The following is a 112,345-nucleotide window of genomic DNA, read 5'->3' as shown; positions in this document are numbered from 1 at the left end:
TGAAGTAGCGGTGCGGGCCCTCGATGCCGCAGCCGGCGCAGTACAGGAAGCTGGGGGCGTACCCCGCCACGGCCAGCGAGCGCAGCAGGTAGGAGTCGAGGACGTGACCGGGCGCGCGCTCGCCGCCGGTCATCGCCCGCAGACCGCCCACGAGCAGCAGGAACTGCTGCACGGCCGGCTCCTTCTCCTCCGTCACCAGCCGCTCGGCCGTCTCCAGCATCACCGTCCCGGCGGTGTAGCGGTCGTAGTCGAGACCGACGCCCGCCGCGAAGGGCGCAAGCGTGTCGGCCTGGGTGATCGTGTCGAGGTTGCGGCCCTCGGCGAGCTGCAGGTCCACGTGGGTGAACGGCTCGAGGCGCGAGCCCCAGCGCGACTTCGTGCGCCGCACGCCGCGTGCGACCGCCCTCACCCGGCCGTGCTGCCGGGTGAGGAGGGTGATGATGCGGTCGGCCTCGCCCAGCTTGTGGGTGCGCAGCACGACCGCCTCGTCGCGGTACAGGGGCATTGCACCATTCTGCGGGGAGTCCATAGGAGACGTTGCAGGACACGCAGCCCTTCGTCGGAACAATGGCGTGGTGCGCTCGGGCCATCCGTCTTCCTCCGTCGCCGGTGCCCTCGCACTGGTCGCCGTGCTCGCGACCAGCCTCGCGGCTCTCGCGTTCACACCCGACCGGTCCGGAGGGGTCGCCGCGTGGTGGCCCGCCGCCGGCATCGCGGCCGCGACGCTGTGCCTGGCGCCCCGCCGCCACCTCGTCCCCCTCGCGCTCGGCCTGGTCGCCGTCACCGGGGCGGCCAACCTCCTGGGCGGCCGCGACCCCGCCGTCGCGCTCGCCTTCGGGCTCGCCAACACGGCCGAGGCCGCCGTGGTCGCGCTGGTGGTGCGCTCCGGGGTCCCGGGACGGCCGGGCCTGCGCTCCCAGGCCGACGTCGCGCGCTACGTCGTGGGCTGCGCCGTCGGAGCCGTCGTGATCGCGCTCGGGGTGGCGACCACGCTCGCGGCCTTCGACCTGGGCCCGGTGCTCACGACCGCCGTGGACGTCGCGGCGTCGCACGCCGCGGCCACCCTGTGCATCGTGCCGTCCGCGCTGGCCTGGTCCGGCTGGGCGTCGTGGCGGGGCCGCGACACCGCGCTGCAGGTCCTCGCGCTGGCCGTCCTGGTCAGCGGCTCGCTCTACCTCGGGCTGCCGATCCTGTCGGCCTTCCTGGTCGTCCCCCTGCTGGTGTGGGCGGCCTACCGGGGCGAGCCCGCCGTGCTGAGCGCGGAGCTGACCGTGCTCACCGGTGCCGCGACGGTCGCGACCGCGGCCGGGATCGGGCCGTTCCCGCTCATCGCGTCCGTGGTGCCCGGCATCAACTCCGTCGCCCTCGTGCAGCTCTTCCTCGTCAGTGCGGTGCTGATGACCGTGCCGCTGGCCGTGGCGCTCGCGGAGCAGCGTCGTCTCGCGTCGCGGGTGGCCCGCAGCGAGGCCCTGTTCCGCAGCACCTTCAGCGACTCCCACGTCGGCAAGGCGCTGGTCGACCGCGCCGGGGACGACCTCGTCGTCCGGGCGGTGAACCCGGCCGGCGTGACGCTGCTCGGCGCGACCCACGCGAACGAGGTCGTGGGTCGGTCGCTGGCGCAGCTCGTCGAGTTCGACGTCGCGCCGCACGAGCGGGACGCGACGCTCGACGCCGGGCGCGCCTGGCGCTCGCACGCCGGGGTGCCGGGCCATCCGGAGGCGTGGCTGCGCACCACGCTGTCGCCGCTGCCGTCGGCCCCCGACGACGGTGACGGCATCCACGCGATCACGGTGGAGTTCGTCGACGTCGGCGGCGAGCAGCGCGTCCGCCGCGACCTCGACGCCGAGCGGCAGGCCAGCCGCACGCTCGTCGACGCGGTCCCCTGCCTGGTCCTGGTCACCGACCTCGACGGCACCGTCCTGCGGGTCAACCGGGCCGTCCTCGACCTCGGGTGGGAGCGCGAGCACCTCCTGGGCGAGCCGGTGTGGGCCCACCTGGTGCCGCCGGCCGACCGCCTCTCGACGGCGGCCCTGTGGCACCGGCTCGACGAACGTCCCGAGCTGGTGCCCGTCGAGGGCCTCGTGCAGACGCCGGGCGGCGCCACGACCCCGGTGCTGTGGCAGGCCTCCTACGTCGAGGACACCGACGGCAGCGCGGTGGCCATCGTGCTCAGCGGGGTCGACGTGAGCGCGCAGCAGGAGGCGCACCTGCGCACCGAGGCCGCCCTGTCCACCGAGCGGCAGGCCGTCGAGCGCCTGCGGCAGCTGGACCAGGCCAAGCACGACTTCATCTCCACCGCGAGCCACGAGCTGCGCACGCCCGTGACCACGATCGTGGGCTACGCCGACATGCTCGCCGACGGCACGCTCGGCTCCCCCGACCCCGCGCACGCCCGGATCCTCGACGCGATCCGACGCAACGGCGAGCGGCTCAAGGAGCTGACCAACCACCTGCTCGTGCTCTCCCAGCTCGACAGCGCGGACCTGGCCGCCGTGGCCGACGAGGTCGACCTCGGCTCGATCGCCCGGGAGGCCGTGGACGCACTCGAGCTGAAGGCCGCGGACCGGGGCGTGCACCTGCAGGCCTCCTGCCCCTCGGGCGTACGCCTGTCCGGTGACGGCGTGCTGCTGGACCGGCTCGTGACCAACCTGGTCTCGAACGCGGTGAAGTTCTCCCGCTCCGGCGACGGCGTCGACGTGCGCGTGCGCACCGACGGCGTCGACGCCGTGCTCGTCGTGCACGACGAGGGCATGGGGATCCCGGTCGCGGAGCACGACCAGGTGTTCACGCGCTTCTACCGCTCCTCGACCGCCCAGCAGCAGGCCATCCAGGGCACCGGCCTGGGACTGTCCATCGTCGCCGCGATCGCGGAGCGGCACGGCGGCCGCGTCACGTTCACGTCGCGACCCGACGCCGGGAGCACGTTCGAGGTGCGGCTGCCGCTACGGTCTGGGGCGTGACGACCCCGACGCCCGACCTCCGCGTCTACCCCACGAAGCCGCCGGTCCGCGTCGTCGAGTGGTCGATGCTGGCGCTCGCGGTCGTCTCCGTGGTGCTGCTGACGTGGGTGACGTTCTGGGACGTCGACGACCGCGTCGAGACCTGGGTGATCCGCGCCGACTACGCGATCTGCGCGATCTTCGCGATCGAGTTCGCCGTGCGGTGGCGCCGCGACCGCGGGACGTGGACGTACCCGTTCCGCTACTGGTACGAGGTGATCGGGATGATCCCGCTCTCGGACCCCGCCTTCCGCGCTTTCCGGCTGCTGCGGGTCGTCGTGATCGTGGCGCGCCTGGGCCGGGCCGCCGACCGCGCCTTCGGCGACCGGGTGACCGCGGCGATCATCAACCACTTCATGGACGCGATCGTGCGCGTCATCAAGCGCCCCGTGACGATCGCCGTGGTCGACGAGGTCATCGCGGTGCTGAAGACCGGCCACTACACGCAGAACATCGCCCGCGCGCTCGGCGAGAACGAGGCCGAGCTCAAGGGCATGATCCTGCAGAAGGTGAAGCAGGACCCCGTGACGAGCCGGCTGCGCTACGTCCCGTTCCACGACGAGATCGTCGAGCTCGTCGCCGACACGACGTTCCGCATCGTCTTCGAGGTGCTCGCGGACCCCCGCACCGACGAGATGGTCACCGACATCCTCGAGGAGAACACCGACCAGATCCGCGAGGCCGTGCGCTCGCGCGCCCACGAGGGCGAGTGAGCGCACGGCTCCGCGGACGGGCTCTCAGGCGCGGTTGACCGCCGAGACGATCGCCTTCATCGAGGCCCGCACGATGTTGGGGTCGATCCCGACGCCCCACAGCACCTTCTCGCCCACGGCGCACTCGACGTAGGCCGCGGCCTGCGCGTCGCCGCCGGACGAGAGGGCGTGCTCGGCGTAGTCCAGGACGCGCACGTCGTAGCCGAGGCCGTTGACGGCGTCCACGAACGCCGCGACCGGGCCGTTGCCCGAGCCGCTCAGCGTGCGCTGCTCGCCGTCGACGTACACGTCCACCGTGAGCTCGTCGTGCTGCCCCGCGGTCGAGGTCGAGTGCACCGAGTTGAGGCGCAGGGGCGCGTCCTTGGTCAGGTACTCCCCCGAGAACACCTCCCAGATCTGCTCCGGGGTGACCTCACCGCCCTGCGCGTCCGTGCGGTCCTGGATGACGCGGCTGAACTCGATCTGCGCACGTCGCGGCAGGTCGAGCTTGTGCTCGGACTTCAGCAGGTACGCCACGCCGCCCTTGCCCGACTGGCTGTTCACGCGGATCACGGCCTCGTAGCTGCGGCCGACGTCCTTCGGGTCGATCGGCAGGTACGGCGCCTCCCACGGCATCTCGCCCACGGGGACCCCGGCCTCGGCGGCACGCCGGTCCAGGTCCTCCAGGCCCTTCTTGATGGCGTCCTGGTGGGAGCCGGAGAAGGCCGTGTAGACCAGGTCGCCCGCGTAGGGGTGGCGCGGGTGCACGGGCAGCTGCGTGCAGTACTCGACCGTGCGGCGGACCTCGTCGATGTCGGAGAAGTCGATCATCGGGTCGATGCCCTGGCTGAACAGGTTCATGCCGAGGGTCACCAGGTCCACGTTGCCGGTGCGCTCGCCGTGGCCGAAGAGGCAGCCCTCGACCCGGTCCGCGCCGGCCATCAGGGCCAGCTCGGTCGCCGCGACGGCGGTGCCGCGGTCGTTGTGCGGGTGCAGGCTGATCGCGCTGTGCTCGCGGCGCGAGAGCCGGCGGGAGAAGTACTCGATCTGGTCGGCGTAGGTGTTGGGCGTCGACATCTCGACGGTCGCCGGCAGGTTGAGGATGATCTCGCGCCCGGCCTCCGGCTGCCACACGTCCGAGACGCGCTCGCAGATCTCGACCGCGAAGTCGGTGTGGGTCTGCGTGAAGATCTCCGGGCTGTACTGGTAGCCGAAGTCCGTGCCCTCCAGCAGCTGCTCGGCGTGCTTGACGACCCACTCGGTGCCGCGCGTCGCGATCGCGATGCACTCGGCCTCGGTGACACCGAAGACGACGCGCTGGAACAGCGGCGCGGTCGCGTTGTAGAGGTGCACGTTGGCGCGGTCGGCGCCGACCAGGGAGGCGACGGTGCGCTCGATCAGGTCCTCGCGGGCCTGGGTCAGCACGGAGATCCGCACGTCGTCCGGGATCTTGTCGCCCTCGATCAGCTGGCGGACGAAGTCGAAGTCGGTCTGGCTCGCGGCCGGGAACCCGACCTCGATCTCCTTGTAGCCCATCTTCACGAGCAGCTCGAACATCGTCATCTTGCGCGACGGGCTCATCGGGTCGATCAGCGCCTGGTTGCCGTCGCGCAGGTCGGTCGAGAGCCAGCGCGGCGCGGCGGTGATCTTCCGGTCCGGCCACCTGCGGTCGGGCACGGTGACGGGCTCGAAGGCGCGGTAGCGGTGGACGGGCATGCCGCTGGGCTGCTGGGCAGGGGTGGTGGTCATCGGTTCCTCGCTGGGGGCGTCGTGTCCGTGTGGCGGCCGGGCGCAGCACGATCTCCGCAGCGAGGGGGTCCGGCGTCCCGAGCCTCCCGGTGGGAGTGGGTCAGACCTCGCTGCGGCAGCGAAGGAGGAGCTGGCGCATCATGACGGCGGCCATCCTACACGCGCCTCTAGGCTCGTCGGATGACCGTCCTAATCGTCGTCCACCACTCCCCGACCGGGTCCGTGCGCGCCCTGACCGACGCGGTCCTCGCCGGCGCCGGCGACGACGCCCTGGAGGGCGTCGAGGTCCGTGCGGTCGCGGCGCTCGAGGCGCGGGCCGCCGACGTGCTCGCCGCGGACGGGATCGTGCTCGGCACCAGCGCGAACTTCGGCTACATGAGCGGGGCGCTCAAGCACTTCTTCGACTCGACCTTCCTCGAGATCGGCGGCGCCCTGGACGCGGACGGCTCGGGCGCCGCGTCGGGCGGCTCCCTGCCCTTCGGGCTCTACGTGCACGGCCGCTACGACACCGAGGGCGCCGTCCGGTCCGTCCTCGGCGTCGCGGGCGCGCTGCCCTGGCGGCAGGGCGCCGAGGTGCTGTCGGTCCTCGGCGAGGTCACGGACGCGGACCGCGACGCGGCCTACGAGCTGGGCGGTACGATCGCGGCGCTGGCCGCGCAGTGAGGCCGGCCCGATCCGTCGAGCCCGTCGAGAGGTGAGCAGCCAGGTGCGTACGACCCACCCCCGGGCCGTCGCCCTCCTCGGCGTCCTCCTCCTGACGGTCCTCACCGCGTGCTCCGGGGACGGCGAGCAGGGCTCGAACACCGACCCCGACCAGGTGGACGCCGTCGAGGTGCCCCAGCTCGGCGCCTGCCGCGAGCTCACCCCCGAGGACGTCGCGCGGACCGCGAACGCGACGCGCACCGTCGACTGCTCCGAGCCGCACACCGCGGAGACGTACAAGGTGGGCACGCTGCCCGAGGAGCTGCACGAGGCGGAGTACGACTCCCGCTCGCTGGGCGCGTGGGCGTACCGCACCTGCACCGAGGCGTTCGCGCAGTTCCTGGGGGCCGACCAGTCGACCGTGATGCGCGCCCGCGTCAGCTGGGCGTGGTTCCGACCGTCGGAGAAGGCCTGGGACGAGGGTGCCCGGTGGTACCGCTGCGACATCGTCGGCGGCGGCGAGCAGTCGACGGAGTACGTGGAGCTGCCCGAGACCGCGCAGGGCCTGCTCACCGGCCTGCCGCCCGAGGACCGCTGGATGACCTGCGTGGACGGCGACACCGTCGACACGGGCGCGAAGGTGGCCTGCGACCAGCCGCACACGTGGCGCGCGGTCACCACCGTCCAGGTCGGCACCGCCGACGACGAGTACCCGGGCGACGACGTCGTGCAGGTCCGCAGCCGCGACTTCTGCTCCGAGTCCGTCAGCGCCTGGCTGGGCTACCCCCTCGACTTCGACTACGGCTTCACCTGGTTCGGCCAGGGGCAGTGGGACGCCGGCAACCGGCGCACGATCTGCTGGGCGAAGACCGAGCAGTGAGGCCGACCGCCCGGGTACGCCACGCTGCCGCGGCCGCGGCGGCCGTCCTCCTGCTCGCGTCCGCCTGCAGCAGCGGCGACGACGACACCGTGGAGCCGAGCCCCACCAGCGAGCCGACCGCGCCGCCCACGGCCAGCGCCGCGGAGCGCCCGCCGGCGGACGCCTGCTACGAGCTCACGATCGACGAGGCCCTGGCCCCCACCTCCTCGTCCGCCCCGGTGGACTGCGCGGACGGCGCCGGGAGCGTCACGTCCGTGACCTACGAGGTCGGCGCCCTGTCCACGTGGGTGGACGGGCACCTGCTGGCGGTCGACTCCGCCCAGGTCCAGGGCGCGCTGGCCTCGACCTGCCGCCGCAACCTCGCGGCGTACCTCGGCACCGACCAGACGACGCTGCGCCTCAGTGTCGTGACGCCGATCTGGTTCTCCCCCACGGTGGAGGAGTCGGACGCGGGCGCGGACTGGTACCGCTGCGACGCGACCGCCGTGATCGACAGCGAGCGGCTGGGCGCGCTGCCCGTCCCCCTCGAGGGCGCGTTCGCCGACGGCGCGGGGGCGCTGGCCCTGTGCGGAACGGCCGAGCCCGGCGCCGAGGACTTCCGCCGGATCGCGTGCGGGCTCGACCACGCGTGGCGCGCGGTCGAGGTCGTCGACGTCGGCGACGCCTACCCGGGCGAGGAGGCCGCCCAGGCCGCCGGCCAGGACCAGTGCCAGCAGGCCGGCCGGGAGGTGGCCGAGGACGCGCTGGACTACCAGTGGGGCTACGAGTGGCCGACCGCGGAGCAGTGGGCGGCCGGCCAGACGTACGGCCTCTGCTGGGTGCCCGCCTGACCCGCGCCCCGACGCGTCAGAAGCCGAGCCGGCGCAGCTGGCGCGGGTCGCGCTGCCAGTCCTTGGCGACCTTCACGCGCAGCGACAGGTGCACCGGGGTGCCGAGCATGGCGGCGATCTGGACGCGCGCCGTGCTGCCGATCTCCTTGAGCCGCGAGCCCTTGTGGCCGATCACGATCCCCTTCTGCGAGTCGCGCTCGACGAACACGGTGGCGTGCACGTCCAGCAGCGGCTTGTCCTCGGGGCGGTCCGGGCGCAGGCCCATCTCCTCGACGACGACGGCGATCGAGTGCGGCAGCTCGTCGCGCACGCCCTCGAGCGCGGCCTCGCGCACGAGGTCGGCGACGATCGCCTCCTCCGGGGTGTCGGACAGCTCGCCCTCGGGGTAGAGCGGCGGACCCTCCGGCAGCTGCGCCACGAGCAGGTCGGCCAGCAGGTCGACCTGGCTGCCGGCGGTCGCCGAGACCGGCACGATCTCGGCCCACTCGGTGTCGGTCTCCCGGCCCAGCTCGGCGATGGCGAGCAGGTGCTCGGCCAGCTGCTCCGGGGTCGCCAGGTCGGTCTTGGTCGCGACCGCGACCTTGGTCGTGCGGCGCACCTTGCCGAGCTCGCCGACGATGAAGCGGTCGCCGGGACCGATCTTCTCGTTCGCCGGGAAGCACACGGCCACCACGTCGACCTCGGCCCACGTCGTCGTCACGAGGTCGTTGAGCCGCTCGCCCAGCAGGGTCCGCGGGCGGTGCAGGCCCGGGGTGTCGACCAGCACCAGCTGGGCGTCGTCGCGGTGCACGATGCCGCGCACCACGGTGCGGGTCGTCTGCGGCTTCGAGCTGGTGATCGCGACCTTCCGGCCGACCAGCGCGTTCGTCAGCGTGGACTTGCCGGCGTTGGGGCGCCCGACGAACGACGCGAACCCGGAGCGGTGGCCCTCGGCGCGGTCCCCGAACGTCGGCGGGGCGGGGGGCGGCAGGTCGCTCATCGGTTCTCCTCGTGCTCCCGGGCGGCGTCGTAGTCCGCCCAGATCTGGTCGTCGGTCTTGCCCGCGGCCTTCCCGGCCGCGTAGATCGGCGCCGGGTCGACAGCGCGCGGCTGGCGCCGCTGCCCGCCCCCGCGCCAGTAGCCCATCACGTCGTAGGCCGTGCTCGGCAGCCCGACGACGCGCATCAGGTGCTTGCGGATCGCGCGCATCTGCGCCGACTCCCCCGCCATCCAGAAGTAGCCCTCACCCTCCGGCCACGCGATCTGCTCGACCACCTCGCCGAGCCGGCTCTCACCCTCGCCGGGCGGCGCCGACCAGGTGACGTCGACGTCGCGGGGCAGGTAGGACGCGAGCAGCGCCGGGTCGTCGGGCACCTCGGCCCACACGCGCACCGGCAACGCCGGACGCGCCGTGCGTACCTCCTCGAGCGTGCGGGCGATGGCGGGCAGCGCCGTGAGGTCGCCCACCAGCAGCAGCCACGCGGCGTCGTCGGGCAGGCTCAGCGAGCCCTTGGGCTCGGTGACGGTCACGGTCTCGCCGACGCAGTCGCGCAGCGCCCACTCGGTGACCAGCCCGACCTCGTGCACCACGACGTCGAGCACCAGCTCGGCGTCCGCGCCGTCGCGCGGCGGCGTCCAGGAGCGCACGGTGTAGTAGCGGCTCTGGAACTGCCCGGGCACCACGAGGCCGACCCACTCGTCGCTGGTCCCCGTGCTGCGGAACTCCGCGAGACCGGGGCCGGCGAGCACCAGCCGCACCAGGTGCGGCGTCAGCTCGGTGCGCGACACGACGGTCGCGGCGTACTGCTGGGCCCGGGTGCTCACCGGCGAAGGGTAGGTCAGACGCCGAAGGTGTGGCGAAGCGGGTAACCGCTCTCCCCGGTCTCGTCCGTGCGGGTCGCGAGCACCTGGTGGAGCTGGATCTCGTTGCGCTCGAAGGCGATCCGAGAGCCGGTCATGTAGATGCCCCAGACCTTCGCCGTGCCCTCCCCGACCTCCGCGACCGCCTCGTCCCAGCCCGCGACGAGGTTCTCCGACCAGCCCTGCAGCGTCCGGGCGTAGTGCACGCGCAGGTTCTCCGTGTGCTGCACCTCCAGACCCGCGTCCTGCGCGTCCATGACGATGCGCCCCGAGCCCGTCAGCTCCCCGTCGGGGAAGACGTAGCGGTCGATGAACGCGCCCGTGCGGGTCGGCAGGTTGTGGGCGCGGGTGATCGAGTGGTTGAGCAGGCGACCGCCCGGCTTGAGGCGGTCGCGCAGGAACGCGAAGTACGCCGGGTAGTTGCGCACCCCGATGTGCTCGGTCAGACCGATCGAGCTGACGGCGTCGAACCCGTCCTCGACGACGTCGCGGTAGTCGAGGTGGCGCACCTCCGCGAGGTCGGAGAGCCCAGCGGCGTCGATCGCCTGCTTGGCCCACTCGGCCTGCTGCAGGCTCAGCGTCACCCCGAGCGCCTTGACGCCGTACTCCCGCGCGGCGTGCATGACCATGCCGCCCCAGCCGCAGCCGACGTCGAGCAGGCGCTGGCCCGGCTGCAGGTCGAGCTTGCGCGCGACCAGGTCGAACTTGGCCGCCTGCGCCTCCTCCAGCGTCGCGTCCGCGGTCTCGAAGACGGCGCAGGTGTAGGCCATCGACGGGCCCAGCACGATCTCGTAGAACCGGTTCGAGACGTCGTAGTGGTGGCCGATCACCTCAGCGTCGCGCACGAGCGAGTGCCGCAGGCCCTCCACGGCGCGGCGCCAGCGCGGCAGGTGCTCCTGCGGCGGCACGGGCGGTGGCTTGAGGTGGCCGAGCCCCAGCCCGCGCAGCAGCCGCAGCGCCTCGGCGGCCCCGGGGCGGCGGAACGAGAGCTGGCTGAGCAGCAGCACGAGGCCGTCGTAGGGGTTGCCGGGGTGCACGCCGGAGACCTGCAGGTCGCCCATCACGTACGCCCTCGCGATCCCCAGGTCGCCGGGCGCCGTGAGGATGTAGCGCAGGCCCCGCTCGTTGACGAGGTGGAGGCCGACCGCCGCGTCCTCGGGCCCGGCGGACGAGCCGTCGTAGGCCGTGAAGCGCACCGGCATGCCGTGCTTCATGAGGGTCGAGATGGCCTCTCCGATGGAGAGGGTGGGGACCGTCGGGGAGCTGCTCACTGTCGTCGCACCGCCTTCGCGTAGAGGGTCGAGAGTCGCTGGTCGGGGTCGTAGGTCTCCTTGACGCGCGCGAGCGCGGGCCCGTCGTAGAGCCGGTCGAACGTCTCGGGGTCGTAGAACGCCTCGGAGTAGAGGGACTTGTGGCCGTCGAGCTCGTGCACCCGCTGCTCGACGGCGCGGTTCACGGGCGCGTCCGGGGCCTCGGGGCCGACGGGCACCGTGCCCCAGAAGCCCGCGTTGACGTAGGTGCGCCCGGCCTCGAGCGGGTACGCCGTCCAGGTGCGGCCGCTGCCGGGGCCGTCGGGCTCGCGCAGCCGCAGCGGGCACAGCCACACGGGCCGCATCCCGACGTGCTCGTCGAACCAGGACAGGAACTCGGGCAGGCGCTCGGCGGGCACCTCGACGTCCTGGATCACCCGCTCCCGCTGGGGACGCTTCCGCCAGCGGTCGATGCGGTCCACCACGCCGTGGCGGCGCTCGAGCGCCACGAGCCGGTGGTAGACGTCGGAGCGGCGCTTCGAGGCGGGCCAGAGGCGCCGGACCCGCGGGTCGTGCAGGCCGAAGGCGCCCGAGCACCAGAACCAGTCGGTGTCCCAGCGCCACAGGTAGTCGGCGATGCCCAGCAGGTCGGTCGCGCGCTCCTGCACCGATCGGAAGTAGATCTCGTCCACGTAGGTCGACGGGCGCGCGCCCGCCGGGTCGTTCGTCCAGCGCGCCAGCGTCAGGTAGAGCTCGTCGGGCGCGAACGCCACGCCGTCGAGCCCGTCGACCCGCTCGCCCTCCCAGCGCCGCGTCGCGACGATCTCCTCGACCGCCTCGACCAGCCGGTGCGCGTCGTCGAACCGGACGTGGCGCAGCGCGGCCCAGGCCGGCACGGGCTCCAGCGCGATGCGCAGGCGCGTGGCGTACCCCAGCGAGCCGTAGGAGTTCGGGAAGGCGGCGAAGAGGTCGGCGTGCTCGTTGTCGGCCGTCGCGGTGACGATCTCGCCGGCGCCCGTCAGCACGTCCATCTCGAGCACGCTCTCGTGCGGCAGCCCGTTGCGGAACGAGGTGGACTCGATCCCGAGACCGGTCACGGCGCCGCCGAGCGTGATGGTGCGCAGCTGGGGCACCACGAGCGGGATCAGCCCGTGGGCGAGCGTGACGTCGACGAGGTCCTCGTAGGTGCACATGCCCTGGACGTCCGCCGTGCGCCCGGCGGGGTCGACCGACACGACGCCGCCCAGGCCCCGGACGTCGAGACCGGGCGCGCGGGTCGCGTCGCGCGGGCGGAAGAGGTTGGAGGTGCGCTTCGCCAGCCGCACCGGGTCGCCGGGGCCGAGGGCCGCGTACGAGGCGAGCAGCGCGTCCGTGGCGGCTGCGTGGGCGGCGGCTCCGACGGTGTGCACGCAGCAGAGACTAGGACCGTCGCCGCGGCCGCAGTACCGACTTTCGTCCCGTCCTGGCCGAGCCTCAGGTGGTGACGGTCACGTCCACGACGCCCCGCGCGTCGCCGAGGTGCACGGGCACGTCGGCGCCCGTGAAGTCGCGCAGGGCCGCCAGGTCCGCCTCGTCGGCAACGTCGGTGTCGGCGAGCAGCACGACGGCCTCCAGCGACCGCGCGCCCGAGGAGACGGCCATGGCCAGGCAGCCGGCGACCGCGGAGACCTGCAGCGACGGCAGGGCGACGGCCGCCGCCGCGTACGTCCGGCCGTCCTGGTCGCGCACCGCCGCACCCTGCGTCGCCCGGGCGCGGGCTCGGGTGGCGCGGGCCAGTGTCACCAGCTTCTGGTCCTCCGCGGCCAGCTCGACGGTCATGACGCCTCCTCCTGCTCGGTGCCCGTCAGGCGGGTCACCACGACGGTGCTGATCTGGTTGCGGCGCCCCTTGACGCCCTCGGCACGGAAGCCCAGGCCGTGCGCCTCGACCACCGACCCCGGGATGGGCACGAGACCGAGGTGCTTGGCCATCAGGCCGCCCACCGAGTCCACGTCCTCCTCCTCGACGTCGTAGCCCTCGAACAGGTCGTCGAGGTGGTCGATCGGGAAGCGCGAGGACACGCGGTAGGTCAGCTCGTCGACCTGCTCGACGTCGATCTCGTCGACGTCGTGCTCGTCGGCGATCTCCCCCACCAACTCCTCGAGGACGTCCTCGATGGTGACGATCCCGGCGGTCCCGCCGTACTCGTCGACCACGACCGCGATGTGGCGCCGCATCGCCTGCATCTCGGCGAGCAGCGAGGCGACCGGCTTGGAGTCGGGCACGAAGTGCGCCGTGCGCATGTGGTCCTCGATGCGCTCGGTGATGTCGGCGTCGCCGTCGTGGTCCTCGAAGTCGTGGCGGGCGACGTCCTTGAGGTAGGCGAAGCCCACGACCTCGTCGAGGTTCTCGCCGACCACCGGCATCCGGGAGTAGCCGCTGCGCAGGAACAGCGACATGGTCTGGCGCAGGTTGCGGTGCCGCTCCACGAAGACCACGTCGGTGCGCGGCACCATCACCTCGCGGGCGATCGTGTCCCCGAACTCGAAGACGGAGTGCAACATCTTGCGCTCGCCCGACTCGATGACGGCGCTCGCCTCGGCCAGGTCGACGAGCTCGCGCAGCTCGGTCTCCGTCGAGAACGGGCCCTCCCGGAAGCCCCGGCCCGGGGTGATCGCGTTGCCCACGAGGATCAGCAGCCGCGGCACCGGGCCGAGCAGGCGCGTCACGAGCCACACGGGCAGCGCCGAGGCCAGCGCCACGGTCTCGGGGTGCTGGCGCCCGAGCGTGCGTGGCGCCACGCCGATCACGACGAAGGAGACCACGAGCATGATCGCGACGGTGAGCAGCACGCTGCCCCACCAGCTCTCGAGCTCCTCGTCGACGTGCAGCGTGACGAGGACGATCGCGAACACCTCGGCGAACAGGCGCAGCAGGATCAGCGAGTTGAGGTAGCGGGGCGGGTCGTCGAGGATCCGGGCGAGGAAGGCGGCGCCGCCCCTGCCCTCGGCCGCGAGCTCGTCGGCGCGCGCGGGCGAGAAGCGCGACAGGGCCGTGTCGGCCGCCGCGACGAGCCCGGCGAAGACGACGAGACCGATCGCCACGACGATCACCCACACGTCATCCACGGCGTCGGACCCTACCTGCCGGCGAGCGCCGGCGGCCGCGGGAGGCGGCGTCGACGGCCGTGCTCACCTCGCGGTGCGCCAGCGCGCTAGCAGGTCGTCCTGGAGACCGAACATCTCCTTGTGCTCCTCCGGCTCGGCGTGGTCGTAGCCGAGGAGGTGCAGGATCCCGTGCACCGTGAGCAGCTCGACCTCCGCGAGCGTCCCGTGCCCCGCCGTCGCCCCCTGGCGCTCGGCCACGCTCGGGCTCAGCACGAGGTCGCCGAGGACGCCCTCCTCCGGCTCCTCGTCCAGCAGCCCGGGACGCAGCTCGTCCATCGGGAAGGCGAGGACGTCGGTCGGCCCCTCCTTGCCCATCCACTGCTCGTTGAGCTCGGCGATCGTCGCCTCGTCGACCGCCTTGATGCACAGCTCGGCCTCGGGGTGCACGCGCATCGCGTCCATCACGAAGCGGGCCAGGCGGGCCAGGTGGTCGGCGTCGACGATCGCGGTGTCGGACTCGTCCAGGACCTCGATGCTCACGAGGACCTCCCGGGCCGCGCCGGGTTGCGCTGCTGCCCGCCGCCGTGGCGCGGCGGCTGCTCGGCGTCGTAGGTGTCGTACGCCGCGACGATGCGCGCGACCAGCCGGTGGCGCACCACGTCGGAGCTGGTCAGGCGGTTGAACGAGAGGTCCTCGACCCCGTCGAGGATCTGCTCGACCACGCGCAGCCCGGAGGCCTGCCCGTTCGGCAGGTCCGTCTGCGTCGTGTCGCCGGTGACGACGATCTTCGAGCCGAACCCCAGGCGGGTCAGGAACATCTTCATCTGCTCGGGCGTCGTGTTCTGCGCCTCGTCGAGGATGATGAAGGCGTCGTTGAGCGTGCGGCCGCGCATGAACGCCAGCGGCGCGACCTCGATCGTGCCCGACGCCATCAGCTTGGGGACCAGCTCGGGGTCCATCATGTCGTGCAGCGCGTCGTAGAGCGGCCGCAGGTAGGGGTCGATCTTCTCGCTCAGCGTGCCGGGCAGGTAGCCGAGCCGCTCCCCCGCCTCGACCGCCGGCCGGGTCAGGATGATCCGGTTGACGTCCTTGGCCTGCAGCGCCTGCACGGCCTTGGCCATCGCGAGGTACGTCTTGCCCGTGCCCGCCGGGCCGAGGCCGAACGTGATCGTGTGCTTGTCGATCGCGTCGACGTAGCGCTTCTGGTTCAGCGTCTTCGGCCGGATCGTGCGACCACGGTTCGAGAGGATGTTGAGGCTCAGCACCTCGGCGGGACGCTCGGTGGTCTCGGCCCGCAGCATGCCGATCACGCGCTCGACGGTCTCGCCGGAGACGCCCTGGCCGGTGCGGATCAGGGTGACGAGCTCGCCGAGGAGCCGCTCGGCGAGCGCGATCTCGGCCGGCTCGCCCTCGAGCGTGATGCGGTTGCCGCGCACGTGCACCCGGGCGTCGAACGCCTTCTCGATCGCACCGAGGTGCTCGTCCCCGGCTCCGAGGAGGCTGACCATGTCGATGCTGGTCGGCACCGTGACGGTGTGCCGGGTGGTGGCGTCGATGGTGGGTTCGGTCATGGAAGCCCGGAGGGCGCCCTTCTGCTGCGGCGACAGGTTCCCCACCATGCTACGCCGCCCTCGTGGGGCGGGCGCGAGCGAGTTTCCGCCGCGGTCGGGCGGACGGGCGTACGCCCTCAGGCCGGCCAGGTGAGCCGCTCGCCGCCGATCACGTGCAGGTGGGCGTGGAAGACGGTCTGGCCGGCGTCCTCCCCCGTGTTGAAGACCAGGCGGTAGCCGCTGAGCCCCTCGGCGTCCGCGACGGCCTGAGCGCTGGTCAGCAGGTCGGCCGCGGTGGCCGGCTCCGCCGCCGCGAGCGCGGCGGCGTTCGGCTGGTGGGTGCGCGGCACCACGAGCACGTGCGTCGGCGCGACCGGGTTGACGTCGCGGAACGCGACCGTCGTGGGCGTCTCGTGGACGACGGTGGCGGGGATCTGGCCCGCGACGATCTTGCAGAACAGGCACTCGGCGCTCATGCGCTCACCGTAGGGCCCGCCCGGGCGCAACCGGAACCGCCGCCCGGGCGTCTGACAGACGAGGCCTCCACGAGGTCCCCGCGAGGTTCCCGGCGAGCGCGGGGACGGGGACCGCTACGGTCAGCCTCGACACGCACGTCCCACGCGTCCCACCAGCACCATCCTTCACGGTCACCGCCCAGAGAGGCCACGAGATGTCCCGTCCCACGACCCGCCGGACCACGCCCCGCCGCATCCTCGCGCCCCTCGCCGCGGGCGCCGTGCTCGCCGCCACCCTGGTCGCGTGCGGCGAGGAGGACGTGGCCCCCGGCGACCCGGGCACCCCGAGCGAGAGCGCGACCGAGACCGCCGACGACGGTGCCGGGACGCCCGCGCCGAGCAGCGAGCCCACCGCGACCGAGACGGGCGAGCCGACCGCGGTGGCGGCGTACTTCGTCGTCGACGGCCCGCGCGGCCCCGTCCTGACCCGCGAGTTCCAGCAGGCCTCCGACGGCGGGCTCCCCGGTGCGCTCGAGCTGCTCGCCGGCGAGCCGCTCGACCCGGACTACACCAACCTCGTCGCGGGCTGGGTCGGCGGCGCCGAGCAGGCCGACGGCGAGATCCGCGTGACCGTCAGCGGCCCCGCCCCGGGTGCGGCCCTCGACGTGGACCCGGCCCTGGCGGTGCAGCAGGTCGTCCTCACCCTCCAGGCGGCCGTCGGGGACACGCTGCCCGTGCGCTTCGTCGACTCCTCCGGCGCCGAGGTCGGCGAGCTCGGCGGCGCGACCAACCCGGTCTCGGCCGCCCCGGCGCTCGAGACGCTCCTGCCCGTCAGCATCGACGACCCCGCCGAGGGCTCGACGGTCTCGGGGACCTTCACGGCCCGGGGCCGCGCGAACACCTTCGAGAACACCGTCGTGTGGCGCGTCCTGGACGGCGAGGAGGTGGTGCTGGAGGGGTTCACCACGCACGAGGGCAGCTGGACCGAGGAGCGCCTGCACGCGTGGGAGACCGAGATCGACGCCAGCGGTCTCGAGCCCGGTTCGTACACCTTGGTCGTCACCAGCGACGACGTCTCCGGCGGAGAGGGCCCCGGCCCGGCGCAGGACACCAAGGACGTCACGATCGGCTAGGCCCAGCGCGACGTCCGGGCCAGCAGGGCGGCGGCCGCGGCGAGCCCGGCGGTGGAGGTGCGCAGGACCTCGGCCCCCAGGCGTACGGTCGTCGCCCCGGCGGCCTCGAAGGTCGCGACCTCGGCGTCGGTCAGCCCGCCCTCCGGGCCGACGACGATGCCGATCCGGGTGTCCGCGGCCTCCGGCGCGCTCGGCAGCGCGACGTCGCCCAGCGACGCGCGGCCCTCCTCGTGCAGCACGACGACGACGTCCAGTGCGGCCACGAGCTCGGCCGCCCGGTCCGTCGTCGCCAGCGCGGTCACCTCGGGGAACCAGGGCCGGCGCGCCTGCTTGGCGGCCTCGCGGGCCGTCGCGGCCCAGCGCGCGTGCGCCTTCGCCGCCCGCTCGCCGCGCCACACCGCGACGCTGCGCTCGGCGGCCCACGGCACGATCCGCTCGACGCCGATCTCCGTGAGGACCTCGACGGCGAGCTCCCCGCGGTCGCCCTTGGGCAGCGCCTGCACGACGGTCAGGGCCGGAGCGGGCGGCGGCACGTCGACCACCTCGTCGACCTCGACCTCGAGCAACCGCTTGCCGGCCGTGACGACGGGGCCCACGACGGCGCGGCCGCGGCCGTCCACGAGGCGGACGCGCTCGCCGACGGCGAGCCGTCGCACGACCACGGCGTGGTGCGCCTCGTCGCCCTCGACCCGGACGCGGCCGCCGCGAGCGGCGCCCGCGAGGTCCTCGGCGAGGTGGACGGGGAGCGACACGTCAGTGGGCGAAGCGGTCGCGCCAGCGTCCGAAGACGGACTTGCGGTGGACCTGCAGCGACCCGTCGCTGGCCTGCTCCTCGCCGCGCAGCTCCGCGAGCTCGCGCAGCAGGGCCTCCTGGCGGGAGTCGAGCTTCTGCGGCGTCTCGACGGCGACGGTGACCACGAGGTCGCCCCGGGCGCCGCCGCGCAGGCCGGGCACGCCGCGACCGCGCAGCACCTGCTCGGTGCCGGACTGCGTGCCGGCCTTCACCTCGAGCGGCACCTCGGTCTCGAGATCGGTCTCCTTGCCCTCGCCCACGAGGTCGGCCTCGAGCAGCGGCAGCCGGATCGACGCACCGAGCGCGGCCGCCGTCATCGGCAGCGTCACCTCGCAGTGCAGGTCGTTGCCGTCGCGCACGAAGAACTCGTGGTCGGCGACGCGGATCTCGACGTAGAGGTCGCCGGCGGGCCCGCCGCCCGGGCCGACCTCGCCCTGCTCGGTCAGCTGCACGCGGGTGCCGTTGTCGACGCCCGCCGGGATCTTCACCGTGAGCGTGCGGCGCGAGCGCACCCGGCCCTCGCCGGAGCAGGTGCGGCACGGGTCCGGGATGACCGAGCCGAAGCCGCGGCACGCCGCGCAGGGGCGCAGCGTGCGGATCTCGCCGAGGAAGGAGCGCTGCACGTGGGCGACCTCGCCGGCGCCGCGGCAGGTCGTGCAGGTCTGCGGGCTGGAGCCGGGCGCGGCGCCGTGGCCCTCGCAGGTCTCGCAGACCACGGCCGTGTCGACCTTGAGCTCGCGGGTCACGCCGAAGGCGGCCTCGGCCAGCTCGACGTCGAGGCGGATCAGGGCGTCCTGGCCGCGGCGCTGGCGCGGTCGCGGACCGCGGCCCTGGCCGCCGGCCTGACCGCCGGCGGCGCCGCCGCCGAAGAAGGCGTCCATGATGTCCGTGAAGGAGAAGCCCTGCCCGGCGCCGCCACCGAAGCCGGCGCCGCCGAACGGGTCGCCGCCGCGGTCGTACGCCGCGCGCTTCTGCGGGTCCGAGAGCACCTCGTAGGCCTGGCTGACCTCCTTGAAGCGGTCCTGGGTCGCCGGGTCGGGGTTGACGTCGGGGTGCAGCTGGCGGGCCAGTCGCCGGTACGCCTTCTTGATCGCGTCCGCGTCGGCGTCACGGCTGACGCCGAGCAGCTCGTAGAGGTCCTGGCTCACGTGTGTCCTGTCCATCGTTTCCGTTGCGGGTGCGGGTGGGGTGTCCGGTCGGCGCGGTGCGCGGCGCCGGCTCAGCCGTTCTCGTCGAGGATCCGCGACATGTAGCGCGCGACCGCGCGCACCGCCGCCATGGTGCCGGGGTAGTCCATGCGGGTGGGGCCCACGATGCCGAGCGTGGCCAGGGCGTCCGGGCCGACGCCGTACCCCGTCGTGACCACGCTCGTGCCCGAGAGCTCCTCGAGCGGGCCCTCGGCACCGATCCGCACGGTGACGCCGCCGCCGGTGGTGGCCTCGCCGAGCAGCTTGAGGAGGACGACCTGCTCCTCCAGCGCCTCGAGCATCGGTCGCAGCACCGTGTCGATGCCCTCCCCGAAGCGGGCGAGGTTCGCCGTCCCGGCGACGACGACGCGCTGGTCGGCCGCGTGGTCGGCGAGGGCGTCGACGAGGACGCCGACCACGTCCGCGGTCACGCCGGCGGCGTCGGTCGTCGCCGCCCCGGGCTCGAGCCCGCGGTCGGGACCGGCGTCGCGGCCCTCGCCCGAGGCGGCGCGCAGGGCCGCGAGACCGTCCGCGGCGGCCGTCAGCCGCTCGCCGACGACCGCGCGGTTGACCTGCGTGCGCAGGTCGGCCACGGCGTCGTCGTCGAGGTCCCGGTCGACCTCGACGAGCCGCTGCTCGACCCGGCCGTTCGAGAGGATGAGCACGACGAGCAGCCGTCGTGGCGTCATCGCGACGACCTCGACGTGGCGCACCGTGCTGTTGGACAGGATGGGGTACTGCACCACCGCGACGTGGTGGGTCAGCTGCGAGAGCAGCCGGACGCTGCGACGCACGGTGTCGTCGACGTCCACGGCGCCCTCGAGGAACGTCGAGATCGCCCGCTTCTCCGCCGACGACATGGGCTTGACGCCGGCGAGCCGGTCGACGAAGACGCGGTAGCCCTTGTCGGTGGGGATCCGGCCGGCGCTGGTGTGGGGCTGGTGGATCAGCCCCTCCTCCTCGAGCTGCGCCATGTCGTTGCGCACGGTGGCGGGCGAGACCCCGAGGCCGTGGCGCTCGACCAGCGCCTTCGACCCGACCGGTTCCTCGGTGGACACGTAGTCCTCGACGATGGCGCGGAGCACGGCCAGACGACGCTCCTCGACCACTGCAGCACCTCCTGTCGGCCCCGTACCCGTCCCCGTCCCGTCCTCGCGGGGAGCGGACACCTCGGTGCCTGGCACTCCCGCGACGCGAGTGCCAAGCCTACTCCGGAGTCGCGCGGGGCGTGAGTCGACGGGTCCCCGCACCGGCCGACGCCGGAGCCGACGCCGGGGCGAGCGGGCATCCGCGCCTCGGACGCCCTTGACCGCCGCCCCCACCTGCAGGTTAGCCTTGCCTAAGTCGCTCTCCAGGAGGTCCTTGTGCTCCCCATGCTCGCGTCGGCCGATCCCGACCAGCTCGCCGCCCGTGCCCGCAGCGCCCTGTCCTGCCCGGCGGCGGCGAGCATGGTGGTGCGCGGCACCGAGCACCTCTTCGGCGGCGAGGACCTGGGGCTGCAGGACCGCGACGGCGTGCCGACGCTGGTGTGCCGGCGGGGCTCGGTCGTCGAGCACGCCGGGGCCGCCCGGCAGAAGGCCCTGCTGCGCCTGATCTCCGGCGTGGTCGAGGACGACAGCACGACCGAGTCGGTCGTGCTCGCCGGTCGCCTGGCGGTGCCCGAGCCCTGCTGCGACCCGAGCATGAGCGCGGTCGCCATCGAGCCGAGCATCATCATGCTGATCCGCACGAACGCCGACGGCACCAGCCGGCAGTACCGCGTGCCCACCGCCCTGTTCCGCAGCCCCGTCCACGCGCTGAACGAGGGCTACCTCCTGCGCTGCACCGAGCACATGAACGAGTGCCACGACGCCGAGCTGCGCCAGGCCGTCTCGCTGTGCACGGGCACGCCGGCGCCCTACCTGGCGGGCGCCGCCATCGCGGGCCTCTCGCCGCAGGGCGTGGAGGTCCAGTGGGTCGACGGCGACGGCGCCCACCTGCGGCGCGTGGCGTTCGAGCGTCGGGCGAGCACGCCCGACGAGCTCGCCACCTCGCTGCGCGACCACCTGCACTCCGGGCTCTGCTGAGCGACCCGCACCACCCGGTTCCGTAGGGTCGCGGCCATGGGCCGCTCCCCCGCCACGACCACGTTCGTCGAGGTCGCCGACCGCGTCTGGGTCGCGCGGCACGAGTGGTACGACGTCAACGTCACCCTGGTCGCGGGCGGCGAGGGCGCGCTGCTCGTCGACACCCTCGCCTCCGAGCACGCGGCCGCCGGGCTGCGCGACGAGGTCCGACGGGTCCTCGGCACCACCCCGCTCGTCGCGGTGGTGGACACCCACGAGCACCACGACCACGTGCTCGGCAACGCCACGCTGCTGGACGCCTGGCCCGACGCCCTCCTCGTCGGCCACGAGGAGGCCGCGCGCCGGATCCCCGAGGTCCTGCCCGCGCAGCTGGCCCGCGCGGTGGCCGACGGCCACCCGCGCGCCGAGGAGATGGCCGCCAGCCGCGTGCTGGCGCCGACGACCACGTTCTCCCTCGCGCACGCCGTGCAGCTGGGCGACCGGCTGGTCGAGGTGGTCCATCCCGGCCGCGGTCACACCGGCGGCGACGTCGTGCTCCGCGTGGCCGACGCGGACGTCGTCGTCGCCGGCGACCTCGTCGAGGCGGCGGACGACCCCGGCGCGGCGGTCCCGGCGTACGGGGACGACTCCTTCCCGCTGGAGTGGCCGGCCACGGTCGAGACCGTGCTCGGGCTGGTGACGCCGACGACGCGGGTGGTGCCCGGGCACGGCCCGGTGGTCGACCGCTCCTTCGTGCTGGACCAGCACGGGTCGTTGGCGGCGCTCGCCGCCCAGGTGGTCGACCTGGCGGCGACCGGGGTCGGTCCCGACGAGGCCACGGCCGCCGGCACGTGGCCGTTCCCCGTCGAGCGGCTGGGCGCCGCGGTGGCCCGCGGGTACGCCGCGCTGCCGCCGGGGGCGCGACGGCTCCCGCTCGTGTGAGCCGCGACCGGCTGCGGCGCGCCTGCCCCGGTCCTGTCGGTGCGGCCGCCTAGCGTTCTCCTCGTGCCCGACCGCTACGGATCCGACGTCCTGTCCACCGACTGGCGCGCGCCCAAGGGCGGCCGCGCCACCGAGCACCCGGCCGACAAGGGCCTGGTGGTCGAGGAGGTCACGACCGACTGGTGCGGCGAGATCGTCGCCGTCGACCGCGACCTCGACACGCTGACCCTGGAGGACCGTCGTGGCAAGCGCCGCACGTTCCCCCTCGGTCCGGGCTTCCTGCTGGAGGGGCGCCCCGTGATCCTGACCGCGCCGGTGCGCGCCGCGGCGCCGAGCGCGCCGCGTCGCACGGCCTCGGGGTCGATCGCCGTGCCGGACGCCCCCGCCCGGGTCGCCCGCGAGTCGCGGATCTTCGTCGAGGGCCGCCACGACGCGGAGCTCGTCGAGAAGGTGTGGGGCGACGACCTGCGCATCGAGGGCGTCGTCGTGGAGTTCCTCGGCGGCGTCGACGACCTCGCCGAGCACCTCGTCGACTTCCGCCCCGGCCCGGGCCGCCGCGTCGGCGTCCTGGTCGACCACCTCGTGCGTGGCTCCAAGGAGAGCCGCATCGCCGACTCGATCAGCCGCTCCGCGGCGGGCAGGCACGTGCTGATCGTGGGCCACCCCTTCGTCGACGTGTGGCAGGCGGTGAAGCCCGAGCGCCTCGGCATCCCGCAGTGGCCGACGGTGCCGCGCTCGATGGAGTGGAAGCACGGCGTGTGCCAGCAGCTGGGCTGGCCGCACCGCAACCAGGCGGACATCGCCCGGGCGTGGCAGCACATCCTGAGCCGCGTCTCGTCCTTCGCCGACCTCGAGCCGGCGCTGCTGGGTCGGGTCGAGGAGCTCATCGACTTCGTCACCGACCCGGCCGGCTGACCCGGCCGCCCCGGGCCCGCGAGGTTCACACGAGGAGGTCGCGCACCACACCGTCGGCCAGCAGGCGGCCCTCGCGCGTCAGCACGACCCGGTCCCGCTCGAGCGCCCCGGCCTCGACGAGCCCCCGGGCGACGAGGTCGGGCAACGCGGAGCGGCCCGTGGCGTCCAGCGCGGCGGTGTCGAGACCCTCGCGCAGCCGCGTCTCGAGCAGCACCCGCTCGGTGCGACGCACCTCGTCGTCGAGCACCTCCCGCGCGTGCCCCGGGGAGACCCCCTCGGCGAGGCGGCCGGCGTACGCCGCGGGGTGCCGCACGTTCCACCACCGCACGCCCCCGACGTGGGAGTGCGCCCCGGGCCCGACGCCCCACCAGTCGTCGCTGCGCCAGTAGGCCAGGTTGTGGCGGCAGGCGCTGGCGTCGCGGCGCGCCCAGTTCGACACCTCGTACCAGCGCAGGCCCGCCGCCTCCAGGGCGGCGTCGGCGATCAGGTACTTGTCCGCCAGGTCGTCGTCGTCCGGCATCGGGACCTCGCCGCGTCGCACGCGCCGGGCCAGCGCCGTGCCGTCCTCGACGATCAAGGAGTACGCCGAGACGTGGTCCGGCTCGCAGGCCAGAGCGGCCTCGAGGCTGGCGCACCAGTCGTCGACGGACTCCCCCGGCGTGCCGTAGATCAGGTCGAGGCTGACCTCGTCGAACCCGGCCGCCCGCGCGTCGCGGACCACCCCGGGCACCCGCAGCGGGTCGTGGGTGCGGTCCAGCACCGCCAGCACGTGCGGCACGACGGACTGCACGCCGAACGAGAGGCGGGTGAAGCCGCCGGCGCGGAGCACGGCCAGGTCCGCCGCGCTCACCGAGTCGGGGTTGGCCTCGGTGCTCACCTCCGCATCGGGGGCGAGACCGAACTCGTCCCCGATCGCGGACAGGATGCGCACGAGGTCCGCCGGCGGCAGCAGCGTGGGCGTACCCCCGCCGAAGAACACGGTGTCGACCGGGCGGTCGACGTCACCGAGGACCCGGCGGGCGAGGCGGATCTCGGCCACGGCGGCGTCCGCGTACGTCGTGCGCGAGGCGCCGCGCGGCGCGGCCGGACCACCGAGCTCGGTGGCGGTGTAGGTGTTGAAGTCGCAGTAGCCGCAGCGCACGCGGCAGAACGGCACGTGCACGTAGAACGCGAACGGCCGTCGCCCGAGCGCGCTCAGGGCGTCCGGCGGGAGCGACCCGTCGGACGGGACCGGGTCTCCCGGCGGGGGCGTGGACGGCACCCGGGGAGTCTCCCAGAGCCGCCTCAGACAGGCACGTTGAGGCGCAGCACGTAGCCCTCGTCCACCGAGCCGGTGAGGGTGGCCATCTGCAGCGAGTGGCCGTCGGAGAACACCATGTCGGAGTCGAGGCTGACCCCGTCGAGGTTCGTCGCGCTGTCGCCGTACCCGTCCGCGTCGGCGTACACGGCTGCGCAGACGTCCTCGGGGAACGCGATCTGCGAGGTCCGCAGCTTGCCGCTCGCGCTCGTGGCGTCGTCCACCGACCCGTAGACCTCGAAGTGCAGGTGGGGCCACCGCCCGGGGTAGCAACCCGGGAAGACGCTGGTGAAGGTGAGCGCCCCCGAGGCGTCGGCGACCTGCACGCCGCGCAGGTAGTTCTCGTCCTCGGCCCCCGACGAGTACAGCGAGTAGCGGCCGTCGCGGTCGCACTGCCAGAGGTAGACGGCGGCGCCCTCGTAGGGCGTCATGCCGTCGGCCGCGTTGTCGTAGATCATCAGACGGATCGTGAGCGGCACGCCCTCGGCGACGCCCGAGGCGTCGCCGAAGCTGGCGGTGATGTCGCTGCGCACGATGCCGGAGGCCGTCAGGATGTTGACGCCGTTGGTGCCGTCGGCGGGGTACGGCCCGTTCGTCTCCTCGGGGATGTCGCCGTCGTCGAGCCCCTCCTGGCTCGTCCCGTCCCCGCCGGGGGCGGCGCCGTCGCGACCGCCGGGGCCGCCGGGGCCGCCGCCCGCTCCCGAGGTGGCTCCCGCGCTGGCTCCCGCGGTCGCCGAGGAGCTGGCCGAGGACGCGGCACCGCTGCCGCTCGACCCGGTCGCACAGCCCGCGACGGTCACGGCGCCGACCGCGCCGAGCAGCCCGAGGACCCCGCGGCGGGCCATCGGGCGCCGCCCGACCATGCCGGCGTCCTGCATGACGGGCAGGTCGTGCGCGAGCCCCTCGCGGTGCTCGTCGTGCTGGTCCGGGTGGTGGGTGCGGTGCGTCACGGGGGTCCTCCTGACCGGGCACGAGCCCGGAGATGCCGATGGGTGCCGCCGGTCCTCCGACCGGCGACACCCATGACAGACCCGCTGCCTGTGGTCGCGCTGTGCGGCCTCTGTGCCGGGGCGAGGAACCCCGGCGGCCGCGCGGCTCAGGCGTACAGCTTGTCGATCGCCTCCGCGTTGTTGGCCTCGACGACGGGGCGCTTGACCTTCATCGAGGGCGTGAGCTCACCGGACTCGATGCTGAGGTCGTGGTCGAGGATCGTGTGCTTCTTGACCGTCTCCCACCGGTTCAGGCGGGCGTTGAGCTGCTCGACGTAGCCCGCGATGAGCTTCTGCATCTCGGCAGAGCTGACGACGTCGGTGTAGGACGCCCCCTCCATGCCGTTGTGCGAGGCCCAGTCGGCGACCTGGTCGGGGTCGAGGGTGATCAGCGCGACGCAGTAGTTGCGGTTGTTGCCGATCACGAGGAACTGGCTGGCGTACGGGCACAGCGCCTTGAACTGCGACTCGATCGCGGTCGGCGCGATGTACTTGCCGCCCGAGGTCTTGAACAGGTCCTTCTTGCGGTCCGTGATCTTGAGGAACCCGTCCTTGTCGAGCTCGCCGATGTCACCGGTGTGCAGCCAGCCGTCGGCGTCGAGCGTCTTGGCCGTCTCCTCGGGGAGGTTGTGGTAGCCCTCCATGACGTTGTGCCCCTTGATGAGCACCTCGCCGTCCTCGGCGATCTTGACCTCGCCACCCGGGAAGACGTGCCCGACGGACCCGAACTTGTACTCGTCGGGGTGGTTCACGAAGGCACCCGCCGCGTTCTCGGTCAGCCCGTAGCCCTCGAGGATGAGGATGCCCGCGGCGTGGAACCACTCGGCCACCTCCTGGTTGAGCGCCGCGGAGCCCGAGATGAAGAAGCGGACGCGGCCACCGAAGCGGTCGCGGACCTTGGAGAACACGAGCTTGTCGAACAGGCCGTGCTGCACCTTGAGGCCGAACGGGATCGAGCGGCCCTCGCGCTTGCGGCGGTCGACCTCGAGGCCGACGGCGAAGGCCTTCTTGAACAGCTTCTCCTTCGCACCGCCCTCGTTGGCCTGCATCGTGACGATCTTGCCGTGGGCCTTCTCGAAGATGCGGGGCGCGGCGCCCATGAAGGTCGGCTTGACGACACCCAGGTTGTCGACGATCCGCTCGACGCGGCCGTCGATGGCCGTGGCGAAGCCGCAGGCCATCTGCACGCTGAGCAGCACCTTGCCGAACGAGTGCGCCATCGGCAGCCAGAGGAACTGCAGGTCCTCCTCCGACAGGATCTGCTGGCTCTTGATGGCCTCGCCCTCGTAGACCCACGAGCGGTGCCGCAGCCGGACGCCCTTGGGGCGGCCGGTGGTGCCGGACGTGTAGATCAGGGTGGCGAGGGCCTCGGGCTCGATGGACTCCGAGGTCTTGCGCACCACGTCGGGCGTCTGGGCGAGCAGACCGTCGCCGAGGACCGCGAGGTCCTCCAGGCCGATCACCCAGTCGCCGTCGGTGGCCCCGGTGAAGGTGACGACCTTGAGGACGCTGGGCAGCTGGTCGCGGTGCTCGCGCAGCTTGGCGATCTGGTCGTCGTCCTCCGCGAAGACGACGCGGCTCTCGGAGTCGCCCAGGATGTACGCCACGTCCGCGGCGTTGGTGGTCGGGTAGACCGTCGTGGTGGCCGCGCCCGCCGCCATCACGGCCAGGTCCGCCAGGATCCACTCGTAGCGGGTGGCGGAGGCGATGCCGACCCGCTCCTCCCCCTCGACCCCGAGCGCGAGCAGACCGGCCGCGACGCGCGTGACCTGGTCGCCGACCTGCTTCCACGTCACCGACTCCCACGACTCGCCGACCGGGTAGCGGTAGGCCTCCCGGTCGCCGGACTTCTCGACGCGCTCGAAGAACTGCACGGCGACGTTGCGGGGCATGTGGTCGATGAACGACGGGTCTCGGTTGATCGGCATGGGGGGCGTACCGCCTCTCTCTGGGCTCGCGCCGCCGACGGCGCGGGTCACTGGATGCCTCCGTAACCTAGATCACTTTGCCTACCCGGGGGTAGCGAACGCCCACGAGTTGGCCGATCCGCCCCGACTTTCTACTTGCACAACTGGAAACCACTCATTACGGTTTCCAGCATGGAAAGCGATGACATCCGCGACCAGCTCCGTCAGATCGAGCGCGCCGAGGCCTCCCCCTACGTCGACCAGCGCCGCTCGCCGTGGTGGTTCGCCCCGGGCTTCGCCGCGTGGTTCGGCGCCATGGCCGCCGTGCAGTCGTTCCACTGGTCCGGGCTCTCCTCGAGCAGCATGTGGACCGCGCTGCTGATGCTGGCGGTCGTCCTGCCCCTCGCCGCACTGCTCGGGGCCTACATGTCCTGGCACCAGAGCTACCACGGGGCCTGGCCCCGGACGTTCGGCCCGAAGCCGCCGGAGATCCGGCGGGTGTACTGGTACTACTCGATCGGGTTCCTCCTCGGCGCGGCAGGACTCGTGGCCCTGGCGTTCGTGGTGCCGTGGTGGGTCACGGGACTGGCCACGACCGCCGTCGCGTACGTCGGCCTCCTCGCCTACGAGCGGGTCTACGAGCGCGCCGCCGACGCGGTCAAGGCGCGGCTCGCGTGACCCGCAGCGGCATCGGGGACCTGGACCCCGTCATCCACGCACCCAAGCGCCTCGCGGCGATGGCCGTGCTCTCGACGGCCGACCAGGTGACCTTCCAGTTCCTCAAGGAGCGGCTCGAGCTCGCCGACTCGGACCTGTCGAAGCAGATGTCCGCGCTCGAGGCGGCCGGCTACGTCGCCGTCGCGAAGTCGGGGCGCGGGCGCGGCGCGAGCACCTCCTTCAAGCTCACCCGGGCCGGGAGGACGGCGTACCGCACCCACCGCGACGCCCTGCGCGCTCTGCTCGGCGAGGACTGAGGTCGCGGGGGCCGGACCGGAAAGCGGTACGCCCGACGCGCCGCCCGCGTAGCGTCGGCCCGTGCCTCGTCCGCTGCTCGCCCTGGTCCTCGCGGCAGCCGCGACGCTGACGGCCTGCGGCGCCGCACACGGCCCACCGGCGTGCGGGAGCGTGTGGGTCGTCGGCGGGACACTGCCCGCCGACTACGCGATGTGCCAGCGGTCCGGGCCCCACGACAGCCTCACCGTGAGCCGCGTCCTCGAGTGCGGCGACGGCCGCCGGCTCGTGAGCTACCTGGGCGAGGACCCCCGGCTGTGGGCGTTCGCCGGCGGCACGATCGCGACCGCGAGCCCGGAGTACGCCGACGCGTACGAGGAGTGCACCGGCCTCGACTGGTCACGCCGTCCCGGCCGCTAGTCCTGGACCGCCTTGGCGATCGTGAGGCAGCGCGTCACGTGGTCCCGGTCGTCGCCGCCCCAGTGGGCGTTCAGGACGCTGCGCACCACGGTCCACGCGCGGGCCCGGTCCTCGTCGAGGCCGGCGGTGTCGACGAGGGTGTGGAAGCGGCGGCGGATGCCGTCGCGGACGCTGTCGCCGGGCACCTGGCCGTACTCCTCGAAGCGGTTGCGCAGCATCGGCTCCGGCTCGTAGTGCCGGTCCCCGGAGACCGGCTTCGGGTCGATGGCGACCCATCCGCGCTCCGGCGAGCGCAGCACGTTCCCGAAGTGCAGGTCGGCGTGCAGCAGCGTCCCGGTGCTGGCCGGGTCCGCGCACAGGTCCCGGGCGAGCGCGAGGCACTGCTCGACGAGGCGGCGCGGGATCGGCACGGCTCGGGCGTCGCGCTCCAGCGCGTCCGCCCACGCGGCGACGGACGACGGCAGCGTGCGCAGCTGGGGTCCGGCCGGCACGTGGAGGCGGCCGTACAGCTCGCCGACGACCTCGCAGGCCTCGACGTCCCACTGGTCGCCGAGGTCCTCGACGTCGAGCCGCTCGAGCAGCAGCGCCGAGCGCCCCGGGTCGGCGCGCAGCAGGCGTACCGCTCCCCGACCGGCCCACCGGCCCAGCGCGAGGTGCTCGTGCTCGGACTCGGGGTCGGGGAAGCCGACCTTCAGGGCGGCCGCCTCGCCGCGGTCGGTGCGCACGGGCAGGACCAGGGAGGCGTGGCCGTGCATCGGCTTGCCGTCGAGCCGCAGCTCCCACGCGGCCAGCAGGTCCGCGGCGCGGCGGGGCAGGCGGTCGAGCCAGTCGGCCCACTCCGGGCCCAGGTGACGCCGGGACGCCAGGGGCGCCGGCACCCGCACGACGGCGCTCACCCCGTTCCTCCGACGCCGGGGCGCTCCTGGTCGGCGAGGTAGCTCCCCGGCGTCATCCCGGTCACCGTGCGGAAGTCGTGCGTGAAGTGGGCCTGGTCGGAGTAGCCGAGGTCCGCCGCGATCGCCGCCAGCGACGTCTCCCCCGCCTTCAGCGCCACGACGGCGTCGTGGAGGCGGCGACGCTGCAGCAGCCACTTGGGCGAGAGCCCCACGCGCTGCTCGACGAGCCGGTGCAGCGCGCGCTCCCCCAGGTCGAGGGCGGCGGCGACCTCGGCGACCCGCGTCACCTCCGGGTGCTCGCGCAGCCAGTCGACCACCGTGTTGATCAGCATCCCCTGCTCGTCGACCGGCAGGAACCGCCGCAGCCGCCGCTCGTACGCCTCGATCACCGCCCGGTGCGCCACCGGGTCGCCCGGCGCCGGGTCCATCAGGGCCCGCACCTCGGCGGTGAGCGCAGCGCCGTCGAGACCCTCCAGCTCGCCCAGGTCGCAGTGCCCGTCGGTGAGCCCGCCCACCGGTCGCCCGAGCAGCAGGCGTCCGGCGGCCGGTCGCAGCATCACGCCGGCGGCGTACCCGTCCCCGCTCAGCGTCACCGTCGACAGGCCCCGCGTGACCCCGTAGAAGCGCGCGTACGTGTCGCTGACGACGACCAGGCACACCGGGTGCTGCAGGGTGCTCTGCGTGGTCGGCTCGGCCAGCGACCAGACCGGGATCCAGTAGCGGTCGACGAGGTCCGCCAGGTCGGGCGACGGGGTGTAGCGGTGGATGGGCGGGCTGGGCCGGGTGCGGCCGGTCAGGTGCGCCCGGTCGATCGGGCTCACCGGCTCGGGACCGCGGCGCTCGCTCACGTGTCCGATTATCACAAGCGCGCCCTGCGCGACCGGCCTAGCGTCACCGTCATGACCAGCCACCGCGCCACCACCCCGCAGCAGATCCGCTCCGACTACGTCGACCGCGCCGAGCGGCTCGCGGTGGTCCTCGACGATGCCGGCCCCCGGTGGGACGCGCCCACGCCGTGCGACGGGTGGACCGTGCGCGACGTGGTGCGGCACGCGGTCGACACGGAGGGCGAGCTGCTCGCCCGTCACGGCCTCGCCTCGCCACTGGCGCCCGACGCTCCCCACCCGGCGGACGCCGAGGACCTGGCCGCGTCGTGGCGCGCGTGGGCGGCCGGGGTCGCCGCCGTGGTGGACGACGAGGCGCTGGCGACGACGTACGACGGGTTCTTCGGCCCCACCACCGTCGGGGAGACGCTGCGCGACTTCTACACGTGGGACCTCGCCGTGCACGCGTGGGACGTCGCACGGGCGACCGGTCAGGCGTACGCGCTGTCCGACGCCGAGGCGGCGGCCCACGAGGAGACGGCCGCCGCGTGGGGCGACGCGCTGTACGCCGAGGGCGTGTGCGCGGGGCCGGTGCCGGTCGCGGCCGACGCCAGCGCCTGGGAGCGGCTGCTGGGCCGCCTCGGGCGGGACCCGGGCTGGAGCGCGCCGGCGGTCGGCTAGCCGCCGGCGCGGTGCTCCCGGACCAGGTCGGACGGGTCGGTGTTGGCGCCGCAGACCACGACCGCGACGCGCTCGCCCGGCGCCGGGACGTACGCCCCGGACCGCAGCGCCGCGACGGCCGCGGCCCCGCCCGGCTCGGCGACGAGGCGCAGCTCGTCCCACAGCCAGCGGCGGGCGTCGAGGACGTCGGCATCCTCGACCAGCACCGAGGTGGCGTGGCGCAGGGCGGCGAAGCCGATCGCGCCGATCCGGCTGGCGCCCAGCGAGTCGGCAGCGACCCCGCCGGGGGCGACCGCGACGGGCTCGCCCGCGGCCAGGGCGGCGTGCAGCGTGGGGCACCCGGTGGGCTCGACGGCGACGACGCGGGTCGGGGTGCCGGCGAACCAGGCCGCGACGCCGCCGGCGAGCCCGCCGCCGCCGACCGCGACCACGACCGTGTCCGGCGCCTCGGCGCCCAGCGCGACGACCTGCTCCTCGAGCTCACGACCGAGCGTGCCCTGGCCGGTGACGGTGAGCGGAGCGTCGTACGCGTGCAGCGCCAGCGCCCCGGGGGCCGCCGCGGCGTCCGCGCTGGCGGCGTACGCCTCCGCGTAGGTGGCGCCGACCTGGTGCACCCGGGCGCCGCGCGCCCGCAACCCCGCCACCTTCACGGCGGGGGCGGTGGCGGGCACGAAGATCTCGGCGGGGATGCCGAGCGTCGCACCGACGTGGGCGACCGCGAGGCCGTGGTTGCCCCCGCTGGCGGCCACCAGCCGCTCGGGCCGCGTGGAAGCCGCGAGCACGGACGCGAACGCGCCGCGGGGCTTGAAGGACCCGGCGTGCTGCAGCAGCTCGAGCTTCAGCGTCGCCGGGTGCCCGCCGACCACCGCGTCCAGCACGGGGGTGCGGCGGACGTACGGCGCGATCGCCACCGCGGCGGCCCCGATCTCCGCGCGCGTCGGCACCGCGGCGCTCACTTCTTGGACTTCTCCGCCGGCTGGGTGGTGGAGAGCGCGGCCACGAAGGCCTCCTGGGGGACCTCGACGCGGCCGACCATCTTCATCCGCTTCTTGCCCTCCTTCTGCTTCTCCAGCAGCTTGCGCTTGCGGCTGATGTCACCGCCGTAGCACTTGGCGAGCACGTCCTTGCGGATCGCGCGGATGTTCTCGCGGGCGATCACGCGGGCGCCGATGGCGGCCTGGATCGGCACCTCGAACTGCTGGCGCGGGATCAGCTCCTTCAGCTTGCCGGCCATCATCACGCCGTAGCCGTACGCCGAGTCGCGGTGCACGATCGCGCTGAACGCGTCGACCGGCTCGCCCTGCAGCAGGATGTCGACCTTGACCAGGTCGGCGGCCTGCTCGCCCGTGCGCTCGTAGTCGAGCGAGGCGTAACCCTTGGTGCGCGACTTCAGCTGGTCGAAGAAGTCGAAGACGATCTCGCCCATCGGCAGGATGTAGCGCATCTCCACGCGGTCCTCGGACAGGTAGTCCATGCCCTGCAGCTGACCGCGCTTGGTCTGGCACAGCTCCATGATCGCGCCGATGTAGTCGGACGGGCTGATGATCGTCGCCTTGGTGACCGGCTCGCGGACCTCCGCGATCTTGCCGTCGGGGAACTCGCTGGGGTTGGTCACCTCGTGCTCGGTGCCGTCCTCCATCTGCACGCCGTAGACCACGTTCGGCGCGGTCGAGATCAGGTCGAGGCCGAACTCCCGCTCGAGCCGGTCGCGGGTGATCTCCATGTGCAGCAGGCCGAGGAAGCCGCAGCGGAAGCCGAAGCCCAGCGCGCCCGAGGTCTCGGGCTCGTAGGTGAGCGCTGCGTCGTTGAGCTGGAGCTTCTCCAGCGCCTCGCGCAGGTCGCCGAACTGGTCGCCGTCGATCGGGTAGAGGCCCGCGTAGACCATCGGGTTCGGGTGCTTGTAGCCGCCCAGGGACTCCTCGGCCCCGCGGTGCTGCGTGGTCACCGTGTCGCCGACGCGGGACTGGCGCACGTCCTTCACGCCCGTGATGAGGTAGCCGACCTCGCCGACGCCGAGCTCGCCCGCCTTGACCTGCTCGGGGCTGATCACGCCGACCTCGAGCATCTCGTGGGTCGCGCCGGTCGACATCATCTTGATCCGGTCGCGGTGGTTGAGCTGGCCGTCGACGACGCGGACGTAGGTGATCACGCCGCGGTAGGTGTCGTAGACGGAGTCGAAGATCAGGGCGCGCGCGGGCGCGTCCGCGTTCCCGACGGGCGCGGGGGTCTGCTTGACGATCTCGTCGAGGACCCGCTCGACGCCGACCCCGGTCTTGGCGCTGACGAGCAGCACGTCCTCGGGCTCGCAGCCGACCAGCCCGGCCAGCTCCGCGGCGTACTTCTCCGGGTTGGCGCTGGGCAGGTCGATCTTGTTGAGGACCGGGATGATGTGGAGGTCCGCGCTCATCGCGAGGTAGAGGTTCGCGAGGGTCTGCGCCTCGATCCCCTGCGCGGCGTCGACGAGCAGGATGGCCGCCTCGCAGGCCTCGAGGGAGCGCGAGACCTCGTAGGTGAAGTCGACGTGGCCGGGCGTGTCGATCATGTTGAGGACGTACGTCCCCGCCTCCGCGCCGGTCTCGTTGCCCTCGGCGACCGTCCACGGCATGCGCACGGCCTGGCTCTTGATGGTGATGCCGCGCTCGCGCTCGATGTCCATCCGGTCGAGGTACTGCGCCCGGGCCGCGCGCTCGTCGACGACACCCGTCAGCTGCAGCATCCGGTCGGCCAGCGTCGACTTGCCGTGGTCGATGTGGGCGATGATGCAGAAGTTGCGGATCGTCGTGGCGTCGGTGCGCCCCGGCTGGGGCACGGCGGACGCAGGCGTAGCAGGCACCACCCGATCCTCCCACGTGGGGCGGGCGGCGGGCCAAACGCGTCGCCCTGCCGCCGTCCGGGGGCGACCTGCCGGGGATGGCCGCCGCCGCGCCCGAGGACTGAGCGACCGCGATTTGAGGCGACCGGCCCGTCGCTGGTAACTTCGCTGATCGCGTGTCTGGACGCAGCCTGCCCTCGTGGCGGCGAGCGCCGGCCGCCACCGTACGACGAATCCCGAACGACCGACGAGCAACACGAAGGCAGAGACACGTGGCCAACATCAAGTCCCAGATCAAGCGCAACCGCCAGAACGAGCGCCGTCACGAGCGCAACAAGGCGGTCAAGAGCGAGCTGAAGACGCTCGTGCGCCGCTTCCGCGCCGCCGCGGACGCCGGCGACAAGGACGCTGCCGTGGCCGCCGGCCAGGCTGCGAACCGCAAGCTCGACAAGGCCGCCTCCAAGGGCGTCATCCACAAGAACCAGGCCGCGAACCGCAAGTCGGCCATCGCGAAGCGCTCCGCGGCTCTCTGAGCCGCGGCACCACCTCGCGGCACTGCTCGTCGCAGCCGCGCGTCGTACGCACAGGGCGTCGACCCCTCCGGGGGTCGGCGCCCTTCGGCGTTCGCGCGACTGTTCCCGGCCGGTCCAGCGACCGGTGGGGCGACCGGTTCAGCGACCGCGCAGCCCGGCGACCGTCAGCACGAGCCGCTCGAGCGTGTACGCCGCGTCGCCGCCCGCGCCCTTGACGTCGGCGTCCGCCCGCGCCACCGCGCGGATGGCCTCGCGCAGCGACGCGTCGTCCCAGCCGCGGGCCTGGTCGCGCAGCGTGCGCAGCTTCCACGGCGGCACCCCGACCTCCCGCGCGAGGTCCGCCTCCCGCATCCCCCGGGGCGCGGAGGTCATCCTCGCCAGCCCCCGGGCCCCGGCCGCGAAGGCCGACGTCACGAGGACCGGCGCCGTGCCGGTGTCGATGGCCCAGCGCAGCTCCTCCAGCGCCTTGGCGCGGCGCCCGAAGAAGGCGTGGTCGGCGACGGCGAACGAGGTGACCTCCGCCCGGCCGCCGAAGTAGCGGCCCACCTCCGCGGTGCCGATCCGCCGCCCCGCGAAGTCGCTGGCCAGCTGGTGCGCGGCGGCGCTGAGCGCGCGCAGGTCGTTGCCGACGGCCTGGACCAGCACGTCGGCGGCCTCCTCGTCGATCGCGGAGCCGGCGGCCCGCACCTCCCCCGCGACGAACCGCGGCAGTTCGTGGGCCCGCAGCTCGGCGGACTTCACCTCGGTGACCCCGGGGCTCTTGCGCAGCTTCGCCAGCGTGCCGCTGCCCTTCGCCCCGCCGGAGTGCACCAGCACCAGGGCGATGTCCTCGGCGGGTGCCGACGCGTACTCCACCAGCCCTGAGACCGACTCGTCCGGCAGGTTCTCCAGCGCGCGGACGACCACGCACCGCGTCGTCGAGAACAGCGACGGGGCAGCGAGCTCTCCGAGGGTCGCCATCGTCAGCTCGGCAGCCGCCGCCTCCGAGACCTCGGCCTCCGGGTCGTGCGCCCGGACGGCCGCGCGGACCGCGACCACCGTGCGCTCGTTGAGGAACTCCTCCTTGCCGGTCACCAGCGTGACCCGGCCCAGCACGTCCGCGGGCGCGGGGGGCCGCTGGGCGGTCGGGCTCGCTGCGGCGCGGGAACGAGGAGGCATGGCGAGGAGCCTGCCACAGCGCACCGACGGCTCCGGCGGCGCGCTCAGTCCTGCGTCGACAGCGCCCGGGCGAGCGTGCGGATCTGGTCGATGTGGGCATCGAGGACGCGCCCGCCCCACGCCGGGTCGTCGTCGGGGCCCCGGTGCACGATCTGCAGCGCGAGCCCGTCGACCAGGGCGTGGGTGACCCGGGCCCACGACTCGAGGTCGACGGCTGCGTCCACGGGGCCCGCTCCGCCACCCGTCTCCTGCACCAGTGCATCGACCGCGTCCCGGCAGGCGCGGCGCAGCGTCCGTTCGTAGCGCTCGCGCGGTGGCCGCAGCGTCTCGTCGGTCAGCGCCGCCACCCCGAGCGCCACGTAGACCTCCATCTCCAGGCGGCGCTCGTCGTCGAGCGGCACGAGCTGCGCCAGGAGCTCGCGTGGCCACCCCGCCCCGCTCCGGTCGACCGCGGCGAGGCGCCCCTGCAGGCCAGCCACGGAGGACTCGACCGCGTGCTCGCGCAGCGCCTGCTGCGTCGGCAGCACGTAGCGCAGCGAGCTGGGCGCCAAGCCGGCCTCGGCGGCGACGTTGCGCACCGAGAGCGAGGCCAGACCGTCGCGGGCGAGCACCCGCCAGGAGGCCCTGGCGATCACGCGCAGGCGCTCCTCGCGGTCCATCGATCGGGGCATGCGGGTGATTCTTGCACGACTGTGCGGGAATCGGGTACAACGTTCTGGTACATCCGTGCGACAACGAGCGAGGAGACAGTGATGGCGTGGACCGTGCTGGTCGTGTCCGGCGTGCTGGAGTCGGTCTGGGCGACGGCGCTGGGCGAGTCCGACAACTTCCGACGGCGCACGGCGACGGCGGTCTTCGCCGTCGCCCTGGTCGCGAGCATGGGCGGCCTCGCGTTCGCGATGTCGGAGATCCCCGTCGGCACGGCGTACGCCGTGTGGGTCGGGATCGGGGCCGTGCTGACGGTCGTGATCTCGGTGGCCCGCGGGCGGGCGAGCCTCTCCCCCGTCACGGCGCTCCTGCTCGTGGGTCTGATCGGCTGCATCGTCGGCCTCAAGGTGGTGGGCTGACGTGGCGTGGCTCGTGCTCCTGCTCAGCTCGGTGCTCGAGGCCGTGTGGGCCACGGCGCTCGGCCGCAGCGAGGGCTTCACGAACCTCGGTCCCAGCGTCGTCTTCGCCGTCGGTCTGGTCGCCAGCATGGTGACGCTGGCCCACGCCGCCCGGCAGATCCCGATCGGCGTCGCGTACGCGGTGTGGGCCGGCCTCGGCGCCGTCCTCACCGCCGGCTGGGCGATCACCACCGGGGAGGAGACCGCCTCCGTCGCGAAGGTGCTGCTGCTCGCGGGGATCGTGCTCTGCATCGTCGGGCTCAAGCTCGCCGAGGGTGGGCGGAAGGAGCCCGACGTCGGGTGACCACGCCGGGCGGGCCCGCCCGACCCTCCGTGGTCACCACCGCGACGTCCCCGTGCACGTCGGTGCGGGCCACCACCGCCCCGGCGGACTCGAGGGTGCCGAGGAGACCGGGGTTGGGGTGCCCGTAGGTGTTGTCGGCCCCGACGGGCACCAGGGCGACCTCGGGCCGCACGTGGGTGAGCAGGTCGAGGTCCTGGTGGCGGCTGCCGTGGTGGGGCACCTTGAGCACGTCGACGTCGAGCGCGACGGATCGCTCGCGCAGGGTGCGCAGCAGCCGTCGCTGGGCGGGCGGCTCGACGTCGCCGGTGAGCAGCAGGCTGACGCCCCGCACCTCGGCGAGCAGCACGAGGCTGGCGTCGTTGGCGTTCGACCCCTCGCCGTCGCGCTCTCCCCCGCCGCTGCGCACCACCCCCGGCTCGGGCCACAGCACCTCGAGGGAGACGTCGCCGATCGTGCGGCGGCTGCCGTGGCCGGGGACCGAGACGGGTACGCCCCGGGCCCGCGCCGCCGCGGCGACCGCCGTGGCCGTGGCGGGCGGCTCGGGCAGCGGCGAGACCTCGATCGCGTCGACCGCGCGGCCGTCGAGCACCCCGTCGACCGCGCCGGCGTGGTCGTCGTGGAAGTGCGTCAGCACCAGCAGCGCGACCCGCTCGACGCGCAGGTCGTCGAGGCACCGGTCGATCGCGACCGGGTCGGGGCCCGTGTCCACGACGACCGCCACGCCCTCGGCGACCCGCAGCACGATGCCGTCGCCCTGCCCGACGTCGCAGGCGACCGCCGCCCATCCGCTCGGCGGCCACCCGGGGTCGGGCACGCGCACGACGACCGCGGCGACGGCGAGCGCCGTGGCGACCACGACGCGTACCGGCCGGCGCAGCAGACGCGGCGCCACCACCGCCAGGCCGGCGCACAGCACCGTGAGGCCGCCCACCGCCAGGACCGAGGTGCCCCACCCGACCGCGGCCGCCGGGAGCACGGCGCCGCGCTCCGCGACCGCGATGATCCACGCGACGCACCACGACGCGAGCGTCCCGGGGATCCGTGACAGCGGCGCGGACAGCAGCCCGACGAGCCCTCCCGCCAGGCCGAGGACCGTCGCCGGGCCGACCACCGGCGCCACCAGCATGTTCGCGAGGACGGCCACGAGGCTGACCTGCCCCGAGATGGCGGCGACCACCGGCGTGCAGGCCAGCTGGGCGGCCGCCGGCACCGCGACCGCCTCGGCCAGCCACCGGGGCATCCAGCGCGCGAGCGCGTCGCGCCAGGTCGGGGCGAGGAACAGGATCCCGGCGGTCGCCAGCACCGAGAGCGCGAATCCCACCGTGACGGCCAACCAGGGCTGGACGAGCAGCAGCACGACGACGGCCACACCGAGGCTGCGCGTGCCCCGACGCAAGCCGTTGTGCCCCATCCCGAGCAGCGCGACCGTGCCCATCGCCGCCGCGCGCACCACGCTCGGCTCCGTGCGGGCCAGCAGCACGAAGCCGACGATGCCGAAGGCCGCGACGGCGTACCTCCCCCGGCCGCGCACGCCGACCACCCGCGCCAGCACGAGCAGGAAGCCGACGATGAGGGTCAGGTTGGTCCCCGACACGGCGAGCAGGTGGGTCAGCCCGGTGGTCTGGAAGTCGGCGGACAGGTCCGGGTCGAGGCCGGCGTCGTCGCCGACCACGAGCGAGGGCACGAGCACCGCCTGGTCGTCGGGCCGGTGCGCGACGCTCTCCCGCAGCGCTCCCCGCACCAGCGCGGCGCCGTCCCACCACACGTCCGGGCTGTCCAGCAGCTCGGCTTCCCCGCGGACGCGGAGCACTCCCGCCAGGTCGCCGTCCGCCGGCGCCAGCCGCCCCGCGAGCGCCACCCGGGACCCGAGCTCCACCTCCTCCCACCCGGGCGGCGCCACGAGCAGCACCCCGGCGGACAGCGCGTAGGAGCGACCGCGACCCGTCACCTCGACCAGGTCGCCGCGCAGCACCACGTAGTCGCCGTAGGTCCCCTGCCGCAGCCGCGGGTCGCCGGTGACCTGGAGGACGCCGCGGACGCTCGCCTCCTCGGCCGCCAGCCGCGGCACCGGACCCGTCGCGGTGCCGGCACGGTGCAGTCCGGCGACCGCCGTCGCCGCGAGGAGGACGACGGCGGCCGCCACGAGGGTGCCGCGCAGGCCCGCGCGGTCGCGGCGGGCTGCCGCGACGAGCAACGCCAGGCCGACGCCCGTGAGCAGGACGGCGAGCGGCGCGGGAGCGAGCAGACCGACCAGCGCCCCCGCCCAGGCGACGGCACCGAGCACCGGCATCCGCAGGTCCGCCCCCGGCCGCTCCCCCGTCGCCGGCGAGGTCTCCGGCCCGACGTCCGGCGCCCGACGCACGCGCCGGCTCAGACGGTCGCGTGCGGGGCGATGCGCGCGAGGGTCGCCTCGCCGATGCCGTCGACCTCGACGAGCTCGTCGACCGACGTGAAACCGCCGTTCTCGGTGCGCCAGTCGAGGATCGCCTGGGCGGTCACCGGCCCGACCCCCGGCAGGGTGTCGAGCGCCGCCAGGTCGGCGGTGTTGAGGTTCACCTGACCGCCCGCCGCACCCGACCCGCCGGCGCCACCGGGGCTGGCGCCACCGGCCGGGCCCGGCTGGCCACCGCTCGGCCCCGCCGGGGCCGGTAGCGCGTCGACGCCGACGAGCACCTGCTCCCCGTCGACGAGCAGCCGCGCGAGGTTCACGCCGACCAGGTCGACGTCCGGCAGCGCCCCGCCGGCCGCCTCGACCGCGTCCGCGACCCGGGAGCCCACGGGCAGCACCACGATGCCCGGGCGGGCGACCTCGCCGTCGACGTGCACCACCACCTCCGCCGCTGCACCGTCCGATCCTCCAACCGGCCCCGCGTCCGGTCCCGCGTCCGGCGCCGCGTCCGCGCCGCCCGGCGCGGGCGCCGCCGAGGAGGCACCACCGTCCGTCGCGCTCGCGCCCAGCGACGTCCCGGTGGCGGCGGTGCTCACGGGCACGACCGGCCGCTCCGCGGCCTGGCTGCGCACCAGCCACCAACCGGTCAGCGCGAGGGCGAGGGCCGCGACCAGCGCGACCACGGCGACCTGGGCGGGCCCGAGCGCGAGGCGGGCCCCACCCGGGAGGGGCAGCCCGGCCCGGATGCCCGCACCGGCGCCGACCCGTGACCCGGGGCGCGCGTGCCGTCCCGGCCGCGGCAGCGCGGGACCGGCGACGTCGTGCGGCCCGTCGCCCGTGTCCATCCCGACCGGCTCGTCCGGTCCGGACGTCTGCTGCGTCCCGCCCGCGCGTGCGAGCACCTGGCGGTGCCACCCGTCGTCGCGGATCCGGGTGTTCTCCTCCAGCCGCGCACGGAGGACGTCGACGTCGGTGCTGGGGTCGCGAACGGGCATGGCCCCGAACCTAGGAACGTCCGGAGGACCCGCGGGACGCCGTGGAGCGCACTGTGGAGAGGACCCGCACCGCCACCGCCTGTGGACGACAACCGGGCCCGTCGGTCCGGATCAGTCCAGCGGCGAGACGCACACGGCGACGGTGCCGGGCCCGGCGTGCACGCCGAGCACGGCGCTCAGCTCGCTGCACGACACCGAGCGGCCGTCGAGCCTGTCGCCCAGACGCTCCTCCAGGAGCGCGGTGAGGTCCCCGGCGGCGTCGGGGTTGGCGAGGTGCGCCACCCCGATCTCGACGGGTCGGTCGCCGGCGGCCTCGACCGCCAGGTCGCCGAGGCGGGCCAGGGCGCGCGAGGCCGTGCGTACCTTCTCCTTGCCCGCGACCGTGCCGTTCTCGACCGTGAGGATGGGCTTGACGGCCAGCACGCCGCCGAGCAGGCCGGCGGCGGCGCCGACCCGGCCGCCCCGGCGCAGGTACTCCAGCGAGTCGACGTAGAAGTACGAGACCGCGGCCGCGGCCCGCTCCCGCGCCGCCTTCGCGGCCGCGTCCAGGTTCGCGCCCTCGCGCAGCCGGGCGACGGCGGCGGCGACGGCGTACCCCGTCGCCGGGCCCACCTGGCGCGTGTCGACCGTGCGGATCGGCACCCCGACGGAGCGGGCGGCGATCAGCGCGGACTCGTAGGTGCCGCTCACCGCGCCCGAGAGGTGCACCGAGAGGATCTCCTCGGCGCCCCCGGCGACCAGGCCGGCGTACACCTCCTCGAAGACCGCGGGCCCCGGGCGGGAGGTGCTGACGCGCTCCCGCGCGCGCAGCGCCGCGGTGACCCGCTCGGCGCTGCCCGCCTCGGTGCACTCGTCGTGCACCTCCTCGCCGATCACGACCTGCAGCGGCACGACCGTCACGCCCAGCGCGGCCACCGCGTCGGCGCCGAGCTGGGCGGTGGAGTCGGTGACGACGGCGGTACGCGCCCCCGTGGCGCCCGGAGCGGGCGCCACCTCAGCCGACCACCACGTTGACGAGCTTGGGCGCGCGCACGATCACCTTGCGGACCGCCTTGTCGCCGATCGCCGCGACCACCGCGGGGTCGGCGAGCGCGGCGGCCTCGAGGTCCGCCTCGGAGACGTCCGGGGCCACCTCGAGGCGGGCCTTGACCTTCCCCTGCACCTGCACGACGGCCGTGACCGACTCCTCGACCAGCAGCGCCGGGTCGACGACCGGCCAACCGACGCGCGCGACCGTCGGCTCGTGGCCGAGGCGCTCCCACATCTCCTCGGCCGTGTAGGGCGCGACGAGCGAGAGCAGGATCGCGACGGCCTCCGCGGCCTCGCGGACCGCGGGGTCGGCCGGGCCGCAACCGGAGTCGATCGCCTTGCGGGTGGCGTTCACCAGCTCCATCGTGCGGGCGACCATCACGTTGAACCGGTAGCCCTCGACCAGGGTCGCGGCCTCGTCCAGCGTGCGGTGCGTGAAGCGGCGCAGCGCGGCGTCGCCGGTGGTGGCGTCGGCCCCGGGGGCGGAGGTCACGTCGCCCGCCAGGCGCCAGGCCCGGGCCAGGAAGCGCAGCGAGCCGGCCGGGGAGACGTCCGCCCAGTCGATGTTGTCCTCGGGCGGGCCCGCGAAGACCAGCGTGAGGCGCACGGCGTCGACGCCGAACTCCTCCAGCTGGTCGCCCAGGTTGATCCCGTTGCCCAGCGACTTGCTCATCTTCTTGCCCTGGTTGATCACCACGCCCTGGTTGAGCTGCGCGGAGAAGGGCTCGACGAAGTCGAGCAGGCCCATGTCGTGCAGGACCTTGGTGAAGAACCGGCTGTAGAGCAGGTGCAGGACGGCGTGCTCGACGCCGCCGATGTACATGTCGATCGGGCCCCAGCGCTTGAGGTCCGCGGGGTCGAAGGCCGCGGAGGTGTCGCCGGGCGAGCAGTAGCGCAGGAAGTACCACGACGAGTCGACGAACGTGTCCATCGTGTCGGTGTCGCGCTCGGCCGGGCCGCCGCACGACGGGCAGTCCACCTCGACCCACTCGCGCGCCGCGCCCAGCGGCGAGGTGCCCTTGGGCTTGAGGTCGGCGCCCTTGAGGTCGGGCAGCACGACGGGCAGCTGGTCCTCCGGCACGGGCACCTCGCCGCACGCGGCGCAGTGCACGATCGGGATGGGGGCGCCCCAGAAGCGCTGGCGGCTCAGCAGCCAGTCGCGCAGGCGGAAGTTGGTCGCGCGGCTGCCGCGTCCCTCGGCCTCGAGGCGGTCGACGATCGCGCCGATGCCGGCCGCCTTGTCACGCAGGCCGTCCAGGTCGCCGGAGTTGACGTACGCGCCGTCGCCCGTGGTCGCGACGAACGTCTCCTCCGGGTTCTCCTCCCCCGTGTCGACCACGCGCCGCACCGGCAGCCCCATCGCCTTGGCGAAGTCGAGGTCGCGCTGGTCGTGCGCCGGCACCGCCATCACGGCGCCGGTGCCGTAGTCGGCCAGCACGTAGTCGGCCGCCCACACCGGGATCTGCTCCCCGTTGACCGGGTTCGTGGCGGTGATGCCCAGCGGCACGCCGGTCTTGGGACGGTCGGTGGCCAGACGGTCGATGTCGGAGGCCTTGCGGACCTCGTCGACGTACGCCTCCAACGCCGCCGCCTGGTCGGGCGCCACGATCTCGGCGGCCAGCTTCGCGTCGGCCGCCACGACCATGAAGGTCGCGCCGAACAGGGTGTCGGGTCGCGTGGTGTAGACGGTGACCTGGCGCGTCGAGCCGTCGGCCAGGTGCAGGTCGAAGTCGACGTGCGCGCCCTCGGAGCGGCCGATCCAGTTGCGCTGCAGGGTGAGCACCCGCTCGGGCCAGCGGCCCTCGAGCTGCTCCATGTCGTCCAGCAGGCGCTGGGCGTACTCGGTGACCTTGAAGTACCACTGGGTCAGCTCGCGCTTGGTGACCACGGCGCCGCAGCGCTCGCAGGCGCCGTCGACGACCTGCTCGTTGGCCAGCACGGTCTGGTCGTTCGGGCACCAGTTGACGGGGCTCGCCTTGCGGTAGGCCAGGCCGCGCTCGCGGAACTTCAGGAACAGCCACTGCGTCCAGCGGTAGTACTCCGGGTCGGAGGTGTGCAGCCGGCGCGACCAGTCGAAGCTGAGGCCGTAGTTGCGGAACGACGTCGCCTGCGTCTCGATGTTGGCGTAGGTGTAGGTCGCCGGGTGCTCGTCGCGGCGGATCGCGGCGTTCTCCGCGGGCAGGCCGAAGGAGTCCCAGCCGATCGGGTTGAGCACCTCGTAGCCGCGCTGCCACCAGTAGCGGGCGAGCACGTCGTGCAGCGCGGTGACCTCGGCGTGGCCCATGTGCAGGTCGCCGGAGGGGTAGGGGAACATCGTCAGCGCGTAGCGCTTCTCCCGCTCGCCGGAGTCGACGACCGCGTCGTCGGCGCGGAACGGCTCGAGCCGGTCCCACACGGGCAGCCACTTGCGCTGCAGCGCCTCGGGGTCGTAGGTCTGCTGCTCGTCCTCGGGGCGCTGGTCCGCCTGCGTCTCGCTCATCTCTCGCTCTCCTCGGTCCTGCACGACGTGGTCGGTCCCGGCATGAAAAAACCCCTCGCTCGGCGAGGGGTGGCCGCGCTGACGCTCGGGTCAGCGCGGCGGGAGAAGGAGCAGGGTGCACGTCGCCACGAGCGCCATCCTAGCGCCTCGCGGGCGGCTCGCCTCCGCCCCGTCGCACCCGCTCCGACCCTCTGCAAAGTCTGTGTAAAGGCAGCCCGGTCGGGGGCGGGCTATGACCGCGGTCACACCTAGCGTCCTCGTCGTGGGCGAGGCGACCGGCCCCTCGCCCCCGACGAACCGATCGGCCGGGAAGGTGAGCCCCATGACCACAGCACCCCCGGCCGCTCCCGCGGCCCAGCCCGGGATCCGCCGCGCCGTCCTCAACACCGTGCGCGGCTCCCTCGGCAACCTCGTCGAGTGGTACGACGTGTACGTCTACACCGTCTTCGCGAGCTACCTCTCCTCCAGCTTCTTCGCCGAGGGCGAGCCGAACGCCGGGATCTACACGATGGCGATCTTCGCCGTCACGTTCCTCATGCGGCCCATCGGCTCCTGGTTCTTCGGGCGGTACGCCGACCGCCACGGCCGTCGCCCCGCGCTCGTCCTCTCCATCACCGTCATGGCGACCGCCTCGGGCGTCATCGCGCTCACCCCGACGGCGGAGACGATCGGCGGCGCGGCCGTCGTCGTCCTCATCCTCTGTCGCCTCCTGCAGGGCTTCGCGACCGGCGGTGAGTACGGCACGTCCGCGACGTACATGTCGGAGGCCGCGACCCCCGGCCTGCGCGGCTTCTTCTCGTCGTTCCAGTACGTCACGCTCGTCGGCGGCCACGTCCTCGCGCAGATCACGCTGCTCGTGCAGCAGGTGTTCCTCTCCGACGCGCAGATCTCGGCGTTCGGCTGGCGGATCGCGTTCGGCATCGGCGCGGTCAGCGCGGTCGTCGTCCTCTTCCTGCGCCGCAGCATGGACGAGTCGCTCCACGACGACGGCGTCGAGCGCAGGTCGGGCTCGATGACCGAGCTGCTGACCGCCTACCCCCGCCAGCTGCTGGTCTGCTTCCTCGTCACCCTGGGCGGCACCATCGCGTTCTACACCTACAGCGTCAACGGCCCCCTGATCGTGAAGAGCACGTACGCCGACGACCCGATGACCGCGACCTGGATCAACCTGGCGGCGCTCGTGCTGCTGATGGTGATCCAGCCGCTCGGTGGCCTGCTCAGCGACAGGATCGGCCGCAAGCCCCTGCTCGTCGGCTTCGGCGTCGCCGGGGTCCTGTGGACCTGGACGTTCCTGACCCTCCTGCCGCAGGTGACCACGCCGACGGCCTCGTTCCTGCTGCTGGCCGGCACCTACGTGATCCTCACCGGATACACCTCGATCAACGCCGTCGTGAAGGCCGAGCTCTTCCCGGCCCACGTGCGGGCGCTCGGGGTCGGGGTCGGCTACGCCCTGGCGAACTCCATGTTCGGCGGCACGGCCCCGCTGGTCTACGAGGCCGCCAAGGCCCGCGACGCGCTCGACGCGTTCGCGATCTACGTGACGATCGCGATCGCGCTCTCGCTGCTGGTCTACGTGTTCGTCCTGAAGAACCGGGCGCCCACGTTCCTCGACCGCGAGCAGGAGGGCCGCGCGCAGCGGCAGCCGGTGGGCGTCGGCCGCTGAGGACGCCGGCGTCGCGCACGGCCGGGGCGGGGGGCCCGCCGTGTGCGACGCTGTGCCGCCGGACCGGGCAGCCGGGTCCGGCTGCCGGGCCCGGCTGCCGGGCCGAGGAAGGGGTGGGGCGGTGCGCGCGCTGGTGGTCGAGGACGACGCCGGGCTCGCCGAGGCGCTGGTGCAGGCGCTGCGAAGCCGGGGGTGGCAGGTGCGGCACGCCGCCACCGCCCAGGAGGCCGTCGCCCACCTCGACGCCGCGGGCGCCACGGGCGCCACGGACAGCGGGGACGGCCGGGACGCCGTCGACCTCGTCCTCCTCGACATGGGGCTGCCCGACCACGACGGCCTCTGGGTCTGCCAGCAGGTCCGGGCCCGATCCTCGGTGCCGATCGTCGCGGTGACCGCCCGGCGTACCGAGAGCGCGGTCGTCGGCGCCCTGCGCGCCGGCGTCGACGACTACGTCACCAAGCCCTACAGCACCGCGGTGCTGCTCGCCCGGATGGACGCCGTCCTGCGCCGCAGCCGGGGCCGCAGCGCCGAGGCCCCCGCGGTGGACCTCGGCTTCGAGCACGACCGGACCTCGCGTGAGGTCCGGCTGCACGACGGGACGCTCGTCGCGCTGACGGCGAAGGAGTCAGAGCTGCTCGGCGCGCTGGCCCGCACTCCGGGCGTGCCCGTGACGCGGGCCGCGCTGATGGAGGAGGTGTGGGACACCACCTGGGTCGGCGCGTCGCGCACGCTCGACGTCCACGTCGCCGCCCTGCGCGCGAAGCTCGGCGCCGACGTGCGGATCGAGACGGTGCGAGGCGTCGGCTACCGCCTCGCCCGTCCCGGGGACACACCGTGAGACGTCGGCTGCTCGCGCTCAGCCTCAGCGTCACCGTCGCGGTGCTGGCCGCGCTCGTCGTGCCGCTCGTGGCGGCCTACGCCGAGCAGCGGGCCGTGCGCCTGCACGAGGAGAGGCTGGCCGCGGCGACGCGCTTCGCCACCCTCGCGGGAGCCCCGGGGCTGGACAGCGACCCGGCGCTGCTGACGGCCGACCTGGAGCGGTACGACGAGGTCACGAGCACCACGCGGACGTTCCTGCTCGGCCCCGACGGCGCCGTCGCCGCACCGCCGGGCACCGCGCTGCCGGCCGGCGTCCCCGGCCTCGACGACGCGGTGCGCGAGGCGCTCAGCGGTGCGACCACCTCCCCGCCGCCGGCGCTGTGGCCCTGGAACGACGACCCGATGGTGGTGGCGACCCCGATCGGGCGTGACGCACAGGTGCTGGGCGCGGTGGTCCTGGTCGAGCGCACGGACGCGCCGCGCGACGCCGTCGCGCTCCGCGTCGCCGTGGCCGCCGCGGCCGGATCCGTGTTCGTCGCGGTCGTGGCGTGGCTCGTCGCGGTGCCGCTGGTGGGCTGGGTGGTGCGCCCGGTGGAGGACCTGGAGGAGCGCGCCCGCGACCTGGCCCGGGGCCGCACGCCGCCGGCCGGCCGGATCGAGGGTCCGCCGGAGCTGCGCCGCCTCGTGCAGTCGTTCAACGACATGGCCTCCAGCGTCGAGCACTCCCAGCGCCAGCAGCGCGAGCTGGTCGCCGACGTGTCGCACCAGCTCGCGAACCCGCTCACCGCCCTGCGGCTGCGGCTGGAGGACATCGGCACTCGCGACCCCGCGGTCGAACCGGTGCTGGCCGAGGCCGACCGCCTCTCCCGGGCGCTCGACGCCGTGATCGAGGTGAGCCGCGCGGGCGGGTTCGACCGCGTCGCGGTGGGGGTGGACGCCGCGGCCCAGGTGCGGGCGCGGGTGGAGCTGTGGGCGCCCCTGTTCGGCGACCTGCTGCGCATCGACGTGCCGACCACGCCGGTGGGCGCAGAGCTGGAGGAGGACCTGCTGCCCACCGTCGTCGACGTGCTGCTCGACAACGCGCAGAAGTACGCCGCCGGCGCCGTCGTCGAGATCACGCTGCGCGCCGGCGCCGACAGCCTCGAGCTGGCCGTGCGCGACCACGGACCGGGCGTCGACGAGGCGGAGGCCGCCTCCCTCGGCGGCCGCTTCCAACGCCTCGCGCGCCACGCGGACGTCGACGGCACCGGCCTGGGCCTCGCCATCGTGCTGCTCCGCGCTCAGGACGCCGGGGGGCGCGCCGAGGTCGAGGCCGCTCGCCCCGGCATGCGCGTGCGCGTCACGTTGCCCGTCGGTCGCGCTCCCGGAACCAGCGCAACGAGCCCGGGTGGAGCGGGACCGGCTGCGTGAAGATGCCGGCCGCCACCGTGGGCTGACGGACGTCCGGCACCGCCCGCGCGAGGGCGTCCTGACGGTCGAAGACGACCGAGGTGAACCCGTGCGCCAGACGCTCGCCCAGGTCGGGACGGGCCACGAGGAAGGTCTTGGCGCTCACCGTCGTCACCGCGGCGGGCAGGCCGTAGGGGCCCGCCGGGAGCGGACCGACGACGTACTGCGGACCCCAGCGCCTCACCATCTCCGGGACGGCACCACCGGCGTCGAGGGCACGCAGCGGCGTACGGCGGCCGAGGTCGACCAGGACCGGGATCGGGAATCCGCTGACGAACGCCAGGGCGTCGACGTCCCCGGCCTCGAGGCGGGAGGCCGCGTCGGCGAGCGGCAGGTCGACGAGGTCGAGCGAGCCGACGTCCACCCCGACGGCCCCGAGGCTGCGCGTGGTGACGACGCGGGACCCGGAGTCCTCCTCACCCGCGGTGACCCGCCGCCCTGCGAGGTCCGCGAGACGGACGACGTCGGAGTCGGCGCGCACGAGCACCTGCAGGAAGCTGTCGTAGAGCCGCGTGAGCGCGGTCAGCCCGTCGGCGCCGCGCAGCGCCACGTCACCCGCCCGCGCCTGCTGCAGGCTGTCACCGAGGGAGAACGCGACCTCGGCGCGCCCCTCCAGCACGGCACGGAGGTTGCCGAACGAGCCGCCGGTCGGCACCACGCCGCTGCTGACCCCGGGCATCCGGAGGGAGGCCTCGTCGGCGAGCGCCTGCCCGTAGCGGTCGAAGACCGCCCCGGGGTTGCCCGTCGCGATCCGCAGGACGCCACGGACGTCGTCGAGGTCGGAGCCGCGTCCCCACGCCGTGGCCGCGGCCGCGGCGCCCGCCGCCCCCAGCGCCCCGGCGCCGGCGAGCAGCACCCCGCGCCGCGTGGGGCTGGGGACCTGTCGGGGCACCCGGCAAGCATGCCACCCGCCGGGCGCCCGGACTCAGACCACGCGCTGCTGCGGCGTGGAGCGCTCGACCAGCGCCGGGTCGCGGGTGACCACGTCGCCGAGCACCTCGTCGATCCGCGCGAGCGCGTCGTCGGGGATGGTGACGCCGGCGGCCTTGACGCTCTCCTCGAGCTGCTCGGGCCGCGAGGCACCGACGAGGGCGGCGGAGACGTTGGGGTTCTGCAGCACCCAGGCGATGGCGAGCGCCGGCATCGAGAGACCGAGGTCCTCGGCGATCGGCTTGAGGTCCTGCACGGCGGCCAGGGTCTCGTCGGCCATGAAGCGCTCGATCATCTTCGAGCCGCCGGCCTGGTCGGTCGCGCGCGAGCCCTCCGGCAGCGGCTGGCCGGGCACGTACTTGCCGCTCAGCACGCCCTGCGCCATCGGCGACCAGACGATCTGGCCGATCCCCAGCTCCTCGGAGGTGGGCACGACCTCGTCCTCGATGATCCGCCAGAGCATCGAGTACTGCGGCTGGCTGGAGACGAGCGGGATCTTGAGGTCGACCGCGAGCGCGTGGGCGTCGCGGATCTGCTCGGCCGTCCACTCGCTGACGCCGATGTAGTGCGCCTTGCCGGAGTGCACGATGTCGGCGAACGCCTGCATCGTCTCCTCGAGCGGGGTGAACAGGTCGTAGCGGTGGGCCTGGTAGAGGTCGACGTAGTCGGTCTGCAGGCGGCGCAGCGAGCCGTCGATCGACTCCATGACGTGCTTGCGCGACAGACCGGTGTCGTTCTTGCCCTTCGGGTCCGGCCCGACGGGCCAGTAGACCTTCGTGAAGATCTCGAGCGACTCGCGACGCTGGCCCTTCAGCGCCTCGCCGAGCACGGTCTCGGCCTTGCCGTTGGCGTACACGTCGGCGGTGTCGAAGCTGGTGATGCCGAGGTCGAGCGCCCGGTGCACGCACGCGGTGGCGATGTCGTTCTCGACCTGGGACCCGTGGGTGAGCCAGTTGCCGTAGGTGATCTCGGAGACCTGCAGGCCCGAGCGACCGAGGTGACGGAATTCCATGCCCTCCATCCTGCCGGGCGGGCGGTGGGGACCGGGGCCACCGGCCGCTGCGGCGGCTCAGGCCTGCGGCTGGCGGGGCGTACGCCCGGTCCAGCGGCGGTGGGCGTGGATCAGGCTGGAGGCCTCGGCGTACCCGAGCTGCAGCGCCACGTCGTCCAGCGGCAGCGGGCCGGCGAGCAGCACGCTCGCCAGGCCGCTGCGGACCTCGTCGAGCAGCTCGGAGTACGAGGTGCCCTGCGCCGCCAGACGCCGTCGCAGCGTGCGCTCGCTGAGCCCGAGCCGGGCCGCGACCGTCGCCGCCGGCGCCCCGGAGGCGACCTCTTGGCGGACCAGCACCCGCACCTGCTGGGCCAGGCCGCGGCGCGAGCGGCGCCGGTCCACCAGCTCGGCGCACAGCCGCTCGCAGGCCGCCGCGGTCGCGGCGTTGCCCTGGGGCAGGGTCTCGCCGAGGCGACGGGCGGCGAAGGAGACCGTGGCGCGGGCGTGCCCCTCCTCCGCACGCACCGCGACGTCGAGGCCCGGCAGCAGCTCGCCGAGCGCCGTCGCGATCGCCCGGGCGTCGCGGGCGACCAGGAAGGCCCGCACGTCCGCGGGCAGCGGCGCCCCGTCGACCACGACCCGCACCTCGCCGTCCTCGACGCTCCCCTCGAGCGTCGCCGCGGGCAGCGCGAAGGTGAAGCTGAGGTCGATGTAGCGCGTGGCCAGCTCGACGGCGTCGAGCAGCGTGGGACCGGCGAGCATCGCGAAGCCGAACACCCCGAACGAGCCGAGGTGGTACGCCGCCCCCACCGCGTCGCCGAGGTCGGCGTCGGTCCGGGTGCTCCGGCCGTCCTCGCTGCGGCCGTCCTCGCTGCGGCCGGCCGGGCGGTGGCGCAGCAGCGCCCGCACGACCGCGAGCTCCTGCTCGGCCGTGACCTCGCGCTCGTCGTCGGCCCGCTCGGGCGCGGCGACGTCGCCCGCGCCCAGGCCCGACCCGGCGAGCAGCGCCTCGGGAGGCACCCCCCGCTCCCCCGCCCAGGCCAGCAGCACCCGCACGCCGGTGACCGAGCGCGGGAAGTGCCAGTCGTGCGCGACCGTCGGGGAGAACATGGCCGGAATCATGGATCACCTGGCCGCGTTTGTCTCGCAGGTCACACCGTGGCGCTCCTACGGTCGCCCCATGAGCGACCCGACCGGCCCGGCCGCCCCGACCGACGGCACCGAGAGCCCGCTGCACGCCGTCGTCGTCGGCGCCGGGTTCGCCGGGATCGCCGCCGCGCTCGCCCTGCGCGAGGTCGGCGTCGAGGTCGTCGTCCTCGAGCGCGCCGACGACGTCGGCGGCGTGTGGCGCGACAACACCTACCCCGGTGCCGCGTGCGACGTGCCCTCGGCGCTGTACTCCTACTCGTTCGACTCCAACCCGGGCTGGCGCCGGGTGTACTCCGAGCAGCCGGACATCCTGGCCTACCTGCGCGACGTCGTGGAGCGCCGCGGCCTGCGGCCCCTCGTGCGCACCGGCACCACGGTGACCGCGGCGGCGTACGACGACGCGTCCGGCCGCTGGACGGTGGCGACGCTCCGCGACGGGACGGTCGGCACCCTCGAGACCGACCTCGTGGTGCCGGCGGTCGGCCAGCTCAGCGAGCCCGTGGTGCCGGCGCTGCCCGGCCTCGGCTCGTTCGCGGGACCCGCCTTCCACTCCGCGACCTGGCGTCACGACGTCGACCTGCGCGGCCGGCACGTGGCGGTCGTCGGCACCGGCGCCAGCGCGATCCAGCTCGTCCCGCGGGTGGCCGACGTGGCCGCGTCGGTCACCGTCTTCCAGCGCTCGGCGCCCTACGTGGTGCCGAAGGCCGACGGCCGCTACCCGGCGGTGCTGCGCTCGCTGCTGCGCCGCTGCGGGCCGCTGCGGCGCCTCGAGCGCGGAGCGTACTTCCGGCTCACCGAGTGGCTCAACGGCGCACTGACCGGCGAGCTCGCGGGCTCGCGGCTGCCGGCGGCGCTGCTGCGGGTCTGGCGGGCGCACCTGCGGCTGCGGGTGAAGGACCCGGCGCTGCGGGCCCGCCTCCTGCCGAGCGACCCGATCGGCTGCAAGCGGCTGCTGTTCTCGAACGACTGGTACGCGGCGCTGGACCGGCCGCACGTCGACGTCGTCACCGCCGGCGTCGCCCGGGTCGAGGCCGACGCGCTCGTCGACGACGACGGGCGGCGCCACCGCGCCGACGTGGTCGTCTGGGGCACGGGGTTCGCGGCCGCCGACTTCCTCGCGGGCGTGGAGGTGACCGGACGCGACGGCGTACGCCTCGCCGACGTGTGGGCCGGCGGCGCCCACGCCCACCTCGGCGTCACGGTGCCGGGGTTCCCGGGGCTGGCGATGATGTACGGCCCCAACACGAACCTGGGTGGCTCGAGCATCATCGGGATGCTCGAGCCCCAGGCCGCGTGGGTCGCGCAGCTCGCCGTCGCGCTGCGGCGCGCTCGAGCCCGCGGCGTCGCGTCGCTCGACGTGGCCCCCGACGTCGCCGCCGCCTACGACGCCGAGATGCAGGACCGGCTCGCGCGCAGCGTCTGGGCCGGCTGCGTCAGCTGGTACCGCACCGCGGCCGGACGGATCACGACCAACTGGCCGGGCACGGTCAGGGAGTACCAGCAGCGGCTCGCGACGCTCGACGTCGCGGACCTGGAGGAGGTGACGGCATGGCGCACGACTACGACGTCCTCGTGATCGGGTCCGGCTTCGGCGGTTCGGTGACGGCCCTGCGGCTGACCGAGAAGGGCTACCGCGTCGGGGTGCTCGAGGCCGGGCGGCGCTTCGCCGACGACGAGTTCGCGACCACGTCGTGGCGGCTGCGCGACTACGTCTTCGCGCCGCGCGCCGGGCTGACGGGCATCCAGCGGATGGACCTGCTGGGCGACGTCCTCGTGCTCTCCGGCGCCGGCGTCGGTGGCGGGTCGCTCGTCTACGCCAACACGCTCTACGAACCGCCGGAGGCGTTCTACCGCGACCCCTCGTGGGCGCACCTGACCGACTGGCGCGACGAGCTGCGCGCCCCCTTCGACCAGGCACGGCGGATGCTCGGCGTCACCACCTACCCGCGCCGCACCCCCTCGGACGTCGTGATGCGCGACGCCGCGGACGGGCTGGGCGTCGGCGCGACGTTCGTGCCCACCCCGATCGGCGTGCTGCGCGCCGAGGACCACGGCGTCGCGCCCGGCGCGGTCGTGCCCGACCCCTGGTTCGGCGGCCGCGGACCGCAGCGGCGCGCCTGCACCGACTGCGGCTCGTGCATGACCGGCTGCCGGGTCGGCGCCAAGAACACGCTCGTGAAGAACTACCTGCACCTCGCCGAGGAGGCGGGAGCCGAGGTGCACCCGCTGACCACGGTCACGGACGTGCGGCCGCTGCCCGGGGGCGGGTACGCCGTCACCACCCGCGCGTCGGGGTCGTTCCGCGCCGGGCGCACCTTCACCGCCGACCAGGTCGTCGTCTCCGCGGCCGCGCTCGGCACCCAGAAGCTGCTGCACCGGCTCAAGGCCTCCGGCTCGCTGCCCCACCTCTCGGACCGTCTCGGCGAGCTGTCGCGCACCAACTCCGAGGCCATCCTCGGGGTGCGGGCGAAGCGTTCGGGCCGGCACGGACGCACGGACTTCAGCGAGGGGGTCGCGATCACCTCCTCCATCCACCTCGACGACGACACCCACGTCGAACCGGTGCGCTACGGCCCCGGCTCGAACGCCATGGCGCTGCTGATGGCGACCCTGGCCGACCCCGAGCCGGGCGTGGCCCGCTGGCGGATCGGGCTGCGCCAGATGTGGCGCAACCGGCGCTCCCTGCTGGCCTTCCACGACCCCCGTGACTGGTCCGAGCGCACGATCGTGCTGCTGGTGATGCAGTCGCTCGACAACTCGCTGACCACCAGCCTGCGCTCGCGGCGGCTGCGGCGCGGCGCGGGACGCCGCCTGACCGCGCGCCCCGGTGTCGGCGAGCCGAACCCCGTGTGGATCCCGGCCGGCCACGCGCTCGCGCGGCGGATCGCCGAGCAGGTCGACGGCGAGCCCGCGGGCGCCTGGAACGACCTGGTCGACGTCCCCACCACGGGTCACTTCATCGGCGGCTGCCCGATGGGCGAGAGCGCGGCCGAGGGCGTCATCGACCCCTACCACCGCGTGCACGGCCACCCCGGTCTGCACGTGGTCGACGGCTCCGCGGTGTGCGCCAACCTGGGCGTCAACCCGTCGCTGTCGATCACGGCGCTGGCCGAGCGCGCCGTGGCGCTGTGGCCCAACAAGGGCCAGGCGGACCCCCGGCCGCCGCTGGGCGAGGCGTACCGGCGGGTCGCGCCGGTGGCGCCCGCGCACCCCGTGGTGCCCGCGGACGCGCCCGGCGCGCTGCGGATCGCGGACCGGGAGCCGGCGTGAGCGCCGCCTACCCGCCGCAGCCCTGGGACCTCACCGGGCGCGGGTGGGTGAGCTCCTGGTCCCTGTCGCCCCGCGCGCGCCTGCCGCAGCTGCCCGCGGGCGTCGCGCCGCTGGGACGGCTGGCCCTCACCATGTTCGTCTCCTACGCCCCTCCGGGGCAGATGACGTACGCCGAGCTGCTCGCCGGCGTGCTCGTCCGCGACCGGGCCCAGGTCGGGCTCGCGATCACCGACATCTGGGTCGACTCCCCGGCCTCGCGCGCCGGCGGGCGGGAGCTGTGGGGCGTCCCGAAGGACCTGGCGGAGTTCGACCTGGACGGCGCAGCCGGCCCGACGGCGTCGGAGGGACTGCTCTGCGCCCGCGCCGACGGCCGCACCCTGGCGACCGCGGCCTTCACGGCGTCGCGGGCCCCGGGCGTACCCCTGCCGCTGCGGCTGCCCGCCGCGATCGTGCAGACGGTCCCGGTGGGGCCGGTCGACGCGCCGGGGGCCCGGACGCGGTGGACACCGATCAGCGCACGGGCCCGGGCGCTGCGTCCGGCCCGCGCCCGCTGGTCCTCCCCCGCCGACGGACCGCTCGGCTGGCTCGCCGACGCCCGCTCCCGCGCCAGCATCCTCGTCGAGGACTTCGACCTGCGCTTCGGCTCCTGATCCCCGCCGGTCGGTCAGCGGGTGCGCCAGGCCGGGTCGCGGCCGAGGAAGGCCATGAGGGCGTCGGCGGGTGGCGTGCCCGGGGCGACCGGCACGCGCGGGCCGAACTGGCCGCTGCCGCGCAGCATCGCGTCCATCGGCTCCATGCCCGCGAGCGTCCGGGCGCACCGCTCGGGATCGAGCCCGTGGGGCACCCCGGCCGCCTGCGCGAGGTCCCACGTGTGGAAGACGACGTCCGAGGTGTAGAAGCGGTCGATCGCCTCGCCCACCACGACCTCGCCGAGGTGCGCCTGCGCGAACCTCCGACCGGCGAGGTCCGGGTCGTCGAGCACGGCCTGCACCGCGGCGGCGTGCCCCGCCCACCGCTGGGCCGGGTCGGTCGTCGGCTCGGCGACGAGGACGATCCCCGAGCCCTCGAGGAAGCCCGGCAGCCACGTCACGAGGTGGTCGACGACGTCGCGCGCCCGCCACTCGGGCACGGGGCTCGGCGCGTCCCAGTCCTCCACGGCGGCCACGACCGCGCCGAACCGCGCGGCGTCCGCGCGGTGCTGCTCGGCGGCGCTCACGACGACGCTCGCGGGGACGCCAGCAGCGCGTCGAGCGAGCGGTAGCCCTCGGCCACGCCGTGCTCCATGCCGCTCGCGACCATCTGGTCGCGCGAGGCCACGCTCTCGAAGACGGACAGCGCCTCGAGCCGCGTGCGCCCGCCGTCGAGGGGCACGAGCGTCAGCACCTCCAGCGACACGCTGTCGGGGGCTCCCTCGAAGGTGAAGGTCTGCACGATCCGCTCGCCCTCGCGGATCTCGTGGAACGAGCCGAAGAAGGCGTACGCCTCGTCGCCCCGGCGTGCGACGTAGCTCCACCGCCCGCCCGTGGTCGCGTCCCACGCACGGATCTCGGTGGTCAGGTCGGCGGGGCCGACCCACTGCGCGAACAGGTCCGGGTCGACGTGGGCCGCGAAGACCCGCGCGGGTGGGGCGTCGAACTCACGGGTGATGCGCACCGTCGGCTGGCCCGGCTCGGTGACGACGGTGACGTCGGGGTTGCTGCTGGTGGTGGGGCCGGTGGTCATGACGGTCTCCTCGCTGGGTCGGTCGGCTGGTCGGGCTGCTCGCTGCCGGTGCGGGCAAGGAGCAGGTCGAGCGAGCGGTAGCGGGACTCGACGGCCCGCCGGTGCCGGTCGAGCCACGTGGTGAGGGCGTCGAGCGTCGCGGTCTCGACGCTGCAGCGCCGTTGGCGTCCGACGCTCGTGCGGCGCACCAGCCCGGCTCGCTCCAGCACCGCGAGGTGCTTCGAGACCGCCTGCAGCGACATCGCGTACGGCGCCGCGACCTCGTTCACCGTCGCGTCGCCGTCGCAGAGCCGGGCGACGATGTCGCGCCGCGTCGGGTCGGCCAGCGCGGCGAACGCCCGGTCGAGCACGCCGTCATCCACGTTCAACCTCCTGGTTGATCGTCAATCAACTCCTCCCGCAGGCGTTCGTCAAGGATGCGGTCGAACAAGCCGTCCCACCCACCGGACACCCCACCCGTTCTTTCTCTATCGCTTTAGTGTTCTTAATGACCGGCCTGGCCGGTCCGCGTCGCCCGGCTGCTCGTCGGACGTCGCCCGACACCGCCGCCGTACGATCCGGGCCATGGACCTGGCCGCCGTCGTGCTCGCGGGAGGGGCCGGGCGCCGCCTCGGCGGGCTCGACAAGGCCGAGCTGCTCGTTCGGGGTGAGCGGCTGCTCGACCTCGTCGTCGCGGCGACGCGGGACGTCGGCGCGCAGCCCTGCGTCGTCGTCGGCCCGAGCCGTCCCGTCGGGGGGTCCGTGCTCCGGGCTCGGGAGCAGCCGCCGGGTGGGGGCCCGGCGGCTGCTCTCCACGCGGGCGTACGCCTCCTGCCCCCCTCCGTGTCGCACGTCCTCGTGCTGGCCGTCGACCTCCCGCGCGCCGGCGACCTCGCACGGACGCTGGTGACGGCGGCCGCCGGGGCCGCCGACGACTCCCGCGACGCGCTCGTGGCCGTCGACCCGGACGGGCGTCGGCAGTGGCTCGCCGCCGTCTACCCCGTCCTCGCCCTGCACGACGCGTTCGCCGCCGCCACCGCGCATACGCCGGACGCCGGGCTCGCCGGTCTTGCCGGGCTCCCGCTCCGAGCGGTCGTCGGCCGGCTGGCGCTGCGCGAGGTCCCCGTGCCCGCCGAGGTCGCCGCCGACGTCGACACCCCCGCCGACCTGGACCGGGCGGGGATCTCGCCGGGCGACCCGACCCGCTGACCTACGCTGGACGCCGTGTCGAAGAAACGCGTACGCCGGGTCCGCGCCGTCGCGCACCACCTCACCGAGGCGAGCGCACGGCACCACGAGGAGCAGGTCGCCGTCGAGGAGCCGCTCGAGATGCGGGTGGGCGGGGAGCAGTACGCCGTGACCATGCGCACGCCGGGCGACGACTTCGACCTGGTCGCCGGGTTCCTGGTCGGCGACGGGGTGGTCCGCGGCGCCTCGGACCTCATGTCGCTGCGCTACTGCGCCGGCGTGGGCCCCGACGGCCTGCAGACCTACAACGTCGTCGACGCGGGCGTCTCCCCCGCCGCGCTCGACCTCGCCCGCTCCCGCGAGCGCCGGGTCGAGGGCACCAGCGCCTGCGGCGTGTGCGGCCTGGCCTCGCTCGACGCGGTCGCCACCATCTCCTCGCACGACCTCGCGGCGGACACGACCCGGGTGGACCCGGGGGTCCTCGCCGGCCTGCCCGACGCCCTGCGCGAGCGGCAGAAGGACTTCGACCGCACCGGTGGCGTGCACGCGGCCGGCCTGTTCGACGCCGACGGCACCCTGCTGTGCCTGCGCGAGGACGTCGGACGCCACAACGCCGTCGACAAGGTCGTCGGCTGGGCGCACCGCGAGGGGCGCCTGCCGCTGGGCGGCACGGTGCTGCAGGTCTCGGGCCGCGCGTCGTTCGAGCTCGCCCAGAAGGCGGTGATGGCGGGCATCCCCGTGCTCGCCGCCGTGGGCGCGCCGTCGTCGCTGGCCGTCGACCTGGCCCGCCGCTCCGACCTGACCCTGGTCGGCTTCTCCCGCGGCGACCGCTTCACGGTCTACGCCGGGGCCGACCGGGTCCCGGAGACGACGACCGGGACCGCCCTCAGCCCGGTGGGCGCCGCGCGACCGTGAGCACGTGGGTGACGGGCCAGTCGAGCTCGTCGCCCGTCTCCACGTCGTGCAGCCGCGCCGTCGGCGCGAAGCGCTCGGAGACCAGCCAGTCGTTGCGCCACGCGACGCTGGTCGGGTCGAGGGTGAGCCCCGCGCCGGTCAGCACCTCCCGCCAGTCGGCCATCGTCAGCCCGCAGAAGCTCTCGTGGCACTCGCTGAGCCAGTTGTCGGCGTAGTCCTTGGTGGTGAGGAACTCCATCGCGTCCCCCAGCCGCAGCCGCCAGCGGCCCTCGCCCAGCGACCGGGCCACGAAGGCGGCGCCGCTCAGGCGCGGGAAGTCGTGGGCGAACTGCCGCATCCGCGCGTCGGTCGACAGCCCCCCGACGTACGCCGCCACCTCGGCGCGCTCGAGCGCGTCGAGGTCCTCCCGGGCCGCGGCCGGGTTCGCGCCGTCGTCGGAGCGCAGCTGCAGGTCCACGACCCGGTCGGGCTCGTCGGGGCCGAGGACGTCGGAGTTCACCCAGACGCCGCCGACCCGGGTGTGCTCGGCGACGCGCCGCGCGAAGGCCTCGACGTCCGCGCGCCCCGCGCCGTACGAGAAGACCTCGTGGGTCAGCGCCACGGTGACGGTCGAGTCGACCGATCCGGCGGGCATCACGGGCCCCGAGAGGATGTTGGCGCGCACGAACCAGATGTTCGGGTTGGCGAAGACGCCGGTGGCCTTCTTGTGCTCGGCCTCGTCGAGCAGCGGGCGGGCGATGTCGACGCCGAAGAGGTCGGACTCGCCGAAGCGCGGGTCCGCAGCGATCCGCTCGAGCAGGCCGCCGGTGGCGCAGCCGACGTCGACGACGCGGCCGGGCTCCAGCAGGTGGCCGACCTGGTCGTACTTGCGCCCCGAGGCGGTCTCGAAGGACGCCGCGTACGTCCGGTAGTCGCGCGTGGTGGTCAGGTCGCCCTCGCTGGAGACCACCGGGTCGGAGAACAGCTCGGTGACCAGCTCGGGCACGCCGTAGCGCTCGTAGTGCGCGACCGTGCCCGGGTGCGCCAGCAGCCGCCAGGAGGCGTCCCCGTGGGCGAGGCGCTCGACGACCTCCCAGGGCCGGGAGGGCTGCTCGTCGGCGTCGTCGCTCACGGCGTCCTCGACGCCGACCACGGTGTAGCCCAGCGCCCGGTAGGACTCGGCGACCGCGGGCGTGGAGCAGGCGACGAGGGTGCGCGCCGGGTCCGGCGGCGGACGGTGGCCCAGGGCGGTCGCGACCGTGGTGACGACCAGCTCGGCGAAGCGGGGGTGCTGCGGCACGTCGGGCACCAGCACGACGAGGCTGGGCAGGTCGGCGGCCACGCTGACCCGCTCCACCAGCGCCTCGCGGCGGTGCCCGGGCAACGGGTTGCGCCGGGTCCACGCGTGGTTGGCCGAGGTCACGGCCCACACCACGACGGCGTCGTCCGCCAACGGCACCACGACGTCGTCGGCGTCGCGCACCTCGCCGGCGAGCAGCCGGTGCAGGAAGTCGACCTGGAAGCCGGTGACCGCGTGGTGGCGGCCGGGGAAGAGCACCTCGGAGAAGGTCACGGGCCACAGCCTAGGAGGCCGTCCCCGCGGCCGGGTCGGCTCCTCACGGCTCGAGGGTGTAGCCCAGCCCGGCGCTCGTCACGAGGTGACGCGGGTGCGCCGGGTCGGCCTCGAGCTTGCCGCGCAGCTGCGCGGCGTACACGCGCAGGTAGTGCGTCTCCTGCTCGTAGCCGGGGCCCCACACCTCCCGCAGCACCTGCTCGCGGGTGACCAACCGTCCGACGTTGCGGGCCAGCAACTCCAGGAACCCCCACTCGGTCGGCGTCAGGCGCACGTCGACGCCCGCGCGCGCGACCTTCTTGCGGGCCAGGTCGATGGCGAGGTCGCCCACCTCGACGACCGGCGCGGTGACGGGCGCGGCGACCGCGGACCGCCGCACGGCGGCCCGCAGCCGGGCCATCAGCTCGTCCATCGCGAAGGGCTTGGTCACGTAGTCGTCCGCGCCGAGGTCGAGCGCCTCCACCTTGTCCTCGCCGTGCTGGCGGGCCGAGAGGACGACGACCGGCACGGTGGTCCAGCCGCGCAGGCCGGCGAGCACCTCGGTGCCGTCCAGGTCGGGCAGCCCGAGGTCGAGCAGCACGACGTCGGGGTGGGCGGCCGCAGCCGCCTCGAGCGCGCCGCGGCCGTCGGCGGCCGTCACTACCTCCCAGCCGTGGGCGCGCAGGTTGATCGCCAGCGCCCGCGCGAGGGCGGGCTCGTCGTCGACCACCAGCACCCGCGGGCTCACGCTCGCCACCGGCCGGACGCCCGCAGGGCCACGCTCACCATGGGGCCAACCTAGATCCCGCCTTCGACGCACCGGGTGCGAGGCGTCTCACTTGTCTCGCGCGAAGAACCTGCGCACGGTGGGAGGTATGCCTCCTGCATCCTCCGACCTGCTCGTCTCGGTCGCCGTGGTCGTCGCGGTGTCCGTCGCGATCGGTGCCGTGGTGCCGTTCGCGGTCCGCCGCCTCGGCCGGCGCTGGCCTCCCGCCGAGGCGCTCGTCCGCGCCGCGCGGTTCCCGTTCCGCGTCCTCGTGCTCGTCGTCGGCCTCAACGCCGTCGTGGCCGCCAACCGCCCCCGCGGCGACGGCGCCGAGCTCTGGGACACCCTGGCCCTGGCGCTGCGCATCCTGGGGATCATCAACGGCGCCTGGCTCCTCGCGGTGGTCATGCTGTTCGCCGTCGACGCCGCGCTGCGCCGCGCCGACGCCGGCCTGGACCCGCGCAACGCCAAGCGCGTGCGCACGCAGGTGCAGGTCACCCGCCGCGTCGTCGTCGTGGCGATCGTCTTCCTGGCCCTGGGCGCGATCCTGCTGAGCTTCCCGGGCGTACGCGCGGTGGGCGCGAGCCTGCTGGCCTCCGCCGGTCTGGTCTCCGTCGTCGCCGCCCTGGCGGCGCAGTCGACGCTGGGCAACCTGTTCGCCGGGCTGCAGCTCGCGTTCAGCGACGCGATCCGGATCGACGACACGGTGATCGTCGACGAGGAGTACGGCACGATCGAGGAGATCACCCTGTCCTACGTGGTGGTGAAGACCTGGGACGACCGCCGCGTCGTGCTGCCGTGCACCTACTTCACGACCACCCCGTTCGAGAACTGGACGCGCAAGGACACGGAGATGATCGGCACCGTGCTGCTGCAACTCGACTGGCGCACCGACCTCTCCGGTCTGCGCGCCGAGTTCGAGCGGCTGCTGGACTCGACGCCGCTCTACAACGGCCGCTCCAGCGGCATGGTGGTCACCGACGCGACGCAGGGGCTCGTCACCGTGCGGGCCAGCGTCACCGCCGACGACCCCGGGCTGCTGTGGGACCTGCAGTGCCTCGTGCGCGAGGGTCTCGTGACCTGGGTGCGCGAGCACGACCCCGAGGCGCTGCCCCGCCAGCGGTGGGAGATCGTGCCGGGCCGCCACGACGGGCAGCCGACCGGGCGCGCGGACCACGCGGCCTGACCGTCCCGCCGCGCCGCAGCGCTCACACCGTCGGCTCGCCGTCGCGCACGACCACCCGGCCGCGCGCGACGACGTGGCGGCGCACCGGGGCGCGCACGAGCGCGTCGGCGACGTTCTCCGCGTCGAGCAGCACCACGTCGCCCGGGGCGCCGACGACGAGGTCGTGCTGCGGTCGGCCGACGAAGGCCGCGCCCCCGCTCGTCGCGAGCCGCACGGCGGCCACGAGGTCGTCGTCGGTGCGCAGTCCGTGCAGGCGTGCGAAGCCGAGCGCGACGCGCAGCAGGTCGCCGTCGCCGTAGGGCGACCACAGGTCGCGGATCCCGTCGGTGCCCAGCCCCAGCGCGATGCCGCGCTCGACCATCTGCCGCCACGGCAGCGGCACCGTGCGCACGGGCGCCACGGTCGTCCAGGCGATCCCCGCCGCGGCCAAGTCGTCGAGCAGCGCCTCCTGCCGGGCGGCGCCGACCGAGCCGGGCCCCAGCGGACCGACGTCACCGAGCGCGAAGCCGTGGGAGACGGTCACCCGTCCCCCGAGCCCGGCCCGCCGGACGCGGTCGGCGAGCAGCTCGCACTGGAACGCGCCGAGCTCGCCCGGGTCGTGCAGGTGGAGGTCGATGCCGACCCCCTCCGTCGCGGCGAGGTCCACCAGCGCCTCGACCTGGGCCACCGGGTCGCGGTCGATCGAGGCCGGGTCGATGCCGCCCACGTGGTCCACGCCCGCGCGGGCGGCCGCCCGCAGCAGGTCCAGCACGCCGGGCCGGCGCAGCACGCCGTCCTGCGGGAAGGCGACCAGCTCCAGCGCCAGCGCCCCGTCGAGCTCCGCCGCCGCGGCGCGCACCGTCTCGATCCCGCGCAGGCCCACCCCGAGGTCGACGTCGACGTGCGTGCGCACCGCCGTCGTGCCGTGACGCAACAGCTCGCGCAGCACCGCGACGGTGGAGTCGTGGCCCGGGATGCCGAGCGCGTCGCGCTCGGCGCGCTCGTGGGCGATCCGTCCCTGCGTCGTCGCCTCCCCGCCCCAGGAGACCCACGGCGCGCCCCACCAGCTCTTGTCGACGTGGGCGTGGGCGTTGACGAACCCGGGCAGCGCGAGCAGCCCGCCGCCGTCGAGCACCGCGGACGATCCGGGCTCCGCCGCTTCCGCCGGGCTGCCGGTCCCCGCCGGCACGCGGGGCGCGACGTCGGTCAGGACCCCGTCGGTGACGACGAGGTCGGCGGGCTCGCCGCCCCAGGGACGGACGTTCGTGATGCGGAGATCGGCCATGCGTTTGGTATACCACTAACGTGCGTCCCTATCCCACCCCCGCGCTCCTCGTCCTGCTCGTCCTGCTCGCCGTCAGCGCCTGCGCCCCCGGCAGCGCCGAGCGCGCGTCGGTGCCGACTCCACCAGCGACGCCGACCGGCACGCCGGTGACCCCGCCGCCGCCCCGCACCGGTGACCCGACCGCCGGTCTCGTGCGCGCCGTGGCCGCGCACGACCTCGCGGGAGTGCAGGCCGTGCTGCCCCACGGCACCGACCTCGAGGTCCGCGACGGCGACGGGCGTACTCCCCTGCTGCTGGCCACCCGCGCCGGGGACACCGAGATCGCCCTCGCCCTGCTCGAGGCCGGCGCCGACCCGGACGCGCGCGACGTCATCGAGGACTCCGCGTTCCTCTACGCGGGCGCCGAGGGCCTCACCGAGATCCTCGCGGCCACCATCGCCCACGGGGCCGACGTCGCGAGCACCAACCGCTTCGGCGGCACGGCGCTGATCCCGGCGAGCGAGCACGCGCACCTCGACAACGTCGCGCTGCTCATCGAGGCCGGGGTGCCCGTGGACCACGTGAACGACCTCGGCTGGACGGCCCTGCTGGAGGCCGTGGTGCTCGGGGACGGCGGCCCCGACCACGTCGAGGTCGTGCGCCGGCTCCTGGCGGCCGGCGCCGACCCGACCATCCGCGACCGCGACGGCGTCGCACCGCGCGACCTCGCCGCCGCGGCCGGTCAGGTCGAGGTCGTGGCGGAGCTCGACCGGGCGCGCTGAGCGCGCTTGCGGGTGCGGGTCACCGCCAGCGGGTCGGGCGCGGGACCGGACCAGGTGCGCGCGACGGCCAGCGTCGGCTCGAGGCCGGCGAGGATGTGGCGGCGGTACTCCCCTGCCGCCACCTCGCCGTCACCGGCCCGGATGGCGTCGAGGACCCCGGCGTGGTCGCGGCACTGCTCGCGCGTGTCGCGTCCGCGCGTGAGGTGGAACAGCCGCTGCACGCGGGCCTCGAGCGGCGCGGTCAGCGACGTGAGCAGCGGGTTGTGCGCCGCGGCCGTCACCGCCCGGTGGAACGCGGCGTTCTGGGCGGCGACGGCGCCGTCGTCGCCCCGCGCCAGGGCCGCCGTGGCCGCCTCGACGCGGTGCCCGAGCTCCGCGAGGTCGGCCTCCGTACGCCGCGCTGCCGCCAGCCGCGCGGCCGGCACCTCGACGGCTTCGCGCACCTCGAACAGGTGCCGGACGTCGGCGACGGTGAACGGCGCGACCATCGCCCCCTGCCGCGGGACGAGGACGACGAGACCCTCGGCCTCGAGCAGCTGGAGCGCCTCGCGCAGCGGCACCCGGGACACGCCCAGCTCGGCGGCCGCGTCGCGTTCGACGATCCGTGCGCCGGGCTCCAGGTCGAGGCCCACGATGCGGGCCCGCAGGGCGTCGTACGCCTGCTGGCGCAGCGAGGTGCCCGTCGACGTCACGCGCGCCATCGTAGGCCGGGTGGAGGGCCTCTCAGCCCGCCCGGCCCCGGCGCCCGAGCATCTCCTCGACGATCGCGACCGCCGCGTCCGCGCCGCCGAGCCGCTCCAGCTCGGCCCGCAGCGCCGCCGAGCGAGCGACGACCTCGGGCGCGGTCACGGCGGCGAGCGCGTCGCGCAGCCCGGCGACGTCGACGGTCGCGGAGTCGATGCGCACGGCCACCCCGGCGCCGACGAGCGCGTCGGCGTTCTCGAACTGGTCGACGTCCTGGGGGGCCGCGATCATCGGCGTCCCGGTCGCCAGGCCCTCGTTCGAGCCGCCCATGCCGGCGTGGGGGTGAGGAAGACGTCCGCGTGCTCGAGGATCTCGCGCTGCGGCACCCAGGACCGGATCTCGACCCCCTCGGGCAGCGGTGCGCCGCCGGTGACCTCGTCGGGGCGCACGTGCTGCCCGACCTGCAGCACGAGGTGCCAGCCCTCGGCGCCTCCCCACGCCTCGAGGCAGCGGCGGTACAGCTCGGGCTGGCGGGTGAAGGCGGTGCCGAGCGAGACCAGCAGCACCCGGCGGTCGGCCGGCGGGGTCCACGCCCCCGCCTCGGCGCGTCGCACCGCGGGGCCGACGAACGTGTAGACGTCGCGGTCCACGCGCTCGACGTTCGGCTGCATCGCCTCCGGCACCAGCACGACGCAGCGCGGCGGACGACCGAGGTAGGTCAACGAGTCGGCCTCGACGCCGTGGGCCTGCAGCATGGCGCGCTGGCGGCCGAGGTACGCAGCCCCACGGGGGTCGGTGCGCAGCCAGGTCGTGAACTCCGCCATGTCCTCCTCGTAGCCCTCCCACGCGACGTAGGTCGGCGAGAGCTGCAGCGCGGGGATCCCCCACTCGTCGGCGAGGATCCGGGCCGGGATGCCGGCGATGTCGTAGAGGAACAGGTCCGGCCGGTCGTCGGCGAACCCCGCCTCGACCACCGGGAGCATCGCCTCGTACTCGTCCTGGAACGTCGACAGGTGGTCGATCGCGTCGCCCTCGAACGCCTCGCCCGCCCCCTCCCCCTGCTCGGGGTCGCGTCCGCCGTGGTTCACGGCCGGCAGGACGGAGGGGTACGCCACGAGCGTGGCGCCCACCGCCTCGATCGGCTCGCGGAAGGAGGCGTCGTTGACGTAGGTGACGCGGTGGCCGCGCTCGACCAGCCGGCGGATCACCTCGATGCTCGGGTTCACGTGGCCGGGGGCCGGGATGCTCACCATCGCGAGGTGCGCCATGGCCGGTCTCCTTCTCGTCGTTGGGTCGGGGCGGGCCCGACCGTAGCGGGCGGAAAACCGGGTGCGCACCCGTCCCCGCGACCGCTACGGTCGACGCCATGAGCTGAGACCCGACCCCGGCCGCTGCACGTGCGCGGCCCCGTGTCCCGGTCCCTCCCTGCCCCGACCAGCCCGGCCCCGGGCGTCCCAGGAGCTGCTCATGCCTGCACCCGCCTCCCCCTCCTCCGCCGTCGTCCTGCGCGACCTCACCTTCGAGTGGCCCGACGGCACCCCGGCCCTGACCGGACTCGACGGCACCTTCGGGACCGGACGCACCGGCCTCGTCGGCGACAACGGCTCCGGCAAGTCGACCCTCCTGCGGCTCGTCGCGGGCCTCCTGGCGCCGACCGGGGGCAGCATCGAGGTGACCGGCGACGTCGGCCACCTGTCGCAGACCGTGACGCTCGGTGCCGCCGCGTCGGTCGCCGACCTGCTCGGCGTCGCCGCACCGCTCGCCGGCCTGCGGGCGATCGAGGGCGGCGACGCCGACCCGGCCCACTTCGAGGCCGTCGGCGACGACTGGGACGTCGAGGCCCGCGCGGTCGCGGCGCTCGACGAGCTCGGCCTGCCCACCGACCTGGACCGACGGGTCGGCACCCTGTCGGGCGGCGAGACGATGCTGGTCGCGGTCACCGGGCTGCGCCTGCGCCGCGCGGGCGTCACGCTGCTCGACGAGCCGACGAACAACCTGGACCGGCGCACGCGCGCGCGGCTGGCCGACCTGGTCGACGGCTGGCCGGGCACCCTCGTGGTCGTCAGCCACGACGTGGAGCTGCTCGACCGCATGGACGCCACCGCGGAGCTGCACGCCAACCGCCTCACCGCGTTCGGGGGCGGTTTCACCGCCTGGCGGGAGCACCTCGCGGCCGAGCAGGACGCGGCCGCCCAGGCGGCCCGCACCGCCGAGCAGCGCCTCAAGGTCGAGCAGCGCCAGCGCGTGGAGGCGGAGACCAAGCTGGCGCGACGTGAGCGGGCGGCCCGCAAGGCCGCGGGCAGCCTGCCGCGCATCGTCGCGGGCAAGCGGGCGAACGCCGCCCAGGTCTCCGCCGGGGTCCTGCGGGGCAACCTCGACGACAAGGTCGAGGCCGCCCGCGCGGCCCTCGACGCGGCCGAGGCGCGCGTGCGCGACGACGAGCACATCCGTCTCGACCTGCCGGACCCCGGGGTCGCGCGATCGCGTCGGCTCGCCGAGCTGGGCGACCCGGCGAGCCCGGTCGTCGTGCAGGGTCCCGAACGCGTCGCCCTGGTCGGGGGCAACGGTGTCGGCAAGACCCGGCTGCTGCGCCGCCTCGTCGGGGACCCGGCGGAGCAGGGACCCGGCGACGGGCCGCGGGCGCGGCTCCTCACGGACCGGTACGCCGTGCTGCCGCAGCGGCTCGACGACCTCGACGAGTCGCTCGGCGCCCTGGACAACGTGCGCGCCGTCGCCCCCGGGACCGACCCCGGGGTCGTGCGCGGTCAGCTCGCCCGGATGCTCCTGCGCGGCGCGAGCGTCGACCGTCCGGTCGCGACCCTCTCCGGCGGCGAGCGCTTCCGCGTCAGCCTGGCGCGCCTGCTGCTGGCCGACCCGCCGGCCCAGCTGCTGGTCCTCGACGAGCCGACCAACAACCTGGACCTGACGAGCGTCACGCAGCTGGTGGACGCGCTGGCCACCTACCGCGGGGCGCTGCTGGTGGTCAGCCACGACCACGACTTCCTGGCCCGGCTCGGCGTCGACGTGGTGCTGGAGCTGACGCGGGAGGGCCGGCTGGTGCGGCGTGGCTCGCTGGCCGAGGTGGAGGGCTGACTCAGCCGACGGTGAACCGCACCTGGTCCCACCCGGTGGCGCCGTCGGGCAGCACGCCCACCTGGGTCGCCGTCTGGGTCTGCCCCGCGGCGTCGGTGGCCCGCACGACGACCACGTGCTCGCCGGGGTCCAGGCGTACCGTCGTCGACCACTGCACCCACGTGTCGCGGCTGGGCACCGTGCCCAGGTCGGCCTCGCGCCAGGCGCCCCCGTCGACCTGCACCTCGACCCGCTCGATGCCGGTGTGCTGCGCCCACGCGTCACCGGCGAGCACGACCTCCCCGGCGCCGACCTCGTCGCCGGGGCGCGGCACGAGGACGCGCGACTGGGTCTTGATCGGCCCACGCTCGCCCCAGCCCCGCTCGGTCCAGTACGCCCGGAAGTCCGCGAACCGGGTCACCTCCAGGTCGACGACCCACTTGGTCGCGGAGACGTAGCCGTACAGGCCGGGCACCACCATCCGCACCGGGAAGCCGTGCTCGAGCGGCAGCGGCTCGCCGTTCATCGCGTACGCCAGCAGCGCGTCGCGCTCGTCGGTGAGCGCCTCGAGCGGCGTCCCGCAGGTCCAGCCGTCGCTGGAGGTCTGCAGGACCGCGTCGGCGCCCGGGAGCACACCGGCCTCGGCGAGGAGCGGGGCGATCCGGGTGCCACTCCACCAGGCGTTGCCGACCAGTCCGCCGCCGACCTCGTTGGACACGCAGGTCAGCGTCGTCCACGCCTCGGTGCGCTCGCGCTCGACGAGGTCGGCGAAGCCCAGCTCCACCTCCCGCTCGACCATCCCGTGGATGCGCAGGCGCCAGTCGTCCGGGTGCACGAGCGGGACGGCGAAGGCCGTGTCGATGCGGTAGAAGTCGGCGGCGGCGACGCGCCACGGCCCCAGGCCGGCGACGTCGAGGTCGGCACCCGCCGGCACCCGGCCGCCCGTGACGTCCAGGCGCAACGCCGCGCGCGCCTGCTCGACGCCCCGGCGGGCGCCGCCGATGACCCTGCTGGCGGCCCCGGTGAGGACCGCCCCGGTCGCGACGACCCCGAGCAGCACGAGGACCCGGCGGCGGGCGTCGGGGTTGCGGGTCTGCTCGCTGGCGCGGCGGGCGTCGAGCAGCACCTGCAGCAGCGCCACCCCGACGGCCGTCGCGACCACGGCGGGCACGGCGCCGGTCAGCGCCGAGGCGCCTGCCTCGCCGGAGCGGCGGGACTCCACGAGCACGGCGGTGAGCCCGACCGCGCCGAGGCCGACGAGCCCGAGCAGCCCCCAGCGCCACCGACCGGACACGGCGGCGAGGACCAGCGCGCCGGCGACGACCATCCCGCTGAGCAGCGGCTTGTCCCACGTGCCGACCAGTGCGATGAACCCCTCGACCGCGGCGCCCGGCGCGACGTCGCGGACCAGCTCGGCGACAGCGCCCACCACGCCGACACGCAGGCGTACCAGTGCGGCCAGCGCCTCCGCCACGGCGATCATCGCGGCGCCGGCGACGAGTCCGGGGCCGTAGGCGGCGACGTGCGGCCACCAGGGGGCCGGGCGGGAGGGACTCACCCGTCCAGTGAAGCAAATGCGAAGGAGCCCGGACCGTGCGGTCCGGGCTCCTGCTCGATGGTGGAGCTGAGGGGACTCGAACCCCTGACCCTCTGCATGCCATGCAGATGCGCTACCAGCTGCGCCACAGCCCCATCTCGTCCGCTCCCGTGCTGGCGAGCGACCTGCGGAATAGTAGCCAACACGTTTCGCGGAAGCGAATCGAGGGTCAGGCCCCCACCGCGACGGCCTCGTCCGCGGGCACCGGATCGCCGCCGCGGTCGTAGGCGTGGAGCCGCCAGCGCGGCTCGTCGGGACGCGCCAGCGGGCGCTCGCGCAGCACGGCGTACCGGCAGTTGCCCATCCCCGCGTACGCCGACGGCTCGGTGTGGGTGCCCTGCACCAGCGCCTCGACCGCCACGCGCAGCGCGGCCCCGTGCGCCACGGCGACGCCGCAGCGCCCGGGCGGAACCAGGTCCGCCAGCTCGCCCAGGCACGCCTCGAGGCGCTCGCGCACGCCGGTCAGCGTCTCGGCGCCGGGCACGGAGCTCCAGCGGCCGGTGACGAAGTCGGCGTACTCGTGCGGGTGCTCGAGGGCGTACGCCTCGTGCGTGGTGCCCTCGCGCTCGCCGAGGCCGAACTCCCGCAGCCGCGGGTCGGTACGCACCTCCAGCCCGGCCGCCGCGGCGACCCGGGCGGCGGTGCGCGCGGCGCGCTGCAGGTCGGAGCTCCACACCACGACGGGGTCGAGGGTGGCGAGGACCGGGGCGACCGCGGCCGCCTGCGTCTCGCCGCGCTCGCTCAGCGGCGCGTCGACCTGGCCCTGGATGCGGCGCTCCGCGTTCCAGGTCGTCTCCCCGTGCCGCAGTAGCACCAGGGTGCGCAGCCCGTGACCGGGCTGCGCGCTCACCGCTCGCCGGCCGTGACGTCCGCGGGCAGGGCGATGGTCGGGCAGTCGCGCCAGAGCCGCTCGAGGGCGTAGAACTGCCGCTCCTCCTCGTGCTGCACGTGCACGACGATCTCGCCGTAGTCGATGAGGACCCAGCGGCCGTCGCGCTCGCCCTCGCGGCGCACCGGCTTGGCGCCGACCTCGCGCAGCTTGTCCTCGACCTCCTCGACGATGGCCTTCACCTGGCGGTCGTTGCTGCCGCTGGCGAGCACGAACGCGTCGGTGATCGCGAGCTGCTCGCTCACGTCGAAGGCGAGGATGTCGGTGGCGAGCTTGTCGGACGCGGCGCGGGCGGCGGCGATGACGAGCTCGACGGCGCGGTCGGTAGCGCTCATGCGGGGCCTCTCAGGGGGTCGGGCTGGGGGTCGGGCTGGTGGTCGGGCACGGGGTGGTGCGCCGGGTCGGGCGCCGGGTCGAGCACGGGGCTCGGCACCGGGTCGGGCGTGTAGAGACGGTGCTTGCCGATGTACTGCACCACGCCGTCGGGCACGAGGTACCACACCGGTTCGCCCCGCTGCGTGCGCTCGCGGCAGTCGGTCGAGGAGATGGCCAGGGCCGGGATCTCCAGCACGGTGACCCGGTCGGACGGCAGGTCCGCCAGGGCGGAGGTGTCCATCACGTAGCCGGGCCGCGTGCAGCCGACGAAGCGGGCCAGGGCGAACATCTCGCCCGTGTCGCGCCAGGTCAGGATGTTGGTCAGCGCGTCCGCGCCGGTGATGAAGAACAGCTCCGCCCCGGGCAGCTGGGCGCGCAGGTCCCGCAGGGTGTCGACGGTGTACGTCGGCCCCGCGCGGTCGACGTCGACCCGGGAGACGCGGAACCGCGGGTTCGAGGCGGTCGCGATGACCGTCATCAGGTAGCGGTGCTCGGCCGGGGAGACGTGCCGGTCGGACTTCTGCCACGGGTCGCCGGTGGGGACGAACACCACCTCGTCGAGGTCGAAGAACGACGCGACCTCGGAGGCCGCGACGAGGTGGCCGTGGTGGATGGGGTCGAACGTCCCGCCCATCACACCGATGCGACGCCCCGCCGCGGCGTTCACCTCAGCTGTGCTCGCGACCGCCGGCGAAGGCGAGGAGCCCGGCCAGCAGCAGGAGGGCGACCAGCAGGACGACACCACCGATGACGTAGGGCCAGGGGCTGTGCCCCTCGCCTCCGGCCTCGGACGCGACGACGACGAACTCGCTCAGCGACATGGGGGTGATCGTAGTCCAGACGCACCCCCACGCCCGAACGCGGGCGGTCCGCGGCGCCCCGTGGCGACGGGTGGCGAGGTGCGGCGACGGCTCAGCCGATCGCGACGTGCACGCCGACCAGGATCAGCCAGAACCGCAGCGTCCGGCCGACCACGATGGTCGGCACGAACACCACCAGGGGCATGCGCAGCGCACCGCCGACCGCGGCCATCACGAGCAGCGGCGGCACGCCGACGAACGCGGCCGCGAACATCACCGCGCCCCCGAACCAGGGACGGCCCTCCATCCGGGCGACCCAGCGGTCGTAGACGGGCCGCACCTTCGGCGAGGACAGCTTCCGCTGCGCCCACGCGCTGTCGACGCCGCGGCGCGCGACCTCGTACCAGACGATCTTGCCGAGCGACTGCCCGACGCCGGCCGCGATCGCGAGTCCGACGACGCCGCCCGCGCTGAGCGCGCCGATCCCGACGAGGTACGCCTCGATGTTGATCAGCGGGATCAGCGCGGATCCCACGCTCACGGCGAACGTCGTCAGGATGAGGATCACGGCGCCGGGCTCCCCTGTGCCTGGCCCCCGTGCGCCTCCTCGCGGACCGGGCGCGCGGGCACGGGCAGCCCGAGGTCGAGCAGCCACTTGAGTGAGACGCACTTGAGCACGAGGAGTCCGGTGGCGATGACGATGCCGACCTGCCACCAGCCCGTCACCAGCAGCAGCACGGCGAAGAGCCCGGAGTTGGCCGCCTTGCCGAGCCGCGACCAGTTCCACAGGTAGATGCGCCGGTCGACGACGTAGAAGTAGTTGGGGCTGCGGATCGACCACGCCAGGAAGGCCAGCGACAGGAACATGTCGACGACCATGAACTCGAACAGGTAGATGCCGACCGGCACCAGCATCTCGGGCTTGAGGACCACGAGGCCGATGTAGAACAGGGCGCAGCTGAGGCGGTCGCACATCATGTCGACGACGGCACCGATCCGGGTCTCGCAGTCGCGCCACCGCGCGACCTCCCCGTCGAGGGAGTCGCCGACCCAGTAGACGACCAGCCCGACCACGAGCAGCGTCAGGTCCCGCTCGACGATGCCCCAGGAGCACAGGGCGAGGGTCGCGAGGGTGCGGACGAACGTCACGACCGTCGCGCTGGTCATCAACCGCTCGGAAGCGGGGTCCGCGTGGATGCGGTCGGGACGGCCTGCCATGGGCGCGAACCTATCGCGATCCGGCCCCGTGGCGACGCAGCGCCACGACCGCGTCAGCGCACGTGGCCGTCGCCCGTGACGACGTACTTCGTCGAGGTCATCTCGGGCAGGCCCATGGGGCCGCGGGCGTGCAGCTTCTGGGTGCTGATCCCGATCTCGGCGCCGAACCCGAACTCGCCGCCGTCGGTGAACCGGGTCGAGGCGTTGACCAGCACGGCGGCCGAGTCGACGGCCGCGACGAAGCGGCGGGCTGCGGACTGCGACTCGGTGACGATGGCGTCGCTGTGGCCGCTCGAGAACGTCCGGATGTGGTTGATGGCGGCCTCGAGGTCGTCCACGACGGCGGCCGCGATGTCGAGCGAGAGGTACTCGGTCGCGTAGTCCTCGTCGGTCACCGCGACCACCCCGTCGTACTCGCCGAAGCGGGCGTCGCCGTGGATGGTCACGTCGCGCTCGGCGAGCGCGTCGATGACCTGCGGGAGGAAGTCGTCGGCGACGTCGGCGTGCACCAGCAGCGACTCCGCAGCGTTGCAGACCGACGTGCGGTGCGTCTTGGCGTTCACCACGATCGCCAGCGCCTTGTCGAGGTCGGCGGAGGCGTCGACGTAGACGTGGCAGTTGCCCACCCCGGTCTCGATGACCGGGACGGTGGACTCCTCGACGACGCTGCTGATCAGTCCGGCGCCGCCGCGCGGGATGAGGACGTCGACGAGGCCGCGGGCGCGCATCAGCGCCTTGACGCTCTCGTGGGTGTCGCCGGGCACGAGCTGGACGACGTCGGCGGGCAGGCCGGCCTCGACGACCGCCTCGCGCAGGGCGGCGACGATCGCGGTGTTGGACTCCCGCGCGCTCGAGCTGCCGCGCAGGAGCACGCTGTTCCCCGACTTGAGGCAGATCCCGGCGGCGTCGGCCGTGACGTTGGGACGCGCCTCGTAGATCATCCCGACCACGCCGAAGGGGACGCGGACCTGGCGCAGCTCGAGGCCGTTCGCCAGCGTGCCGCCCCGCACGACCTCCCCCACCGGGTCGGGCAGGGCCGCGACCTCACGCAGCCCCTCCGCCATCTGGGCGAGCCGCTCGGGCGTGAGGCGCAGCCGGTCCACGATGTTGGCGGGCGTGCCGGAGCCCTCGGCCCGCGCGACGTCGGCCGCGTTCGCCGCGAGCACGGCCTCCTCGTGGGTCGCGAGCGCCACGGCCATCGCCTCGAGCGCGGCGTCCTTGGTGGCGCGGGTGGCGGTCGCCAGCTCGTACCCCGCCTCCTTCGCGCGCCGTGCCGCCGCGTGGACCTCCTCGGTGCTCATGCCCGGAAGGGTACGGCGCACCCCGCCGCTCCGGTACGCCCCCGCCCGACCGGCGGACGCCCGGGCCGCTCGTGATGTTCCGGTGCGTCTAGGGCCGTCTGACGAACCGGACGCTGGTGTGGCCGAGGGGATGTCGGGTGCGGCGGGTCTCGTAGCGGGGGTCGTGCACCTTGCGGTGGTGGTGCCCGCACAGCAGCGCGGCGTCGGTGGTGTTGGTGGTGCCTCCGGCCGACCAGAGGGTCCAGTGGTGGACCTGGCACTGGTGGGCCGGGCGGTCGCAGCCGTCGGTGACACAGGTCTTGTCGCGCAGTGCGATCGCCAGCCGCTGCGGTTTGGAGTGGCGCCGCTGCGCCCGGCCGAGGTCGAGCACTTCGCTGCCGCCGCCGAGGACGGCCGGCACGAGACTCGCCGAGCAGGCGAGCCGGCGGGCCTCGGCGGCGCTGATCCGTCCGCCGGTGTCGAGCGTGGCGACGCCGAGGTCGCGCAATAGGGCGTCCAGGTCGAGATTGATGACGACGGTGGCGTTCGTGCCGCCCACCTCGGGCAGGTCGCGGGCGTCGAGGCTCTCGATGAGTTCGACGAACGCCTCACCGCGCCGCAGCGGTGAGGGCACCCCGGTCACGAACCGGTCCGCTTCGTCGGGGTTGGCCTTCTTGTGGCCCGGTGCGGCGTAGGCGTCGAAGGCCTTGCCGAGCATCTCGGCGTGCAGGGTCGGCAGCACGCCGCGGATCGACGTCCTGCCGTCGCCGAGATCGCGCAACGTCAACGACGCCGTCGCCATCGCCGAACGCTCCTCCGCCGCCAGCAACCGCGTCTCGTGCGCCTCACCCACCTCGGGCGCGACCACGTCGAGGATCCGCTTGCCGAACTTGCGCAGCGCGAGGGCGTCGAAGCGAGCGGCGTGCTGGACCAGCAGCGCCTCGGCGCGGCCCACGGTCTCGACGTCGATGTCATCGGGCAGCGCGTTGAGGGCCCGAACAATCACATCGGCCTGGTCGAGCGACACGGCGCCGGCTGCGGCGGCCGCGGCCACACGTATGTACCGCTCAAGCGCGCCGCCCACCCGCAGCACCCGGTACGCCTCACCCCGCGTCACCCCGGTCGCGTTCGCAAACCACACCGCCGTCGACGGCGAACCGTCCACGCGGCCGACCTGCAGCTCGTCCGCGCGGGCCGCGAGCTTGGCCATCAGTCCCGACGCGCGGTTGATCAGCCGTCGCGTCGCGACCAACGCCGACCGCGCATCCACCTCGCCGAGCGTCAGCAGACCCAGCTCGAGCGCGTCCCCGACGTGCTCGTCGGCGCGCCCGACCGCCGCCAAGACCGGATGCCCCGATCCCGGCGAGAAGGTCCCCGTTCCCCCTGCCATGGAACCCACTCAACCAGGAGCCACCGACAGTTCCGCCCCACGCCGACCCACGCTGTGGAGGGACCGAACCGCGTGCCGTCGAGCCCCGCACTCTGTGCCGGAACGCTCGACCTCGGCCCCGTTCGAACAGGGCCCAAGTCGAGCGTTACCCGGTGAACCGGGTAATCCAGCGGCTGCGACGCACCGCCCCACCAGCACCGCCCCAACCCCTTGCGCACCGCCGACCGAGCGTGAATATTGCGACCCCCAACCCTGCCTACTATGATCAGGAATCACGATGTCGCGAATCCCTCCCGCAGCTCCGAGCCAGTTCACGCCGCTCTTCGGCGCCGAGGCGCCCCTGCGTCAGCAGGTCTACGCGCAGGCGCCCGCGATCGCCGGGCCGTACCTGGCGTTCATGAAGGCCCTGCGCGAGAACAGCGTGCTCCCCCGGCGGCTCGTCGAGCTGGTCCGCCTGCGCGTGTCGTTCCACAACCAGTGCCGCAGCTGCATGGCGATCCGCTACGCCGACGGGATCGAGGACGGCATCACCGAGGACCTCGTGTGCTCGCTCGAGAAGCCGGCCGAGGCACCCGACCTGACCCCGGCCGAGAAGGCCGCCCTCGCCTACGCGGACCTCATGGCCACCGACCACCTGGCCGTCACCGACGCCACCTTCGCGGAGCTCGCCGAGCAGCAGCTGATGGACCTCTGCTTCCAGGTCGCCACGTTCGTCGGCTACGGCCGGATGGGCTCGGCCCTGGCCATGACCGACGACCTGCCGGAGGAGTACTCCGAGGCCGACGCCGTGCTCGCGCCCTGGCGCCAGACCCCGCACTCGGTGGTCTGAGCCCGGTCCGACGACCCACCGCACCATCCCGACACCCGCCACTCGGAAACGGACGTCCTGATGATGAAGAAGAAGCACACCGCCCTGCTGGCTGCGACCCTGCTCACCGCGAGCGCGTGCGGCAGCGTGTACGAGGGTGGCCCCGCCCCCACCGACTCGCTGCCCGACACGATCCGCGTGGTCTCGATCAACCCGACGACCGGGGTGGTGGCGTTCGTCGGCGACTCCGCCAACAAGGGCTACCAGCTCGCGGTCGACCAGATCAACGACGAGGACTTCCTCGAGGGCTCCACCATCGAGCTCGACCTCGTCGACACGAAGTCCGAGCCGCAGACCGCGGCCTTGGAGATCAACCGCGTCACCGCGGGCGGGGACGTGTCGGCCGTGTTCGGCTCGGTCTCCAGCAACGAGGCGCTGACCATGTCCCCGCTCGCCGAGCGCGCGGGGCTGCCCGTCCTGTACACGCAGGCCGGCAGCCACGGCGTGATCGCGGGCGACTACACGTGGCGCGCGACGCCGCTGATGCGCGAGTACTACCCCGCGCTGCGCCAGTACATCGAGGAGAGCGGCGCCGAGTCCATCGGGATCCTCTACACCGAGGCCACGCCGACCCTGCAGGACATCGGCACCAACACGCTGCCGGAGATGGCCGAGGAGCTCGGCATCGAGATCACCACGACGGTCGGCACGCAGGCGACGACCCAGGACTTCTCCGCACCGATCAACCAGGTGCTCGGCTCCGAGCCCGACCTGGTCGCCGTCCTCCTGGTCGGCGCCGCCAACCCCACCGCGATGGGCCAGCTGCGCCAGGCCGGCTACGACGGACCGGTGCTCGGCAACCCCGGCGCGTCCGGCGGCAGCCTCGACCCGGCCGGCGACGACGGCGAGGGCATGGTCTGGCCGATCAACTTCCACCACGACATGACCGCGCCCTCCACCCAGGAGTTCGTCGAGGCCTACCGCGAGGAGTTCGGCGAGAACCCGCTCAGCTACGCCGCGGAGGCGTACGACACCGCCTGGACCCTCGCCCGCGCCTTCAAGCACGCGCAGTCGGCCGACCGCGAGTCCGTCAAGGACGCCCTCGTTGCCGTCGCCGAGGAGGAGTTCGACGGCGCGCTCGGCTCCGACCTCACCTGGCGCGACCAGCAGATCCCGGTGCCCGGCGTCGTGGTGGAGTACCGCCGCGAGGGCGAGACCCTGGTCTACGAGGCCGCCGAGTCCTGAGCAGGGGTACGCCCGGCGCTCAGACCGCGTGCACGTCGCGGCCCGCGGCGACGGCGCGCAGCTGACGCCGGGCGGCCTCCGCCACCGGGCTGCGACCCGGTCCCGCCGCGAGGTCGACGAGGGCCACCAGGTCGGCGTGCCGGGCGAGCTCGAGCGGCGCACCGTCCGCCGTCCCGTGCTGCTGCGACCAGGCGTCCAGCACGCCCTCGACCCAGCGCGGGTCGCGGTCGCTGCGCAGCAGGTTGCCCAGGTCCGTGTACGGGTGACCGGCGTGCGCGAACTCCCAGTCCACGACACCGGTGACCGCACCGGTCGTGGGGTCCAGGAGCAGGTTCTTCGGGTTCAGGTCGCTGTGCACGAGGCTGGCGCGCGCCACCGCGCCGAGCAGGAGGTCGGCGGCCGCGGCGACCTCGTCGAGACCGGCGAGGAGGTCCTCGCCCCAGCCGCGCGCCACGAGGGACTCCCGGTGCGCCTCCACCCAGTCCGCGGTGCCGCCGGCGCCGGTGCCGACCCCGAACGGCTCGACGCGCAGGTCCGCACCGACGAAGAGGCCGCGGTGCAGCAGCGGCATCGCGGCCAGCCGGGCCGCCACGGCGCCGGCCGCCCGACCCGCCGCGCCGAGGTCCGCGTCCGGTCGCGCCACGTGCAGGTCGCCGCGCACGCCGGGCAGGAACGAGGTGACCAGGACACCGGGGGTGCCGGCGTACGCGTCGGCCGGCCGGACCTCCAGCACCTCGGGCACGGGCAGGAGCCCGCGCACGAGCCGCAGCAGCGACGCCTGCACCTCGGCGGCGTGCGGGCCGTGGCGCGGGTCGGCGAAGATGCGCACGACCGTGCGCTCCCCCGCCACCTCGGCCACGAAGGTCTCCCCCGACCAGCCGCCCGCGAGCGGCTCGAGCCCGCCCGGTCCGCGGTCCAGCACCATGCGCCCCATCCTGCCCGAGCCGCGCGCCGGGGCCGCACGCAGCACGAGGGCGCCGCCCGGACCGACCGACGGGTCGGTTCCGGACGGCGCCCTCGTGTCGTGCGGCGCGGGTGGCGCGTCAGCCCTTGCGGGCCTCCACGGCGTCGGCGAGCGCGGGCAGCACGCTGTGCAGGTCGCCGACGACGCCGAAGTCGACGAGCTCGAAGATCGGCGCCTCCTCGTCCTTGTTCACGGCGACGATCGTCTTCGACGTCTGCATGCCGGCCCGGTGCTGGATCGCGCCGGAGATGCCGTTGGCCACGTACAGCTGCGGCGAGACCGTCTTGCCGGTCTGGCCGACCTGGAACGTGTGCGGCACCCAGCCGGAGTCGACGGCCGCGCGCGACGCGCCGACCGCGGCGCCGAGCGCGTCGGCCAGCTTCTCGACCGGCGCGAAGTCACCGCCGGTGCCACGACCGCCGGAGACCACGATCGCGGCCTCGGTCAGGTCGGGGCGCCCCGTCGACTGACGCGGCTGCGCGGCGACGATCTGGGCGCCCTTCGCGCCGTCGGAGACGCTCACCGCGAGCTCCTCGACCGTGCCGGCACCCTCACCCTCCTCGGGCGACGCCGAGTTCGGCTTCACCGCGATGATCGGCGTGCCCTTCGTGACCTTGCCGGTCAGCGTGTAGTTGCCGGCGAACACCGACTGCGTGGCCGTGCCGTCCTCGGCGACGTCGACCGCGTCGGTGATCAGGCCGGAGCCGGTCTTGACCGCCAGGCGGGCACCGATCTCCTTGCCCTCGCCGCCCGAGACCAGGAGGACCGCGGCCGGGGAGGTCTTCTCCACCAGCTGGGCCAGCACCTCGGCCTTCGGCGCCACGAGGTAGCCCTTCACCTCGGAGTCGTCGACCGTGTAGACCTTCTCCGCGCCGTACTTCTTCAGCGACTCCACCGCACCCGACGCCGAGCCGGCGTCGCCGATGAACACCGCCGACGGCGTCCCGAGCTTCTTCGCGATCGCGAGGAGCTCGAAGGTCGGCTTGCGGACCGCACCGTCGACGTGGTCGACGAGGACCAGAACCTCAGACATGACTCGTCCCCAACCCTTCTCAGATGAACTTCTTCGACGCGAGGAACCCGGCGAGCGCCTCGGCGCCCGACCCGTCCTCGTCGGTGACGATCTCGCCGGCCGTGCGCGGCGGACGCGCGGTCGTGTCGGCGACCTCGGTGTACGCGGCGCCCGCGCCCACCTCGGAGGCCTCGACGCCGAGGTCGGCGAGCGAGTAGGTCTCGACCGGCTTCTTCTTCGCGGCCATGATCCCCTTGAACGAGGGGTAGCGCGCCTCGCCGGACTGGTCGGTCACGCTCAGGACGATCGGGAGCGTGGCGCCGATGACCTCGGTGGCCGTGTCGCCGTCGCGCTTGATGCGGACCTGGTCGCCCTGGGTCTCCACCACGGAGGCCAGCGTGACCTGCGGCAGGCCGAGACGCTCGGCGACCATGGCCGGGACGACACCGCCCGACGCGTCGGTCGAGGCCATGCCGAAGAAGACGATGTCGACCGGCTTCTCCGCGCCCAGCTTCTCGATCGCCTTGGCCAGCACGAGCGAGGTGGCGAGGTAGTCCGACCCGGCGATCGCCTCGTCGCTGACGTGGGCGCCCTTGTCGGCGCCCATCTGCAGCGCCTTGCGCACCGCGTCGAGCGCCTTCTCCGGGCCCACCGTCAGGGCGGTGATCTCGATCTCCTCGCCCTCGCGCTTCTCGCGCAGCTGCAGGGCCTGCTCGACGGCGTACTCGTCCAGCTCGGAGAGCAGCCCGTCGACGCCGACCCGGTCGACGGTGTTGTCGGACTCGAACTTCCGGTCCGCCGTGGCGTCCGGGACGTGCTTCACACAGACAACAATGTTCATGGTGTGCGGCCTCGCGGCCCCTCCCTCGACTCGGATGTGTTGCTGAGGCTACTAGCAGGTAACGAAGCGGCCGTGTGGCGTCCGCCACGTCGACCGCGTGCGGCCCGGGGGCCGCGACCGCCCGCCCTCAGGGGCGGACGAGGCGCTCGAGGACCCTCCCGAGAACCAGGTAGAAGGCGGCCCCGAGGCCGTAGTTGATGAGCGCGTTCTTGGTCTCCGCGTTGTCGCCGGTGAACGCCATGATCCCGTCGTCCAGCGTGAACACGTTGAGGTCGACCACGCGGGCGACGTCGAGCACGAGGGTGACCAGACCGTTGCTCTGGTTGGCGTCGACGGCGATGCACAGCGCCGCCACCGCGAGCGCGGTCGCCGCGACCAGGCAGGCGAGCCACAGCACCTGGGCGACCGCGGTGCGGATCCGGGCCACGTCGGGCGTGCTGCGCGGACCCTTGCCGGCGGCCGGGGCGGGCGTGCCCACCTCGCTGTCACCGGCCTTCGACGCCGACGGGTCCTCGCCGGCGGGCTTCTTCGCTCCGACCACGTGCGTCCTCGTTCCCTCCGGCCCGGGGCGGGCCCGGGCTGACGACTGGGTGCAGTCTGTCACACCCGACCGCCGGTATGGGACGGCGTCCCACGGCTGCGGACCTGCGTCCCAGGCCGGGCGCCGCGGGGCCGGGCGGCGCAGGGCACCCACCGACCCCGCCTCGCCCCTGCTGGACAATGGCGGCCATGCATCCGGGTCTGTGGAGCTTCGAGGGTCAGGTCTCCCCCGTCTGGCCTGGCCGCAACTGGCCGCTGGGCGCGACGTGGTCGCCGGAGTCGACCAACTTCGCGGTGTACGCCCCTCGCGCCACCGAGTGCTGGGTCTGCGTGTTCGACGACGACGACGTCGAGACGCGCCACGCGCTGACCGAGCGGTCGCTGGGCATCTGGCACGGCGCACTGCCCGACCTGGCGCCCGGCACCCGCTACGGCTACCGCGTCGACGGCCCCTGGGAGCCGGCCCAGGGCCTGCGCTTCAACCCCTCCAAGCTGCTGCTCGACCCCTACGGCCACGCGGTCAGCGGGGACATCACGCCCGCGCAGCCGCTGTTCGGCTACCGCTTCGACGACCCGACCCGGCGCAACCACGACGACTCCGCGCCGTGCACGGCGCGCAGCGTCGTGGTGGACACGACCTTCGACTGGGAGGGCGAGCGGCCGATGAAGCGCCGGTGGCGCGACACCGTCGTCTACGAGCTGCACGTCAAGGGCTTCACCGCGCTGCACGACCGCGTGCCCGAGCACCTGCGCGGCACCTACGCCGGGCTCGCGACGCCCGCCGTGACCGACTACCTGAACGACCTCGGGGTCACCGCCGTCGAGCTGCTGCCCGTCCACCAGTTCTTCTCCGAGCCGGGCCTGACCGAGCGCGACGCCGTCAACTACTGGGGCTACAACTCGATCGGCTACTTCGCCCCGCACAACGCGTACAGCTCCTCGGGCGACCGCGGCGGGCAGGTCGCGGAGTTCAAGCGCATGGTCAAGGCCCTGCACGCCGCGGGCATCGAGGTGATCCTCGACGTGGTCTACAACCACACCGCCGAGGCGGGCCCGCTCGGTCCGACGCTCAGCTTCCGCGGGCTCGACGACCGCGGCTTCTACCGCCGGACGAAGCCCTCGTCCGGCTCGCCGGACGGGGTCGACGGCCGCTTCGACGACACGTACTGGGACGTCACCGGCTGCGGCAACACCGTGAACAGCGAGGACCCCCTCGCGCTGCGGATGATCCTGGACTCCCTGCGCTACTGGGTCACCGAGATGCACGTCGACGGCTTCCGCTTCGACCTGATGTCGGCGCTCACGCGCACCGGCCACGGCGTCGACATGAAGGGCGACCTGCTGGTCGCGATCGGCCAGGACCCCGTCCTGCGGCACGTGAAGCTGATCGCCGAGCCCTGGGACGCCTCGATGGACGGCTACCTCGTCGGCGCGATGCCCCCGCCGTGGGTGGAGTGGAACGACCAGTACCGCGACACGGTCCGCGACTACTGGCGCGGCCAGTCCCCCGGCCTGCACACCGTCGCGACCCGGTTGGCCGGCAGCAGCGACCTGTACGCCGACGACGGCCGCTCCGCGTACAACTCGGTCAACTTCGTCACCGCCCACGACGGCTTCACGCTGCGCGACCTGGTCTCCTACGACCGCAAGCACAACGAGGCCAACGGCGAGTCCAACCGCGACGGCACCGACGGCAACCGCTCGTGGAACCACGGGGTCGAGGGCGAGACCGACGACGAGCGGATCCTGGCGCGACGCCGCCGCCAGGCCGCGAACATGATGGCGACCCTGTGCCTGAGCAACGGCGTGCCGATGATCACCGCCGGCGACGAGCGGGGGCGTACGCAGGGCGGCAACAACAACGCGTACTGCCAGGACAACCCCACCTCGTGGATCGACTGGCGACCCGACGACGCGTGGCTCGACGTCTACGAGACGACCAAGACCGCCCTGCGCCTGCGGCGCGAGCACCCGGCCCTGCGCCAGCGCCACTGGTTCGAGGGGCGCCCGACCATCCGCGGCGGCCCCAAGGATCTCGCCTGGCTGCACCCGAGCGGTCGCGAGATGCGGGCGGCCGACTGGCACGACCCGCAGCTGCGCGCCGTCGGCATGTTCGTCTCGGGCGCGCCGCTGCGCTCCCCCGGGCCGCGCGGCGAGCAGCAGATGGACGCCTCCTTCGTGCTGTGGTTCAACGCCGGCCACGAGGCGGTGCCCGTCGAGCTGCCCGAGAACGACTGGGTGCAGACCGGCGAGGTCGTGCTGTCCACCGCCGAGGAGCTGCCCGAGGGCACGCCGGTCAAGGCGGGCGACCGGTTCACGGTGCGCTCGCGCAGCGTCGTGGTGGTGCGGGCGACCTAGGGCCGCAGCCGCCCGCGGCTCGTCGAGGGTCGTGCGGAGGTGGCCCGTGGCAGCATGCGAGCGTGGTCCAGCGCAGCGAGCAAGCGGGTTCCGGGGTCGGCGGCTGGTTCGCCGCGCACCCGAGCGCCGTCCTCATGGTCACCCAGCTCGGGGCGATCCTCGTCTACCCGTTCCTCGGCGACTCCGACCCGGGCCGCGCCACGCTCGGCGTCGTCGGCCTGCTGGTGCTGGTGCTCGCGGTGTTCGCGGTGCGGGCCACGGAGGCCCTGACCTGGGTGTCCGTCGTGCTGGGCGTCCCGGTCGTCGTGCTGACGTTCCTCGAGGCGTTCCGGCCGGAGGACGACCTCGTCGTGGTCGCGTCCGGCGTCCTGCACGCGGCGTTCTACTTCTACACCGCCTACGCGCTGATCCGGTACATGTTCCACGACGACGTCGTGACCACGGACGAGCTGTGGGCCACGGGAGCGACGTTCACCGTGGTCGCGTGGGGCTTCGCGTACGTCTACGCCGCCGTCCAGGTCGTCTGGCCCGGCTCGTTCACCGCCGCGGTCGACCCGGAGGCGCAGCGAACCTGGGTCGAGCTGCTGTTCCTCTCGGTCACCACGCTGACCAGCACGGGCCTGTCCGACATCGTGCCCGTGCTCGAGCACGCGCGGGCGGTCGTGATGATCGAGCAGATCGCGGGGATGCTCTACATCGCGCTGGTGATCGCGCGGATCATCGCGCTGCTGAGCGCCCGCACGGCGCGTCGTTCGGCCCGCTGAGCGCTCCGCCGGCCGCGGACCTCGCCTCCGCTTCACCCGTCCCCCTAGGTTGGGGCCCATGGTCGGACGCATCCCCGTCATGAACGTCGCGCCCGTCGTCGACCTCGGCCGCCAACCGGCCAAGGCGACGCTCGACGAGCCCTTCCCCGTCTCCGCGACCGTGTTCCGCGAGGGACACGACAAGCTCGGCGCCGAGGTCGTGCTGACCGACCCCGCCGGACGGCAGCGAGCGCCGGTGCCGCTGCAGCCGCACCCCGTGGAGCCCAACGAGTACTCAGCCTGGGTGACCCCCGACGCGGAGGGCGCCTGGACCTTCACCGTGCAGTCGTGGTCCGACCCGATCGGCACGTGGCAGCACGCGGCCGGGCTGAAGATCCCCGCCGGCGTCGACGTGGACCTGATGTTCACCGAGGGCCGCATCCTGCTCGAGCGCGTGCTCGCCGCGGGTGACCTGACCCCGGCCGAGGAGACGGTCGTGCGCACGGGCCTGGCGGCCGCCACGGCCACCGAGGAGTCCCCCGCCGCCCGGCTGGCCGCGCTGCAGGACGCCGACCTGGTCGCGGTGCTCGCCGCGCACCCGCTGCGCGAGCTGCTCACGCTCGAGGGCCCCTACCCCTTCTACGCCGACCGCCCGCGGGCGCTGTTCGGCAGCTGGTACGAGTTCTTCCCGCGCTCGGAGGGGGCCCGGCTCGACGACGACGGCGAGGTCGTCAGCGGCACGTTCCGCACCGCCGCCGAGCGGCTCGACGCGGTCGCGGCCGCGGGCTTCGACGTCATCTACCTGCCGCCGATCCACCCGATCGGCGAGGTCAACCGCAAGGGCCCCAACAACACGCTCACCCCCGGGCCCCGCGACCCCGGCTCGCCCTGGGCGATCGGCTCGCGCCACGGCGGTCACGACGCGATCCACCCCGACCTCGGCACGTTCGCCGACTTCGACGCCTTCGTCGCACGCGCCGGCGAGCTGGGCCTCGAGGTCGCCCTCGACCTCGCGCTCCAGGCCGCCCCGGACCACCCGTGGGTCACGAGCAACCCCGAGTGGTTCACCACCCGTGCCGACGGCACCATCGCGTACGCGGAGAACCCCCCGAAGAAGTACCAGGACATCTACCCGGTCAACTTCGACAACGACCCCACCGGCATCTGCCGCGAGGTCCTGCGCGTGGTCAAGCACTGGATGGCCCACGGCGTGCGGATCTTCCGCGTCGACAACCCCCACACCAAGCCGGTCGCGTTCTGGGAGTGGCTGCTCAAGGAGGTCCGCCGCACGGACCCCGACGTCGTGTTCCTCTCCGAGGCCTTCACCAAGCCCGCGATGATGCGGGCCCTGGGCGCCGTCGGCTTCCACCAGAGCTACACGTACTTCACGTGGCGCACGGCGAAGTGGGAGATCGAGGAGTACCTGCGCGAGCTGAGCTCCGAGACCGACCACCTGATGCGGCCGAACTTCTTCGTCAACACCCCCGACATCCTCCACGGCTTCCTGCAGTACGGCGGCCCCGCGGCGTTCAAGATCCGCGCGGCGCTCGCGGCGACCAGCTCCCCCAGCTGGGGCGTGTACGCCGGGTACGAGCTGTTCGAGCACGTCGCGGTGAAGCCGGGCAGCGAGGAGTACCTGGACTCCGAGAAGTACCAGGTGCGGATCCGCGACTGGGCGGGCGCCGAGGCCGAGGGTCGCACCCTCACGCCGTACCTGACCCGGCTCAACGAGCTGCGCCGCGAGCACCGCGCGCTGCAGCTGCTGCGCAACGTCACCATTCACCACAGCGACGACGAGTCCGTGCTCGCCTACAGCAAGCGTGCCGAGGCGGCCGGCGAGGACGGGCGCGACGACGTGGTGATCGTGGTGATCAACCTCGACCCGCACGCCACCCGCGAGACGACCGTGCGCCTCGACATGCCCGCGCTGGGCCTGGACTGGGCCGACGCCTTCGAGGTGACCGACGCGTTCACGGGCGAGACCTGGACCTGGCGCGAGCACGCGTACGTCCGTCTCGACCCCGGCCACGAGCCCGCCCACGTCCTGACCGTGAGGAGCCTGCGATGACCGCGACCGACCCCCTCCCCGCCCCGGGGGCCGCCACCGCGGCGCCCACCGACCACGAGTCGCTCAACCTCGAGCCGGAGTGGTTCAAGACCGCCGTGTTCTACGAGGTCATGGTCCGCTCGTTCAAGGACTCCAACGGCGACGGCACCGGCGACTTCAAGGGTCTGACGGAGAAGCTCGACTACCTGCAGTGGCTCGGCGTCGACTGCCTGTGGATCCCGCCGTTCTTTCCCTCGCCGCTGCGCGACGGCGGCTACGACGTCGCCGACTACACCGGTGTGCACCCCGACATCGGGACGATCGACGAGTTCCGCGACTTCCTCGGCGAGGCGCACCGCCGCGGCATCCGCGTGATCATCGACTTCGTCATGAACCACACGAGCGACCAGCACCCGTGGTTCCAGGCCAGCCGGTCCGACCCGGACGGCCCCTACGGCGACTTCTACGTCTGGTCCGACAACGACGAGCTCTACTCGGACGCCCGGATCATCTTCGTCGACACCGAGCCGTCGAACTGGACGTGGGACCCGGTGCGCCAGCAGTACTTCTGGCACCGCTTCTTCTCCCACCAGCCCGACCTCAACTTCGACAACCCGGCCGTCGCCGACGCGATGATCGACGCGATGAAGTTCTGGCTCGACATGGGCATGGACGGCTTCCGGCTCGACGCGGTGCCGTACCTCTTCGAGCGCGAGGGCACGAACGGCGAGAACCTCCCGGAGACCCACGAGGTGCTCAAGCGGGTGCGCCGGTTCGTCGACGACAACTACCCCGGCACCGTGCTGCTCTGCGAGGCCAACCAGTGGCCCGCCGACGTGGTCGAGTACTTCGGGCCCGAGGAGGACGCGAGCGGCAAGGTCGTCGGCACCGAGTGCCACATGGCGTTCCACTTCCCCGTGATGCCGCGCATCTTCATGGCGGTGCGGCGCGAGTCGCGCTTCCCGATCTCGGAGATCCTGGAGCAGACGCCGGTCATCCCCGACAACTGCCAGTGGGGCATCTTCCTGCGCAACCACGACGAGCTGACGCTCGAGATGGTCACGGACGAGGACCGCGACTACATGTGGAACGAGTACGCGCAGGACCCGCGGATGAAGGCGAACATCGGGATCCGGCGGCGGCTGGCGCCGCTGCTTGACAACGACATCAACCGCCTCGAGCTGTTCAACGCGCTGCTGCTCTCCCTGCCCGGGTCGCCGGTGCTCTACTACGGCGACGAGATCGGGATGGGCGACAACATCTGGCTCGGCGACCGCGACGGCGTGCGCACGCCGATGCAGTGGACCCCCGACCGCAACGCGGGCTTCTCCGTCGCCACCCCCGGCAAGCTGTACCTGCCGGCCATCCAGGACCCGGTCTACGGCTACCAGAGCGTCAACGTGGAGGCGCAGCTGGAGAACCCCTCGTCGCTGCTTCACTGGACCCGGCGGATGCTCCAGGTGCGCCGCGGCCACCCGGCGTTCGGGCTCGGGTCGTTCCACGACCTCGGCGGCTCCAACCCGAGCGTGCTGTCCTACGTGCGTGAGCACGTGGCGGCCGACGGGCGGCGCGACATCATCCTGTGCGTCAACAACCTCTCCCGCTTCCCGCAGCCGGTCGAGCTCGACCTGCGCCGCTTCGAGGGCGGATCGCTCGTCGAGCTCCTCGGCGGGGTCCCGTTCCCCTCGATCGGCGAGCTGCCCTACCTGCTGACCATCGGGGCGTACGGCTTCTACTGGTTCCGCATCACCACCCCGGAGGCGGAGCACACCTCGCCCGCGAGCCCCACCGGCACGTTCCCCGCCGTCAGCGCGACCGAGACGACCACCGACCCGACCACCGGAGGTGCGCCGTGACCGGCACCGGAACCGACCACCAGGCCCATCCGCAGGACCCGTCCCCCGCCGAGCGGCTCGCGGACCTGCTCGAACGCTCGCGCTGGTTCGGCGGGAAGGGTCGTCCGTTCAGCGTCACCGGCACCCGGCGCGCCGGCACGTTCGGCGGCAGCGGCGCCGACGACGACCCGTTCGTGGCGATCGAGCTCGTCGAGGTGACCTATACGGACGGCACCGACGACGCCGCGAGCGGGGAGCCCGCCACGGAGCTGTACCAGGTGCCGCTGGCGGTCTACCTCGACCGCCAGGAGCGCCTCGACCACGCGTTCGTGGGCTGGTGGGACGTCGACGGCATCGGCACGGGGTCCACGGGGCCCACGGGGCCCACGTGGGCGCACGTCTACGACGCCGCGCACGACCGAGTCGCGCTGCACGCCTGGCTCGAGGCGTTCTCCCGGGCCGGCGACGGCGCCGTCGACGCCGGCTCGGCGCTCGCGTTCCACCGGCTGCCGGGCCACGAGCTCGATCTCGAGGCCCGCGCGTCGCTCTTCAGCGGCGAGCAGTCCAACTCCTCGGTGATGTTCGGCGACGTCGCGCTGATGAAGATCTTCCGCAAGGTCACGCCGGGGGTGAACCCCGACGTGCAGGTGCACGAGGTGCTGACCAGCACCGGCTCGCACCACGTCGCCGAGCTGTACGGCTGGCTCGACGTCCTCGACGAGACCTCCGACGCGGTCATCCAGCTCGCCATGCTGCAGGAGTTCCTGCGCACCGCCAGCGACGGCTGGGACCTCGCCCAGGCCTCGGTGCGCAACCTGTTCGCGCAGGAGGACCTGCACGCCGACGAGGTCGGCGGCGACTTCGCGGCCGAGGCCGCCCGGCTCGGCACGGCGCTCGCCGAGGTCCACGCGACCCTCGCCGAGCACTTCCCCGTCGAGGCACGCTCGGGCTCCGAGGTCGGGGACCTCGCGGCCGCCATGGACGCACGGCTCGCCGCCGCCATCGCCGTCAACGGCGACCTCGAGCAGTACGCCCCGGGCCTGCGCACCCGCTTCGCCGCGGTCGCCGCGCTCGGCGACGTGCCGGTCCAGCGCGTGCACGGCGACCTGCACCTCGGTCAGACGCTGCGCACCACCAGCGGGTGGAAGATCGTCGACTTCGAGGGCGAGCCGGCCAAGCCGCTGCACGACCGGCTGCTGCCCGACAGCGTGTGGCGCGACGTCGCCGGCATGCTGCGCTCCTTCGACTACGCGCCGCGCGTGGTCGCCCGCACGCTCGAGGCGCCGGACCAGGAGACCTGGGACCAGCGCTACGCCCGGGCCGAGGAGTGGGCGGCGCACAACCGCGCCGCGTTCCTGCGGGCGTACGCGGGCCGCGACCTCGAGCCCGCCGAGGAGACGCTCCTGGCCGCCTACGTCGCGGACAAGGCCGTCTACGAGACCGTCTACGAGACGCGGAACCGCCCGGGGTGGGTCGACATCCCGCTGGCGGCGCTCGCGAGGATCGGAGGTGCCGCATGAGCACCGCTCCCCTGGCCGTGCCCACCAGCGAGCTGGAGCAGCTCGTCGCCGGCGAGCACGGGCACCCGCACGCCGTGCTCGGCGCGCACGTCGGTGCGGACGGCACCGTCACGGTGCGCGCGCTGCGCCACCTCGCCTCGGCCGTCGAGGTCGTGACGACCGACGCGGCGGGCGAGCGCACGGGCGTACCGCTGACCCACGAGCACGGTGGCGTCTGGGCGGGTGTGCTGCCCGGCACCGAGGTCCCCGACTACCGGCTGCGCGTGACCTACGGCGAGGCCGCGCCCGTCGAGGTCGACGACCCCTACCGCTGGCTGCCGACGCTCGGCGAGACCGACCTGCACCTCGTCAACGAGGGCCGCCACGAGGAGCTGTGGCGGGTGCTCGGCGCGCACGTGCGCACCTACGAGACCGCGAGCGGACCGGTGCACGGCACGTCGTTCGCGCTGTGGGCCCCCCACGCACGCGGGGTCCGCGTCAAGGGCGACTTCTCGGCCTGGGACTCCCGCGAGCTGCCCCTGCGCCAGCTCGGCGTCTCCGGGGTCTGGGAGATCTTCCTGCCCGGGGTCGGGACCGGTGCGCGCTACAAGTTCGACGTCCTCGGCGCCGACGGCACCTGGCGGGAGAAGGCCGACCCGCTGGCCTTCCACACCGAGGTGGCGCCCCTGACGGCCTCCGTCGTGCACGCCTCGGAGCACACCTGGTCCGACGACGCCTGGATGCAGGAGCGCGCCACGCGCCGGCCCGTCGAGGAGGCCATGTCGATCTACGAGCTGCACCTCGCCTCGTGGCGCCGGGGCCGCTCCTACGACGAGCTGGCCGACGAGCTGGTGCCCTACCTGAGCGACCTCGGCTTCACCCACGTCGAGCTGATGCCGGTCATGCAGCACCCGTTCGGCGGCTCGTGGGGCTACCACGTGACCTCCTACTACGCGACCGACGCCCGCTTCGGCGATCCCGACGGGTTCCGCCGCCTCGTCGACCGGCTGCACCAGGCCGGCATCGGCGTCATCCTCGACTGGGTGCCGGGCCACTTCGCCACCGACGAGTGGGCGCTGGTGCGCTTCGACGGCACGCCGCTCTACGAGGACCCCAACCCCCAGCGTGGCTGGCACAAGGAGTGGGGCAGCCACATCTTCAACTTCGGGCGCCGCGAGGTGCGCAACTTCCTCGTCGCCAACGCCCTCTTCTGGCTCGAGGAGTTCCACGCCGACGGCCTGCGGGTCGACGGCGTGGCCTCGATGCTCTACCTGGACTACTCGCGCGAGGAGGGCGAGTGGACCCCGAACGTGCATGGCGGCCGGGAGAACCTCGAGGCCGTGCAGTTCCTCCAGGAGACCAACGCGACCGTCTACAAGCGGGTGCCCGGCGCCGTCACGATCGCCGAGGAGTCCACCTCGTGGCCCGGCGTCACGCGTCCGACCGACGTGGACGGCCTCGGCTTCGGCTTCAAGTGGAACATGGGCTGGATGCACGACTCGCTGTCCTACGCGGCCCACGAGCCGGTGCACCGGGCGTACCACCACGGGGAGATGACCTTCTCCCTCGTCTACGCCTACTCCGAGAACTACGTGCTCCCGATCAGCCACGACGAGGTCGTGCACGGCAAGGGATCGCTGCTGCGCAAGATGCCGGGCGACCGGTGGCAGCAGCTCGCGAACCTGCGCGCCTACCTGGCCTACATGTGGGCGCACCCCGGCAAGCAGCTGCTCTTCATGGGCTGCGAGCTCGGCCAGGAGTCCGAGTGGGCCGAGGCCCGCGAGCTCGACTGGTGGTTGCTCGACCACCCCGAGCACCGCGGGGTGCAGTCGCTCGTGCGCGACCTCAACACGGTCTACACCGGCTCCCCGGCGCTGTACGGGCGCGACAGCGACCCCGAGGGCTTCGTGTGGGTCGACGGCAACGACGCGGCGCGCAACACCTTCTCGTTCGTCCGACGCTCCCCCGGCGCGCCCGACCTGGTCTGCGTGGCCAACTTCGCCGCGGTGCCGCACGAGGGCTACCGGCTGGGCCTGCCCGCCGCCGGCACCTGGCACGAGGTGCTCAACACCGACGCCGAGGTCTACGGCGGGTCGGGGGTCGGCAACCTGGGATCCGTGGAGGCCGTCGAGGGCGAGCACCAGGGTCAGCCGGCCCACGCCGACATCGTCGTCCCGCCGCTGGGGGCCGTGTGGTTCCGCGCGGGCTAGGACCCGAGGGGACGGCCTAGGGTGGCCCCCGTGCCCGACGATCCCAGCGCCGTGCCCGTGACCACCATCGCCCCGGGGGTGGCGGGCATCTCCTGGGGCCCGGCCGTCCTGGCGGACGGGTGGACCGCGGCCGTCGGCGCCGTACGCCCGCAGGTCGAGGCCGCCCTCGTCGACCACGTCCGGGTCGAGGCCCGGGTGCGGGCCGACGACGCGCTCGGGCAGCGGGTCGCCACGTGGTCGGGCCTGCGACGTGAGGGCGTCCTGCGGGGGTTGCCCGTCACCGGCGGCCGTCCCGGCGAGACCGCCGACCACGTCCTGTACGCCCGGCTCGCCGACGACGTCCCGGCCGACCAGCCCGAGGGCTTCCGCGCCCTGCTCAACTCGTTCCTGCCGCGCAAGCGCGCCATCGGCCAGCTGCTCGTGCGCGACGCAGCGGGTCGGGTGCTGCTGTGCCAGCTCACCTACAAGCGCGACTGGGACCTGCCGGGCGGCGTGGTCGAGCTCAACGAGTCACCGCGCCTGGCCACCTCGCGCGAGGTGCTGGAGGAGCTCGCCCTCGAGATCCCCGCCGGCCGGCTGCTGCTGACCGACTGGCTACCGCCGTGGAGCGGGTGGGACGACGCGCTGACCCTGGTCTTCGACGGCGGTGTGCGCGAGGCCGACGACCTGCTCGCCCGCGTGGTGCGCGAGGAGCGCGAGATCAAGGGCCTCGCGTTCTGCACGCCCGAGCAGGTCGAGGAGCGCTGCGCCGACTTCACGGCCCGCCGCGTGCGCGCCGCGCTGGCCGCCGTCGACGGTCAGGGCGTGGCGTTCACCGAGTCCGGCAGGGACGTCGGGGACGTCGGGGACGTCGGGGCCTGCTGAACCGCCGCGGCGCGCGGTCGCCGCCCACGGCGCGGCAGCAGCGCCACGAGCGCGCCGACGAGCAGCACCGCTCCCCCGAGCACCTCGGCCGGCGCCAGCGCCTCGCCCTGCAGCAGCCACGCCGAGGTCATCCCGACCACCGGGACGACGAGGATCCACGGCACGACCAGGCCGGCGGCGTACCTGCCCAGCAGCGAGTTGAAGATGCCGTAGCCGACGAGCGAGGCGAGCACGGCGGTGTAGAGCGTCGAGGCTGCCGCCTCCCAGCCGAAGGCGGCGATGCCGTCGGCCACCGCCGACGGACCGTCCACCAGGAGGGCCAGACCGAACGCCGGGACGGGCACCACGAGGGCCGACCACACCGTCAGGGACAGCCCGCCCCGCACCCCGGAGGCGCGCGCGGCGACGTTGCCGGCCGCCCAGGACAGCGCCGCCAGCAGGCACAGCGCGAGCGCCAGCAGCGGCGTCGAGGCGTCCCGGCCGATCGCCACCACGCCGAGGCCGACGCTGCCGACCAGCACCCCGACCACCTGGCGCGCCGTGGGGATCTCGCGCAGGACGCCGGCGGCGATCACGATCGTCAGCAGCACCTGCGCCTGCAGGACGAGCGCGGCCAGGCCGGGCGGCATCCCGACGTGCATCGAGGTGTAGAGGAAGCCGAACTGGCCCAGCGACATCAGCGCGCCGACCCGGGCGATCGTGCCCCAGGAGGCGTCCGGCCGCGGCACCCAGAGGATGGCCGGCACGACCACGACGACGAAGCGCACCGCCAGGAACAGCAGCGGCGGGATGCCGACCATGCCCACGTCGATGACGACGAAGTTCAGGCCCCACAGGAGGGCGACCAGCAGGGCGAGGAGGGTGTCACGGCGGCTCACGCGTCCCATGCTGGCCGACCCCGACCCGGTAGCACCAGCGAATCGTCGTGGCGGTTTCCATGTACGTTTTCTTCATGATCGACCTCGCCGCGCTCGCCGCCCTCCGCGCCGTCGACCACCGCGGGTCGGTCGTCGGCGCCGCCGACGTGCTCGGCTACACGCCGAGCGCGGTCTCGCAGCAGATCAAGCGTCTCGAGCGGCAGTCCGGGGTGCCGCTGCTCGAGCGCGTCGGTCGCGGCGTGCTCCTGACCGCCGCCGGGCGTCAGCTCGTCGACGACGGCGGCAGCCTGCTGGAGGAGATGGAGCGCATCGAGGCCGCGCTGCACGCCGGCGTGGCGACGGTGGCGGGTCACGTGCGGCTGACGACCTTCTCGACCGCCATGCGCGGTCTGGTAGCGCCCGCCGCGAGCGCCCTGCTGGCCCAGCACCCGGGGCTGCGCCTGACCCTGGCCGAGGAGGAGCCGTGGGACACCGTCGACCTGGTCGCCCGCGGGCAGGCCGACGTCGGGCTCGCCCACGCCTGGGGCGACGTGCCGCTGGCGGTGCCGGACCACCTGGCCGAGACCGTCGTCGGGCACGACGTCGCGGAGGTCGTGCTGCGCGAGGACCACCCGCTGGCCCGCCGCGACGGCGTCACGCCCCACGACCTGGCGGACGAGCCGTGGGTCGCCACCCCGCCCGGCACGATCTGCCGCGAGTGGTTGGACCGGATGCACGACGGCACCGGCCGCCGGCCGCGCGTCGTGCACCAGTCGCGCGAGTTCGCCTCGCACACCGCGATGGTCGCGGCCGGGCTGGGCATCGCCCTGGTGCCCCGGCTGGGACGCGCTCCCCTCGAGCCCGGCCTGACGACGATCGAGGTCACCGACCCGGTGCCGACCCGCACGGTGCTGGCCTTCCACCGCCGCAGCCAGGCCGGCTCACCGGCCGTCGCCGCCGTGGTGGCCGCGCTGGCGCGGGCCTGGGACGGGCGTCCGGACGCCGCGCCTCAGAACAGCGCGGACGCCAGCAGCTGACGGCCCCGGGCGACGCGCGGGTCGTCGTTGCCGACGGCGCCGAACAGCTCGACCAGGTGGCCGCGGGCGCGGTCGCGCTCGTCGCCGGTAGTGCGCCGCACGACGTCGACCAGCCGCGCGAACGCGTCGTCGACGTGCCCGCCGAGCAGGTCGAGGTCGGCGACGAGGATCTGGGCGTCCACGTCGTCGGGCGCCGCGGCGGCCGCGGCGCGGGCCGCGTTGAGGTCGACGCCGGACGTGCGGTGCAGGACGCGGGCCATGGCGAGGCCCGCCGCCGCCTCGTGGTCGGCGGGGTTGGCCGCGACGAGCCGCTCGTACTCCGCGACGGCACGCTCGATGTCGCCCGCCTCCAGGGCGTCGTCGGCCGCGGCGAAGCGCGGGTCGCGCACGTCCGCGTCCTCCTCCTCGCCCTCGACCGGGGCGGCGGACAGCGGCTGGTGGCGCGTCGTGACGCCCTGGGCCGCGAGCTGCTGCATGACCTGGGTCAGCGCGGCGCGCAGCTCCTCGAGCGGCACGACGTCCTGGAACAGGGGCATCGGCCGGCCCTCGAGCACCGCGACGACGAGCGGGATCGACGGGATCTGCATGGCCTGCGCGATCTGCGGGGTGGCGTCGATGTCGACCAGGCCCGCCACGAAGCGACCGTCGAACTCCGCGGAGAGCGCCGCGACGTCGTCGGCGAGCGTGCCGCTCTCGGGCATCCGGGTGCGGGAGAAGAAGACGAGCAGCACGGGCGCGCGACGCGACGCCTCGAGCAGCGTCTGGAAGGACTGCTCGTCGACGACGGTGGCGTAGGGCGAGCCTCCGGACGCCGCCGGGGCGCTGCCCCCCGCCGCGCCGGACGGGCCGCCGGCTGCCGGCGCACCGGCCGGTCGCTTGAGCGCGGAGAGGTCGATCGCACCGGGACGGGAGAACGGCTGCTGCGTCATGGCGCACATTCTGGCCGATCGGCGGTGAGGCCCGCACGGGAGGCACCCGGTCCGGTCGCGGACCTGCCGGGGACCCCACGGACCGTGCCATAGTGGGCGCGCCTTGAACGTTGATCTCGGGACACCAAGGACTCCAGAAGTGAACTACCCCCGCTACGACTACTCGGGCCATCGCGTCGCCGTCATCGGCGGCACGCAGGGCACCGGGCTCGCCATCGCGCACACGTTCGCCGACGCCGGCGCCGACGTCGTCGTCACCGGCGCCCAGCACCTGACGGGCTTCTACGACGCCGACCTCTCGCGCTTCCACTACCGCCAGGTCGCGCTCGAGCACCAGGAGTCGATCGTCGACTTCGCGGGCCGGGTGGACCGGGTCGACGTGCTCGTCGTCGCCGGCGGGCCGGAGGTCGCGAGCCAGCTGCCCGCCTCGGACCGGGAGTTCCTGGCCGAGGCCAGCCGCCTCGGCCTGGTCGGGCCGGTGCAGATCGCCCGCCGCCTGCGTCACCAGCTCTCCGCGAGCGCCGCGCAGGGCGGGGGCGCGGTGGTGCTGACCCCGACCGCGTCGCGGTGGTGGTCGGTGGGCACGACGCCCACGGCCGTCACCGACGCGGCGATGACCGCCGGGGTCGTCGACCTCGCCGAGACGCTCGGCCGGCACGGCGTGCGCGCCAACGCCTGCCTGACCGAGCGGCCCGCCGCGCCGGCGTACCACGTGCAGATCGGCCGGAGCGCCCCGCACACCTCGGGCACCCTGATGGCCCGTCCGCGGCGCGTGCGGGGCAGCCTCGCCGAGGCCACCCGGGCGGCGGTCGTCGACGTCGTCCAGTTCCTCGGCAGCGCCGGCGCCGCCGGGATCACCGGCCAGACCCTGCGCGTCGGCTGAGCGCGCACGGCCGGCCCCGGCGCCGCCGTGCCCTAGGGTGACGTCTCGTGGGTGAGGTGTTCGCGGGTCGCTACGAGCTGCTCGAGCCGATCGGCATGGGTGGCATGGGGTCCGTGTGGACCGTGCACGACCACGTCGACCGCCGGATCAAGGCCGCGAAGATCCTGCGGCAGTCCGACGCCGCCTCGCTGCTGCGCTTCGTGCGCGAGCAGTCCGTGCGCATCTCCCACCCCCACGTGGTCACGCCCGAGTCGTGGGCCGGCATGGACGACCGCGTGCTCTTCACGATGCCGCTGCTGCGCGGCGGCTCGGTCGCCGACCTGGTCAAGGACAACGGGGCGCTGCCCCTGCCGTGGGTCGGCGTCCTGCTCGACCAGCTCCTCGACGCGCTCGAGGCCGTCCACGCCGCCGGGGTGGTGCACCGCGACGTCAAGCCCGCGAACCTGCTCCTCGAGCCCACCGGCGACGGCGTCCCCCACCTGCGCCTGACCGACTTCGGCATCGCGGTGCCGCTCGACGACGCCCGGCTGACCCACGGCGCGATGGCGGTCGGCTCGCCCGGCTACATGGCCCCCGAGCAGTGGCACGGCGGCGACCCGACGCCCCAGCAGGACCTGTACGCCGTCGGCCGCGTCGGGCTCGAGATGGTCACGGGCGCCCGCCCGCCCCGCGACAGCACCGCGTACGAGGTCACCGGTCCCCTGCCGGCCCCGCAGCCCGTCGCCGCCGAGCTGGTACGCCTGCTGCAGCTCGCGGCCTCGGACGACCCGGAGAAGCGTCCCCGCAGCGCGGGCGAGCTCCGCGCCGCGCTGGCCCGGCTGCGGCTGCGGGACCTGCCCGTCGACCGGGCGCCGATCGTCGTCGGCGACCGGGTGGGCGACGCGGGCTCGCCCCAGGGCGTGGGTGGTGGGACGAGCCCCGTGGGCCCCGACGCCCCCACCGCCGTGGCGCCCGGCGGCGCGCCCGGCGCCGGCCCCACCCGCGTGGACCTGCCGGAGCGGACGCGCGTCGGCTCGGGAACGGTCGTGGACCGTGGTCCGGGAGCCCGCTCGGGCAGCGGCAGCGGCGCGCTAGTGGCGTACCTGCTGATGGTGCTCGGTGTGCTGGCCGTCGCGGCCGGGGTCTACCTGCTGGTCTGACGGCGCAGGAGCACGACGCCGGCGAGCAGCGCCGCCAGCCCGCCCGCGACGAGACCCGCGCCGGCGACGGTGCGCACCACCGAGCGACCGGCCTCGTCCTCGGCGCCGGGCACACCTAGCTCGATGCCGTCGGCGCGCTCCCCCTCGGCGATCACGAACGGCGGGGTCGACGCGTACGCCGGGGCCGCGGCCGCGTCCCCGTCGACCCGCAGACGCAGGGTGTAGGGGACCTCGTCCAGGTCGACGTCCTCGCCGGCGTCGAGCGACACGACGACCACGAACTCACCGGGTCGTGACGGGGCCGGGGAGACCTCGTAGCGGTTGAGGTACTGCACCGGGCCGGCGGCCGCGCGCGCGGACGCCGGGTCGGTCCCGAGGTTGTCCCCGGAGCTCGACGTCGTGGCCGAGGACAGCTGGGGCGAGAGCACCTCGGCCCGGAGACGGGTGTCGTACCCGAGGTCCGCGGCGAGCTCGGCGTCGACCGCGGGCGAGACGGCCTCCGCGTACAGCGTCTGCCCGAAGTCGAGCCGCACGCGGTAGGCGGTCTGACCGTCGGCCGGCACGGTGCCGCGCCAGATGCCGGTGTCGACCAGCGGGGCGGTGGACACGTCGGTCCCGCCCTGCTCGTCCTGGGCCTCCCCGCCGACGTCGACGGGCCCGACGCTGGCGCGCTCCTCGGCCGGCGGGAGATCGGAGACGTCGTCGACCGGGGCCTCCTCGACGACCCGGAACCAGACGTCGGAGTCCGTGGCCGTCTCGACCGACGAGCTGCGGGACAGGGTGATCCGCAGCGACTCGGCCTCGCGGCACGACGCGTCGGTCTCCGTCTCGGTCTCCGGGTCCACGTCGCCGGCGGTCGTGGTGGCGACCACGAGGCCCAGGTCGCCCTCGCTGCGCGAGGCGCTCTGGCTGGAGCAGGTGGTGCCGTCGGTCGTGGTGATCTCGATGCGGAACGCCTCGGCCGACGTGGCGTCGGCTCCCGGCCCGGCGGCCGTGACGAGGACACCGCTGCCCGCGACCGCACGGGTGTAGGAGAAGTAGCGGCTGCCGGCCGAGCCGGGCAGCTCGGTGCGGCTCCACCCGGCCGGCAGCGTGGTCGGCGCGCCGGGGTCGGTGCCGGCGACCCGCGTGACGTCGGTGGGGAGGCCGAGTGCGCCGCCCGCCGCCTCCTGGGCTCCTGCGGGGCCCGCAGGACCGGTCACGCCGGTCACGGCGCCGGCAGCGAGGAGGGCGAGGGCGAGGAGGGGTCGCAGGACGGGCACGTCAGCAGTCTCCGCCATCGGCGCCCGCGGTGGCGAGAGGGGTCACCGGTGGTGCTGCTGCTGGTCGAACATCCGTCCGCGCAGGCCCGAGCGGGCGACGACGCGCTGGATCGCCAGGTCGCGCTCGTCCGGGCGGGCGACGAAGCGGATGTCACGCAGGCCCTGCGCCTGGGCGGCGGACTCGAAGACGAAGTGGCCGTAGCCCAGCACGCGCCCGATCAGCGGCTTCTTCACGGTGATGTCCAGGATCCGGGTCAGCGGCATGGTCGCGAGCTGCTGCGAGAACACGCCGTTGACCCGGTAGACGCGCATGTTGGTGATCACGAAGCGGTCCATGTGCACCGTCAGGACGCGGTAGACGCCGAAGAGCCCCACCAGTCCCGAGAGCAGGAAGGGGAACCAGCCGACGCTGAGCGGCACGAACGGGACGGCGACGAGCAGCGCGAGCGCCAGCACGACGAGGGCGACCGGCACGATGAACGCGACCCAGTGGTGGCGGACCTCGTCGACGACGTCCTCGCCCTCGTCGCGCAGCAGGTGGCGCCCCGTGTCGGGGTCCGTGAACGCCGCGATCAGCCCCACGTCAGCCTCCGTCGGAGCGCCGAGCTCAGAACAGCTCGCCGATGAAGCGGATGACCGCCTCGAAGAACGACACGACCATGTCCCATCCCTCGCCGCCGCCCTCGCGCGCGGTCGAGGCGAGCCCGCCGGGATCGGTGAACATCCAGAACCCGACGAACACGACGAGCACCAGGAGCACCAGCTTCTTCATGGGTTCCTCCTTCCAGGCTCGTGGACGCCTGCGCCCGGGCGCAGACCGGCCATTTTCTACCAGGCGTACGCCCGCGGCCCCCGCAGGCGCGCCGACCGCGCTACGTCGCGGCGAGCAGCGCGTCGGCGGCGGCGTAGGGGTCGCGCTCGCCCCGCGCCACGTCGTCGGCCAGGCCGTCGAGCTCCGCCGCGCCGGTGAGCCCGGCCCAGGTGCGCCGCAGGCGGGTGGTCGCGACGGCCTCGATCTCCGCCCGCGCCCGGCGCCGGCGCCGGCGCTCGAGGGCGCCCGTGCGCCCCAGCCAGGCACGGTGCTCGAGCAGCTGCTCGACGACGGCGTCGACGCCCTGGCCGGTGGAGGCCACGGTCGGCAGGATGGGCTGGCGCCACGCGTCGGCGGGACGGTCGGCCAGGTTGAGCATCGAGCGCAGGTCCCTGCGCACGCGGTCGGCGCCGTCCCGGTCGGCCTTGTTCACGACGTACACGTCGCCCACCTCCAGGATGCCCGCCTTGGCGGCCTGGATGCCGTCGCCCATGCCGGGCGCGAGCAGCACGACGGTCGTGTCCGCGAGGCCCGCCACCTCGACCTCGCTCTGGCCCACACCGACGGTCTCGACCAGCACGACGTCGTAGCCGGCGGCGTCGAGGACCCGCACGGCCTGCGGGGTGCTGAACGACAGGCCTCCGAGGTGCCCGCGCGAGGCCATCGAGCGGATGAAGACGCCCGCGTCGGTGGCGTGGTCGCCCATCCGGATCCGGTCGCCCAGCAGGGCGCCCCCCGAGAAGGGCGAGGACGGGTCGACCGCGAGGACGCCGACGCGGTGGCCCTGGGCACGCAGCGCTCCGACCAGCGCGTTGGTGGACGTGGACTTGCCCACCCCGGGCGCCCCGGTCAGCCCGACGACGTGGGCGCGACCGCCGTGCGGCGCGAGCAGGGCCATCGCCTCGCGCAGCCGGCCCTCGAGCTCGGGACGGCTCGCACCGTCCTCGACCAGGGAGACCAGGCGACCGACGGCGCGCAGGTCACCGCCGGTCGCGGCCTCGACGAGGTCGGGGACCGACGCCGTGCGGCGTCGGTCCCCGCTCGTGCTGGTGGTGCTCGGCACGGAGATCCGGCGGGTCAGGCGGGGACGCGGATGATCAGCGCGTCGCCCTGACCACCGCCGCCGCACAGGGCGGCCGCGCCCGTGCCGCCGCCACGGCGCTTGAGCTCCAGCGCGAGGTGGAGCACGATCCGCGCACCCGACATGCCGACGGGGTGGCCCAGGGCGATGGCGCCGCCGTTGACGTTCACCTTGTCCTCGGAGACGCCGAGCTTGCGGGCGCTGGCGATCCCGACCGCGGCGAAGGCCTCGTTCATCTCGAACAGGTCGATGTCGGAGACCTCGATGCCCTCCTTCTGCGCCGCCTTGAGGATGGCGTTGGCCGGCTGCTCCTGCAGCGTGGAGTCCGGGCCCGCGACCTGGCCCGACGCACCGATCTCCGCGATCCAGGACAGACCCAGCTCCTCGGCCTTGGCCCGGCTCATCACCACGACCGCGGCGGCGCCGTCGGAGATCTGCGAGGCGGAGCCGGCCGTGACCGTGCCGTCCTTGCTGAACGCCGGGCGCAGCTTCGCCAGGCTCTCGACCGTGGTGTCGCCGCGCACGCCCTCGTCGACGGAGACGACGACCGGGTCGCCCTTGCGCTGGGGGATGGAGACCGGGACGATCTCGTCGTCGAAGAGACCGTTCTTCTGCGCGGCCGCGGCGAGCTGGTGGCTGCGGGCGGCGAAGGCGTCCTGCTCCTCGCGCGTGAGCTGCTCGGCCTCGACGTTGCGGGTCTCGGTCAGGCCTCCCATGGGCTGGTGGGTGAACTGGTCGTAGAGCGCGTCGTAGGCCATCGAGTCCACGAGCCCGGTGTCGCCGTACTTGAAGCCCTCCCGCGACTTCGGCAGCAGGTGCGGCGCCTGGGTCATCGACTCCATGCCGCCGGCCACGACGACGTCGTGCTCACCGGCGCGGATCAGCTGGTCGGCCAGCGCGATCGCGTTGATGCCCGAGAGGCACACCTTGTCGATCGTCACCGCGGGCACGTCCATCGGGATCCCGCCCTTGACCGCGGCCTGGCGCGCCGTGATCTGGCCGGTCCCGGCTCCGATCACCTGGCCCATGATCACGTACTCGACCTGCTCGCCGGACACGCCGGCCTTCGCGAGCGCGCCCTCGATCGCGACGCCGCCGAGGTCGGCGCCCGAGAGGGTCTTCAGGCCGCCGAGGAGGCGGCCGATGGGCGTCCGGGCGCCGGCGACGATCACGGACGTCCGGGCGGACGGGGCGGGAGTGGTCATGGGGATGCCTCCAGGGTTCGAGTTCGCTGCGTGAGTGAACGTGCCGCGCGCGGCGTCGGTGGTCAAGGCTACCGACGGGTCACATCCTGCGGGACGGGTGCCCGGCCCCGGCTGTGACGTCGCTCTCACCAGGGTGGCAGGACCGACGTAGCACCCCCGTAGCATGCGGCCCATGTCTGCTGCGCTGGAGATCCCCGAGCACCTGTTCACCGCCATCGACCACGTCGGCATCGCCGTGGCCGACCTCGACGAGGCGATCGCGTTCTACACGTCGACCTTCGGGATGAAGGTCGCCCACGAGGAGACCAACGAGGAGCAGGGCGTGCGCGAGGCCATGGTCGCCGTCGGCGACTCCGGCTCGTTCATCCAGCTGCTGGCCCCGCTCACCCCGGAGTCGACCATCGCCAAGTTCCTCGACCGCTCGGGCCCGGGCCTGCAGCAGCTGGCCTACCGCGTCGTCGACGTCGAGCAGGTCTCCGCCATCCTGCGCGAGCGCGGCGTGCGCCTGCTCTACGACGCCCCCCGCCGCGGCACGTCGGACTCCCGCATCAACTTCGTGCACCCCAAGGACGCCGGCGGCGTCCTGGTCGAGCTCGTCGAGCCGGCGGCCGGCGCCCACCACTGACGCGGAGCGGGCGGGCCCGGGTCCGGTCGGTCCGGTCGGGTCCGGCCGGCCCGTCGTCAGGCCAGGAGCAGGTCGGTGTCGCGGCCGTCGGTCACGAGCATGTGGCCCGGTGCGTGGGTCAGCGCGAGCGTCGGCCGCGACTCGACCACGGCGGCCTGCGGCGTGACGCCGCACGCCCAGAACACGGGCACCTCGCCGGGCCGGACGGTCACGGCGTCGCCGTGGTCGGGCCGGTCCAGGTCCTCGATCCCCAGCGCACCCGGGTCCCCGACGTGCACGGGCGCGCCGTGCACGCCGGGGTAGCGGCTGGTCACCCGCACCGCGTCGGCGACGCGGTCGGCCGGCACCGGCCGCATCGAGACGACCAGCGGGCCGGACAGCGCGCCCGCGGGCCGGCACCGCACGCTGGTGCGGTACATCGGCACGTTCACGCCCTCGCTCTGGTGCCGCACGTCGATCCCGGCGACCAGCAGCGCGTCCTCGAAGGTGAACGAGCAGCCGACGAGGAAGCTGACGAGGTCGTCGCGCCACCACGACCGCACGTCGGTGGGCTCCTCGACCAGCTCGCCGTCGCGGAAGACGCGGTAGGCGGGCAGGTCGGTGCGCACGTCCCCGTCGAGCAGCGCGCCGGACACGGCGCCCGGCTCGAACACCTCGAGCACCGGGCACGCCCGCGGGTTGCGCTGCGCGAAGACGAGGAAGTCGTACGCCTCCTCCCGCGGCAGCACGACGAGGTTCGCCTGCGTCCAGCCCCGGCTCCAGCCCGCCGTCGGCGTGACCAGCCCGTCGCGGAACCGCGCCCGCGCCTGCGCGGGCGTCAGGCCCGCCACCTCGCTCCTGTCGATCTCCGTCATCGCACGCTCCTCCTCGTTCGCTCGCCGGCCCTCGCTCGCCCGGTCCTCAGTCGCCCGGCGCGACCCACCGCAGCCTGACCTCCTCGCCGGGCCGCACCTGCGCCGCCCGGTCCACGTCGGCGTCGACGACGACGCCGACCACGGGGTAGCCGCCCGTCACCGGGTGGTCGGCCAGGAACAGCACCGGCTCCCCCGACGGCGGCACCTGCAGCGCTCCGCGCACCGCGCCCTCGCTCGGCAGCGACGCGTCGGGGTCGGCGGCCTCCAGCAGCCCGCCCGCTCCCCCGCGCTCCAGGCGCATCCCCACCCGGTCGCTGCGGGCCGAGGCGCGCCATGACCCGGCGACGAGCACCTCGGCGTCGGCGACCCAGTCGTCGCGCGGTCCGCGCACCACGCGCAGCTCGACGACGTCGTCGCCGGCAGCGCCCTGCGCAGCCGCGGGGGCCACGCCGTCGACGACGGGCTGCGACCCGGTCTCCTCGCCCACGCGGAGGACGTCGCCGTCGGCCAGCGGCGCCGGGCCGACCCCGGCGAGCACGTCGTGACTGCGGGAGCCGAGCACGGCGGGCACGTCGACTCCCCCGCGGACGGCCAGGTAGGAGCGCAGCCCGCGCCGGGGCGCACCGACCGTGACGCGCTCGCCGACGCGGGCGGCAGCGAGGGCGTACGGCCCGGTCGCGCGTCCTCCCACGCTCAGGTCCGCGGGGGCGCCGGTGAGGCACAGCCACACCACGGCGCCGTCCGGCCCGGTCACCTCGAGCTCGAGACCGCCCAGCGTCACCTCGAGCGCCGCGGCGCCCGGCAGGTTGCCGACCACCCGGTTGCCCAGGGCGTACGCGCCGCGGTCGGCCGCCCCGGACCGGCCCACGCCGATCCCGGCCTGTCCGGGACGTCCGGCGTCCTGGACGTACGCCGGGCCGCCCACCCGCCGCACGACCAGGGCCGGACGCCGGGCAGCGGCGCTCACGACGCCTCCACGAAGCGGACCGTCGCCCCCGGGCGCAGCAGGGCGGGCGGGTCGCGATCGAGGTCCCACAGGCTCAGCTCGGTGCGCCCGACCAGCTGCCAGCCGCCCGGCGAGCTGCGGGGGTAGACGCCGGAGAACTCGCCGGCCAGCCCGACGGCCCCGGCCGGTACGCTGGTGCGCGGCTCGGCGCGGCGCGGGACCTGCAGCCGCGGGTCGCCGCCCACGAGGTAGGCGAAGCCGGGCGCGAAGCCGCCGAACGCCACCCGCCAGGCCCGGCCCGTGTGCGCCGCGACGACCTCGCGCTCGGCGAGCCCCGTGAGCCGGGCGACCTCGGCCAGGTCCGGGCCGTCGTAGACGACGGCGATCTCGACCGTGCCGCCGGGAGCGTCGTCGCCCCCGAGGTCCGCGGAGCCGGGAGCACCGTCGGGGGTGTCGACGTCGTGGGCGTCCGCGATCCGTCGGGCCGCAGCGCGCAGGTCGGAGAGCGCCACGCCGTCGCGCGCCACGAGCAGCGCGGTGCGGGCGGCGGGCACGACCTCGGCGACCGGCCCCTCGCCCCCGAGGAGCCCCGAGCCCGTCACGGCGTCGACGAGCCGGACGACCGCGGGGGCGTCCGCGACCTCCACCAGCACGGCGCGGTCGCCGTACGGCAGCAGCCGGGCGCCGCTCACACGAACGCCCGCAGCGTCACGCCGGCGGCCTCGAGGCCCGCGCGCACCGCGCCGGCCATCGCGACGGCGCCGGGCGAGTCGCCGTGGACGCACACGGAGTCGGCCTCCACCCGCACGCTCGAGGAGTCGACCGCCTCGACGACGCCCTCGGTCGCGAGGCGCACGACGCGGGCCGCCACCTGGTCGGGGTCGTGCAGCACGGCGCCGGGCTCGCGGCGCGGGACGAGCGTGCCGTCGGGGGCGTACGCCCGGTCGGCGAACGCCTCGCGCACGGTGCGCAGGCCGGCCGCCTCCGCCCGGCGCAGCAGGACCGAGCCCGGCAGCCCCAGGACCGGCAGCGTCGGGTCGAGGGCGCGGACGGCGTCGACGACGGCCTGCGCCTGCTCCTCGTGGTGGACGACGGTGTTGTAGAGCGCGCCGTGCGGCTTCACGTAGGCCACCCGGCCGCCCTCGGCCCGCGCCAGCGCGTCGAGGGCCCCGATCTGGTAGAGGACGTCGTCGGCCAGGTGCTGCGGCTCCACGTCGATGAAGCGGCGCCCGAAGCCCGCCAGGTCGCGGTAGCCGACCTGCGCTCCGATCGCGACGCCCCCCGCCACGGCGGTGCGGCAGGTCTCGCGCAGGGTGCTCGGGTCGCCGGCGTGGAAACCGCAGGCCACGTTGGCGCTGGTGACCAGCGCGAGCACCGCCGCGTCGTCGCCCAGCTCCCAGCGGCCGAAGGACTCGCCGACGTCGCTGTTGAGGTCCATCGTCGTCATCGCGTCACCCTCCCTCACAGCTCCGTCAGCGGGATGAAGGAGCGGTACGCCAGGTACAGCGTCAGCAGCCACGCCAGCACGCCGATCAGCAGCAGCCAGCGCGGGTAGCGGTAGCCGTGCAGCAGGTCGCGGCGACGCCACGCGATCCACAGCAGCAGGCCGAAGCCGATCGGCAGGATCATGCCGTTGAACGCGCCGGCGAAGACGAGCAGCGTGACGGGCGCCTGCTCGATGACCACGAAGACGACCGTGGTGGCTGCGATGAACCCCACGGTCAGCAGGTTCCGGGTGCGCGCCGGGGTCGACGACGTCGTCACGAACGAGATGGAGGTGTAGGCGGCGCCGATCACCGAGGTCAGTGCGGCCGCCCAGAGGATCAGACCGAAGACGCGCAGCCCGGCCTCGCCGGCGGCGGCCTCGAAGGCGCTGCCCGCCGGGTTCGACTCGTCGAGGACGCTGCCGCCCGCGATCACGCCGAGGATGGCGAGGAAGAGCACGACGCGCATGACACCGGTGACGAGGATCCCGACCACCGAGCTCCGGCTGATCGCGCCGACCTCCTCGGGGCCGGTCGTGCCGGAGTCGAGGAGGCGGTGGGCGCCGGCGTACGTGATGTAGCCGCCCACGGTGCCGCCGATGATCGTGGTGACCGCCAGGAAGTCGAACTGCTCCGGGAGCACCACGTTGCGCAGCGACTCCCCCACCGGCGGGCTCGAGGTGATCGCGATCGCGGTGGTGGCCACGATCATCACGAGGCCGAGCAGCACGACGACGCGGTCGAGGGCGATGCCCGCGCGGTGGCTGAGGAAGATGCCGGCGGCGACCACGGCGGAGACCGCCCCGCCCCAGCGCGGGTCGAGCCCGAGCAGGGCGTCCGTGCCGAGGCCCGCGCCGGCGACGTTGCCGATGTTGAACACGAAGCCGCCGATGACGACCAGGCCGGCGAGCAGCCAGCCGGCGCCCGGGGCGACCTCGCCGGCGAGCTCGTGGGCGCGGCGGCCCGCGACGCCGATGACGCGCCACACGTTCAGCTGCACCGCGACGTCCACGACGATCGAGAGCACGATCGCGCAGGCGAAGGCGGCCCCGAGCTGCACGGTGAACGTGGCCGTCTGCGTGATGAAGCCGGGCCCGATGGCGCTCGTGGCCATCAGGAAGATCGCGCCGAGCAGCGCGGACCGGCGGCTGGCCGAGGTCACGGCCTCCTTGAGCGGCGGGGTCTCACCCATCGCGGGTCCTCCTCGTCAGGGGGTGGTCCGCGTCACCCTACGGATTGTTCAACAATCCCACAATCCCCGTCCCTCGCGCGATGACCGGCCGGCGTCCGGGCGACGTCGCGGTGATGACCTAGAGTCCGGACCCGTGGCCGCGTCGGAGCTCGACCCCCTCCTCGCCTCGCTGAGCGCAGCGCGGCTGCAGCGGCGCGCGGTGATGAGCACGTCGGCCGAGCGCGCGGCCCACGCCCTGCGCGAGCAGGTGACCGAGGGGACCCTGCGCTCGGGCACCCGACTGCCCGAGGTGCGCCTCGCCGAGGCGCTCGGCGTCTCGCGCAACACGCTGCGCGAGGCCCTCAGCCAGCTCGTGGCCGAGCGGATCCTGGTACGCGTGGAGCACCGTGGCGTCCTCGTCGCCACGCCCGACACCGCCGCCGTGCGCGACGTGTACGCCGCGCGACGCATCATCGAGCCGGCCGCGGTGCTGCACGGCCCGGCGGTCGACGCGGCGCACCTCGACGCGCTCGACGCGGCGGTGCGCGAGGGGACCGCAGCCAGCGGTCGCGGGGACTGGACCGGCGTCGGCAGCGCCAACCAGCACTTCCACCGCGCGGTCGTCGCGCTCGCCGGCAGCGAGCGCCTCGTCGCCCAGATGGAGCTCCTGCTCGCGGAGATGCGCCTGTTCTTCCACCAGATGGGAGACCCGGAGCCGTTCCACGCCCCCTACCTCGACGAGAACGCCGTCATCGCGGGCCACCTGCGCGCCGGACGGCGCGAGGCTGCGGCGACCCGGCTGGCGGCGTACCTCGGGACGGCCGAGGAGCAGCTCGTCGCGGGCTTCGGGGAGATCGCGGAGCGGGCGCGGACGACCCCGGCCTGAGGGCCGGCCGACGCCTCCGGCCACGGCCCGGGCCTGCAACGGCGCTGCAACCCGTCGCGGGCCAGAGTGAGACACACGCCACTCTGTGACCCACGACCGGTTACTCGCCGGTACGTTGCCGCCAGCCCTGCCCCCGAAGATTCAGGAGTGCACGACGTGCAGAACATCCTCGATGCGATCCTCTCCGGCAACGCCGAGACCGGTGACTACGCGAACCTCGACCTGCCGGAGCACTTCCGTGCGGTGACGGTGCACAAGGACGAGGTGGAGATGTTCGAGGGTGTGCCCTCGAAGGACAAGGACCCGCGCAAGTCGTTGCACGTGGAGGACGTGGCGTTGCCCGAGCTGGGTCCGGGTGAGGCGTTCGTGGCGGTGATGGCCTCGGCGATCAACTACAACACGGTGTGGACCTCGATCTTCGAGCCGGTCTCCACGTTCGGGTTCCTGGAGCGCTACGGGCGCCTCTCGCCGTTGACGAAGCGGCACGACCTGCCCTACCACATCGTGGGTTCGGACCTGTCCGGCGTGGTCGTGGCGACCGGTCCCGGGGTGACGAAGTGGAAGCCGGGCGACCGGGTGGTCGCGCACTGCCTCTCGGTCGAGCTGGAGGCCTCCGACGGCCACGACGACACGATGATGGATCCCGAGCAGCGGATCTGGGGCTTCGAGACCAACTTCGGCGGGCTGGCCGAGATCGCGATGGTCAAGGCCAACCAGCTGATGCCCAAGCCCGAGCACCTCACCTGGGAGGAGGCCGCCTCCCCGGGGCTGGTGAACTGCACCGCGTACCGCCAGCTGGTCTCGAAGAACGGCGGCAACATGAAGCAGGGCGACAACGTGCTGATCTGGGGTGCCTCCGGTGGCCTGGGCGGCTTCGCGACCCAGTACGCCCTCAACGGTGGCGCGACCCCGATCTGTGTGGTCTCGAACGAGGAGAAGGCGAACATCTGCCGCTCCATGGGCGCGGAGCTGATCATCAACCGCGCCGAGGAGGACTGGAAGTTCTGGGACGAGTCCGGCACGAAGCAGAACCCGAAGGAGTGGCAGCGCCTGGGCAAGAAGATCCGCGAGCTGACCGGCGGGGAGGACATCGACATCGTCTTCGAGCACCCCGGACGTGAGACCTTCGGCGCGAGCGTCTACGTCACCCGCAAGGGCGGCACGATCACCACCTGCGCCTCGACCACCGGGTTCATGCACGAGTACGACAACCGCTACCTGTGGATGAACCTCAAGCGGATCGTGTCGTCCCACTTCGCCAACTACCGCGAGTCGTGGGAGGCCAACCGCCTCGTCGCGAAGGCCAAGATCCACCCCACCCTCTCGCGCACCTACGGGCTCGAGGACGTCGGCCAGGCCGCCCTCGACGTCCACCACAACGCCCACCAGGGCAAGGTCGGCGTCCTGGCCCTCGCGCCCGAGGAAGGCCTCGGAGTCCTCGACCACGACCTGCGCGACCAGCACCTCGACGCCATCAACCGCTTCCGCGGCGTCTGAGCCGCCGGCGCACGGACGACCGGTCGCTCGGCCACGTCCGGCGGGGGTGCGGCCCCCGCCGGCCGTGGCTGATCATCTGCTGTGAGGCAGCGCGCCGGGGTGTGATCCGCCCCCCGGATCCGCAACACTAGGGACCACGCGCGACAGCGCGACGACGGGCGCGACCTCCCGCGTCACCCGCCAGCGGCCAGAGGAGTTCTCCACCATGAGCGACAAGGGACTGTCGATCTTCGACGACGAGTCGAGCAGCAGCGGCAACCCCGACCACCAGGCCACCCAGAGCCTCCCCGCCGTGCCCGCCGAGACCCAGGCGCGCCCGGCACTGCCGCAGCAGGGGGCCGCACGGCAGGACGCGCGGCACCAGGAGCAGCGACCCGCAGGGGGCGCCCCGGCGCGTGGCGTCGTCCCGGCCCTGCCGGTGGTGCGCCGCGGCGGCTACGACCAGGCCGCGGTCAACCGTGCCCTGCAGCAGATCGTGGACGAGAAGGCGGGACTGTCCGGCGCCCTGCAGTCCTCGGAGCAGCGGGCGGAGCAGCTCGAGGCCGAGCTCGACAGCCTGCGCAAGCAGCTGGCCGAGATGAAGAACCCGACCTACGCCGGCCTGGGCGGGCGCGCCAGCGAGATGCTGCGCCTGGCCGAGGAGGAGGCGGCCGAGGTCCGCACCACCGCCCAGCAGGAGGCCTCCGAGATCCTCGAGCAGGCCAACCGCGACGCCCGGGCCATCCGTGCGGACGCGGCCCGCGAGGCCGAGGACATGCGGGCGGTCCAGCTGCGCGACCTCGACGACCAGCGCACGCGCATCATCGCCGACGCCGAGCAGGAGCGGACCCTGGCGCGCTCGGAGGCCGCCGACCTGGTCGCCTCCGCGAAGCGCGAGTCGGCCCAGCTGCGCCTGGCCGCCGAGCAGGAGGCGAACGATCTGCGCAGCAGCGCGACCCGTGAGGCGGAGAAGCTGCGCGCCGGCGCCGACCGGGAGGTGCAGGAGGCCCGGCGGGCGCTCGCCGTCGAGAAGGAGCGCCTCGCCCGCGAGGCGGCCGACCACCACGCGAGCGCGATGGCCCAGACCAACCAGATCGTGACGGAGGCCGAGGAGCGCGCGAGCGCCGCCGAGGAGCGGGCCCGCGAGGCGATCTCGCAGGGGTCCGCACAGCGCGAGCAGGCCCAGCGCGAGGCCGAGGCCCTGCTGTCGCGGGCGCGCCGCGAGGCGGAGCAGATCGTCGCCTCCTCGCGCACGCAGGCGGAGTCGATCAACGCCTCCGGACACGCCGAGGCGGCCCGCGAGGTGGCCACGCTCAAGGCGGAGGCCGAGCGCCTGGCCCGCCGTCGCGACGCGATCACCGCGCAGCTCGGCGCCCTGCGCGACGTGGTGGCCGGGTTCGCGGACGAGGACACCGCCACGGCCGAGAAGTCGAAGGACGCCTGAGGGCTCCCGGGGCTCTCCGCCGAGAGCCCCGGGCCCGTCCTACGCGGTCCCGCCCGCCTGGGCGGTCTCGGCGGCCTCGGGCTCGCCGAGGCGTACCGCACGCACCCGCCCCTCCCCCAGCTTGACCACCACGACGCCGGCCAGGATCAGCAGGCCGCCGAGCAGCTGCCAGGGGCCGGGCAGCTCGTCCAGCAGGAGCCAGGCGAACAGCAGCGCCATGACGACCTCCGACAGCGCGACGAACGAGGCCAGCCGCGACCCGAGGCGCCGCGACGCGGCGATGCCCGTGACGTAGGCCAGCGCCGCTGAGACGAGCCCGAGCCCCAGCACGGGCACCCACCAGGCCACGACGAGCTCGCCGAACACGACGTCGGAGGTGCTCGCGGCCATCGGCAGCAGGCCGAGCAGACCGGCGGCCCCCAGGACCACGGCGCCGACGGTCAGCCCTCCTCCGGCGAGCACCACGCCCGGCAGGCCGTTGTCGCCGTCGGCGGAGATGATGAAGTACGCGGACGCCCCGACCATCGCGCCGAGGCCCCACAGCACCCCCACGACGTTGAGCGAGACGCCGCTCAGCACCCCGAGCACCATCGCCAGGCCGAACGCAGCGAGCGCGGCGCCGGCCAGCGTGACGGGACCGGGCCGCTGCCCGTGGCGCAGCCACATCCAGACCACGACCGCCACGGGTGCGGTGTACTCCAGCAGCAGCGCCACGCCGACCTGCAGGTACGAGACCGCGTAGAAGTAGCACAGCTGCGCCCCGGCCACCGCCAGGACGCCGTACAGCGCGACGGTCCCGAGCGCCCGCGGCCGCCCGATCAGCAGGGCCCAGCGCCCCCGCATCGCGAGCAGCGCGGGCACGAGCAGCACGAGGGCGGCCAGCCCGATCCGGGCGGTCACCGCCGCACCCGCGGTCCAGCCGGTCTCCAGCAGCCCCCGGGCGAACGACCCCGACAGCCCGAACGCCGACGCGGAGACGAGCGCCAGGAGGAGGCCGGCACCCGTGGTGCCGGCCCGCGCCCCGCTCGGCGGCGCGTCAGGAGTCACAGTCGTCATGACTCATGACAGTACGACCCGGTTGGTAAGGTGTCAAAATGCTTTTCGCGCATGACACCGAGATGTCCCTCTCCGCGGCGGTCACGCTGGCCAACACGGCGGAGGAGCCGGACACGCTGACGTCGGTCGCGGACCTGGACGACTTCTTCAGCGGGTTCGAGTACGCGGGCCGTCACGACCGCACGAGGGCCGAGCTCGACGAGGTCCGGGCCCTGCGTCCCCGCCTGCGCGCACTGCTGACGAGCGAGCGCGACGACGCGGTGGAGACCGTCAACGCGATGCTGGCCGAGGCGCGCGCCCTGCCGCAGCTGGCCCGCCACGACGGCTGGGACTGGCACCTGCACGCCGTCGACTCCGACCAGCCGCTGGCGGCCCGGATCCTCGTCGAGACCGCCATGGCGATGGTCGACGTGATCCGCTCCGACGAGATGAGCCGGCTCGGGACCTGCGCGGCCGACGAGTGCTCCGGCATCGTCCTCGACCTGTCGCGGAACCGGTCGCGGAAGTTCTGCTCCACGACCTGTGGCAACCGCACCGCCGTCGCGGCGTACCGCGCCCGTCAGACGACCTGAACCGCCGAGGCCGCCCGGACCGCCGGGCGGCCGGAGGCGGCCCTCAGCCCTGGTCCGCGGAGCGCTGGGCCGGTCCGGGCACCGCGACGTCCTTGTACGCGGCGAGGTTGTGCGCGTTGTAGGCACTCGTGTCGGCCGTCGTCATCGGGCCGTCCCACTCCCTCGGCAGCGGCCGGGCGACGTCGGGCGCCACGCGGGCGACGATCTCGTCGAGCGCGCGCTCCGCGTTGCCGACCCACAGGTGCTTGCCGCCCTCGATCGGCACGACCTCGGCCTGCGGCACGGCCGCGAAGCGCTCGCGCGCCTCGTCGGGTCGCAGGTAGTCGTCGAGCTCGGGGACCAGGGCGGTGAGCGGGCGGCCGTCGTCGGCCCACGCCGCCAGGTGCTCCGGCTGCGAGTAGCGCAGCGGCGGGCTGAGCAGGACCGCGCCCCGCACCACGGGGTCCAGCCCGTGCATCAGCGTGACGTCCGTGCCGAACGACCAGCCCACCAGCCAGACGTCCGGGAGGTCGTGGAACTCCGCGTACTCGATCGCGGCTGCGACGTCGAAGCGCTCGCCGACGCCGTTGTCGAAGGTGCCTTCGCTGGTGCCCTGCTCGCTCCACGTCCCGCGCGAGTTGTAGCGCAGCACGGCGACGCCCGCCAGTGCCGGCAGCCGGAAGGCGGCCTTGCGGAAGACCTGGCTGTCCATCATGCCGCCGTGGGTGGGCAGCGGGTGCAGGCAGATGATGGTCGCGACCGGCGCGCGGTCCTCCGGCACCGCCAGGTTCGCGACCAGCCTCAGGCCGTCCGCGGTCTCGAGGGTCAGCTCCTCGCGGACGGCGGGGAGGACGGAGTTCGCTCGGATCTTCTGGCCCACGCGGGCCAGGCTAGTCGCACCACTCGCGCTCGCCGTCGGGAGCCAGCTCGACGTCGCGGAACACGATCGGGACCTGGCCGCCGAGGCTGTCGCAGGCGGCCTCGAAGCCCTCCTCGGTGTACTCCACGATCAGCACGTGGTCGCCGAAGGCCTCCAC

The 112,345-nt window shown here is 74.1% G+C and carries 110 protein-coding genes, 1 tRNA gene and 1 pseudogene (2 of these 112 running past the window's edge); 44 read left to right on the top strand and 68 right to left on the bottom strand.

Annotated features, from left to right (window positions below; translation table 11 throughout):
* Positions 1–505 carry the 5' portion of a DNA repair protein RecO gene (gene recO / locus RDV89_RS19275; protein ID WP_315735768.1) on the bottom strand. The gene continues 293 nt to the left of window position 1, outside the view, so only the first 505 of its 798 coding nucleotides appear in the window; it begins with the start codon at positions 503–505; its stop codon lies off the left edge, out of view.
* Between recO and RDV89_RS19270 the strand changes: the two genes are divergently transcribed.
* The gene (locus RDV89_RS19270; RefSeq protein WP_315735767.1) at positions 438–2,960 is read left to right on the top strand and encodes an ATP-binding protein; all 2,523 of its coding nucleotides are present in this window, start codon (positions 438–440) and stop codon (positions 2,958–2,960) included. The genes recO and RDV89_RS19270 overlap by 68 nt on opposite strands.
* Positions 2,957–3,712, top strand: a complete 756-nt coding sequence (locus RDV89_RS19265; protein ID WP_315735766.1) for an ion transporter — start codon at positions 2,957–2,959, stop codon at positions 3,710–3,712. The genes RDV89_RS19270 and RDV89_RS19265 overlap by 4 nt, the downstream gene beginning before the upstream one ends.
* A gap of 24 nt (positions 3,713–3,736) precedes the next feature.
* Here the strand turns inward: RDV89_RS19265 and leuA are convergent, their stop codons facing one another.
* Positions 3,737–5,440 carry a 2-isopropylmalate synthase gene (leuA, locus tag RDV89_RS19260; RefSeq protein WP_315735765.1) on the bottom strand — a complete coding sequence of 568 codons (1,704 nt, stop codon included), beginning with the start codon at positions 5,438–5,440 and terminating at the stop codon, positions 3,737–3,739.
* 180 nt (positions 5,441–5,620) lie between these two features.
* On the opposite strand from leuA, the gene RDV89_RS19255 reads away from it, so the two are divergent.
* From RDV89_RS19255 to RDV89_RS19245, 3 genes are read left to right on the top strand one after another with little or no spacing between them, the layout of a single operon-like run.
* Entirely contained in the window at positions 5,621–6,103 is a 483-nt protein-coding gene (locus RDV89_RS19255) for a flavodoxin family protein (protein WP_315735764.1), read from the top strand.
* A gap of 31 nt (positions 6,104–6,134) precedes the next feature.
* Positions 6,135–6,962: a septum formation family protein gene (locus RDV89_RS19250; protein ID WP_315735763.1), complete on the top strand. Its 828-nt coding sequence runs from the start codon at positions 6,135–6,137 to the stop codon at positions 6,960–6,962.
* Positions 6,959–7,792 (top strand): septum formation family protein, encoded by an 834-nt coding sequence (locus RDV89_RS19245; protein WP_315735762.1) that lies wholly within the window; start codon positions 6,959–6,961, stop codon positions 7,790–7,792. Before RDV89_RS19250 ends, RDV89_RS19245 begins: the two co-directional genes overlap by 4 nt.
* A gap of 16 nt (positions 7,793–7,808) precedes the next feature.
* On the opposite strand, the gene era is transcribed toward RDV89_RS19245, so the two are convergent.
* The 9 genes from era to RDV89_RS19200 all read right to left on the bottom strand — a co-directional run bounded on the left by era (position 7,809) and on the right by RDV89_RS19200 (position 15,993).
* Complete coding sequence (gene era, locus RDV89_RS19240) at positions 7,809–8,771, bottom strand: GTPase Era (RefSeq protein WP_315735761.1); 963 nt, start codon at positions 8,769–8,771, stop codon at positions 7,809–7,811.
* Positions 8,768–9,595: a siderophore-interacting protein gene (locus tag RDV89_RS19235; RefSeq protein ID WP_315735760.1), complete on the bottom strand. Its 828-nt coding sequence runs from the start codon at positions 9,593–9,595 to the stop codon at positions 8,768–8,770. Before RDV89_RS19235 ends, era begins: the two co-directional genes overlap by 4 nt.
* Before the next feature lie 14 nt (positions 9,596–9,609).
* Positions 9,610–10,902, bottom strand: a complete 1,293-nt coding sequence (locus RDV89_RS19230) for a class I SAM-dependent methyltransferase (RefSeq protein ID WP_315735759.1) — start codon at positions 10,900–10,902, stop codon at positions 9,610–9,612.
* Complete coding sequence (locus RDV89_RS19225; protein WP_315735758.1) at positions 10,899–12,290, bottom strand: FAD-binding oxidoreductase; 1,392 nt, start codon at positions 12,288–12,290, stop codon at positions 10,899–10,901. The genes RDV89_RS19230 and RDV89_RS19225 overlap by 4 nt, the downstream gene beginning before the upstream one ends.
* A gap of 64 nt (positions 12,291–12,354) precedes the next feature.
* A complete protein-coding gene (locus RDV89_RS19220; RefSeq protein WP_315735757.1) occupies positions 12,355–12,699 on the bottom strand; it encodes a cytidine deaminase-like protein in 345 nt (114 codons plus the stop codon).
* On the bottom strand, positions 12,696–13,988 hold the full coding sequence (locus RDV89_RS19215; RefSeq protein WP_315735756.1) for a hemolysin family protein: 1,293 nt from the start codon (positions 13,986–13,988) through the stop codon (positions 12,696–12,698). Before RDV89_RS19215 ends, RDV89_RS19220 begins: the two co-directional genes overlap by 4 nt.
* A gap of 63 nt (positions 13,989–14,051) precedes the next feature.
* Positions 14,052–14,507, bottom strand: a complete 456-nt coding sequence (gene ybeY, locus RDV89_RS19210) for an rRNA maturation RNase YbeY (protein ID WP_315735755.1) — start codon at positions 14,505–14,507, stop codon at positions 14,052–14,054.
* Positions 14,504–15,538, bottom strand: coding sequence for a PhoH family protein (locus RDV89_RS19205; RefSeq protein WP_315735754.1), 1,035 nt, complete (start codon positions 15,536–15,538; stop codon positions 14,504–14,506). The genes ybeY and RDV89_RS19205 overlap by 4 nt, the downstream gene beginning before the upstream one ends.
* Before the next feature lie 116 nt (positions 15,539–15,654).
* Entirely contained in the window at positions 15,655–15,993 is a 339-nt protein-coding gene (locus RDV89_RS19200; protein ID WP_315735753.1) for a histidine triad nucleotide-binding protein, read from the bottom strand.
* Between the two features lie 194 nt (positions 15,994–16,187).
* Here RDV89_RS19200 and RDV89_RS19195 point away from each other — a divergent pair, with 194 nt between their 5' ends.
* Complete coding sequence (locus RDV89_RS19195; protein ID WP_315735751.1) at positions 16,188–17,105, top strand: Gmad2 immunoglobulin-like domain-containing protein; 918 nt, start codon at positions 16,188–16,190, stop codon at positions 17,103–17,105.
* Here RDV89_RS19195 and RDV89_RS19190 read toward each other — a convergent pair.
* The 3 genes from RDV89_RS19190 to hrcA form a co-directional block, all read right to left on the bottom strand.
* Complete coding sequence (locus tag RDV89_RS19190; protein WP_315735749.1) at positions 17,102–17,857, bottom strand: 16S rRNA (uracil(1498)-N(3))-methyltransferase; 756 nt, start codon at positions 17,855–17,857, stop codon at positions 17,102–17,104. The genes RDV89_RS19195 and RDV89_RS19190 overlap by 4 nt on opposite strands.
* Position 17,858: 1 nt before the next feature.
* Positions 17,859–19,046: a molecular chaperone DnaJ gene (gene dnaJ / locus RDV89_RS19185; RefSeq protein ID WP_315735747.1), complete on the bottom strand. Its 1,188-nt coding sequence runs from the start codon at positions 19,044–19,046 to the stop codon at positions 17,859–17,861.
* Between the two features lie 71 nt (positions 19,047–19,117).
* A complete protein-coding gene (gene hrcA / locus RDV89_RS19180; RefSeq protein ID WP_315735745.1) occupies positions 19,118–20,194 on the bottom strand; it encodes a heat-inducible transcriptional repressor HrcA in 1,077 nt (358 codons plus the stop codon).
* A gap of 264 nt (positions 20,195–20,458) precedes the next feature.
* On the opposite strand from hrcA, the gene RDV89_RS19175 reads away from it, so the two are divergent.
* The 3 genes from RDV89_RS19175 to RDV89_RS19165 all read left to right on the top strand — a co-directional run bounded on the left by RDV89_RS19175 (position 20,459) and on the right by RDV89_RS19165 (position 22,987).
* Positions 20,459–21,151: a DUF2470 domain-containing protein gene (locus RDV89_RS19175; RefSeq protein ID WP_369012419.1), complete on the top strand. Its 693-nt coding sequence runs from the start codon at positions 20,459–20,461 to the stop codon at positions 21,149–21,151.
* A 36-nt stretch (positions 21,152–21,187) separates the two neighbouring features.
* Positions 21,188–22,072, top strand: a complete 885-nt coding sequence (locus tag RDV89_RS19170) for an MBL fold metallo-hydrolase (RefSeq protein ID WP_315735741.1) — start codon at positions 21,188–21,190, stop codon at positions 22,070–22,072.
* Between the two features lie 63 nt (positions 22,073–22,135).
* On the top strand, positions 22,136–22,987 hold the full coding sequence (locus RDV89_RS19165; protein WP_315735739.1) for a DUF3097 domain-containing protein: 852 nt from the start codon (positions 22,136–22,138) through the stop codon (positions 22,985–22,987).
* Between the two features lie 25 nt (positions 22,988–23,012).
* Here RDV89_RS19165 and hemW read toward each other — a convergent pair whose 3' ends face one another.
* The 3 genes from hemW to RDV89_RS19150 all read right to left on the bottom strand — a co-directional run bounded on the left by hemW (position 23,013) and on the right by RDV89_RS19150 (position 27,201).
* Positions 23,013–24,248: a radical SAM family heme chaperone HemW gene (hemW, locus tag RDV89_RS19160; protein WP_315735737.1), complete on the bottom strand. Its 1,236-nt coding sequence runs from the start codon at positions 24,246–24,248 to the stop codon at positions 23,013–23,015.
* Positions 24,249–24,271: 23 nt separating this feature from the next.
* Positions 24,272–25,234, bottom strand: a complete 963-nt coding sequence (locus RDV89_RS19155; RefSeq protein ID WP_315735735.1) for a dioxygenase family protein — start codon at positions 25,232–25,234, stop codon at positions 24,272–24,274.
* A 146-nt stretch (positions 25,235–25,380) separates the two neighbouring features.
* Positions 25,381–27,201 (bottom strand): AMP-dependent synthetase/ligase, encoded by a 1,821-nt coding sequence (locus tag RDV89_RS19150; RefSeq protein ID WP_315735733.1) that lies wholly within the window; start codon positions 27,199–27,201, stop codon positions 25,381–25,383.
* 171 nt (positions 27,202–27,372) lie between these two features.
* On the opposite strand from RDV89_RS19150, the gene RDV89_RS19145 reads away from it, so the two are divergent.
* The 3 genes from RDV89_RS19145 (at position 27,373) to RDV89_RS19135 (ending at position 28,551) form a co-directional block, all read left to right on the top strand.
* On the top strand, positions 27,373–27,858 hold the full coding sequence (locus RDV89_RS19145) for a hypothetical protein (protein ID WP_315735731.1): 486 nt from the start codon (positions 27,373–27,375) through the stop codon (positions 27,856–27,858).
* A complete protein-coding gene (locus tag RDV89_RS19140; RefSeq protein WP_315735729.1) occupies positions 27,855–28,154 on the top strand; it encodes a transcriptional regulator in 300 nt (99 codons plus the stop codon). Before RDV89_RS19145 ends, RDV89_RS19140 begins: the two co-directional genes overlap by 4 nt.
* 61 nt (positions 28,155–28,215) lie before the next feature.
* Positions 28,216–28,551, top strand: coding sequence for a hypothetical protein (locus tag RDV89_RS19135; protein WP_315735727.1), 336 nt, complete (start codon positions 28,216–28,218; stop codon positions 28,549–28,551).
* On the opposite strand, the gene RDV89_RS19130 is transcribed toward RDV89_RS19135, so the two are convergent.
* Positions 28,548–29,447 (bottom strand): aminoglycoside phosphotransferase family protein, encoded by a 900-nt coding sequence (locus tag RDV89_RS19130; protein ID WP_315735725.1) that lies wholly within the window; start codon positions 29,445–29,447, stop codon positions 28,548–28,550. The genes RDV89_RS19135 and RDV89_RS19130 overlap by 4 nt on opposite strands.
* Entirely contained in the window at positions 29,444–30,295 is an 852-nt protein-coding gene (locus RDV89_RS19125; RefSeq protein ID WP_315735723.1) for a helix-turn-helix domain-containing protein, read from the bottom strand. The genes RDV89_RS19130 and RDV89_RS19125 overlap by 4 nt, the downstream gene beginning before the upstream one ends.
* A 51-nt stretch (positions 30,296–30,346) precedes the next feature.
* On the opposite strand from RDV89_RS19125, the gene RDV89_RS19120 reads away from it, so the two are divergent.
* A complete protein-coding gene (locus RDV89_RS19120) occupies positions 30,347–30,952 on the top strand; it encodes a TIGR03086 family metal-binding protein (RefSeq protein ID WP_315735721.1) in 606 nt (201 codons plus the stop codon).
* Here RDV89_RS19120 and RDV89_RS19115 read toward each other — a convergent pair.
* Positions 30,949–31,908, bottom strand: a complete 960-nt coding sequence (locus RDV89_RS19115) for a serine/threonine dehydratase (RefSeq protein WP_315735719.1) — start codon at positions 31,906–31,908, stop codon at positions 30,949–30,951. The genes RDV89_RS19120 and RDV89_RS19115 overlap by 4 nt on opposite strands.
* The gene (lepA, locus tag RDV89_RS19110) at positions 31,905–33,785 is read right to left on the bottom strand and encodes a translation elongation factor 4 (protein WP_315735717.1); all 1,881 of its coding nucleotides are present in this window, start codon (positions 33,783–33,785) and stop codon (positions 31,905–31,907) included. Before lepA ends, RDV89_RS19115 begins: the two co-directional genes overlap by 4 nt.
* Positions 33,786–34,036: 251 nt before the next feature.
* Between lepA and rpsT the strand changes: the two genes are divergently transcribed.
* On the top strand, positions 34,037–34,297 hold the full coding sequence (rpsT, locus tag RDV89_RS19105) for a 30S ribosomal protein S20 (protein WP_315735715.1): 261 nt from the start codon (positions 34,037–34,039) through the stop codon (positions 34,295–34,297).
* 138 nt (positions 34,298–34,435) lie between these two features.
* Here rpsT and holA read toward each other — a convergent pair whose 3' ends face one another.
* Positions 34,436–35,455: a DNA polymerase III subunit delta gene (gene holA, locus RDV89_RS19100; RefSeq protein ID WP_315735713.1), complete on the bottom strand. Its 1,020-nt coding sequence runs from the start codon at positions 35,453–35,455 to the stop codon at positions 34,436–34,438.
* A gap of 44 nt (positions 35,456–35,499) precedes the next feature.
* Positions 35,500–36,126, bottom strand: a complete 627-nt coding sequence (locus tag RDV89_RS19095) for a TetR/AcrR family transcriptional regulator (protein WP_315735712.1) — start codon at positions 36,124–36,126, stop codon at positions 35,500–35,502.
* Positions 36,127–36,207: 81 nt separating this feature from the next.
* Here RDV89_RS19095 and RDV89_RS19090 point away from each other — a divergent pair, with 81 nt between their 5' ends.
* On the top strand, positions 36,208–36,522 hold the full coding sequence (locus RDV89_RS19090; protein ID WP_315735710.1) for a DMT family transporter: 315 nt from the start codon (positions 36,208–36,210) through the stop codon (positions 36,520–36,522).
* A 1-nt stretch (position 36,523) separates the two neighbouring features.
* Positions 36,524–36,865 (top strand): DMT family transporter, encoded by a 342-nt coding sequence (locus RDV89_RS19085; RefSeq protein WP_315735708.1) that lies wholly within the window; start codon positions 36,524–36,526, stop codon positions 36,863–36,865.
* On the opposite strand, the gene RDV89_RS19080 is transcribed toward RDV89_RS19085, so the two are convergent.
* The 4 genes from RDV89_RS19080 to leuS form a co-directional block, all read right to left on the bottom strand.
* Entirely contained in the window at positions 36,822–39,227 is a 2,406-nt protein-coding gene (locus tag RDV89_RS19080) for a ComEC/Rec2 family competence protein (RefSeq protein WP_315735707.1), read from the bottom strand. The genes RDV89_RS19085 and RDV89_RS19080 overlap by 44 nt on opposite strands.
* Before the next feature lie 8 nt (positions 39,228–39,235).
* Positions 39,236–40,249 (bottom strand): ComEA family DNA-binding protein, encoded by a 1,014-nt coding sequence (locus RDV89_RS19075; RefSeq protein WP_315735706.1) that lies wholly within the window; start codon positions 40,247–40,249, stop codon positions 39,236–39,238.
* A gap of 111 nt (positions 40,250–40,360) precedes the next feature.
* On the bottom strand, positions 40,361–41,242 hold the full coding sequence (locus tag RDV89_RS19070) for a DegV family protein (RefSeq protein WP_315735704.1): 882 nt from the start codon (positions 41,240–41,242) through the stop codon (positions 40,361–40,363).
* Position 41,243: 1 nt separating this feature from the next.
* Complete coding sequence (gene leuS, locus RDV89_RS19065; RefSeq protein WP_315735702.1) at positions 41,244–43,757, bottom strand: leucine--tRNA ligase; 2,514 nt, start codon at positions 43,755–43,757, stop codon at positions 41,244–41,246.
* 427 nt (positions 43,758–44,184) lie between these two features.
* Here leuS and RDV89_RS19060 point away from each other — a divergent pair, with 427 nt between their 5' ends.
* The 3 genes from RDV89_RS19060 (at position 44,185) to RDV89_RS19050 (ending at position 47,649) form a co-directional block, all read left to right on the top strand.
* Positions 44,185–45,420, top strand: coding sequence for an MFS transporter (locus tag RDV89_RS19060; RefSeq protein ID WP_438823301.1), 1,236 nt, complete (start codon positions 44,185–44,187; stop codon positions 45,418–45,420).
* Between the two features lie 121 nt (positions 45,421–45,541).
* Positions 45,542–46,258 carry a response regulator transcription factor gene (locus tag RDV89_RS19055; protein ID WP_315735698.1) on the top strand — a complete coding sequence of 239 codons (717 nt, stop codon included), beginning with the start codon at positions 45,542–45,544 and terminating at the stop codon, positions 46,256–46,258.
* Positions 46,255–47,649 (top strand): sensor histidine kinase, encoded by a 1,395-nt coding sequence (locus RDV89_RS19050; RefSeq protein ID WP_315735696.1) that lies wholly within the window; start codon positions 46,255–46,257, stop codon positions 47,647–47,649. Before RDV89_RS19055 ends, RDV89_RS19050 begins: the two co-directional genes overlap by 4 nt.
* Here the strand turns inward: RDV89_RS19050 and RDV89_RS19045 are convergent.
* From RDV89_RS19045 to RDV89_RS19035, 3 genes are read right to left on the bottom strand one after another with little or no spacing between them, the layout of a single operon-like run.
* Positions 47,579–48,580 (bottom strand): TAXI family TRAP transporter solute-binding subunit, encoded by a 1,002-nt coding sequence (locus RDV89_RS19045; protein ID WP_315735694.1) that lies wholly within the window; start codon positions 48,578–48,580, stop codon positions 47,579–47,581. The genes RDV89_RS19050 and RDV89_RS19045 overlap by 71 nt on opposite strands.
* A gap of 33 nt (positions 48,581–48,613) precedes the next feature.
* Complete coding sequence (locus tag RDV89_RS19040) at positions 48,614–49,630, bottom strand: aldo/keto reductase family protein (protein ID WP_315735692.1); 1,017 nt, start codon at positions 49,628–49,630, stop codon at positions 48,614–48,616.
* Between the two features lie 57 nt (positions 49,631–49,687).
* Positions 49,688–50,719 (bottom strand): helix-turn-helix domain-containing protein, encoded by a 1,032-nt coding sequence (locus tag RDV89_RS19035; RefSeq protein ID WP_315735690.1) that lies wholly within the window; start codon positions 50,717–50,719, stop codon positions 49,688–49,690.
* Positions 50,720–50,789: 70 nt separating this feature from the next.
* On the opposite strand from RDV89_RS19035, the gene RDV89_RS19030 reads away from it, so the two are divergent.
* From RDV89_RS19030 to RDV89_RS19020, 3 genes are read left to right on the top strand one after another with little or no spacing between them, the layout of a single operon-like run.
* The gene (locus RDV89_RS19030; RefSeq protein WP_315735688.1) at positions 50,790–52,334 is read left to right on the top strand and encodes a flavin-containing monooxygenase; all 1,545 of its coding nucleotides are present in this window, start codon (positions 50,790–50,792) and stop codon (positions 52,332–52,334) included.
* The gene (locus RDV89_RS19025) at positions 52,307–54,028 is read left to right on the top strand and encodes a GMC oxidoreductase (protein WP_315735686.1); all 1,722 of its coding nucleotides are present in this window, start codon (positions 52,307–52,309) and stop codon (positions 54,026–54,028) included. Before RDV89_RS19030 ends, RDV89_RS19025 begins: the two co-directional genes overlap by 28 nt.
* On the top strand, positions 54,025–54,678 hold the full coding sequence (locus RDV89_RS19020; protein ID WP_315735684.1) for an acetoacetate decarboxylase family protein: 654 nt from the start codon (positions 54,025–54,027) through the stop codon (positions 54,676–54,678). Before RDV89_RS19025 ends, RDV89_RS19020 begins: the two co-directional genes overlap by 4 nt.
* A 14-nt stretch (positions 54,679–54,692) precedes the next feature.
* Here the strand turns inward: RDV89_RS19020 and RDV89_RS19015 are convergent, their stop codons facing one another.
* Genes RDV89_RS19015 through RDV89_RS19005 form a run of 3 tightly spaced genes read right to left on the bottom strand, consistent with a single transcriptional unit; the run spans position 54,693 to position 56,112 of the window.
* Positions 54,693–55,244, bottom strand: a complete 552-nt coding sequence (locus RDV89_RS19015; RefSeq protein WP_315735682.1) for a maleylpyruvate isomerase family mycothiol-dependent enzyme — start codon at positions 55,242–55,244, stop codon at positions 54,693–54,695.
* Positions 55,241–55,750, bottom strand: coding sequence for an SRPBCC family protein (locus RDV89_RS19010; RefSeq protein ID WP_315735679.1), 510 nt, complete (start codon positions 55,748–55,750; stop codon positions 55,241–55,243). The genes RDV89_RS19015 and RDV89_RS19010 overlap by 4 nt, the downstream gene beginning before the upstream one ends.
* Complete coding sequence (locus RDV89_RS19005) at positions 55,747–56,112, bottom strand: ArsR/SmtB family transcription factor (RefSeq protein ID WP_315735677.1); 366 nt, start codon at positions 56,110–56,112, stop codon at positions 55,747–55,749. Before RDV89_RS19005 ends, RDV89_RS19010 begins: the two co-directional genes overlap by 4 nt.
* A gap of 202 nt (positions 56,113–56,314) precedes the next feature.
* On the opposite strand from RDV89_RS19005, the gene mobA reads away from it, so the two are divergent.
* Positions 56,315–56,938, top strand: coding sequence for a molybdenum cofactor guanylyltransferase (gene mobA, locus RDV89_RS19000; protein ID WP_315735675.1), 624 nt, complete (start codon positions 56,315–56,317; stop codon positions 56,936–56,938).
* Positions 56,939–56,953: 15 nt separating this feature from the next.
* Positions 56,954–57,832: a formate dehydrogenase accessory sulfurtransferase FdhD gene (gene fdhD / locus RDV89_RS18995; protein WP_315735673.1), complete on the top strand. Its 879-nt coding sequence runs from the start codon at positions 56,954–56,956 to the stop codon at positions 57,830–57,832.
* Here fdhD and RDV89_RS18990 read toward each other — a convergent pair.
* Positions 57,804–59,384: a methyltransferase domain-containing protein gene (locus RDV89_RS18990; RefSeq protein WP_315735671.1), complete on the bottom strand. Its 1,581-nt coding sequence runs from the start codon at positions 59,382–59,384 to the stop codon at positions 57,804–57,806. The two genes, fdhD and RDV89_RS18990, sit on opposite strands and share 29 nt — an antisense overlap.
* Before the next feature lie 43 nt (positions 59,385–59,427).
* On the bottom strand, positions 59,428–60,111 hold the full coding sequence (locus RDV89_RS18985; RefSeq protein ID WP_315735669.1) for a response regulator: 684 nt from the start codon (positions 60,109–60,111) through the stop codon (positions 59,428–59,430).
* A gap of 127 nt (positions 60,112–60,238) precedes the next feature.
* Between RDV89_RS18985 and RDV89_RS18980 the strand changes: the two genes are divergently transcribed.
* Positions 60,239–61,315, top strand: coding sequence for a mechanosensitive ion channel family protein (locus tag RDV89_RS18980; RefSeq protein ID WP_315735667.1), 1,077 nt, complete (start codon positions 60,239–60,241; stop codon positions 61,313–61,315).
* A 22-nt stretch (positions 61,316–61,337) separates the two neighbouring features.
* On the opposite strand, the gene RDV89_RS18975 is transcribed toward RDV89_RS18980, so the two are convergent.
* Positions 61,338–62,579, bottom strand: a complete 1,242-nt coding sequence (locus RDV89_RS18975) for an amidohydrolase family protein (RefSeq protein ID WP_315735666.1) — start codon at positions 62,577–62,579, stop codon at positions 61,338–61,340.
* A 20-nt stretch (positions 62,580–62,599) separates the two neighbouring features.
* On the opposite strand from RDV89_RS18975, the gene RDV89_RS18970 reads away from it, so the two are divergent.
* Positions 62,600–63,340 (top strand): ankyrin repeat domain-containing protein, encoded by a 741-nt coding sequence (locus RDV89_RS18970; protein WP_315735665.1) that lies wholly within the window; start codon positions 62,600–62,602, stop codon positions 63,338–63,340.
* Here the strand turns inward: RDV89_RS18970 and RDV89_RS18965 are convergent.
* From RDV89_RS18965 to RDV89_RS18955, 3 genes are read right to left on the bottom strand one after another with little or no spacing between them, the layout of a single operon-like run.
* Entirely contained in the window at positions 63,301–64,032 is a 732-nt protein-coding gene (locus RDV89_RS18965; RefSeq protein ID WP_315735663.1) for a GntR family transcriptional regulator, read from the bottom strand. The genes RDV89_RS18970 and RDV89_RS18965 overlap by 40 nt on opposite strands.
* A 31-nt stretch (positions 64,033–64,063) precedes the next feature.
* On the bottom strand, positions 64,064–64,315 hold the full coding sequence (locus tag RDV89_RS18960) for a hypothetical protein (RefSeq protein WP_315735661.1): 252 nt from the start codon (positions 64,313–64,315) through the stop codon (positions 64,064–64,066).
* Positions 64,312–65,292, bottom strand: a complete 981-nt coding sequence (locus tag RDV89_RS18955) for a glycosyltransferase (protein WP_315735659.1) — start codon at positions 65,290–65,292, stop codon at positions 64,312–64,314. The genes RDV89_RS18960 and RDV89_RS18955 overlap by 4 nt, the downstream gene beginning before the upstream one ends.
* Before the next feature lie 199 nt (positions 65,293–65,491).
* On the opposite strand from RDV89_RS18955, the gene RDV89_RS18950 reads away from it, so the two are divergent.
* Positions 65,492–67,117 (top strand): ABC-F family ATP-binding cassette domain-containing protein, encoded by a 1,626-nt coding sequence (locus RDV89_RS18950; RefSeq protein WP_315735658.1) that lies wholly within the window; start codon positions 65,492–65,494, stop codon positions 67,115–67,117.
* Position 67,118: 1 nt separating this feature from the next.
* Here the strand turns inward: RDV89_RS18950 and RDV89_RS18945 are convergent, their stop codons facing one another.
* From RDV89_RS18945 to RDV89_RS18900, 10 genes are all read right to left on the bottom strand, one after another.
* Complete coding sequence (locus RDV89_RS18945) at positions 67,119–68,654, bottom strand: molybdopterin-dependent oxidoreductase (protein WP_315735656.1); 1,536 nt, start codon at positions 68,652–68,654, stop codon at positions 67,119–67,121.
* A gap of 58 nt (positions 68,655–68,712) precedes the next feature.
* Positions 68,713–68,788, bottom strand: a tRNA-Ala gene (locus tag RDV89_RS18940).
* Between the two features lie 74 nt (positions 68,789–68,862).
* On the bottom strand, positions 68,863–69,543 hold the full coding sequence (locus RDV89_RS18935) for a histidine phosphatase family protein (RefSeq protein WP_315735654.1): 681 nt from the start codon (positions 69,541–69,543) through the stop codon (positions 68,863–68,865).
* Positions 69,540–69,917, bottom strand: a complete 378-nt coding sequence (gene rsfS / locus RDV89_RS18930) for a ribosome silencing factor (RefSeq protein WP_315735652.1) — start codon at positions 69,915–69,917, stop codon at positions 69,540–69,542. The genes RDV89_RS18935 and rsfS overlap by 4 nt, the downstream gene beginning before the upstream one ends.
* On the bottom strand, positions 69,914–70,624 hold the full coding sequence (gene nadD / locus RDV89_RS18925; protein WP_315735651.1) for a nicotinate-nucleotide adenylyltransferase: 711 nt from the start codon (positions 70,622–70,624) through the stop codon (positions 69,914–69,916). Before nadD ends, rsfS begins: the two co-directional genes overlap by 4 nt.
* 1 nt (position 70,625) lies before the next feature.
* A complete protein-coding gene (locus RDV89_RS18920) occupies positions 70,626–70,778 on the bottom strand; it encodes a hypothetical protein (protein WP_315735649.1) in 153 nt (50 codons plus the stop codon).
* 91 nt (positions 70,779–70,869) lie between these two features.
* The gene (locus RDV89_RS18915; RefSeq protein ID WP_315735648.1) at positions 70,870–71,298 is read right to left on the bottom strand and encodes a hypothetical protein; all 429 of its coding nucleotides are present in this window, start codon (positions 71,296–71,298) and stop codon (positions 70,870–70,872) included.
* 23 nt (positions 71,299–71,321) lie between these two features.
* Positions 71,322–71,975: a CDP-alcohol phosphatidyltransferase family protein gene (locus RDV89_RS18910; protein WP_315735646.1), complete on the bottom strand. Its 654-nt coding sequence runs from the start codon at positions 71,973–71,975 to the stop codon at positions 71,322–71,324.
* Between the two features lie 53 nt (positions 71,976–72,028).
* A complete protein-coding gene (locus RDV89_RS18905) occupies positions 72,029–73,276 on the bottom strand; it encodes a glutamate-5-semialdehyde dehydrogenase (protein ID WP_315735645.1) in 1,248 nt (415 codons plus the stop codon).
* An 88-nt stretch (positions 73,277–73,364) separates the two neighbouring features.
* Complete coding sequence (locus RDV89_RS18900; protein ID WP_315735643.1) at positions 73,365–74,645, bottom strand: HNH endonuclease signature motif containing protein; 1,281 nt, start codon at positions 74,643–74,645, stop codon at positions 73,365–73,367.
* 277 nt (positions 74,646–74,922) lie between these two features.
* Here RDV89_RS18900 and RDV89_RS18895 point away from each other — a divergent pair, with 277 nt between their 5' ends.
* Positions 74,923–75,474, top strand: coding sequence for a carboxymuconolactone decarboxylase family protein (locus RDV89_RS18895; protein WP_315735641.1), 552 nt, complete (start codon positions 74,923–74,925; stop codon positions 75,472–75,474).
* A 60-nt stretch (positions 75,475–75,534) separates the two neighbouring features.
* A complete protein-coding gene (locus RDV89_RS18890) occupies positions 75,535–76,698 on the top strand; it encodes an ABC transporter substrate-binding protein (protein ID WP_315735639.1) in 1,164 nt (387 codons plus the stop codon).
* 19 nt (positions 76,699–76,717) lie between these two features.
* On the opposite strand, the gene RDV89_RS18885 is transcribed toward RDV89_RS18890, so the two are convergent.
* The 4 genes from RDV89_RS18885 to RDV89_RS18870 form a co-directional block, all read right to left on the bottom strand.
* Positions 76,718–77,623, bottom strand: coding sequence for a phosphotransferase family protein (locus RDV89_RS18885; RefSeq protein WP_315735637.1), 906 nt, complete (start codon positions 77,621–77,623; stop codon positions 76,718–76,720).
* A gap of 118 nt (positions 77,624–77,741) precedes the next feature.
* Entirely contained in the window at positions 77,742–78,695 is a 954-nt protein-coding gene (locus tag RDV89_RS18880; protein ID WP_315735635.1) for an electron transfer flavoprotein subunit alpha/FixB family protein, read from the bottom strand.
* A 19-nt stretch (positions 78,696–78,714) separates the two neighbouring features.
* A complete protein-coding gene (locus RDV89_RS18875) occupies positions 78,715–79,497 on the bottom strand; it encodes an electron transfer flavoprotein subunit beta/FixA family protein (RefSeq protein ID WP_438823300.1) in 783 nt (260 codons plus the stop codon).
* A 145-nt stretch (positions 79,498–79,642) separates the two neighbouring features.
* Positions 79,643–80,056: a hypothetical protein gene (locus RDV89_RS18870; protein WP_315735631.1), complete on the bottom strand. Its 414-nt coding sequence runs from the start codon at positions 80,054–80,056 to the stop codon at positions 79,643–79,645.
* Positions 80,057–80,244: 188 nt separating this feature from the next.
* Here RDV89_RS18870 and glgX point away from each other — a divergent pair, with 188 nt between their 5' ends.
* The 7 genes and pseudogenes from glgX to RDV89_RS18835 all read left to right on the top strand — a co-directional run bounded on the left by glgX (position 80,245) and on the right by RDV89_RS18835 (position 91,611).
* Positions 80,245–82,413: a glycogen debranching protein GlgX gene (glgX, locus tag RDV89_RS18865; protein ID WP_315735629.1), complete on the top strand. Its 2,169-nt coding sequence runs from the start codon at positions 80,245–80,247 to the stop codon at positions 82,411–82,413.
* Positions 82,414–82,475: 62 nt separating this feature from the next.
* Positions 82,476–83,177, top strand: coding sequence for an ion channel (locus tag RDV89_RS18860; protein ID WP_315735627.1), 702 nt, complete (start codon positions 82,476–82,478; stop codon positions 83,175–83,177).
* Positions 83,178–83,235: 58 nt separating this feature from the next.
* On the top strand, positions 83,236–85,224 hold the full coding sequence (locus RDV89_RS18855; RefSeq protein WP_315735625.1) for an alpha-1,4-glucan--maltose-1-phosphate maltosyltransferase: 1,989 nt from the start codon (positions 83,236–83,238) through the stop codon (positions 85,222–85,224).
* Positions 85,221–86,963, top strand: a pseudogene (gene treS, locus RDV89_RS18850) (maltose alpha-D-glucosyltransferase); the annotation flags it as partial. The gene RDV89_RS18855 and the pseudogene treS, both read left to right, overlap by 4 nt.
* Before the next feature lie 92 nt (positions 86,964–87,055).
* A complete protein-coding gene (locus RDV89_RS18845) occupies positions 87,056–88,558 on the top strand; it encodes a maltokinase N-terminal cap-like domain-containing protein (RefSeq protein WP_315735622.1) in 1,503 nt (500 codons plus the stop codon).
* Positions 88,555–90,747 carry a 1,4-alpha-glucan branching protein GlgB gene (gene glgB / locus RDV89_RS18840; RefSeq protein ID WP_315735620.1) on the top strand — a complete coding sequence of 731 codons (2,193 nt, stop codon included), beginning with the start codon at positions 88,555–88,557 and terminating at the stop codon, positions 90,745–90,747. The genes RDV89_RS18845 and glgB overlap by 4 nt, the downstream gene beginning before the upstream one ends.
* A 30-nt stretch (positions 90,748–90,777) precedes the next feature.
* Positions 90,778–91,611, top strand: coding sequence for an NUDIX hydrolase (locus RDV89_RS18835; protein ID WP_315735617.1), 834 nt, complete (start codon positions 90,778–90,780; stop codon positions 91,609–91,611).
* Here RDV89_RS18835 and RDV89_RS18830 read toward each other — a convergent pair.
* Complete coding sequence (locus RDV89_RS18830) at positions 91,545–92,489, bottom strand: EamA family transporter (protein ID WP_315735615.1); 945 nt, start codon at positions 92,487–92,489, stop codon at positions 91,545–91,547. The genes RDV89_RS18835 and RDV89_RS18830 overlap by 67 nt on opposite strands.
* A gap of 74 nt (positions 92,490–92,563) precedes the next feature.
* Between RDV89_RS18830 and RDV89_RS18825 the strand changes: the two genes are divergently transcribed.
* Positions 92,564–93,505 (top strand): LysR family transcriptional regulator, encoded by a 942-nt coding sequence (locus RDV89_RS18825; protein ID WP_315735613.1) that lies wholly within the window; start codon positions 92,564–92,566, stop codon positions 93,503–93,505.
* On the opposite strand, the gene RDV89_RS18820 is transcribed toward RDV89_RS18825, so the two are convergent.
* Positions 93,478–94,434 carry a co-chaperone YbbN gene (locus tag RDV89_RS18820; protein WP_315735611.1) on the bottom strand — a complete coding sequence of 319 codons (957 nt, stop codon included), beginning with the start codon at positions 94,432–94,434 and terminating at the stop codon, positions 93,478–93,480. The two genes, RDV89_RS18825 and RDV89_RS18820, sit on opposite strands and share 28 nt — an antisense overlap.
* A 139-nt stretch (positions 94,435–94,573) precedes the next feature.
* Here RDV89_RS18820 and RDV89_RS18815 point away from each other — a divergent pair, with 139 nt between their 5' ends.
* On the top strand, positions 94,574–95,317 hold the full coding sequence (locus tag RDV89_RS18815) for an SDR family oxidoreductase (protein WP_315735609.1): 744 nt from the start codon (positions 94,574–94,576) through the stop codon (positions 95,315–95,317).
* A gap of 47 nt (positions 95,318–95,364) precedes the next feature.
* A complete protein-coding gene (locus tag RDV89_RS18810) occupies positions 95,365–96,456 on the top strand; it encodes a serine/threonine-protein kinase (RefSeq protein WP_315735601.1) in 1,092 nt (363 codons plus the stop codon).
* Here RDV89_RS18810 and RDV89_RS18805 read toward each other — a convergent pair.
* The 5 genes from RDV89_RS18805 to RDV89_RS18785 all read right to left on the bottom strand — a co-directional run bounded on the left by RDV89_RS18805 (position 96,441) and on the right by RDV89_RS18785 (position 100,815).
* Positions 96,441–97,718 carry a hypothetical protein gene (locus RDV89_RS18805; RefSeq protein ID WP_315735599.1) on the bottom strand — a complete coding sequence of 426 codons (1,278 nt, stop codon included), beginning with the start codon at positions 97,716–97,718 and terminating at the stop codon, positions 96,441–96,443. The genes RDV89_RS18810 and RDV89_RS18805 overlap by 16 nt on opposite strands.
* Positions 97,719–97,760: 42 nt before the next feature.
* Positions 97,761–98,300 (bottom strand): PH domain-containing protein, encoded by a 540-nt coding sequence (locus RDV89_RS18800; RefSeq protein ID WP_315735597.1) that lies wholly within the window; start codon positions 98,298–98,300, stop codon positions 97,761–97,763.
* 25 nt (positions 98,301–98,325) lie between these two features.
* Positions 98,326–98,490: a hypothetical protein gene (locus RDV89_RS18795; protein ID WP_315735595.1), complete on the bottom strand. Its 165-nt coding sequence runs from the start codon at positions 98,488–98,490 to the stop codon at positions 98,326–98,328.
* A 100-nt stretch (positions 98,491–98,590) separates the two neighbouring features.
* Positions 98,591–99,592, bottom strand: a complete 1,002-nt coding sequence (gene meaB, locus RDV89_RS18790; RefSeq protein WP_315735593.1) for a methylmalonyl Co-A mutase-associated GTPase MeaB — start codon at positions 99,590–99,592, stop codon at positions 98,591–98,593.
* Between the two features lie 14 nt (positions 99,593–99,606).
* Positions 99,607–100,815, bottom strand: a complete 1,209-nt coding sequence (locus RDV89_RS18785) for an acetyl-CoA C-acetyltransferase (protein WP_315735591.1) — start codon at positions 100,813–100,815, stop codon at positions 99,607–99,609.
* A gap of 172 nt (positions 100,816–100,987) precedes the next feature.
* Here RDV89_RS18785 and mce point away from each other — a divergent pair, with 172 nt between their 5' ends.
* Complete coding sequence (gene mce / locus RDV89_RS18780; RefSeq protein ID WP_315735589.1) at positions 100,988–101,440, top strand: methylmalonyl-CoA epimerase; 453 nt, start codon at positions 100,988–100,990, stop codon at positions 101,438–101,440.
* Positions 101,441–101,496: 56 nt separating this feature from the next.
* On the opposite strand, the gene RDV89_RS18775 is transcribed toward mce, so the two are convergent.
* From RDV89_RS18775 to RDV89_RS18755, 5 genes are read right to left on the bottom strand one after another with little or no spacing between them, the layout of a single operon-like run.
* Entirely contained in the window at positions 101,497–102,294 is a 798-nt protein-coding gene (locus tag RDV89_RS18775; RefSeq protein ID WP_315735587.1) for a putative hydro-lyase, read from the bottom strand.
* A gap of 46 nt (positions 102,295–102,340) precedes the next feature.
* Positions 102,341–103,261: a 5-oxoprolinase subunit C family protein gene (locus tag RDV89_RS18770; protein ID WP_315735585.1), complete on the bottom strand. Its 921-nt coding sequence runs from the start codon at positions 103,259–103,261 to the stop codon at positions 102,341–102,343.
* On the bottom strand, positions 103,258–103,932 hold the full coding sequence (gene pxpB / locus RDV89_RS18765; RefSeq protein WP_315735583.1) for a 5-oxoprolinase subunit PxpB: 675 nt from the start codon (positions 103,930–103,932) through the stop codon (positions 103,258–103,260). The genes RDV89_RS18770 and pxpB overlap by 4 nt, the downstream gene beginning before the upstream one ends.
* Positions 103,929–104,687, bottom strand: coding sequence for a LamB/YcsF family protein (locus RDV89_RS18760; protein WP_315735581.1), 759 nt, complete (start codon positions 104,685–104,687; stop codon positions 103,929–103,931). The genes pxpB and RDV89_RS18760 overlap by 4 nt, the downstream gene beginning before the upstream one ends.
* A gap of 14 nt (positions 104,688–104,701) precedes the next feature.
* The gene (locus RDV89_RS18755) at positions 104,702–105,916 is read right to left on the bottom strand and encodes an NRAMP family divalent metal transporter (protein WP_315735579.1); all 1,215 of its coding nucleotides are present in this window, start codon (positions 105,914–105,916) and stop codon (positions 104,702–104,704) included.
* Between the two features lie 133 nt (positions 105,917–106,049).
* Here RDV89_RS18755 and RDV89_RS18750 point away from each other — a divergent pair, with 133 nt between their 5' ends.
* The 3 genes from RDV89_RS18750 (at position 106,050) to RDV89_RS18740 (ending at position 109,701) form a co-directional block, all read left to right on the top strand.
* Positions 106,050–106,781, top strand: a complete 732-nt coding sequence (locus RDV89_RS18750) for a GntR family transcriptional regulator (protein ID WP_315735577.1) — start codon at positions 106,050–106,052, stop codon at positions 106,779–106,781.
* A gap of 156 nt (positions 106,782–106,937) precedes the next feature.
* A complete protein-coding gene (ccrA, locus tag RDV89_RS18745) occupies positions 106,938–108,278 on the top strand; it encodes a crotonyl-CoA carboxylase/reductase (RefSeq protein ID WP_315735805.1) in 1,341 nt (446 codons plus the stop codon).
* A 205-nt stretch (positions 108,279–108,483) separates the two neighbouring features.
* Entirely contained in the window at positions 108,484–109,701 is a 1,218-nt protein-coding gene (locus RDV89_RS18740; RefSeq protein WP_315735575.1) for a coiled-coil domain-containing protein, read from the top strand.
* A 39-nt stretch (positions 109,702–109,740) separates the two neighbouring features.
* Here RDV89_RS18740 and RDV89_RS18735 read toward each other — a convergent pair whose 3' ends face one another.
* A complete protein-coding gene (locus RDV89_RS18735) occupies positions 109,741–110,757 on the bottom strand; it encodes an EamA family transporter (protein WP_315735573.1) in 1,017 nt (338 codons plus the stop codon).
* A 38-nt stretch (positions 110,758–110,795) separates the two neighbouring features.
* On the opposite strand from RDV89_RS18735, the gene RDV89_RS18730 reads away from it, so the two are divergent.
* On the top strand, positions 110,796–111,329 hold the full coding sequence (locus RDV89_RS18730) for a CGNR zinc finger domain-containing protein (protein ID WP_315735572.1): 534 nt from the start codon (positions 110,796–110,798) through the stop codon (positions 111,327–111,329).
* 43 nt (positions 111,330–111,372) lie between these two features.
* Here RDV89_RS18730 and RDV89_RS18725 read toward each other — a convergent pair whose 3' ends face one another.
* Together RDV89_RS18725 and RDV89_RS18720 are read right to left on the bottom strand one after the other, a co-directional pair.
* Complete coding sequence (locus tag RDV89_RS18725) at positions 111,373–112,188, bottom strand: alpha/beta hydrolase (RefSeq protein ID WP_315735570.1); 816 nt, start codon at positions 112,186–112,188, stop codon at positions 111,373–111,375.
* 10 nt (positions 112,189–112,198) lie between these two features.
* Positions 112,199–112,345, bottom strand: the 3' portion of a protein-coding gene (locus RDV89_RS18720) for an endo alpha-1,4 polygalactosaminidase (RefSeq protein WP_315735568.1). It continues 693 nt past the right edge of the window; only the last 147 of its 840 coding nucleotides appear in the window; the start codon falls outside the window, past its right edge; it ends in the stop codon at positions 112,199–112,201.

It is taken from the genome of Nocardioides imazamoxiresistens (assembly GCF_032378595.1).
GTDB lineage: Bacteria > Actinomycetota > Actinomycetes > Propionibacteriales > Nocardioidaceae > Nocardioides > Nocardioides imazamoxiresistens.
Note: the sequence above shows the minus strand (reverse complement) of the source record. Positions and strands in the feature narration are given on the sequence as shown.

What these genes read in the sequence shown, in the direction of transcription:
- RDV89_RS18880 (WP_315735635.1), bottom strand. Translation starts at nt 78,695, where the DNA reads ATGTCTGAGGTTCTGGTCCTCGTCGACCACGTCGACGGTGCGGTCCGC.
- RDV89_RS18910 (WP_315735646.1), bottom strand. Translation starts at nt 71,975, where the DNA reads ATGGCAGGCCGTCCCGACCGCATCCACGCGGACCCCGCTTCCGAGCGG.
- RDV89_RS18895 (WP_315735641.1), top strand. Translation starts at nt 74,923, where the DNA reads ATGTCGCGAATCCCTCCCGCAGCTCCGAGCCAGTTCACGCCGCTCTTC.
- RDV89_RS18960 (WP_315735661.1), bottom strand. Translation starts at nt 64,315, where the DNA reads ATGATCGCGGCCCCCCAGGACGTCGACCAGTTCGAGAACGCCGACGCG.
- RDV89_RS19120 (WP_315735721.1), top strand. Translation starts at nt 30,347, where the DNA reads ATGACCAGCCACCGCGCCACCACCCCGCAGCAGATCCGCTCCGACTAC.
- RDV89_RS19090 (WP_315735710.1), top strand. Translation starts at nt 36,208, where the DNA reads ATGGCGTGGACCGTGCTGGTCGTGTCCGGCGTGCTGGAGTCGGTCTGG.
- RDV89_RS19175 (WP_369012419.1), top strand. Translation starts at nt 20,459, where the DNA reads ATGCTCGCGTCGGCCGATCCCGACCAGCTCGCCGCCCGTGCCCGCAGC.
- RDV89_RS18730 (WP_315735572.1), top strand. Translation starts at nt 110,796, where the DNA reads ATGCTTTTCGCGCATGACACCGAGATGTCCCTCTCCGCGGCGGTCACG.
- RDV89_RS19205 (WP_315735754.1), bottom strand. Translation starts at nt 15,538, where the DNA reads ATGACCGAACCCACCATCGACGCCACCACCCGGCACACCGTCACGGTG.
- RDV89_RS19145 (WP_315735731.1), top strand. Translation starts at nt 27,373, where the DNA reads ATGGAAAGCGATGACATCCGCGACCAGCTCCGTCAGATCGAGCGCGCC.
- RDV89_RS18900 (WP_315735643.1), bottom strand. Translation starts at nt 74,645, where the DNA reads ATGGCAGGGGGAACGGGGACCTTCTCGCCGGGATCGGGGCATCCGGTC.
- RDV89_RS18890 (WP_315735639.1), top strand. Translation starts at nt 75,535, where the DNA reads ATGATGAAGAAGAAGCACACCGCCCTGCTGGCTGCGACCCTGCTCACC.
- era (WP_315735761.1), bottom strand. Translation starts at nt 8,771, where the DNA reads ATGAGCGACCTGCCGCCCCCCGCCCCGCCGACGTTCGGGGACCGCGCC.
- RDV89_RS18775 (WP_315735587.1), bottom strand. Translation starts at nt 102,294, where the DNA reads ATGACGGAGATCGACAGGAGCGAGGTGGCGGGCCTGACGCCCGCGCAG.
- RDV89_RS19010 (WP_315735679.1), bottom strand. Translation starts at nt 55,750, where the DNA reads ATGACCACCGGCCCCACCACCAGCAGCAACCCCGACGTCACCGTCGTC.
- glgX (WP_315735629.1), top strand. Translation starts at nt 80,245, where the DNA reads ATGCATCCGGGTCTGTGGAGCTTCGAGGGTCAGGTCTCCCCCGTCTGG.
- RDV89_RS19220 (WP_315735757.1), bottom strand. Translation starts at nt 12,699, where the DNA reads ATGACCGTCGAGCTGGCCGCGGAGGACCAGAAGCTGGTGACACTGGCC.
- RDV89_RS19200 (WP_315735753.1), bottom strand. Translation starts at nt 15,993, where the DNA reads ATGAGCGCCGAGTGCCTGTTCTGCAAGATCGTCGCGGGCCAGATCCCC.
- RDV89_RS18740 (WP_315735575.1), top strand. Translation starts at nt 108,484, where the DNA reads ATGAGCGACAAGGGACTGTCGATCTTCGACGACGAGTCGAGCAGCAGC.
- RDV89_RS18785 (WP_315735591.1), bottom strand. Translation starts at nt 100,815, where the DNA reads ATGACCACTCCCGCCCCGTCCGCCCGGACGTCCGTGATCGTCGCCGGC.
- RDV89_RS19035 (WP_315735690.1), bottom strand. Translation starts at nt 50,719, where the DNA reads ATGTTCTCCCCGACGGTCGCGCACGACTGGCACTTCCCGCGCTCGGTC.
- RDV89_RS19270 (WP_315735767.1), top strand. Translation starts at nt 438, where the DNA reads ATGATGCGGTCGGCCTCGCCCAGCTTGTGGGTGCGCAGCACGACCGCC.
- RDV89_RS19150 (WP_315735733.1), bottom strand. Translation starts at nt 27,201, where the DNA reads ATGCCGATCAACCGAGACCCGTCGTTCATCGACCACATGCCCCGCAAC.
- RDV89_RS19025 (WP_315735686.1), top strand. Translation starts at nt 52,307, where the DNA reads ATGGCGCACGACTACGACGTCCTCGTGATCGGGTCCGGCTTCGGCGGT.
- RDV89_RS18760 (WP_315735581.1), bottom strand. Translation starts at nt 104,687, where the DNA reads ATGACGACGATGGACCTCAACAGCGACGTCGGCGAGTCCTTCGGCCGC.
- RDV89_RS18905 (WP_315735645.1), bottom strand. Translation starts at nt 73,276, where the DNA reads ATGAGCACCGAGGAGGTCCACGCGGCGGCACGGCGCGCGAAGGAGGCG.
- glgB (WP_315735620.1), top strand. Translation starts at nt 88,555, where the DNA reads ATGAGCACCGCTCCCCTGGCCGTGCCCACCAGCGAGCTGGAGCAGCTC.
- mce (WP_315735589.1), top strand. Translation starts at nt 100,988, where the DNA reads ATGTCTGCTGCGCTGGAGATCCCCGAGCACCTGTTCACCGCCATCGAC.
- RDV89_RS18820 (WP_315735611.1), bottom strand. Translation starts at nt 94,434, where the DNA reads ATGACGCAGCAGCCGTTCTCCCGTCCCGGTGCGATCGACCTCTCCGCG.
- leuA (WP_315735765.1), bottom strand. Translation starts at nt 5,440, where the DNA reads ATGACCACCACCCCTGCCCAGCAGCCCAGCGGCATGCCCGTCCACCGC.
- RDV89_RS19030 (WP_315735688.1), top strand. Translation starts at nt 50,790, where the DNA reads ATGAGCGACCCGACCGGCCCGGCCGCCCCGACCGACGGCACCGAGAGC.
- RDV89_RS19095 (WP_315735712.1), bottom strand. Translation starts at nt 36,126, where the DNA reads ATGCCCCGATCGATGGACCGCGAGGAGCGCCTGCGCGTGATCGCCAGG.
- RDV89_RS19255 (WP_315735764.1), top strand. Translation starts at nt 5,621, where the DNA reads ATGACCGTCCTAATCGTCGTCCACCACTCCCCGACCGGGTCCGTGCGC.
- RDV89_RS18755 (WP_315735579.1), bottom strand. Translation starts at nt 105,916, where the DNA reads ATGGGTGAGACCCCGCCGCTCAAGGAGGCCGTGACCTCGGCCAGCCGC.
- RDV89_RS18825 (WP_315735613.1), top strand. Translation starts at nt 92,564, where the DNA reads ATGATCGACCTCGCCGCGCTCGCCGCCCTCCGCGCCGTCGACCACCGC.
- RDV89_RS18920 (WP_315735649.1), bottom strand. Translation starts at nt 70,778, where the DNA reads ATGTCGCTGAGCGAGTTCGTCGTCGTCGCGTCCGAGGCCGGAGGCGAG.
- holA (WP_315735713.1), bottom strand. Translation starts at nt 35,455, where the DNA reads ATGCCTCCTCGTTCCCGCGCCGCAGCGAGCCCGACCGCCCAGCGGCCC.
- RDV89_RS18975 (WP_315735666.1), bottom strand. Translation starts at nt 62,579, where the DNA reads ATGGCCGATCTCCGCATCACGAACGTCCGTCCCTGGGGCGGCGAGCCC.
- RDV89_RS18795 (WP_315735595.1), bottom strand. Translation starts at nt 98,490, where the DNA reads ATGAAGAAGCTGGTGCTCCTGGTGCTCGTCGTGTTCGTCGGGTTCTGG.
- RDV89_RS18950 (WP_315735658.1), top strand. Translation starts at nt 65,492, where the DNA reads ATGCCTGCACCCGCCTCCCCCTCCTCCGCCGTCGTCCTGCGCGACCTC.
- RDV89_RS18735 (WP_315735573.1), bottom strand. Translation starts at nt 110,757, where the DNA reads ATGACGACTGTGACTCCTGACGCGCCGCCGAGCGGGGCGCGGGCCGGC.
- RDV89_RS18955 (WP_315735659.1), bottom strand. Translation starts at nt 65,292, where the DNA reads ATGGCGCACCTCGCGATGGTGAGCATCCCGGCCCCCGGCCACGTGAAC.
- mobA (WP_315735675.1), top strand. Translation starts at nt 56,315, where the DNA reads ATGGACCTGGCCGCCGTCGTGCTCGCGGGAGGGGCCGGGCGCCGCCTC.
- RDV89_RS18885 (WP_315735637.1), bottom strand. Translation starts at nt 77,623, where the DNA reads ATGGTGCTGGACCGCGGACCGGGCGGGCTCGAGCCGCTCGCGGGCGGC.
- RDV89_RS19075 (WP_315735706.1), bottom strand. Translation starts at nt 40,249, where the DNA reads ATGCCCGTTCGCGACCCCAGCACCGACGTCGACGTCCTCCGTGCGCGG.
- RDV89_RS18855 (WP_315735625.1), top strand. Translation starts at nt 83,236, where the DNA reads ATGGTCGGACGCATCCCCGTCATGAACGTCGCGCCCGTCGTCGACCTC.
- leuS (WP_315735702.1), bottom strand. Translation starts at nt 43,757, where the DNA reads ATGAGCGAGACGCAGGCGGACCAGCGCCCCGAGGACGAGCAGCAGACC.
- rsfS (WP_315735652.1), bottom strand. Translation starts at nt 69,917, where the DNA reads ATGAGCGCTACCGACCGCGCCGTCGAGCTCGTCATCGCCGCCGCCCGC.
- RDV89_RS18980 (WP_315735667.1), top strand. Translation starts at nt 60,239, where the DNA reads ATGCCTCCTGCATCCTCCGACCTGCTCGTCTCGGTCGCCGTGGTCGTC.
- RDV89_RS19040 (WP_315735692.1), bottom strand. Translation starts at nt 49,630, where the DNA reads ATGGAATTCCGTCACCTCGGTCGCTCGGGCCTGCAGGTCTCCGAGATC.
- RDV89_RS19170 (WP_315735741.1), top strand. Translation starts at nt 21,188, where the DNA reads ATGGGCCGCTCCCCCGCCACGACCACGTTCGTCGAGGTCGCCGACCGC.
- RDV89_RS19195 (WP_315735751.1), top strand. Translation starts at nt 16,188, where the DNA reads ATGTCCCGTCCCACGACCCGCCGGACCACGCCCCGCCGCATCCTCGCG.